At 74.4% G+C, this 113,376-nt stretch carries 99 protein-coding genes and 1 pseudogene (1 of these 100 only partly in view); 62 read left to right on the forward strand and 38 right to left on the reverse strand.

What is annotated here, in order from left to right:
* Positions 1–205: 205 nt before the first annotated feature.
* Positions 206–493 carry a hypothetical protein gene (locus ACZ4VL_RS06185; RefSeq protein WP_468196453.1) on the forward strand — a complete coding sequence of 96 codons (288 nt, stop codon included), beginning with the start codon at positions 206–208 and terminating at the stop codon, positions 491–493.
* Between the two features lie 81 nt (positions 494–574).
* Here the strand turns inward: ACZ4VL_RS06185 and ACZ4VL_RS06190 are convergent, their stop codons facing one another.
* Positions 575–1,846 carry a DUF1015 family protein gene (locus tag ACZ4VL_RS06190; RefSeq protein WP_468196456.1) on the reverse strand — a complete coding sequence of 424 codons (1,272 nt, stop codon included), beginning with the start codon at positions 1,844–1,846 and terminating at the stop codon, positions 575–577.
* A gap of 118 nt (positions 1,847–1,964) precedes the next feature.
* Here ACZ4VL_RS06190 and ACZ4VL_RS06195 point away from each other — a divergent pair, with 118 nt between their 5' ends.
* From ACZ4VL_RS06195 to ACZ4VL_RS06210, 4 genes are read left to right on the forward strand one after another with little or no spacing between them, the layout of a single operon-like run.
* A complete protein-coding gene (locus ACZ4VL_RS06195; RefSeq protein ID WP_468196458.1) occupies positions 1,965–2,996 on the forward strand; it encodes an HAD hydrolase-like protein in 1,032 nt (343 codons plus the stop codon).
* 60 nt (positions 2,997–3,056) lie between these two features.
* A complete protein-coding gene (locus ACZ4VL_RS06200; protein ID WP_468196460.1) occupies positions 3,057–4,103 on the forward strand; it encodes a FecCD family ABC transporter permease in 1,047 nt (348 codons plus the stop codon).
* A complete protein-coding gene (locus ACZ4VL_RS06205) occupies positions 4,100–5,173 on the forward strand; it encodes a FecCD family ABC transporter permease (protein ID WP_468196462.1) in 1,074 nt (357 codons plus the stop codon). Before ACZ4VL_RS06200 ends, ACZ4VL_RS06205 begins: the two co-directional genes overlap by 4 nt.
* Complete coding sequence (locus ACZ4VL_RS06210; RefSeq protein ID WP_468196465.1) at positions 5,170–6,018, forward strand: ABC transporter ATP-binding protein; 849 nt, start codon at positions 5,170–5,172, stop codon at positions 6,016–6,018. The genes ACZ4VL_RS06205 and ACZ4VL_RS06210 overlap by 4 nt, the downstream gene beginning before the upstream one ends.
* Before the next feature lie 52 nt (positions 6,019–6,070).
* On the opposite strand, the gene ACZ4VL_RS06215 is transcribed toward ACZ4VL_RS06210, so the two are convergent.
* Positions 6,071–6,418 (reverse strand): SCP2 sterol-binding domain-containing protein, encoded by a 348-nt coding sequence (locus ACZ4VL_RS06215; RefSeq protein WP_468196467.1) that lies wholly within the window; start codon positions 6,416–6,418, stop codon positions 6,071–6,073.
* Positions 6,419–6,483: 65 nt separating this feature from the next.
* Between ACZ4VL_RS06215 and ACZ4VL_RS06220 the strand changes: the two genes are divergently transcribed.
* The 6 genes from ACZ4VL_RS06220 (at position 6,484) to ACZ4VL_RS06245 (ending at position 12,571) form a co-directional block, all read left to right on the forward strand.
* Positions 6,484–6,750 (forward strand): hypothetical protein, encoded by a 267-nt coding sequence (locus ACZ4VL_RS06220; RefSeq protein WP_404242540.1) that lies wholly within the window; start codon positions 6,484–6,486, stop codon positions 6,748–6,750.
* Positions 6,751–6,757: 7 nt separating this feature from the next.
* Complete coding sequence (locus ACZ4VL_RS06225; RefSeq protein WP_468196471.1) at positions 6,758–7,573, forward strand: TlyA family RNA methyltransferase; 816 nt, start codon at positions 6,758–6,760, stop codon at positions 7,571–7,573.
* A gap of 80 nt (positions 7,574–7,653) precedes the next feature.
* The gene (locus ACZ4VL_RS06230) at positions 7,654–8,571 is read left to right on the forward strand and encodes an NAD kinase (RefSeq protein ID WP_468196473.1); all 918 of its coding nucleotides are present in this window, start codon (positions 7,654–7,656) and stop codon (positions 8,569–8,571) included.
* Positions 8,572–8,700: 129 nt separating this feature from the next.
* Positions 8,701–10,419, forward strand: a complete 1,719-nt coding sequence (gene recN / locus ACZ4VL_RS06235; protein WP_468196697.1) for a DNA repair protein RecN — start codon at positions 8,701–8,703, stop codon at positions 10,417–10,419.
* A 336-nt stretch (positions 10,420–10,755) separates the two neighbouring features.
* Positions 10,756–11,877 carry a glycosyltransferase family 4 protein gene (locus ACZ4VL_RS06240; RefSeq protein ID WP_468196476.1) on the forward strand — a complete coding sequence of 374 codons (1,122 nt, stop codon included), beginning with the start codon at positions 10,756–10,758 and terminating at the stop codon, positions 11,875–11,877.
* 25 nt (positions 11,878–11,902) lie between these two features.
* On the forward strand, positions 11,903–12,571 hold the full coding sequence (locus tag ACZ4VL_RS06245; protein WP_468196478.1) for a class I SAM-dependent methyltransferase: 669 nt from the start codon (positions 11,903–11,905) through the stop codon (positions 12,569–12,571).
* A 551-nt stretch (positions 12,572–13,122) separates the two neighbouring features.
* Here the strand turns inward: ACZ4VL_RS06245 and ACZ4VL_RS06250 are convergent.
* The 3 genes from ACZ4VL_RS06250 to ACZ4VL_RS06260 all read right to left on the reverse strand — a co-directional run bounded on the left by ACZ4VL_RS06250 (position 13,123) and on the right by ACZ4VL_RS06260 (position 18,056).
* Complete coding sequence (locus ACZ4VL_RS06250; RefSeq protein WP_468196480.1) at positions 13,123–14,745, reverse strand: PucR family transcriptional regulator; 1,623 nt, start codon at positions 14,743–14,745, stop codon at positions 13,123–13,125.
* Between the two features lie 34 nt (positions 14,746–14,779).
* Positions 14,780–16,162: an FAD-binding oxidoreductase gene (locus ACZ4VL_RS06255; RefSeq protein WP_468196482.1), complete on the reverse strand. Its 1,383-nt coding sequence runs from the start codon at positions 16,160–16,162 to the stop codon at positions 14,780–14,782.
* Positions 16,163–16,259: 97 nt separating this feature from the next.
* Positions 16,260–18,056: a glycoside hydrolase family 15 protein gene (locus tag ACZ4VL_RS06260; RefSeq protein ID WP_468196485.1), complete on the reverse strand. Its 1,797-nt coding sequence runs from the start codon at positions 18,054–18,056 to the stop codon at positions 16,260–16,262.
* A gap of 483 nt (positions 18,057–18,539) precedes the next feature.
* Here ACZ4VL_RS06260 and ACZ4VL_RS06265 point away from each other — a divergent pair, with 483 nt between their 5' ends.
* The 14 genes from ACZ4VL_RS06265 to ACZ4VL_RS06330 all read left to right on the forward strand — a co-directional run bounded on the left by ACZ4VL_RS06265 (position 18,540) and on the right by ACZ4VL_RS06330 (position 34,399).
* Positions 18,540–20,192: a CTP synthase gene (locus tag ACZ4VL_RS06265; RefSeq protein ID WP_361098013.1), complete on the forward strand. Its 1,653-nt coding sequence runs from the start codon at positions 18,540–18,542 to the stop codon at positions 20,190–20,192.
* A gap of 91 nt (positions 20,193–20,283) precedes the next feature.
* Positions 20,284–20,913, forward strand: coding sequence for an NUDIX domain-containing protein (locus ACZ4VL_RS06270; protein ID WP_468196699.1), 630 nt, complete (start codon positions 20,284–20,286; stop codon positions 20,911–20,913).
* Between the two features lie 98 nt (positions 20,914–21,011).
* Positions 21,012–23,057: an ATP-binding protein gene (locus tag ACZ4VL_RS06275; protein ID WP_468196488.1), complete on the forward strand. Its 2,046-nt coding sequence runs from the start codon at positions 21,012–21,014 to the stop codon at positions 23,055–23,057.
* A 151-nt stretch (positions 23,058–23,208) separates the two neighbouring features.
* Positions 23,209–24,324: an alanine dehydrogenase gene (gene ald / locus ACZ4VL_RS06280; RefSeq protein WP_468196490.1), complete on the forward strand. Its 1,116-nt coding sequence runs from the start codon at positions 23,209–23,211 to the stop codon at positions 24,322–24,324.
* A gap of 335 nt (positions 24,325–24,659) precedes the next feature.
* Positions 24,660–25,820 (forward strand): ParA family protein, encoded by a 1,161-nt coding sequence (locus tag ACZ4VL_RS06285; protein ID WP_385849167.1) that lies wholly within the window; start codon positions 24,660–24,662, stop codon positions 25,818–25,820.
* Entirely contained in the window at positions 25,805–26,320 is a 516-nt protein-coding gene (locus tag ACZ4VL_RS06290) for a hypothetical protein (protein ID WP_468196492.1), read from the forward strand. Before ACZ4VL_RS06285 ends, ACZ4VL_RS06290 begins: the two co-directional genes overlap by 16 nt.
* 442 nt (positions 26,321–26,762) lie before the next feature.
* Positions 26,763–28,049, forward strand: coding sequence for a segregation and condensation protein A (locus tag ACZ4VL_RS06295; RefSeq protein ID WP_468196495.1), 1,287 nt, complete (start codon positions 26,763–26,765; stop codon positions 28,047–28,049).
* A 106-nt stretch (positions 28,050–28,155) separates the two neighbouring features.
* Positions 28,156–28,758, forward strand: coding sequence for an SMC-Scp complex subunit ScpB (scpB, locus tag ACZ4VL_RS06300; protein WP_468196701.1), 603 nt, complete (start codon positions 28,156–28,158; stop codon positions 28,756–28,758).
* Entirely contained in the window at positions 28,758–29,987 is a 1,230-nt protein-coding gene (locus ACZ4VL_RS06305) for a pseudouridine synthase (RefSeq protein WP_468196497.1), read from the forward strand. The genes scpB and ACZ4VL_RS06305 overlap by 1 nt, the downstream gene beginning before the upstream one ends.
* A 100-nt stretch (positions 29,988–30,087) precedes the next feature.
* Positions 30,088–30,720, forward strand: coding sequence for a nicotinamide riboside transporter PnuC (gene pnuC, locus ACZ4VL_RS06310; RefSeq protein ID WP_468196500.1), 633 nt, complete (start codon positions 30,088–30,090; stop codon positions 30,718–30,720).
* Positions 30,717–31,841: an AAA family ATPase gene (locus tag ACZ4VL_RS06315; protein ID WP_468196502.1), complete on the forward strand. Its 1,125-nt coding sequence runs from the start codon at positions 30,717–30,719 to the stop codon at positions 31,839–31,841. Before pnuC ends, ACZ4VL_RS06315 begins: the two co-directional genes overlap by 4 nt.
* 6 nt (positions 31,842–31,847) lie before the next feature.
* Positions 31,848–32,612: an NUDIX hydrolase gene (locus tag ACZ4VL_RS06320; RefSeq protein WP_468196504.1), complete on the forward strand. Its 765-nt coding sequence runs from the start codon at positions 31,848–31,850 to the stop codon at positions 32,610–32,612.
* Positions 32,609–33,637, forward strand: a complete 1,029-nt coding sequence (locus ACZ4VL_RS06325; RefSeq protein WP_468196506.1) for an ADP-ribosylglycohydrolase family protein — start codon at positions 32,609–32,611, stop codon at positions 33,635–33,637. Before ACZ4VL_RS06320 ends, ACZ4VL_RS06325 begins: the two co-directional genes overlap by 4 nt.
* A gap of 3 nt (positions 33,638–33,640) precedes the next feature.
* Positions 33,641–34,399: a nucleotidyltransferase domain-containing protein gene (locus ACZ4VL_RS06330; RefSeq protein WP_468196508.1), complete on the forward strand. Its 759-nt coding sequence runs from the start codon at positions 33,641–33,643 to the stop codon at positions 34,397–34,399.
* Here the strand turns inward: ACZ4VL_RS06330 and ACZ4VL_RS06335 are convergent.
* From ACZ4VL_RS06335 to ACZ4VL_RS06345, 3 genes are all read right to left on the reverse strand, one after another.
* Positions 34,322–35,068, reverse strand: coding sequence for a nucleotidyltransferase domain-containing protein (locus ACZ4VL_RS06335; protein WP_468196511.1), 747 nt, complete (start codon positions 35,066–35,068; stop codon positions 34,322–34,324). The two genes, ACZ4VL_RS06330 and ACZ4VL_RS06335, sit on opposite strands and share 78 nt — an antisense overlap.
* A gap of 69 nt (positions 35,069–35,137) precedes the next feature.
* Positions 35,138–35,650 carry a Rieske (2Fe-2S) protein gene (locus tag ACZ4VL_RS06340; RefSeq protein ID WP_468196514.1) on the reverse strand — a complete coding sequence of 171 codons (513 nt, stop codon included), beginning with the start codon at positions 35,648–35,650 and terminating at the stop codon, positions 35,138–35,140.
* Positions 35,651–35,797: 147 nt separating this feature from the next.
* A complete protein-coding gene (locus ACZ4VL_RS06345) occupies positions 35,798–36,139 on the reverse strand; it encodes a DUF952 domain-containing protein (RefSeq protein WP_468196516.1) in 342 nt (113 codons plus the stop codon).
* 235 nt (positions 36,140–36,374) lie between these two features.
* On the opposite strand from ACZ4VL_RS06345, the gene ACZ4VL_RS06350 reads away from it, so the two are divergent.
* The 4 genes from ACZ4VL_RS06350 to der all read left to right on the forward strand — a co-directional run bounded on the left by ACZ4VL_RS06350 (position 36,375) and on the right by der (position 40,616).
* A complete protein-coding gene (locus tag ACZ4VL_RS06350) occupies positions 36,375–37,463 on the forward strand; it encodes a prephenate dehydrogenase (RefSeq protein WP_468196518.1) in 1,089 nt (362 codons plus the stop codon).
* A gap of 228 nt (positions 37,464–37,691) precedes the next feature.
* A complete protein-coding gene (gene cmk / locus ACZ4VL_RS06355; RefSeq protein WP_468196521.1) occupies positions 37,692–38,402 on the forward strand; it encodes a (d)CMP kinase in 711 nt (236 codons plus the stop codon).
* Positions 38,399–39,046, forward strand: coding sequence for a lysophospholipid acyltransferase family protein (locus ACZ4VL_RS06360; RefSeq protein ID WP_468196523.1), 648 nt, complete (start codon positions 38,399–38,401; stop codon positions 39,044–39,046). Before cmk ends, ACZ4VL_RS06360 begins: the two co-directional genes overlap by 4 nt.
* 109 nt (positions 39,047–39,155) lie before the next feature.
* Positions 39,156–40,616: a ribosome biogenesis GTPase Der gene (gene der / locus ACZ4VL_RS06365; protein ID WP_468196525.1), complete on the forward strand. Its 1,461-nt coding sequence runs from the start codon at positions 39,156–39,158 to the stop codon at positions 40,614–40,616.
* Between the two features lie 31 nt (positions 40,617–40,647).
* Here the strand turns inward: der and ACZ4VL_RS06370 are convergent, their stop codons facing one another.
* The gene (locus ACZ4VL_RS06370; RefSeq protein WP_468196527.1) at positions 40,648–41,046 is read right to left on the reverse strand and encodes a hypothetical protein; all 399 of its coding nucleotides are present in this window, start codon (positions 41,044–41,046) and stop codon (positions 40,648–40,650) included.
* 208 nt (positions 41,047–41,254) lie between these two features.
* On the reverse strand, positions 41,255–42,076 hold the full coding sequence (locus tag ACZ4VL_RS06375; RefSeq protein ID WP_468196529.1) for a hypothetical protein: 822 nt from the start codon (positions 42,074–42,076) through the stop codon (positions 41,255–41,257).
* Positions 42,077–42,537: 461 nt separating this feature from the next.
* Between ACZ4VL_RS06375 and ACZ4VL_RS06380 the strand changes: the two genes are divergently transcribed.
* Together ACZ4VL_RS06380 and ACZ4VL_RS06385 are read left to right on the forward strand one after the other, a co-directional pair.
* Positions 42,538–43,395, forward strand: coding sequence for a LysM peptidoglycan-binding domain-containing protein (locus tag ACZ4VL_RS06380; RefSeq protein WP_468196531.1), 858 nt, complete (start codon positions 42,538–42,540; stop codon positions 43,393–43,395).
* 419 nt (positions 43,396–43,814) lie between these two features.
* Positions 43,815–44,807 carry a helix-turn-helix transcriptional regulator gene (locus tag ACZ4VL_RS06385; RefSeq protein WP_468196533.1) on the forward strand — a complete coding sequence of 331 codons (993 nt, stop codon included), beginning with the start codon at positions 43,815–43,817 and terminating at the stop codon, positions 44,805–44,807.
* A gap of 450 nt (positions 44,808–45,257) precedes the next feature.
* Here the strand turns inward: ACZ4VL_RS06385 and ACZ4VL_RS06390 are convergent, their stop codons facing one another.
* Together ACZ4VL_RS06390 and ACZ4VL_RS06395 are read right to left on the reverse strand one after the other, a co-directional pair.
* Entirely contained in the window at positions 45,258–46,385 is a 1,128-nt protein-coding gene (locus ACZ4VL_RS06390) for a phosphatase PAP2 family protein (RefSeq protein ID WP_468196536.1), read from the reverse strand.
* Between the two features lie 347 nt (positions 46,386–46,732).
* Complete coding sequence (locus ACZ4VL_RS06395; RefSeq protein ID WP_468196539.1) at positions 46,733–47,872, reverse strand: hypothetical protein; 1,140 nt, start codon at positions 47,870–47,872, stop codon at positions 46,733–46,735.
* A 297-nt stretch (positions 47,873–48,169) separates the two neighbouring features.
* Here ACZ4VL_RS06395 and ACZ4VL_RS06400 point away from each other — a divergent pair, with 297 nt between their 5' ends.
* Both ACZ4VL_RS06400 and ACZ4VL_RS06405 read left to right on the forward strand, forming a co-directional pair.
* The gene (locus ACZ4VL_RS06400) at positions 48,170–49,975 is read left to right on the forward strand and encodes an MFS transporter (RefSeq protein WP_468196541.1); all 1,806 of its coding nucleotides are present in this window, start codon (positions 48,170–48,172) and stop codon (positions 49,973–49,975) included.
* Between the two features lie 29 nt (positions 49,976–50,004).
* Positions 50,005–51,174, forward strand: coding sequence for an acyl-CoA dehydrogenase family protein (locus ACZ4VL_RS06405; protein ID WP_468196544.1), 1,170 nt, complete (start codon positions 50,005–50,007; stop codon positions 51,172–51,174).
* Positions 51,175–51,183: 9 nt separating this feature from the next.
* On the opposite strand, the gene ACZ4VL_RS06410 is transcribed toward ACZ4VL_RS06405, so the two are convergent.
* Positions 51,184–51,633 (reverse strand): cell division protein SepF, encoded by a 450-nt coding sequence (locus ACZ4VL_RS06410; RefSeq protein WP_468196546.1) that lies wholly within the window; start codon positions 51,631–51,633, stop codon positions 51,184–51,186.
* 284 nt (positions 51,634–51,917) lie between these two features.
* Between ACZ4VL_RS06410 and ACZ4VL_RS06415 the strand changes: the two genes are divergently transcribed.
* The 3 genes from ACZ4VL_RS06415 (at position 51,918) to ACZ4VL_RS06425 (ending at position 56,707) form a co-directional block, all read left to right on the forward strand.
* Positions 51,918–53,288 (forward strand): DUF5685 family protein, encoded by a 1,371-nt coding sequence (locus ACZ4VL_RS06415; RefSeq protein ID WP_468196549.1) that lies wholly within the window; start codon positions 51,918–51,920, stop codon positions 53,286–53,288.
* A 435-nt stretch (positions 53,289–53,723) separates the two neighbouring features.
* Entirely contained in the window at positions 53,724–54,599 is an 876-nt protein-coding gene (locus ACZ4VL_RS06420) for a S1 family peptidase (protein ID WP_468196551.1), read from the forward strand.
* Positions 54,600–55,441: 842 nt separating this feature from the next.
* Positions 55,442–56,707, forward strand: a complete 1,266-nt coding sequence (locus ACZ4VL_RS06425) for a vanadium-dependent haloperoxidase (protein ID WP_468196553.1) — start codon at positions 55,442–55,444, stop codon at positions 56,705–56,707.
* A gap of 36 nt (positions 56,708–56,743) precedes the next feature.
* Here the strand turns inward: ACZ4VL_RS06425 and ACZ4VL_RS06430 are convergent, their stop codons facing one another.
* A complete protein-coding gene (locus ACZ4VL_RS06430) occupies positions 56,744–57,862 on the reverse strand; it encodes an ABC transporter permease (RefSeq protein ID WP_468196558.1) in 1,119 nt (372 codons plus the stop codon).
* Between the two features lie 165 nt (positions 57,863–58,027).
* Between ACZ4VL_RS06430 and ACZ4VL_RS06435 the strand changes: the two genes are divergently transcribed.
* From ACZ4VL_RS06435 to ACZ4VL_RS06445, 3 genes are all read left to right on the forward strand, one after another.
* Positions 58,028–61,636: a DNA polymerase III subunit alpha gene (locus ACZ4VL_RS06435; protein ID WP_468196560.1), complete on the forward strand. Its 3,609-nt coding sequence runs from the start codon at positions 58,028–58,030 to the stop codon at positions 61,634–61,636.
* Positions 61,633–62,625, forward strand: coding sequence for a DNA polymerase Y family protein (locus ACZ4VL_RS06440; protein ID WP_468196562.1), 993 nt, complete (start codon positions 61,633–61,635; stop codon positions 62,623–62,625). The genes ACZ4VL_RS06435 and ACZ4VL_RS06440 overlap by 4 nt, the downstream gene beginning before the upstream one ends.
* Positions 62,626–62,778: 153 nt before the next feature.
* Complete coding sequence (locus tag ACZ4VL_RS06445) at positions 62,779–63,648, forward strand: esterase/lipase family protein (RefSeq protein WP_468196564.1); 870 nt, start codon at positions 62,779–62,781, stop codon at positions 63,646–63,648.
* Positions 63,649–63,657: 9 nt separating this feature from the next.
* Here ACZ4VL_RS06445 and ACZ4VL_RS06450 read toward each other — a convergent pair whose 3' ends face one another.
* The 3 genes and pseudogenes from ACZ4VL_RS06450 to ACZ4VL_RS06460 form a co-directional block, all read right to left on the reverse strand.
* Positions 63,658–64,710 (reverse strand): lytic polysaccharide monooxygenase, encoded by a 1,053-nt coding sequence (locus ACZ4VL_RS06450; protein WP_468196567.1) that lies wholly within the window; start codon positions 64,708–64,710, stop codon positions 63,658–63,660.
* A gap of 249 nt (positions 64,711–64,959) precedes the next feature.
* Positions 64,960–65,430: a ribonuclease FAU-1 family protein gene (locus tag ACZ4VL_RS06455; RefSeq protein ID WP_452940099.1), complete on the reverse strand. Its 471-nt coding sequence runs from the start codon at positions 65,428–65,430 to the stop codon at positions 64,960–64,962.
* A gap of 15 nt (positions 65,431–65,445) precedes the next feature.
* A pseudogene (locus ACZ4VL_RS06460) lies at positions 65,446–66,375 on the reverse strand (GNAT family N-acetyltransferase); the annotation flags it as partial.
* Between the two features lie 71 nt (positions 66,376–66,446).
* On the opposite strand from ACZ4VL_RS06460, the gene ACZ4VL_RS06465 reads away from it, so the two are divergent.
* Positions 66,447–66,833 carry a GntR family transcriptional regulator gene (locus ACZ4VL_RS06465; RefSeq protein WP_468196569.1) on the forward strand — a complete coding sequence of 129 codons (387 nt, stop codon included), beginning with the start codon at positions 66,447–66,449 and terminating at the stop codon, positions 66,831–66,833.
* Positions 66,834–66,877: 44 nt separating this feature from the next.
* On the opposite strand, the gene ACZ4VL_RS06470 is transcribed toward ACZ4VL_RS06465, so the two are convergent.
* Together ACZ4VL_RS06470 and ACZ4VL_RS06475 are read right to left on the reverse strand one after the other, a co-directional pair.
* The gene (locus ACZ4VL_RS06470; protein ID WP_468196572.1) at positions 66,878–67,438 is read right to left on the reverse strand and encodes a heme-binding beta-barrel domain-containing protein; all 561 of its coding nucleotides are present in this window, start codon (positions 67,436–67,438) and stop codon (positions 66,878–66,880) included.
* A gap of 222 nt (positions 67,439–67,660) precedes the next feature.
* The gene (locus ACZ4VL_RS06475; RefSeq protein WP_468196574.1) at positions 67,661–68,758 is read right to left on the reverse strand and encodes a DUF5925 domain-containing protein; all 1,098 of its coding nucleotides are present in this window, start codon (positions 68,756–68,758) and stop codon (positions 67,661–67,663) included.
* A 224-nt stretch (positions 68,759–68,982) separates the two neighbouring features.
* On the opposite strand from ACZ4VL_RS06475, the gene ACZ4VL_RS06480 reads away from it, so the two are divergent.
* A complete protein-coding gene (locus tag ACZ4VL_RS06480; RefSeq protein ID WP_468196576.1) occupies positions 68,983–69,792 on the forward strand; it encodes an SGNH/GDSL hydrolase family protein in 810 nt (269 codons plus the stop codon).
* A gap of 25 nt (positions 69,793–69,817) precedes the next feature.
* On the opposite strand, the gene ACZ4VL_RS06485 is transcribed toward ACZ4VL_RS06480, so the two are convergent.
* Positions 69,818–71,518, reverse strand: coding sequence for a serine/threonine-protein kinase (locus tag ACZ4VL_RS06485; RefSeq protein WP_468196704.1), 1,701 nt, complete (start codon positions 71,516–71,518; stop codon positions 69,818–69,820).
* Between the two features lie 450 nt (positions 71,519–71,968).
* Here ACZ4VL_RS06485 and ACZ4VL_RS06490 point away from each other — a divergent pair, with 450 nt between their 5' ends.
* Positions 71,969–72,238, forward strand: coding sequence for a hypothetical protein (locus ACZ4VL_RS06490; RefSeq protein ID WP_385422249.1), 270 nt, complete (start codon positions 71,969–71,971; stop codon positions 72,236–72,238).
* 34 nt (positions 72,239–72,272) lie between these two features.
* Here ACZ4VL_RS06490 and ACZ4VL_RS06495 read toward each other — a convergent pair whose 3' ends face one another.
* Positions 72,273–73,475, reverse strand: coding sequence for a CaiB/BaiF CoA transferase family protein (locus ACZ4VL_RS06495; RefSeq protein ID WP_468196579.1), 1,203 nt, complete (start codon positions 73,473–73,475; stop codon positions 72,273–72,275).
* A 119-nt stretch (positions 73,476–73,594) separates the two neighbouring features.
* On the opposite strand from ACZ4VL_RS06495, the gene ACZ4VL_RS06500 reads away from it, so the two are divergent.
* A complete protein-coding gene (locus tag ACZ4VL_RS06500) occupies positions 73,595–74,323 on the forward strand; it encodes a TetR/AcrR family transcriptional regulator C-terminal domain-containing protein (RefSeq protein WP_468196581.1) in 729 nt (242 codons plus the stop codon).
* An 87-nt stretch (positions 74,324–74,410) separates the two neighbouring features.
* Here the strand turns inward: ACZ4VL_RS06500 and ACZ4VL_RS06505 are convergent, their stop codons facing one another.
* Entirely contained in the window at positions 74,411–75,592 is a 1,182-nt protein-coding gene (locus tag ACZ4VL_RS06505; protein WP_468196706.1) for a type ISP restriction/modification enzyme, read from the reverse strand.
* Between the two features lie 191 nt (positions 75,593–75,783).
* Between ACZ4VL_RS06505 and ACZ4VL_RS06510 the strand changes: the two genes are divergently transcribed.
* Positions 75,784–75,948: a hypothetical protein gene (locus tag ACZ4VL_RS06510; RefSeq protein WP_468196583.1), complete on the forward strand. Its 165-nt coding sequence runs from the start codon at positions 75,784–75,786 to the stop codon at positions 75,946–75,948.
* A gap of 145 nt (positions 75,949–76,093) precedes the next feature.
* Here ACZ4VL_RS06510 and ACZ4VL_RS06515 read toward each other — a convergent pair whose 3' ends face one another.
* Both ACZ4VL_RS06515 and hmgA read right to left on the reverse strand, forming a co-directional pair.
* Positions 76,094–76,843, reverse strand: a complete 750-nt coding sequence (locus ACZ4VL_RS06515; RefSeq protein WP_468196586.1) for a GntR family transcriptional regulator — start codon at positions 76,841–76,843, stop codon at positions 76,094–76,096.
* A gap of 88 nt (positions 76,844–76,931) precedes the next feature.
* Positions 76,932–78,245, reverse strand: coding sequence for a homogentisate 1,2-dioxygenase (gene hmgA, locus ACZ4VL_RS06520; RefSeq protein ID WP_468196588.1), 1,314 nt, complete (start codon positions 78,243–78,245; stop codon positions 76,932–76,934).
* Between the two features lie 147 nt (positions 78,246–78,392).
* On the opposite strand from hmgA, the gene ACZ4VL_RS06525 reads away from it, so the two are divergent.
* The 8 genes from ACZ4VL_RS06525 to ACZ4VL_RS06560 all read left to right on the forward strand — a co-directional run bounded on the left by ACZ4VL_RS06525 (position 78,393) and on the right by ACZ4VL_RS06560 (position 90,582).
* On the forward strand, positions 78,393–80,516 hold the full coding sequence (locus tag ACZ4VL_RS06525) for a right-handed parallel beta-helix repeat-containing protein (protein WP_468196590.1): 2,124 nt from the start codon (positions 78,393–78,395) through the stop codon (positions 80,514–80,516).
* Positions 80,517–80,951: 435 nt separating this feature from the next.
* The gene (locus ACZ4VL_RS06530) at positions 80,952–81,752 is read left to right on the forward strand and encodes a cupredoxin domain-containing protein (protein ID WP_468196709.1); all 801 of its coding nucleotides are present in this window, start codon (positions 80,952–80,954) and stop codon (positions 81,750–81,752) included.
* A complete protein-coding gene (locus tag ACZ4VL_RS06535) occupies positions 81,749–83,161 on the forward strand; it encodes a hypothetical protein (RefSeq protein ID WP_468196592.1) in 1,413 nt (470 codons plus the stop codon). Before ACZ4VL_RS06530 ends, ACZ4VL_RS06535 begins: the two co-directional genes overlap by 4 nt.
* A 59-nt stretch (positions 83,162–83,220) precedes the next feature.
* Complete coding sequence (locus ACZ4VL_RS06540; RefSeq protein WP_468196711.1) at positions 83,221–83,841, forward strand: TetR/AcrR family transcriptional regulator; 621 nt, start codon at positions 83,221–83,223, stop codon at positions 83,839–83,841.
* A 109-nt stretch (positions 83,842–83,950) separates the two neighbouring features.
* Entirely contained in the window at positions 83,951–86,260 is a 2,310-nt protein-coding gene (locus ACZ4VL_RS06545; protein ID WP_468196594.1) for a molybdopterin-dependent oxidoreductase, read from the forward strand.
* Between the two features lie 73 nt (positions 86,261–86,333).
* Positions 86,334–87,905, forward strand: coding sequence for a CitMHS family transporter (locus ACZ4VL_RS06550; protein ID WP_468196597.1), 1,572 nt, complete (start codon positions 86,334–86,336; stop codon positions 87,903–87,905).
* A gap of 100 nt (positions 87,906–88,005) precedes the next feature.
* Positions 88,006–89,418, forward strand: a complete 1,413-nt coding sequence (locus tag ACZ4VL_RS06555; protein ID WP_468196599.1) for an aldehyde dehydrogenase family protein — start codon at positions 88,006–88,008, stop codon at positions 89,416–89,418.
* Between the two features lie 84 nt (positions 89,419–89,502).
* On the forward strand, positions 89,503–90,582 hold the full coding sequence (locus tag ACZ4VL_RS06560; RefSeq protein ID WP_468196601.1) for a Zn-dependent alcohol dehydrogenase: 1,080 nt from the start codon (positions 89,503–89,505) through the stop codon (positions 90,580–90,582).
* Between the two features lie 53 nt (positions 90,583–90,635).
* On the opposite strand, the gene ACZ4VL_RS06565 is transcribed toward ACZ4VL_RS06560, so the two are convergent.
* Entirely contained in the window at positions 90,636–91,301 is a 666-nt protein-coding gene (locus ACZ4VL_RS06565; protein ID WP_468196603.1) for a TetR/AcrR family transcriptional regulator, read from the reverse strand.
* 105 nt (positions 91,302–91,406) lie between these two features.
* Here ACZ4VL_RS06565 and ACZ4VL_RS06570 point away from each other — a divergent pair, with 105 nt between their 5' ends.
* Together ACZ4VL_RS06570 and ACZ4VL_RS06575 are read left to right on the forward strand one after the other, a co-directional pair.
* Positions 91,407–92,558, forward strand: coding sequence for an acyl-CoA dehydrogenase family protein (locus ACZ4VL_RS06570; protein WP_468196605.1), 1,152 nt, complete (start codon positions 91,407–91,409; stop codon positions 92,556–92,558).
* Positions 92,559–92,676: 118 nt separating this feature from the next.
* Positions 92,677–93,309 (forward strand): TetR/AcrR family transcriptional regulator, encoded by a 633-nt coding sequence (locus tag ACZ4VL_RS06575; protein ID WP_468196607.1) that lies wholly within the window; start codon positions 92,677–92,679, stop codon positions 93,307–93,309.
* Between the two features lie 13 nt (positions 93,310–93,322).
* Here the strand turns inward: ACZ4VL_RS06575 and ACZ4VL_RS06580 are convergent, their stop codons facing one another.
* Positions 93,323–93,784, reverse strand: coding sequence for a MaoC family dehydratase (locus ACZ4VL_RS06580; RefSeq protein WP_468196609.1), 462 nt, complete (start codon positions 93,782–93,784; stop codon positions 93,323–93,325).
* Between the two features lie 103 nt (positions 93,785–93,887).
* Between ACZ4VL_RS06580 and soxR the strand changes: the two genes are divergently transcribed.
* Entirely contained in the window at positions 93,888–94,331 is a 444-nt protein-coding gene (gene soxR / locus ACZ4VL_RS06585) for a redox-sensitive transcriptional activator SoxR (protein ID WP_404241570.1), read from the forward strand.
* On the opposite strand, the gene ACZ4VL_RS06590 is transcribed toward soxR, so the two are convergent.
* The 4 genes from ACZ4VL_RS06590 to ACZ4VL_RS06605 all read right to left on the reverse strand — a co-directional run bounded on the left by ACZ4VL_RS06590 (position 94,312) and on the right by ACZ4VL_RS06605 (position 98,815).
* On the reverse strand, positions 94,312–95,160 hold the full coding sequence (locus ACZ4VL_RS06590; RefSeq protein ID WP_468196613.1) for a 3-keto-5-aminohexanoate cleavage protein: 849 nt from the start codon (positions 95,158–95,160) through the stop codon (positions 94,312–94,314). The two genes, soxR and ACZ4VL_RS06590, sit on opposite strands and share 20 nt — an antisense overlap.
* Positions 95,157–95,894, reverse strand: coding sequence for a hypothetical protein (locus ACZ4VL_RS06595; RefSeq protein WP_468196615.1), 738 nt, complete (start codon positions 95,892–95,894; stop codon positions 95,157–95,159). The genes ACZ4VL_RS06590 and ACZ4VL_RS06595 overlap by 4 nt, the downstream gene beginning before the upstream one ends.
* Positions 95,895–96,047: 153 nt before the next feature.
* A complete protein-coding gene (locus ACZ4VL_RS06600; RefSeq protein ID WP_468196617.1) occupies positions 96,048–97,403 on the reverse strand; it encodes a serine-threonine protein kinase in 1,356 nt (451 codons plus the stop codon).
* A 128-nt stretch (positions 97,404–97,531) separates the two neighbouring features.
* Complete coding sequence (locus ACZ4VL_RS06605; protein WP_468196713.1) at positions 97,532–98,815, reverse strand: exo-beta-N-acetylmuramidase NamZ family protein; 1,284 nt, start codon at positions 98,813–98,815, stop codon at positions 97,532–97,534.
* A gap of 125 nt (positions 98,816–98,940) precedes the next feature.
* On the opposite strand from ACZ4VL_RS06605, the gene ACZ4VL_RS06610 reads away from it, so the two are divergent.
* From ACZ4VL_RS06610 to ACZ4VL_RS06620, 3 genes are all read left to right on the forward strand, one after another.
* Positions 98,941–99,717 carry an SDR family oxidoreductase gene (locus ACZ4VL_RS06610; RefSeq protein WP_468196619.1) on the forward strand — a complete coding sequence of 259 codons (777 nt, stop codon included), beginning with the start codon at positions 98,941–98,943 and terminating at the stop codon, positions 99,715–99,717.
* A gap of 149 nt (positions 99,718–99,866) precedes the next feature.
* A complete protein-coding gene (locus tag ACZ4VL_RS06615; RefSeq protein WP_468196622.1) occupies positions 99,867–101,456 on the forward strand; it encodes an AMP-binding protein in 1,590 nt (529 codons plus the stop codon).
* A 100-nt stretch (positions 101,457–101,556) separates the two neighbouring features.
* Positions 101,557–102,162, forward strand: coding sequence for a TetR/AcrR family transcriptional regulator (locus ACZ4VL_RS06620; RefSeq protein ID WP_468196624.1), 606 nt, complete (start codon positions 101,557–101,559; stop codon positions 102,160–102,162).
* Positions 102,163–102,190: 28 nt separating this feature from the next.
* Here the strand turns inward: ACZ4VL_RS06620 and ACZ4VL_RS06625 are convergent, their stop codons facing one another.
* From ACZ4VL_RS06625 to ACZ4VL_RS06655, 7 genes are all read right to left on the reverse strand, one after another.
* Positions 102,191–103,411, reverse strand: a complete 1,221-nt coding sequence (locus ACZ4VL_RS06625) for an acyl-CoA dehydrogenase family protein (protein WP_404241564.1) — start codon at positions 103,409–103,411, stop codon at positions 102,191–102,193.
* An 11-nt stretch (positions 103,412–103,422) separates the two neighbouring features.
* Positions 103,423–104,463, reverse strand: a complete 1,041-nt coding sequence (locus ACZ4VL_RS06630) for a phosphotransferase family protein (protein WP_468196626.1) — start codon at positions 104,461–104,463, stop codon at positions 103,423–103,425.
* 140 nt (positions 104,464–104,603) lie between these two features.
* The gene (locus tag ACZ4VL_RS06635; RefSeq protein WP_468196629.1) at positions 104,604–105,515 is read right to left on the reverse strand and encodes an MBL fold metallo-hydrolase; all 912 of its coding nucleotides are present in this window, start codon (positions 105,513–105,515) and stop codon (positions 104,604–104,606) included.
* Between the two features lie 77 nt (positions 105,516–105,592).
* Positions 105,593–105,901, reverse strand: coding sequence for a hypothetical protein (locus ACZ4VL_RS06640; protein WP_468196631.1), 309 nt, complete (start codon positions 105,899–105,901; stop codon positions 105,593–105,595).
* 129 nt (positions 105,902–106,030) lie between these two features.
* Positions 106,031–106,357 carry a DUF202 domain-containing protein gene (locus tag ACZ4VL_RS06645; protein ID WP_468196633.1) on the reverse strand — a complete coding sequence of 109 codons (327 nt, stop codon included), beginning with the start codon at positions 106,355–106,357 and terminating at the stop codon, positions 106,031–106,033.
* Between the two features lie 4 nt (positions 106,358–106,361).
* Positions 106,362–106,760 (reverse strand): YidH family protein, encoded by a 399-nt coding sequence (locus ACZ4VL_RS06650; RefSeq protein ID WP_468196635.1) that lies wholly within the window; start codon positions 106,758–106,760, stop codon positions 106,362–106,364.
* 9 nt (positions 106,761–106,769) lie between these two features.
* On the reverse strand, positions 106,770–107,315 hold the full coding sequence (locus ACZ4VL_RS06655) for an NUDIX hydrolase (RefSeq protein ID WP_468196637.1): 546 nt from the start codon (positions 107,313–107,315) through the stop codon (positions 106,770–106,772).
* 83 nt (positions 107,316–107,398) lie between these two features.
* Here ACZ4VL_RS06655 and ACZ4VL_RS06660 point away from each other — a divergent pair, with 83 nt between their 5' ends.
* Positions 107,399–109,054: an FAD-binding dehydrogenase gene (locus tag ACZ4VL_RS06660; protein ID WP_468196640.1), complete on the forward strand. Its 1,656-nt coding sequence runs from the start codon at positions 107,399–107,401 to the stop codon at positions 109,052–109,054.
* An 86-nt stretch (positions 109,055–109,140) separates the two neighbouring features.
* On the opposite strand, the gene ACZ4VL_RS06665 is transcribed toward ACZ4VL_RS06660, so the two are convergent.
* Positions 109,141–109,566 carry an ASCH domain-containing protein gene (locus tag ACZ4VL_RS06665; protein ID WP_468196642.1) on the reverse strand — a complete coding sequence of 142 codons (426 nt, stop codon included), beginning with the start codon at positions 109,564–109,566 and terminating at the stop codon, positions 109,141–109,143.
* A gap of 239 nt (positions 109,567–109,805) precedes the next feature.
* On the opposite strand from ACZ4VL_RS06665, the gene ACZ4VL_RS06670 reads away from it, so the two are divergent.
* The 3 genes from ACZ4VL_RS06670 to ACZ4VL_RS06680 all read left to right on the forward strand — a co-directional run.
* Entirely contained in the window at positions 109,806–110,750 is a 945-nt protein-coding gene (locus ACZ4VL_RS06670) for a hypothetical protein (protein WP_361095916.1), read from the forward strand.
* 62 nt (positions 110,751–110,812) lie between these two features.
* A complete protein-coding gene (locus ACZ4VL_RS06675; protein WP_468196646.1) occupies positions 110,813–112,366 on the forward strand; it encodes an APC family permease in 1,554 nt (517 codons plus the stop codon).
* Positions 112,367–112,649: 283 nt separating this feature from the next.
* Positions 112,650–113,376, forward strand: partial view of an amino acid permease gene (locus ACZ4VL_RS06680; RefSeq protein WP_468196648.1) — the 5' portion only. The gene runs 710 nt beyond the window's last position; 727 of the gene's 1,437 nt are visible here — the first part of the coding sequence; it begins with the start codon at positions 112,650–112,652; its stop codon lies off the right edge, out of view.

The following is a 113,376-nucleotide window of genomic DNA, read 5'->3' on the forward strand; positions in this document are numbered from 1 at the left end:
CCGGAAAACCCCCGGGCTGCCCTAAAACACTGGGCATTCGTGCCCCGCCCCCCCCCCCCCCCCCCCCCCCCCCCCCCTCCCCCCCCCCCCCCCCCAGGACGAGGCCCGCGAGTGGTTCGCCAAGGCCATCGAGGCGGACCGGGACGGCACGACCGACGCCTCCGACCGGCTCGCCGAGCTGGACGGCGTCGAGTTCGTCGACGCGATGGAGGAAGACGAGGACGCTGACCGGGACGAGGACGACCTCGACGGCCAGGACCCCGCCGAGGTGGCCCGCGCCGAGCGCGCCTCCGACCAGACCGAGTACTACGACGAGGACGACGACGAGTACGAGCCGATCGAGCAGTCCGAAGCGGACGCGGACGCGGACGCCGACGCCGGCGCCGAGGCCGGCGCCGACGTTGACGTCGCCGCCGAGGCCGACGCCGAGGTCGACGCCGCCGACGAGGCCGTGGTCGTCGAGGACGAGGTCCGCGACGGCGACAAGGCCTGATCACCGGAACGAGTGAAAGAGGGCGGCACCCCCGAAGGGGTGCCGCCCTCCGCCGTATCCGGCGCCGGCCCGCGTCCCGCGTCAGTCCAGGCTGCGCAGGACCAGGCCCGTCGCCGGCTTCGGGCCGAACGAGGTCGATTTGCGGGGCATCGTCACGCCCTGGCGGGCCAGCTCCCGTACGACCTCCTCGCGCACCGGGTACAGCAGGACCGCGGTGCCGCCGTGCCGCTCGGCCATGGCGACCGTGGCCGAAGCGTCGTGGATGTAGGTGATCTGGTCGGGCGTGTCCGGGATCTGCCACAGGGTGTCGAGGAGCGTCGCGTGCAGCACGGTCGCGTCCAGCCGGCGCCAGGCCTCGGGTCGGTCCCGGCGCACGGTCCGCTCCAGCAGCTCCGGATCGGGGTCGGTGACCAGGTGGAAGGTGCCGTCACCGGTGAGGAGGAAGGCGTTGCCCCGTTCGGCGGCTTCCCCGAGGGCCTCCAGCGCCAGCGGCAGCGGGCCGTCGACCCGGCGGACCCGGAAGCTCCCCTCCACCGCGGCCAGGGCCTCGGCGACCGGAAGGCGGTGCAGCATCCGGTGGATGGCCCGCACCTGCAGCGGGTAGCGGACCGTGTCGACGAGCAGGACGAGGCCGAAATCCCACGGCGTCGGGGAATCGTGCTCCTGCTGGAGGCGCAGGTACGTCGCCCAGCGGTGGTGCCCGTCGGCGATCAGCGCCTGGCGGCGGCGCAGGTCGGCGGTGATGGTGTCCTGGTCGACGGGGTCGATGACCGCCCACAGCCGGTGCCGGACCCCGTCCTCGGTGGTCGTCGCCAGCAGGGGCGTGCTCCGGGCGGTCCGCTCGACGACCTCGGCCGCGCCGGCCGCGGCGTCGCCGCCCCGGTAGGTGAGCAGGAGCGGCTCCAGGTTCGCGGACGTGGCCCGCATCAGCCCCGCGCGGTCCGTGACCACGTGCGGCATGACGTCCTCGTGCGGGAGGACGATGCCGGCGTCCGCCGTCGACAGGGCCAGGGCGCCGATGATGCCGCGCTGCATCACCCGGTCCGTGCGCTGCTCGTAGACGTACAGGGCGGGCTCCGGGTCCGCACTCAGGACGCCCTTGGCCAGCCAGTCCTCCAGCGTCTGCGCGGCCTGCTCGTTGCGCGCGTCCGGCGTGTCGGCCTGCGGCAGGATCAGGCGGACGATGTTGTGCGGGTCGGCGGACTCCAGGTAGTCGACGCCGTCGGGGCGCACCACCACGTCGTACGGCGGTGAGGTGACGGCGGCCAGACTGCCGACGCGTTCCGGGACGTAGCGCAGGCCGTGGAAGGGGATCAGGCGCAGCCCGTCGTGCGTGGTGGCAGAAGTGGTCATTGGTGCATGGTAAGGCGCGTTTCGTGATGCGGGATGATCGAGCGAGGAAACGCTCGGCCGGCGTGTGGCCGAGATCGATCGAAGTTCGAGCGGTTCGAGCCGACAGGGAGTGGACAGGATGACCCGGCGGAGCAGGACCAGTCCGGCAGGCAGCGAACTCGCGCTGCACCAGGCGTACGACACCGCCTTGCTGGATCTCGACGGTGTCGTGTACGCGGGCGGCGAGGCGATCGGGTACGCGGTGGAGTCGCTGGCCGCGGCCCGCGCCGGGGGCATGCACCTGGCGTACGTCACGAACAACGCGCTGCGGACGCCCGACGCCGTGGCCGCGCACCTGGTCGAGCTGGGGATCCCCACCGAGGCCGGTGAGGTGATCACCTCGGCGCAGGCAGTGGCGCGGCTGATCTCGGAGCAGGTGGCGCCGGGCGCGAAGGTGCTGGTGATCGGCGGAGAAGGGCTGCGGGTCGCGCTGCGTGAACGCGGGCTGGTGCCGGTGGACTCCGCCGACGAGGAGGGCCTCGCCGCGGTCGTCCAGGGGTACGGGGGTCCCGAACTGCCGTGGGGGCGGCTCGCGGAGGCCTCGTTCGCCGTCAGCCGCGGCGTGCCCTGGTACGCGTCCAACACCGATCTGACGATCCCGACGGGCCGCGGCATCGGCCCGGGCAACGGGGCGGCGGTGGAGGTCGTGCGGATCGCCACGGGCGCCGAGCCGCAGGTGGCGGGCAAGCCGCTGCCCCCGATGCACCGGGAGACCGTGCTGCGGACCGGGGCGGAGCGGCCGCTGGTGGTCGGGGACCGGCTGGACACCGACATCGAAGGGGCGTTCAACGGCGAGGTGGACTCGCTGCTGGTGCTCACCGGCATCGCGGACGGGGCGCAGCTGCTGCGGGCCGAGCCCCGGCACCGGCCCACGTACGTGGACCGGGACCTGCGCGGGTTGCTCACCGGGCAGCCGGAGGTCACCGCGGCGGGGGACGGCTTCGGCTGCGGGGGATGGACGGCGGTCGCCGGGGACGGCGTCCTCGAACTGCACGGTGCGGGCGACCCGGTCGACGGGCTGCGGGCGCTGTGCGCGGCCGCGTGGACGTGGGCGGGGGACGGCTCCTGCACCCTGGATGCGGGGAAGGCCCTGGCCAGGACCGGGCTGTAGCGCCAGAATCGGCGGGAGCGAGGATCAAGAAGGCGCGGAGGGTAGGCTAACCTAACCTCCGTGTTGGTCGAGAGTCCCCCTGAACAGAGCGCGGCGCCGGCAGCCGCCCCGCGCGCACGGCACGCGGTGCGCGCCGCCGGTCTGGTCGGCGCCTTCGTGGTGCTGGCCCTCGTCGCGGTGGCGAGCATCGCGGTCGGCGCCAAGCAGATGCCGCTCGACGAGGTCTGGCACGGCCTGTTCCACTACGCGGGGACACCCTCCGACGTGGTGGTGCGCGATCTGCGGATCCCGCGCACCCTCCTCGGGCTGATGGTCGGCGTCGGGCTCGGGCTGTCCGGCGCGGTGATGCAGGCGCTGACCCGCAACCCGCTGGCCGAGCCCGGCATCCTCGGCGTCAACGCCGGGGCCGCGGCCGCCGTCGTGTCGGCCATCAGCTTCCTCGGGGCCTCCAGCCTGACCGCGTTCGTGTGGTGGGCCCTGCTGGGCGCCGCCGTCGTCTCGGTCGTCGTGTACGTCCTCGGCGGCAGCCGCAGTGCCACGCCGGTGCGCCTCGCGCTCGCGGGCATGGCGGCCAGCGCCGCCCTCACCGGCTACATCAACGCCGTGCAGCTGATGGACAGCAAGGCGCTCGACAAGCTCCGCTTCTGGACGGTGGGCTCGCTGGCCTCGGCCACCATGGACACCGTCCGGCAGGTGGCCCCGTTCCTCCTCGTCGGCGCGGTCCTCGCGCTCGCGCTGGGCCGGCCGCTCAACGCGATGGCCATGGGCGACGACACGGCGCGGGCGCTCGGCGCCCACCTGACCCGGACCCGGATCGCGGCCATGGTCGCCATCACCCTGCTGTGCGGGGCCGCGACCGCCGCCTGCGGGCCGATCGTCTTCATCGGGCTGATGATCCCGCACCTGGCCCGCATCATCACCGGCCCCGACATGCGGTGGGTGCTCGCCTACTCGGCGGTGCTGTCGCCGGTCCTGCTGCTGGGCGCGGACGTCATCGGCCGGGTCGTCACCCGGCCCGCCGAGCTCCAGGTCGGCATCGTCACCGCCCTCATCGGCGGACCCGTCTTCATCTACCTCGTCCGGCGCAAGAGGATGGCCCAGCTGTGACCGTCGAACTCCGACCGGGCCGAACCCGGTTCGGCTCCCCGACCCGGACCCTGCGCGGCCCCGGCCGGCTGTCGCTGCGCGTGGAGCCGCGGGCACTGGCCGCCGGGCTGCTGCTCACCGCCGCCGTGGCGGCGCTGGCCGTCCTGCTGATCGGCACCGGCGACTTCGAGATCCCGCCGGCGGACGTCGTACAGACCCTGCTCGGCAACGGCACGCCCGCGCAGGACTTCATCGTCAACGACCTGCGGCTGCCGCGGGTCCTCGTCGCCCTGCTCGTCGGTGCCGCGCTCGGCATGTCCGGGTCGATCTTCCAGTCGCTGTCCCGCAACCCGCTCGGCTCCCCGGACCTGCTCGGCTTCCACTACGGCTCGGCCGTCGGCGCCCTCGTCGTGATCGTCCTGTTCAAGGGCGACGCGAGCACGGTCGCGGCCGGCGCGCTGGCCGGCGGCGTGCTCACCGGCCTCTTCGTCTACCTCGTGTCGTACAAGGGCGGCATCAACGGCTACCGGCTGGTCCTCGTCGGCATCGGCACCTCCGCCATGCTCGTCGCCGCCATCCAGTACCTGCTGACCAAGGCCCAGCTCGTCGACGCCACCCGGGCGATGGTCTGGCTGACCGGCTCGCTCGCCGGCCGGGACTGGAGCCAGGTGTGGCCGCTGCTGGCGACCTGCGCGGTGCTGTTCCCGCTGGTCCTCGGGCAGGGCCGGGCCCTGCGGATGACCGAGATGGGCGACGACGCCGCGTACGCCCTCGGGGTGCGGGTCGAGCGCATGCGGATGCTGCTCATGCTGGCGGCCGTCCTGCTCACCACCGCGGCCGCCGCCGCGGCCGGGCCGATCAGCTTCGTCGCGCTCGCCGCGCCCCAGCTGGCCCGCCGCCTCACCCGCTCGCCCGGGTCGAACCTGCTCACCGGGGCGCTCATGGGCGCCGTCCTGCTGATGCTGTCCGACTGGGCCTCGCAGCGGGCGTTCGGCGCCGACCAGCTGCCCGTCGGCGTCCTGACCGGGCTCGTCGGCGGTGTCTATCTGCTCTGGCTGCTCGTCACCGAGCGCAAGGCGGGACGTATATGACCAACTCAAGGAGTACGCAGGTGCAGCAGCGGCTGACCGCGCAGAACGTGACCCTCGGCTACGAGCAGCGGGTCATCGCCGAGAACCTCTCCGTGGAGATCCCCGACCACTCCTTCACGGTGATCGTCGGACCCAACGCGTGCGGCAAGTCCACGCTCCTGCGGGCCCTCTCCCGGATGCTGAAGCCCGCCGCCGGGCAGGTGCTGCTCGACGGGCAGGCCATCGGCTCCCTGCCCGCGAAGAAGGTCGCGAAGACCCTGGGCCTGCTGCCGCAGTCCTCGGTCGCCCCTGACGGGATCACCGTCGCCGACCTCGTCGCCCGCGGCCGCTACCCCCACCAGGGGCTGCTGCGGCAGTGGTCGAAGGAGGACGAGCGGATCGTCCGGGAGTCGATGGCCTCGACCGGGGTCGCCGAACTCGCCGACCGCAGCGTGGACGAGCTGTCGGGCGGCCAGCGCCAGCGCGTGTGGATCGCCATGGCCCTCGCCCAGCAGACGCCGCTGCTGCTGCTGGACGAGCCGACCACCTACCTGGACATCCAGCACCAGCTCGACGTGCTGGACCTGTGCGCCGAGCTCCACGAGAACCAGGGGCGGACCCTCGTCGCCGTCCTGCACGACCTCAACCACGCCGCCCGCTACGCCACGCACCTGATCGCCATGCGGGGCGGGAAGGTCGTCGCGGAGGGGCCGCCGGCCGAGGTGGTCACCGCCGAGCTGGTGGAGAAGGTCTTCGGGCTGCGCTGCCGGATCATCGACGACCCCGAGACCGGGACGCCGCTGGTCATCCCGGCGGCGCGCACCTCCGCGCGCACCGCGCCGCGGGCCGGGGCAGCCACCGCCTGACGGCGCGGGGGCGGGTCCTGCGCCCGTGCCGGTGCGCCGCTGGGCGCGGTCGCTAGAGCAGGTTCCTGAGCCGGAACAGGTCGCGTACGCCCGCCTCCAGCCGGACCCGGCCCGAGGCCCAGGCCTTGGCGAAGGCCAGCTCGCCCCCGACCATCGCGACCAGGTCGTCGCCGGTCATCGCCAGCCGGATCTGCGCCTTGGCGGCCGGCGGCCCGGGGGAGACCGCTTCGACCCTGATCCGGCCGCCGTCGAGGCGGCCCGTGAAGGTCCGGTCCAGGTCGGTGATGTGGCAGCTCAGGGAGCGGTCGAGGGCGGCCGCGCCGCGCACGTCGCCGTCGGCCCGCAGCAGGTTCTCGGAAAGTCGGTCGAGTGCCGCTCGGCACTCCTGGATCGTAGCCATCGTGATCTCGACCGTACCGCAGAGCCGCGGGTGGTCGCTCGCGTGCTTCGCGGTAGCGTCGGGGCATGAGCGACGAAGCGCCCGACACCGCCGCGGCCCCCGAGGAGCCGGAGGCCGCCGTGGAGCCCGGCGGGCCCGCGCCGCTGGGCCTCGTACGGACCCCCACCGGGCACGCCGCGGTGGACGCGCACCTGGAGCGGCTGGCCGAAGCCGACCACCTCACGGCGGACGGACACGTCGCCGTGTACGAGGATGTGCACAGGGGTCTGCGTGACGCGCTGACCGCGCTGGACGCAGCCCCCGCCCCCGGACCGTACGAAAACAGGAGCTGAACCGAACGTGGCAGGAGTGGCACGCCGCCGCCTGGACGCCGAACTGGTACGCCGCAGCATGGCCCGCTCGCGGGAGCACGCCGCGCAGCTGATCGCCGCCGGCCGGGTCACCGTCGGCGGGACCACCGCGACCAAGCCGGCCACCCAGGTCGAGACCAGCGCGGCCCTCGTCGTCCTCAAGGACGACGGCGACCCCGACTACGTCTCCCGGGGCGGCCACAAACTGGCGGGCGCACTCGCCGCCTTCCTGCCGCAGGGGCTCGTCGTCGAGGGTTGCCGCGCCCTGGACGCCGGCGCCTCCACCGGCGGCTTCACGGACGTGCTGCTGCGCTCGGGCGTGGCCCACGTGATGGCCGTCGACGTGGGCTACGGGCAGCTCGCCTGGTCGCTGCAGAGCGACGACCGGGTCACCGTCAAGGACCGTACCAACGTCCGCGAGCTCACCCTGGAGCAGATCGACGGGATCCCCGTCGACCTCGTCGTCGGCGACCTGTCCTTCATCTCGATCGGCCTGGTGCTGCCGGCGCTCGTCGCCTGCTGCGCGCCGGGCGCGGACCTGGTGCTGATGGTCAAGCCCCAGTTCGAGGTCGGCAAGGAGCGGCTCGGCAGCGGCGGCGTGGTGCGCAGCCCCGAGCTGCGGGCCGAGGCCGTGCGCGGGGTCGCCGCGCAGGCGGCGGCGCTGGGGCTGGGGGTGCTCGGGGTGACCGCGAGTCCGCTGCCGGGACCTTCCGGCAACGTCGAGTACTTTCTGTGGCTGAGGGCGGGGGCACCGGCACTCGACCCGGAGGATGTCGACCGTGCAGTGGCGGAGGGGCCGCAGTGACAGATTCAGCGGGATCGAACGGTTCAACGGGTTCAACGGCTTCAACGGGTCACACGGCCCGTACGGGTGTGGAGGCCGCCGTGGCGCGGGGCGGGCCCCTGGCGTCGGGCCGGACCGTGTTCCTGGTCGCGCACACCGGCCGGCCGGCGGCCATCCGCAGCGCCGAGCTGGTCGTCCAGGGGCTGCTCAGGTGCGGCCTGGGCGTGCGCGTCCTGAAGAACGAGGCGCGGGACCTGCCGCTGCCGCCCGAGGTCGAACTGGTGCACGAGTGTACGCCGGAGGCGCTGGAGGGCTGTGAGCTGCTGATCGTGCTGGGCGGCGACGGGACCCTGCTGCGCGGCGCGGAGTTCGCGCGCGGCTCGGGGGTGCCGATGCTGGGCGTCAACCTGGGGCACGTGGGCTTCCTCGCCGAGGCCGAGCGCGACGACCTGGACAAGGTCGTCGACCGGGTGGTCACGCGGGCGTACGAGGTCGAGGACCGGATGACCCTCGACGTGCTCGTGCGGACCAACGGCGACGTGGTCCACCGCGACTGGGCGCTCAACGAGGCCGCGGTGCAGAAGGCGGCCCCCGAGCGGATGCTCGAGGTGGTCCTGGAGATCGACGGGCGCCCGGTGTCCGGCTTCGGCTGCGACGGGATCGTCTGCGCCACCCCGACGGGCTCGACGGCGTACGCCTTCTCGGCGGGCGGGCCGGTGGTCTGGCCGGAGGTGGAGGCGCTGCTGATGGTGCCCATCAGTGCCCACGCGCTGTTCGCCAAGCCGCTGGTGACCTCGCCGGACTCGGTGCTGGCCGTGGAGGTGCAGGCCGGCGTCCCGCACGGGGTGCTGTGGTGTGACGGTCGGCGCATGCTGGAGCTGCCCGCCGGGGCCCGGGTGGAGGTCCGCCGGGGCGCGGTGCCGGTGCGGCTCGCCCGGCTGCACCACGCGTCGTTCACGGACCGGCTCGTCGCCAAGTTCGCGCTGCCCGTGTCGGGTTGGCGCGGCGCGCCGCACTAGCGCCGCGGCGGCGCCTGCGCGCGGGCCCGCCGGGGTGTCGTTAATAGCACATCCGTTCGGAGAATTCTCGACGGGTGACGTCACATGACACCGGTCAAACCTCGGTATGGTCGTCCCGTGCTTGAGGAGATGCGGATACGGTCACTCGGGGTCATCGACGACGCGGTGGTCGAGCTGTCGCCCGGTTTCACCGCGGTGACCGGCGAGACCGGCGCGGGCAAGACGATGGTCGTCACCAGCCTCGGGCTGCTGCTCGGCGGGCGCGCGGACCCGGCCCTCGTACGGATCGGCGCCAAGGCGGCGGTCGTGGAGGGCCGGATCGTCATGCGCCCCGGCGCGCCCGCGGCCGTCCGGGCCGAGGAGGCCGGAGCCGAGCTCGACGACGGCACCCTGCTGATCAGCCGGACCGTGTCCGCCGAAGGGCGCTCCCGCGCCCACGTCGGCGGCCGGGCCGTGCCCGTCGGCCTGCTCGGCGAGCTCGCGGACGACCTGATCGCCGTCCACGGCCAGACCGACCAGCAGGGCCTGCTGCGGCCCGCCCGCCAGCGACAGGCCCTCGACCGGTACGCGGGCGACGCCGTCGCGGTCCCGCTGGAGAAGTACGCGGCCGCGTACCGGCGGCTGCGCGCCGTCGCCACCGAGCTCGACGAGATCACCACCCGCGCCCGGGAGCGGGCCCAGGAGGCCGACCTGCTCCGCTTCGGGCTGGAGGAGATCGCGGCCGTGGAACCGCTGCCCGGCGAAGACGCCGAGCTGGCGGCGGAGGCCGAGCGGCTCGGCCACGCCGAAGCGCTCGCCTCGGCGGCGCAGATCGCGCACGCGGCGCTCGCCGGCAACGTCGAGGACCCGGAGGGCGTCGACGCGAACACGCTCGTCGCGGGCGCACACCGGGCGCTGGAGGCCGTACGGTCCCACGACCCGGTGCTCGGCTCGCTCGCCGAACGGATCGGGGAGCTGCAGATCCTGCTCACCGACGTGGCCGGCGAGCTCGCCGGGTACGCCGACGACCTCGACGCCGATCCGCTGCGGCTCGCCGCGGTGGAGGAGCGGCGGGCGGCCCTGACCCAGCTCACCCGCAAGTACGGCGACTCGATCGACGCCGTCCTGGAGTGGGCCGAACAGGGCTCCGCGCGGCTCCTGGAACTCGACGGGGACGACGAGCGGATCACCGAACTCACCGCCGAGCGGGACGGGCTCGCCGCCGAACTCTCGCAGCTGGCCGGGGCCCTGACGGACGCCCGGACGGAGGCCGCCACCCGGTTCGCCTCCGCCGTCACGGAGGAGCTGGCCTCGCTGGCGATGCCGCACGCCCGGGTGACCATCGACGTCCGCCAGGCGGAGGACGAGGACGGCGTCGAGGTCGGCGGCCGGCGCGTCGCCTACGGACCCTCGGGCGCCGACGAGGTCGAGCTGCTGCTCGCCCCGCACCCGGGCGCGCAGCCGCGGCCGATCGCCAAGGGCGCCTCCGGCGGTGAGCTGTCGCGCGTCATGCTGGCCGTCGAGGTCGTCTTCGCGGGCTCCGACCCCGTCCCGACGTACCTCTTCGACGAGGTCGACGCGGGCGTCGGCGGCAAGGCGGCGGTCGAGATCGGCCGGCGCCTCGCGAAGCTCGCCAAGTCGGCGCAGGTCGTCGTCGTCACCCACCTGCCGCAGGTGGCGGCCTTCGCGGACCGGCAGCTGCTGGTCGAGAAGACCAACGACGGCTCGGTGACCCGCAGCGGCGTCACCGTCCTGGAGGGCGAGGACCGCGTCCGCGAGCTGTCGCGCATGCTGGCGGGCCACGAGGACTCGGTGTCCGCGCGGGCGCACGCCGAGGAACTGCTCGCAGCGGCACGCGCCGACGCGTAGCGGGTACGACCACGACCCACGAGGGCCCGGAGCGCACGGCGCTCCGGGCCCTCGGCGCACGCGCCGGGACCACGCGTCCGCACCACCCGCTCGTGCGCACGCCGCGTGGACGCGCGTCGGCGCCCGGCGGCGGGGGGTGGCGGGGGGTGGCGAGTGGGGAGGCGGGGGGTGGCGCGCAGGTGGCGCCGGGATGACGAGGCGCTACGCCGTGTGGGTGACGCTCGGGGGCGTGTGACGGTATCTCGTGCGGGATCAGCACCCGTATGGTCCCGGAACGCGCGTGCGGGCTGGCATCCTGGGCGGCGACTCTGCCCCCTCATCCAGGAGCCTCGAGCCGTGAGCAGCTCCCCGGTCCCGTTTCCGGCCCCCGCACAGCCGTACGGCCGGCCGCCCCTGCGCACCGTCCAGGTGCTCGGCGGTGCCGGCGCGGCCAGCAGCGCGCACGTACGGTCCCTCGCGACCGGTCTCGCCGCGCGCGGGGTACGCGTCACGGTGTGCGCCCCCGTCGAAGCGGAAGGGGAGTACGACTTCACCGGCGCCGGAGCACAGTTCGCGCCGGACGCGGTGAGCGCCCTGCGGTCCGCCTGCGCCGGAGCGGACGTGGTGCACGCGCACGGCGTCCGGGCGGCGGTACGGGCCCTGCTGGCGCTGCGCGGGCGCCGCGTGCCGCTCGTGGTCACCTGGCAGGGCGGCGAGCCGGCCCCCGAAGGGCCGCTGGGGCGGCTCGGACGGCTCGTCGAACGACAGGTCGCGCGGGCCGCGGCCGTGGTCCTCGGCGCCTCCACCGACCAGGTGGACATCGCGCGGGCCCGCGGCGCCCGGGACGCCCGGCTGGCCCGGCCCGCCGCCCCCACCGGAACCGGCGGCGGCCCCGCCCCGGGCACGGACCCGGGCAAGGTGCGGGCCGAGCTGGGCGCGGTCGGGCGGCCGCTGGTGATCGCGATCGGAAGCCTGGTCCCGCACCGCGGGTACACCGTCCTGCTGGACGCGGCGAGGGCCTGGCGGGCACTGGAACCCGTACCGCTGGTGGTGATCGCGGGGGAGGGCCCTCAGCGCGCGGAGCTGGCCCGGCGGATCGAAGCCGAGGGGCTCCCGGTGCGGCTGCTCGGGCGGCGCCGGGACGCGGTGCAGCTGCTCGCCGCGGCCGACGTGGCGGTGCTGCCCAGCCGGTGGGAGGCGCGGTCGCTGCTCGCGCAGGAGGCGCTGCGGCTGGGCGTGCCGCTGGTCGCGACGGCGGTGGGGGGCGTGCCGGAGCTGGTCGGGGACGCGGGGGTGCTGCTCCCGCACGGGGACGCCCCCGCCCTGGCCGCGGCGGTCTCCGGGCTCCTGTCGGACCCGGCCCGGCGGGCCGAGCTGGCTGCGGCGGGCCGCGCCCAGTCGGCGACCTGGCCGTCGGAGGACGACACGGTCGCCCAGGTCCTGTCCGTCTACGACGAACTGATGGACCGCCGGCGCTGAGCGGACGGCGTGATGGACTGACCGGATGAAGACGAAGATCCTCTCACCCGGTGTGCTGCGGGCCCTCGAACGCTTCAACGCCGCCCACCCGTGGGACCACAACGCCCACCACCACCGCTGGATCCTGCGGCAGCTGCCGGAACGCTTCGAGCGCGCCCTGGACGTCGGCTCCGGCAGCGGAGACCTCGCGAGGCTCCTCGCCGGGCGGGCGGCTCGCGTCACGGCGGTCGATTCCGATCAGGGGATCACGGACCGGGCCCGGGAACTGACCCCTGCCGCGCTTCCCGTGGAGTACACCGTCGCGGACGCGGTGGCCGACCCCGACCTCCCGGGCGGCCCGTACGACGTGATCACGTGCGTCGCCGCGATCCACCACATGCCGTTCGGCCGGGCGCTGGGCTGCTTCCGGCGGCGACTCGCGCCCGGAGGGACGCTGGTGGTCGTCGGGCTGGCACAGGCCCGGACACCGGGTGACCACCTGCTGGGGGCGGTGGCGATACCGGCCAACGCCGCCATGGGCTGGCTGAAGAACCGCGGGCGGTGCGGGCCGCGGCCGGTGGCGATGACGGCGCCGACCCGCGTGCCGGAGATGGCCTTCGCCGACATCGTGCGGGAGGCCGAAGCCGTGCTGCCCGGGGTGCGGCTGCGCCGCCGGCTGTTCTGGCGCTACACCCTGGTATGGCGCCACCCCTGACCCGGCTCCCGCCCCGCACCGGGCGCCACAAACGCCGGCGAGGCTGGAATCCTGGGCTCCGCCCCGCCCCCCCGCGCCTCAAACGCCGGCGGGCTGAAGCCCAGGGGGACCCCCGCGCCTCAAACGCCGGCGAGGCTGGAGTGCGCCGGCGGGGCTGGAGGTGCGTCGGCGGGGGTTGGGATATCCAGCCCGCGCGGCGTTTGAGCGCACCGGGCGCAGCGCACGGAAACGGGGTCCGGGGCGGAGCCCCGAACCCTCAGCCCGCCGGCGTCCGAGGCGCCGGGGTCCGGGGCGGGGCGCCGAGGCTTCAGCCCCGCCGGCGTTTGAGGCGCGGGGGTCGGGGCGGAGCTCCGGATTCCAGCCCCGCCGGCGTTTGAGGCGTCGGGGGGCCGGGGGCGGAGTCCACGGTTTCGGGAAGGGGTGGGGTGGGGCTCGGCCGCCCGCAGGGTCCTACCCGCACCCGGGTCACCCGGCGGCGGGCAAGGGGCGCAACCAGCGCTCGCCAGGGCGGGCGCGGGTTCGGCGCACCGCGCCGGCGACCGGCGGGCGCGTCAGGACGGGGACGCGTGGCGGCGCGCCCGCAGCGCCAGGCTCAGCGAGAGCACCGTCTCCGGATCGTCGAGGTCCGTACCCAGCAGCTCCGAGATCCGGGCCAGCCGGTTGTACAGCGTCTGCCGGTTCAGGTGCAGCTCGCGCGCCGTCTCAGCCTTCCGCCCCGCATGCGCCAGGTACGTCTCCAGCGTCGGCAGCAGCGGCGGCCGCGACGCCGCGTCATGGGCCCGCAGGGCCCCGATCGCCCGGTCGACGAAGGCCGCCAGGTCGGGATGTTCCCGCAGCCGCCACAGCAGCAGGTCGATGTCCAGGCGGCGGGCGTCGTACCAGGGCCGGGCGGGCAGCCCGTGGGCGGCGGTGGCGGTCTCGGCCGCGTGCCGCAGCCCGGCGGAGACGGCCGCCCAGCCGCCCGCGACCCCGACGACGACCGCCGGCGGGGCGGCGGCCCGGTCGAGCCCGGCCCGTTCGACCCCGGCCCGCAGTGCGGCCGCGACCCGGTCGGCGACCGCGGTCCGCTCCGATTCGGCCCGCAGGGACACCAGCAGGGGTACGCGGCCCTCGACCGGCCGGACGCCGAGCAGCACCGGCACGCCGACCGCGGACAGTTCCTCCAGGACGGCGCGGGCCAGCACGGCCCAGTTCCCCGCCGGCCCGAGGTCCGTGGACAGCCGCATCACGACGGGCAGCAGCGGTCCGGCTCCCGGCCGGAAGCCGAGGACCCGCGCCTGCGCCGGGGCGTCCTCGGCGGAGATCCGCCCCTCGGCCAGGTCGGTGAGGAAGTCGCCGCGGCCGCGGGCGGCGAGTTCCTCTTCCTGCCGGGCCTGCATCAGGACGACGGCCAGTACGCCGGCGGTCCGTTCGGCCGCCATCCGGTGCACGGGCATCAGCGGCGCCGACACCCCGAGCAGGACGAGCCGCGCCCGGACCGAGCCGGTGCCGGGGCCGCCTCCGGGCACGTCGACGACGACGGTGTGGCCCGACGGGCCGGCCTCGCGCTGGCCGCGCAGTCCTTCCCACACCTGGAGGGGATCGGCGGCGGCCTCGCCGGCCACCGGGCCGGCCCCGTAGAGGAGTTGGCCGTCGGGGGTTTCGAGGAACACCGGGTTCGCGGTGAAGTCGGCCAGGATGTGCAGCACCTGGGGGATGCCGCCGCCGCTCAGCAGGGCTTCCGTGCACCGGCGGTGGACTTCCTCGGCGCGCTGGAGCAGCGCGTAGTGGCCGTTGACGATCTCGGTGTGGACCTCCTCCGTCACCGTCACGAAGGGGACCTCGCGGTGCAGTTGGACGAGCGGCAGCCCGACCGCCTGCGCCGTGTCCACGAGGGTGGCCGGGAGCCGGGTGAAGCGCGGACCGAGCTCGACGACGAGGGCGGCGATGCCCCGTTCTGCGAGGCGGCGGACGAAGGCCCGCTGCTCGGCGGGCCGGGTGCCCAGGCCCAGGCCCGTGGTCAGCAGCAGTTCCCCGCCCTTGAGCAGGGACGCGATGTTCGGGACCTCGCCCGCGTGCACCCAGCGCACGGTCCGGCCGAGGCGGTCGGCGCAGGCCACCACCTCCGGCAAGCCGCTGCGCAGCCCGGGCAGCTCCAGTGCCCGCTGAACGGTGATCCCGCCCTGGTTGTCCATAGCGCGGGACGCTAACGCACGGCCCGTTCCGCCGCTACAACGGCTTGATGTTGTGGTTGAAGCGGAAGACGTTGTCCGGGTCGTACTGCCGTTTCACCTCGGCCAGCCGGCGCACGTTCTCCGCGCCGAGGCCCGCCACGACCCGCTCCGGGCCCTCGTCGCCGGTGAAGTTGAGGTACACGGCGCCGGTGCTCCACGGCTGCGCGTCGGCCCGTACGGCCTTGACCCACTGGACGGCGCGCACGTCGTCGGCCGGGTCCTCCCAGATGCCGAAGGGGTGCACCACCCACGGCGCGTCCCGGTACGGGACCGGCCACTGCGGCGGCCCGGCGGCGATCGCACCGCCCTGCGGGAACAGCACGTGCTGGCAGCCGGACGGCACGGGCATGTCGGACGCGCGGGCGCAGAACACGTCGAGCATCTCGTCCGGGATGCCGGTCAGGTACTCGGCCGACCAGTAGTTGCGCATGTCGGGAGGGTCGTCGAGCATGCACTGGAAGTCGGCGTACGGCGGTGCCGCGACGACCTCCACCTCGTGCGGGACGGCCAGCAGCGGCGCAGCGAGCTTGCGGACCCCCTCCTCGGGGCCCGTGTACGTCACGACCGCAGCGGCGAGCAGCGTGCCGACGAGGTGCTCGGGCATGAAGTCGTCCGGCGAGCCGGTCAGGTAGAGGATGCCCCCGCCCACGTCGTCGGGGCCGCTCTCGACGACCTCGCGGTAGGCGCGGGTCAGGGCCGGCCCGTGCTCGGGCAGGGCCAGCACCAGGGCGAAGGAGAACGCGGGCAGTTCGTGGAGCCGCAGGGTGAGGGAGGTGGCGATGCCGAAGTTCCCGCCGCCGCCGTGCAGCGCCCAGAACAGTTCCGGGTTCTCCTCGGCGGTGGCCTCCACCACCATGCCGTCGGCGGTCACCAGTTCCACGCCCAGCAGGTTGTCGACGGCCAGCCCGAACTTCCGGTCCAGCCAGCCGCTGCCGCCGCCCAGCACGTAGCCGCCCAGGCCCGTGGTGGAAGCCCGGCCGCCCGTCGTGGCCAGGCCGTACGGCTGGCAGGCCCGGTCCAGGTGGCTCATCGTGGCCCCGCCCTCCGCGCGGACGGCCCGGGCCGCCGGGTGCACGGTCACCTCGTGCATCCGCCGCAGGTCGACGACCACCCCGCCGTCGTTGAGGGCCATGCCGGCGACGCTGTGGCCGCCGCCGCGCACGCCGACGTGCAGGTCCAGGTCCCGGGCGAAGCGGACGGCCGTGACCACGTCCGCGACGCTCTCGCACTGGGCGATGACGGCCGGCCTGCGGTCGATCATCGCGTTGAAGACGCGCCGGGCGTCGTCGTAGCCCGCGTCGCCGGGCGCGAAGACGTCGCCGGCCAGATCCTCGCGGAGCGCGGCAAGCGCCGTGCCCGCCTTCGAGAGGGGAGCCATGGCTGCCCCTTTCCGCCGGGAGGGCAAAGGACCATTCCAGCGTAGGCGGACCCACCGGACCCCACCTCCCGGAGGCGGGTCCGGTGGGCGGGCCGGGTCAGCCGCCGTACGCGCCGCTCGCGGTCAGCCGCAGGGCCGTGTCGATCAGCGGGACGTGGCTGAAGGCCTGCGGGAAGTTGCCGACCTGCCGCTGCAGCCGCGGGTCCCACTCCTCCGCCAGCAACCCCAGGTCGTTGCGCAGGGCCAGCAGCCGCTCGAAGAGGTGGCGGGCCTCGTCGACCCGGCCGATCATCGCGAGGTCGTCGGCCATCCAGAAAGAGCAGGCCAGGAAGGCGCCCTCGTCGCCCTCCAGGCCGTCCACGCCGGCTTCCTCGCCGGCCGTGGGGTAGCGCAGGATGAACCCGTCGGGCGTGGACAGCTCGCGCTGGATCGCCTCGATGGTGCCGATGACCCGCTTGTCGTCCGGCGGGAGGAAGCCCATCTGCGGGATCAGCAGCAGGGAGGCGTCCAGCTCCTTCGAGCCGTACGACTGCGTGAAGGTGTTGCGTTCCTTGTCGTAGCCCTTCTCGCACACGTCCTGGTGGATCTCGTCGCGCAGCTCGCGCCACCGGTCCAGCGGGCCCTCCGCGTCACCGCTCTCGATCAGCTTGATCGTCCGGTCCACCGCCACCCAGGCCATCACCTTCGAGTGCACGAAGTGCCGGCGCGGTCCGCGGACCTCCCAGATGCCCTCGTCCGGCTGGTCCCAGTGCGTCTCCAGGTAGCGGATCAGCTTCAGCTGGAGTCCCTGGGCGTAGTCGTTGCGGGCCAGGCCCGTCATGTGGGCCAGGTGCAGGGCCTCGGTGACCTCGCCGTACACGTCCAGCTGGAGCTGGTGCGCGGCCCCGTTGCCGACCCGGACCGGGCGGGAGTCCTCGTAGCCCGGCAGCCAGTCCAGCTCGGTCTCGCCGAGCTCCCGCTCGCCCGCGATGCCGTACATGATCTGCAGGTTGTCGGGGTCGCCGGCGACCGCGCGCAGCAGCCACTCGCGCCAGGCCTGGGCCTCCTCGCGGTAGCCGGTGCGCAGCAGCGAGGAGAGGGTGATCGCCGCGTCCCGGAGCCAGGTGTAGCGGTAGTCCCAGTTCCGGACCCCGCCGATCTCCTCGGGCAGGGAGGTGGTGGGGGCGGCGACGATGCCGCCGGTGGGCCCGTACGTCAGCGCCTTCAGGGTGATCAGGGAGCGGATCACGGCCTCCCGGTAGGGGCCGTGGTACGTGCAGTGGTCGACCCACTCCCGCCAGAACGCGGTGGTGGCGGTCAGCGCCGCCGCGGCGTCGGGGACCTCCGGCGCGCCGCGGTGCGAGGCCTGCCAGCTGATGCAGAAGGCCACCCGGTCGCCCGGGCCGACGGTGAAGTCGGAGTACGTCGTCAGGTCCTCGCCGTACGTCGGCACGTCGGAGTCCAGCCAGACCGAGTCGGGGCCGGCGACGGCGACGGTCCGCGCGTCCACCTTGTGCACCCAGGGCACGACCCGCCCGTAGCTGAACCGCATGCGCAGCGCCGAGCGCATCTGCACGCTCCCGGTGACGCCCTCGACGATGCGGATCAGCTGCGGGGCGTGGTCCTCGCGCGGCGGCATGAAGTCGATGACGCGGACGGTGCCGTCCGCGGTGTCCCACTCGGATTCCAGGACCAGCGAGTCGCCCTGGTAGCGGCGACGGTCGGCGTACGGCGCCCCGGAGCCCGCCGGCCCGATCCGCCAGAACCCGTGGTCCTCCGTGCCGAGAAGGCTCGCGAAGACGGCGTGGGAGTCGAACCGTGGCAGGCACAGCCAGTCCACCGACCCGTCCCGGCAGACCAGTGCGGCGGTCTGCGTGTCTCCGATCAGTGCGTAATCCTCGATGCGCCCGGACACGTTGCTTCTCCAGTCGAAACGGCCACGTCCGCCCCGAAGGGCGCTTGCATTGCGCGGTTGCGCGGTCTTCCGTGTGTGGATCCCCGCACTGAGCTCATGATTCCGGATGCGGCCGGGTTACGCCGTCTGCCGGACTGCTCGGCGGCGATGTGCAGCGATATCCGAGCAGGATATGACGGCACCCTAGTGATCTCTCGAAGTACGGGGACAGTGCCGCTCGTCCGAACGGGTGACCAGGGCGGATGTCGCCCGATCGGCGGTACGCCATGCGGTAGCGGGCGGTGGGGTCCCACCCCGCGCCGCGTGGTCCGGAGGCGGAGCGCCCCGGGCGCTGATAGGCTGGTACCCCGTGGATCGGTGGTCCGCCTGTGGGCATCAGGCACCCCGAAACCGCAGCTTCGGCGCCCCCAGAGACCTTCCGGTTCGACGGTGGCCGGCGCCGGACGCACCTCACTTCGCGACCACGGGAGCCCCCTCTTGGCGATGCCGCCCAAATCCACGACGACCAAGCACATCTTCGTCACCGGGGGTGTCGCTTCGTCCCTCGGCAAGGGCCTGACGGCCTCCAGCCTGGGTGCGCTGCTGAAGGCGCGGGGCCTTCGGGTCACGATGCAGAAGCTCGACCCGTACCTGAACGTCGACCCGGGGACGATGAACCCGTTCCAGCACGGCGAGGTGTTCGTCACCAACGACGGCGCCGAGACCGACCTGGACATCGGCCACTACGAGCGCTTCCTGGACGTCGACCTCGACGGCTCGGCCAACGTCACCACCGGCCAGGTGTACTCCACCGTCATCGCCAAGGAGCGGCGCGGCGAGTACCTCGGTGACACCGTGCAGGTCATCCCGCACATCACCAACGAGATCAAGCACCGCATCCGGCGCATGGCGACCGACGACGTCGACGTCGTCATCACCGAGGTCGGCGGCACCGTCGGCGACATCGAGTCGCTGCCGTTCCTGGAGACCGTCCGCCAGGTCCGCCACGAGGTCGGCCGCGACAACGTCTTCGTCGTGCACATCTCGCTGCTGCCCTACATCGGCCCCTCCGGCGAGCTGAAGACCAAGCCGACCCAGCACTCGGTCGCCGCCCTGCGCAACATCGGCATCCAGCCCGACGCGATCGTGCTGCGCGCCGACCGGGACGTCCCGACCTCCATCAAGCGCAAGATCTCGCTGATGTGCGACGTGGACGAGGCGGCCGTGGTCGCCGCCATCGACGCGAAGTCCATCTACGACATCCCGAAGGTCCTGCACACCGAGGGCCTCGACGCGTACGTCGTGCGCAAGCTCGACCTGCCGTTCCGCGACGTGGACTGGACCGTCTGGGAGGACCTCCTCGACCGCGTCCACAACCCCGACCACGAGGTCGCCGTCGCGCTCGTCGGCAAGTACATCGACCTGCCCGACGCCTACCTGTCGGTCACCGAGGCGCTGCGCGCCGGCGGTTTCGCCAACCGCGCCCGCGTCAAGATCAAGTGGGTCACGTCGGACGACTGCAAGACCCCGGCCGGCGCCGCCGCCCAGCTGTCCGACGTCGACGCGATCTGCGTCCCCGGCGGCTTCGGCGACCGCGGTGTCGACGGCAAGGTCGGCGCGATCACGTACGCCCGCGAGAACAAGATCCCGCTGCTCGGCCTGTGCCTGGGCCTGCAGTGCGTGGTCATCGAGGCCGCCCGCAACCTGGCCGGCATCCCCGAGGCCAACTCCACCGAGTTCGACTCCTCCACCCCGCACCCGGTCATCTCGACCATGGAGGAGCAGCTCGCCTTCGTCGAGGGCGCCGGCGACCTCGGCGGCACCATGCGCCTGGGCATGTACCCGGCCAAGCTGGCCGAGGGCTCGATCGTCCGCGAGGTCTACGGCGACCAGGCGTACGTGGACGAGCGCCACCGCCACCGCTACGAGGTGAACAACGCCTACCGCGGCGAGCTGGAGAAGAAGGCGGGCGTCGTCTTCTCCGGTACCTCCCCGGACAACAAGCTCGTCGAGTACGTCGAGTACCCGCGCGAGGTGCACCCCTACCTGGTGGCCACCCAGGCCCACCCGGAGCTGCGCTCGCGCCCGACGCGCCCGCACCCGCTCTTCGCCGGCCTGGTGAAGGCAGCGGTGGAGCGGCAGCAGTCCGCCGGGTGAGGCGCTGACCGCATACGGTAGACGGCCGGGGCAGGGAACGGATCCCGCCCCGGCCGTCATCGCGTTCTGGGGAGAGGTAGCGGGCATGACCATGGGCATCGCAGACACCGCCGAGTCGTGGGAGACCGTCGACTCCCGGGTCCCGTTCCGAGGGGCCAAGACGTCGGTCAGCTCGGACGAGGTGCGGATGCCGGACGGCACCCTGGCCCGCCGCGACTACCAGGTGCACCCCGGTTCGGTGTGCGTGCTGGCCCTGGACGCGGACGGCGCCGTGCTGGTGCTGCGGCAGTACCGGCACCCCGTGCGGCACAAGCTGTGGGAGCTGCCGGCCGGCCTGCTGGACGTGCCGGGGGAGAACCCGCTGCACGCGGCCCGGCGCGAGCTGTACGAGGAGGCGCACGTCAGCGCCGGGGACTGGCGGGTGCTGGCCGACTTCTTCGCCTCTCCGGGAGGCTCGGACGAGGCGATCCGGATCTTCCTTGCCCGGGACCTCTCCGAGGCGGAGGGGGAGCGGTACGCCGTCTCCGAGGAGGAGGCGGACATGGAGGTGGCCCGCGTGCCCCTCACCGACCTGGTCCGCGGCGTGCTGGAGGGCCGGCTCGGCAACCCGGGACTGGTCACCGGCGTGCTCGCGCTGTCCGCGGCGCTGTCCGCTCCGGGCGGCCTCGACGCCCTGCGCGGCCCCGAGGCCCCCTGGCCTGCGCGTCCGTACGAGGCGTGACCGGCGGGGCCGCCGGCGGGCCGGCCCGGCAGGGCGGCGGCCGGGGCCGCGTGGGCCGTCCGGGGCGCGGTGTGACCATCGGCTGATCCGATCGGGCGATGTGCCCGCCGCGCTCCCCACGGGTCGTCGCTCAGCGTGAACTACGCTCGCACCCCGAAGGCAGGGAGAGGAGCGGATCCGTGGCGGATTTCGTCGGGCGGCGGCGTGAGCTGAAGGAGCTGCGCGAGGACATCGCGCGCACGGGGCTCGACACCCTCTCGGGCCGCAAGGCCAAGGCCCCCCGGGCGCGCCTGCTCCTGATCGCCGGGCGCCCCGGCTCGGGCCGCACCGCCCTCGCCGAGGCCTTCGTCCGCGAGATCGCCGCCGACTACCCGGACGGCCTGCTCCGGGTCCGGCTGACCTCGCCCGGCGGGCGGCCCATCGCCACCGAACGCGCCCTGCGCACCCTCCTGGAGGGGCTCGGCGAGCCCACCCCGCCCGGCGCGGCCGAGGACGAGCTCAGCTCCGCGCTGCGCACGGCCCTCTCCGCGCGGCGGGCCGTCCTCCTCGTCGACGACGCCTCCGACCCCTACCAGGTCGACGCCCTGCTGCCCGACAACCCGGACTGCCTGGTCGTCCTCACCGCCGAGGGGCCGCTGACCGGCATCCCGGACGTGCGCCCCTGCACCCTGGGCGGCCTGGACACCGCCTCCGCCGTGGAGGTGCTCGCCCAGCGCATCGGAACCACCCGGATCGCCGTCGACCCGCGCGCCGCCGAGAAGCTCGCCGAGGTGTGCGACAGACAGCCGGCCGTGCTCGCCCTCGTCGGCGGTTGGCTCGCCGCCCGCCCCAAGGCTTCCGTTTCCGACACCGCCAAGCAGCTGCACGACATGCCGTCCGACGGGGAGGGCCCGCTCGGCCGCGGTTTCCGGCTCGTCTACGAGTCCCTGCCGCAGCCCGCCCAGCGGACCCTGCGGCTGCTGCCGCTCGCGCCCGCCGGCATCGTCGACTCGCACACCGCCTCCGCCCTCGCCGGCTGCTCCGTCGCCGCCGCCCAGTCGGTCCTCGAGGAGTTCGCCGGGCTGGGCCTCGTCCGGCACGGCGCCGACGGCCTGTTCCTGCTGCCCGGCTGCCTCGTCCCGCTGATCCGCCCGCTGCTGGAAACCCGGGAACGGCCCGCCGAGGTCCAGCTGGCCCGGGCCCGGATGCTGGAGCGCACCGTACGCCTTCTGCACTCCTGCCAGGTCATGGCCGCTGCGGAGGGGGAGGACGTACGGGAGCTGCTGGAGGGGGTGCCGCGCGCACTCCGTTTCCCCGACCGGCGGTCCGCCGCCACCTGGCTCGACACCCGGCTGCCCGCCCTGTCCGCGGCCGCCCAGCTGGCCGTGGCCGACGGGGGGCTGGACACCCTGGCCCGCCGGATCGTCGCCGGACTCGTCCGGGCCCTCGCCGAGCACCGCGGCACCGCGGCCGCCGCCCCCGAGCTGTACGGGCTGCACCGGCTGGTCCTGGACGTGGCCGAGCGCCGCAGCCTGCACCGCGAGCAGGCCGCGGCCCTGCTGAACCTGGCCGACCTGGACGCCGAGACCGGCCGGACCCGCGAGGCGCTCGAACGCTACCGGGCCGCGCTGGACGCCGGGCGGGCGGCGAACGACCCGTACGCCACCGGCCGGGCGATGGAATCCGTAGGCGGCGCCCACCAGGAGCTCAGCGACTGGCACCGGGCCGCCGACTGGTTCGGCCGGGCCCTGGCCCAGGCCCTGGCGCGCGGCGAGCGCGAGGACGAGGCCCGGCTGTACGGGCGGCTCGGCAACGCCTACACCCACGCGGGCCGGTACGGGGACGCGCTGCGCAGCTGGCGTGCGGCGGCCGCGGGCTACCGGCGGCTGGCCGACGTACCGGGGCAGGCGAAGGCGTTGAGCGAGATGGCGCGAATCCAGGAGTACGCCGGACGGCCCGAGGAATCGCTGCACACCTGCCGCGAGGCGGTCGATCTTGCACGCCGGGCCGGGGACCTGCGCCTTCAGGCGGCGCTGCAGGTGCGCCTCGCCGACACCCTCGACCGGCTGGGCGATCCGGCGGCTGCGCGGCTCCACCGGTCAGCGGCCGACAAGTTGCTGGGAGACGACCCCGCGGCCTGCGAAATCCGCAGTGGTAACGACTGAGATTATTGGTTTGCAAGGCTAGACAGCGCCTCATCCTTCATTAGACTGGCTCCACCACGTCATCTCGTGGTGCATCCCGTTGCGCGCCTTGTGGACGGGTATGTATGGAAGTGCCCCGTAATTTCCCCTGAGCCAAGGACCGTGATCGACGATGAAGGTCGGCATCCCCCGCGAGGTCAAGAACAACGAGTTCCGGGTCGCCATCACGCCCGCCGGCGTGCATGAGCTGGTCCGCAACGGCCACCAGGTCTTCATCGAGCAGAACGCCGGTGTCGGCTCATCGATCACGGACGCCGAGTACGTCGCCGCCGGTGCCGAGATCCTCGCCACCGCCGACGAGGTCTGGGCGACCGCCGACCTGCTCCTGAAGGTCAAGGAGCCCATCGCCGAGGAGTACCACCGCCTCCGCAAGGACCAGACCCTCTTCACCTACCTGCACCTGGCGGCCTCCCGCGAGTGCACGGACGCGCTGCTGGAGTCCGGCACCACCGCCATCGCGTACGAGACGGTCGAGCTCGCCAACCGCGCGCTCCCGCTGCTCGCCCCGATGTCCGAGGTCGCGGGCCGCCTGGCCCCGCAGGTCGGCGCCTACCACCTGATGCGCTCGGCGGGCGGTCGCGGCGTGCTCCCCGGCGGCGTCCCCGGCACCCACGCCGGCGAGTGCGTCGTCATCGGCGGCGGCGTCTCGGGCTGGAACGCGGTGCAGATCGCCATCGGCATGGGCTTCCACGTGACCCTGCTCGACCGGGACATCAACAAGCTCCGCGAGGCCGACAAGATCTTCGGCACCAAGGTGAAGACGATCGTCTCGAACGCGTACGAGCTGGAGAAGGCCGTCATCGAGGCCGACCTCGTCATCGGTGCTGTGCTGATCCCGGGTGCGAAGGCCCCGAAGCTGGTCACCAACGAGCTCGTCGCCAAGATGAAGCCCGGAAGTGTCCTTGTCGACATTGCCATCGACCAGGGCGGCTGCTTCGAGGACTCCCGTCCGACCACCCACGCGGAGCCGACCTTCCAGGTCCACGGCTCGGTCTTCTACTGCGTCGCCAACATGCCGGGCGCCGTTCCGAACACCTCCACCTACGCGCTGACGAACGCCACGCTGCCCTACATCGTGCAGCTCGCGAACCTCGGCTGGGTCGAGGCGCTGCGCCGTGACCCCGCGCTGGCGCTGGGCCTCAACACCCATGACGGCAAGGTCGTTTACGGCCCGGTCGCCGAGGCCCACGGCTTGGAGTCCCTCGAGCTCGGCGCGCTGCTCGGCTGACCCGACCGCCCCGTCAACGACTGACGTCAATCTCACGTATCCGGCCGGACCTTGCCCGCAAGGTCCGGCCGGACGCGTTTGCGGAAGGACTGCGTCCGCCGTTCAACTCGCCTCGAACGTAACCCTTTAACCCTTTCGCACACCTGCGAAACTTCACAGAGGCGGGCCGGACACCCTTGACAGAGTGGTGTTCGGATGCCGACACATCGTTGCCGGTCCAGTGGATTGTGTTGCCGCTGAGCGGTGACACGCCATAGAGTCGCCAACCGTCGGCATGGTGCCACGCTGACCTATCGATAAGTGTCCTGGTCACGTCCGAGGAGGTAAGACGACTTGTGAATGAGTCGACATTTACTCCTGGGGGTGGTCGAGCAGGAACGTCTGAGCGGGGCCAGGGCCCGGCCGGGCTCGAAGCTGTCGGCTCCGTCGCAGTCCGCACCTTCGCAAACCACCAGCACATGACGACGCCCCAAAAGAGCATGGACGGCCTAGACGTGAACTCCACGGCCGGCGACCACAGCGGCGATACGCCCATTGGTTTCGCCGACTACGACCAGGTGCCCGAGGGGCACTTCTACGACCCCGACGCGGAGTACGAGCCCGACCCCGAGTACGCGGCCACCCTCGCCCCCGACGCTGCCCGCCAGCGCCGCGAGCGGATCGGCCCCACCGGGCGACCCCTGCCGTACTTCCCGATCCCGGGTCCGCTGACCGACCACGGTCCCGCGAAGATCATCGCGATGTGCAACCAGAAGGGCGGCGTGGGCAAGACCACGTCCACCATCAACCTGGGTGCCGCGCTCGCCGAGTACGGGCGCCGCGTGCTGCTCGTCGACTTCGACCCACAGGGCGCCCTGTCCGTGGGTCTCGGCGTGAACCCGATGGAACTCGACCTGACGGTCTACAACCTGCTCATGGAGCGGGGCATGTCGGCCGACGAGGTGCTGCTGAAGACGGCGGTCCCCAACATGGACCTGCTGCCGAGCAACATCGACCTGTCCGCTGCCGAGGTGCAGTTGGTCAGCGAGGTCGCGCGCGAGTCGACGCTGCAGCGGGCGCTCAAGCCCCTGATGAACGACTACGACTACATCGTCATCGACTGCCAGCCCTCGCTCGGCCTGCTGACCGTGAACGCCCTGACGGCGGCTCACAAGGTCATCGTGCCGCTGGAATGCGAGTTCTTCGCCCTGCGCGGCGTCGCCCTCCTCACGGAGACCATCGAGAAGGTGCAGGAGCGGCTCAACCCGGAGCTGGAGCTCGACGGCATCCTCGCCACGATGTACGACTCCCGCACGGTGCACAGCCGCGAGGTGCTGGCGCGCGTCGTCGAGGCCTTCGACGACCACGTCTACCACACGGTCATCGGCCGTACGGTGCGCTTCCCGGAGACCACGGTCGCCGGCGAGCCGATCACCACGTACGCCTCGAACTCCGTCGGCGCCGCCGCCTACCGCCAGTTGGCCAGGGAGGTGCTCGCCCGGTGTCACGCCGAGTGAGTCTGCCCGGAGCCGACGAACTCTTCCGTACGACCGGTGGGATGGCGCTGCAGTCGTCCTCGCCGAAGCGGGGCGGCGAGGAGGCCCCGGAGGCCCCGGCGGAGCACTCGGCGGCCTCGGGGCCGGCCCCGGCCCCGTCGGGGGAGGGCCGCGGCGACCGGGAGGCGGCGGCCGGCACGGAGCGCACGGACCCGGTGGTGGGAGCCCCGCGGCGGCCGCAGGAAGGTTCTGTCACCCCGCCCGCCCGGCGCGGCAAGGCTTCGGGCCGGACGGCGAGCCGCCGGCCCAGCGGGCGTGAGCGGCACGACGAGAAGATCACGGTCTACGTCTCCGCCGAAGAGCTGATGGACCTGGAGCACGCCCGCCTGGTGCTGCGCGGCGAACACGGCCTCGCGGTGGACCGCGGCCGCATCGTCCGCGAAGCGGTGGCGGTCGTCCTGGCGGACCTGGAATCCCGCGGCGACGCCAGCATCCTGGTCCGCCGCCTCCGCGGCCGCTGACGCCTCCCGGCCCGGCCCCCGTGGCCGCTGCCGCTGCCGCTGCCGCTGCCGCTCTGTCCCGGTAGCCGGCCCGGCAGTCGGCTCCGCGGCTGCGCCGTCTCGGCAGCCCTTGGCCAGCCGCTGGCCCCGCCTCGCAGCCGCGGCCGCTCGGCCGTTGCCCCGGGCGCCCGCCTCCGCCGCGGGCCACGCCGTCTGCCTGCCGGCTCATCGGGTCCCGGCCGGTCGGCCCCGCCGGCGGCCCGGCCCGCGCCCGGCTCCTCTTCGCTCCGTCGCGTCGGTGCCGGGGCGCCGTGCGCCCGCGGGGCCCGGCGGTCCCGGGCGGCGCGGCTCCGGGCGGCGCGGCTCCGGGCCGCGGGTGGGTCCGGGGGCCGTGGGGCCGTGGTTCGTGGGAGCCTTGGGGGTGGCCCAATCGGCCCGACCTTCCGTACCACCCTGGACTGCGATGCCCTCTCCCGCCGACCCCGGCCGCCCGCCCCGCCGGACCTTGGGGCGCGGTCCGGGCGTGCCCCCCGCGCCGGCGCGGCCGCAGACGGCCGCCGAGCAGCCTGCGCCCGACGCCGCGCACCCGGACTCCGGCGGCGCCCCCGAACCCGCTCAGGCGGCCGCTGAAGCCCCTGCTGCGGTACCGCAGGGCACCCCTGAGGCCCAGGAGGCGCCGGAGGCGTCCCTCCCTGCCTCCACCCGGCCCACCGAGCCCGTCGAGCCGGTCGATCGCGTCGAGCTCGCGGAGGCGGCGGAGGCGGCGGAGGTGGTCGAGGCGGCGGAGGTGGTCGGGGCGGCGGAGGCGGCGGAGGCGGTCGAGGCGGCCGAGGTCGAGGCGGCGGAGGCGGCGGAGGCGGCGGAGGTGGTCGAAGGCGCCAAGGCGGTCGAGGCGGCCGAGGTCGAGGCGGCGGAGGCGGCGGGCGGACGTGGCCGGGAAGGGGCGCCGGTCGGCGACGGGCGGTTCACGTTGCGGCTCGACAACTTCGAGGGGCCGTTCGACCTGCTGCTCCAGCTGATCTCCCGGCACAAGCTCGACGTCACCGAGGTCGCCCTCTCCAAGGTCACCGACGAGTTCATGGCGCACATCCGCGCCATGGGTCCGGAGTGGGACCTCGACCAGACCACCGAGTTCCTGGTCGTCGCGGCGACCCTGCTCGACCTCAAGGCCGCCCGGCTGCTGCCCACCGCCGAGGTGGAGGACGAGGCCGACCTCGCCCTCCTCGAAGCCCGCGACCTGCTCTTCGCGCGCCTGCTCCAGTACCGCGCGTACAAGCAGATCGCCTCCCTCCTGGAGGAGCGCAACGAGGCCGAGGGCAAGCGCTACCCCCGCACCGTCGGCCTCGAACCGCACCACGCCGAGCTCCTGCCCGACGTCGTCATCAGCATCGGCGCGGAGGGGTTCGCCCGCCTCGCGGTCAAGGCCATGCAGCCCAGGGCCGAGCCGCAGGTCTACGTGGACCACATCCACGCGCCGCTGGTCAGCGTGCGCGAGCAGGCGGCCCTGGTGGTCGCGCTCCTCAAGGCGCGTGGCACCGCCACCTTCCAGGACCTCACCGAGGACACCGACGACACCCTCACCGTCGTCGCCCGCTTCCTCGCCCTCCTGGAGCTGTACCGCGAGAAGGCGGTGGTCCTCGACCAAGAAGAGGCCCTGCGGACCCTCACCGTCCGGTGGACGGGCGGGGACGGCGACGGCATGCCCGTCGTGACGGACGAGTTCGACCGGCCCGTGGAGGTCACGGAATGAGAATGGGTACGTGGAACGAGCGTACGAGCGCATGAGCGACCCCGGCAGAGCCGAAGAACCCGCTGACACCGCTGACACCGCTGACAACGGAGGCGGCGTCGCCGGGATGGCGCTGAAGCCCGCCCTGGAGGCCGTCCTCATGGTGGTGGACGAGCCGGCGACCGAGGCGCAGCTCGCGAAGGTCCTCGACCGCACCCCCCGCGAGGTGGCGACCGCCCTGCGCGAGCTGGCCGACGAGTACACCGTCCAGCAACGCGGCTTCGAGCTGCGGCTCGTCGCCGGCGGCTGGCGCTTCTACACCCGCCCCCGGTACGCGGCCGCCGTCGAGCGCTTCGTCCTGGACGGGCAGCAGGCCCGCCTCACCCAGGCCGCCCTGGAGACCCTGGCCGTGGTCGCGTACCGGCAGCCGGTCAGCCGCTCCCGGGTCTCGGCGGTGCGCGGAGTGAACTGCGACGGGGTCATGCGCACCCTGCTCCAGCGGGGTCTGGTGGCCGAGGCGGGCACGGAACCCGAAACAGGTGCGATCCTGTACAGGACGACGAACTACTTTCTGGAGCGGATGGGCCTGCGCGGCCTGGACGAGCTCCCGGAGCTCGCGCCCTTCCTCCCCGAGGCGGACGCGATCGAAGCCGAGACGCAGGAAGGTGTTCCGTCGTTCGATCCGGACGCACCGGACACCGAAGAAGACGACAAGACGACGGAACTTTGATGCGAAGCAGCGGCAACGGCAACGGCGGCAACCGGAACACGGGCGGCGGCGGCAGCCGCAAGGGCGGAGACGGACGCGGGCGCGGCAACAACCGCGGCGCCGGCAGCGCGCGCGACGACCGGGCGGGCGGCGCCCCGCAGCGCCCGCGTCGCCCGCGTCCGGAGGAGCGTCTCTACGACGTCGGCCCCGAGGGCGAGCGGACCCGCGGCTCCCGCGGTGCGGCCGCGCGCGGCGGAGCCAAGGGCGGCCCGAAGAAGCCCGGCAGCTCCCAGGGCGGTCAGGGCGGCTACCGCGGCGGCCAGGGCGGCCAGCGCGGCCAGGGCGGTCAGGGTGGCCAGCGCGGTCAGGGCGGCTACGGCGGTCAGGGCGGCGGTGCCCGGCGCGGCGAGGCCGGCTACGGCGGCCCCTCCCGGTCGCGCGAGTTCGAGGCCCGGATCGAGGAGCGCGTCCGCGACCGGTACGCGGACAAGCCGGTGATCAGGACTCCGAAGACCTTCCCGGGCGCCGAGCAGGAGGGCGAGCGGTTGCAGAAGGTGCTCGCCCGGGCCGGCATGGGCTCGCGGCGCGCCTGCGAGGAGCTGATCGAGCAGGCCCGCGTCGAGGTCAACGGCGAGATCGTCACCGAGCAGGGCAAGCGCGTCCTGCCCAAGGACGAGATCAAGGTCGACGGTCTGACCGTCGCCACCCAGTCGCACCTGTTCTTCGTGCTGAACAAGCCGGTCGGCGTCGTCTCCACGATGGAGGACCCGGACGGCCGGCAGTGCCTGGGCGACTACGTCACCAACCGCGAGACCCGCCTCTTCCACGTGGGCCGTCTCGACACGGAGACCGAGGGCGTCATCATCCTCACCAACCACGGTGAGCTGGCCCACCGCCTCACGCACCCGAAGTACGGCGTCAAGAAGACGTACGTCGCCCACATCACCGGCCCGCTGCCCCGCGACATCGGCAAGAAGCTCAAGGACGGCATCGAGCTGGAGGACGGCTGGGCGCGCGCCGACCACTTCCGCGTCATCGACCAGGTCGGCAAGAACTACATGGTCGAGGTGACCCTCCACGAGGGCCGCAAGCACATCGTCCGCCGCATGCTCGCGGAGGCCGGTTTCCCCGTCGAGAAGCTCGTCCGGACCGCCTTCGGCCCGATCGAGCTGGGCGACCAGAAGTCGGGCTGGCTGCGCCGCCTGAGCAACACCGAGGTCGGCATGCTGATGCGCGAGGTCGGCCTGTAGGACGGAGCCGCCCAGGCCCGTCCGCGACGGAGCCCGCAGTGCCCTGTGGCACTGCGGGCTTTTTGCTTGCCCGACACCCCCCGCCCTGTTTATAGTCAGGATGACTATTAAAAGAGTGAGGGGGGTCGATGCTCTCGTGAGCTGGACCGAAGTTCTCGGGTTCGCCACCGGGGCGCTGTGCGTCTGGCTCGTGGCCCGACAGCACGTCGCCAACTGGCCGGTCGGTATCGCCAACAACGTCTTCTTCATCGTGCTGTTCGCGCAGTCCGGCCTGTACGCCGACGCCGGACTGCAGATCGTCTTCATCGCCCTCGCCGCGTACGGCTGGTGGTCCTGGACCCACGGGGGTGGACCAGGAACCGCCAGGGCCCTGCCGGTGCGCCGCACCACGCGCACCGAATGGGCCGTACTGGCCGCGGCGGGGGCGGTGGGGGTGCTCGCCCTCACGCTGCTGCTGGACCGGGCCACCGACTCCACCGTCCCGTTCTGGGACGCGCTGACCACCGGGCTGTCGCTCACGGCCACGTACGGCCAGTGCCGCAAGCTCGTCGAATCGTGGTGGCTGTGGATCGCCGCGGACCTGGTCTACATCCCGCTGTACGCGTACAAGGGCCTGTACCTGACCGCCGGCCTCTACGTCGGCTTCCTCGCGCTGTGCGTGGCCGGGCTCATCGGCTGGCGGCGCACGCTGCCGGGCGCCGCCGGGCGCACGGCCGCGGAGGCGGCGGCATGAGCGGCGGTACGAGCGGCGGCATGGGCGGCAGCACGGACCGGCGGTACGCCCACGGGCTGGTGCTGGGCAAGTTCTACCCGCCGCACGCCGGCCACCACCACCTGGTGGACAGCGCGGCCGCGCAGTGCGAGCGGCTGACCGTGCTGGTGTGCGCGGCCTCGGTGGAGTCGGTGCCGCTCGCCGACCGGGTCGCCTGGATGCGCGAGACGCACCGGCAGGCGGGCGTACGGGTCGTCGGCGCGGTCGACGACATCCCGGTCGACCTGCAGGACCCGGCGGTCTGGGACGCGCACATGGCGGTCTTCCGGGGCGCCGTGCCCGAGCCGGTGGACGCCGTCTTCACCTCCGAGGAGTACGGGACGGAACTCGCCTGGCGGTTCGGGGCCGAGGAGGTCCTCGTCGACCCCGACCGGACCCGCTTCCCCGTCTCCGGGACCGCGGTCCGCGCCGACCCCGTCCGCTGCTGGCAGCACCTGGGCCCGGCGGTGCGGGGCGCGCTGGCCCGGCGGGTCGTCGTCCTCGGCGCCGAGTCCACCGGGACGACGACGCTGTCCCGCGCACTCGCCGAGCACTACCGGGGGCGCGGCGGGGTGTGGGCGCAGACGGGCTGGGTCGCCGAGTACGGGCGCCGGTACAGCGAGGAGAAACTCGCCGCCGCCCGCGCCGCCGACCCGGCGGCGACCTGGGAGGACGTGGAGTTCACCACCGCGGAGTTCCCGGTCATCGCCCGCCGCCAGGACGAGGACGAGGAGCGGGCGGCCCGCGCGGGATCCCCCGTCCTCTTCTGCGACACCGACTCCTTCGCGACCGGCATCTGGCACGAGCGGTACATGGGCGGACGCAACGAGGAGGTCGAGCGGATCGGGGCGCTGCGCCGACGCGACCTGTACCTGCTGACGGACCACGCGGACGTCCCCTTCGAGGACGACGGCCTGCGCGACGGCCCGCACCTGCGGCCGTGGATGACCGACCGCTTCCGCGCGGAACTGGACCGCACCGGCCGGCGCCACCTGCTCGTCCGCGGCGACCGGGAGGCGCGCCTGCGCACCGCGATCGAGGCGGTCGACGAACTCCTCGCCGAAGGCTGGCACTTCACCGCCCCCCTCCCGGAAAGGCGCTGAAACCCGATGCCGACGCCGACCCCTGGCCCTGCTGTCCCTGCCTACGACCCGTACGCCTTCGCCCCCTTCGCGGTGACGGCCGACCTGGCCGTCTTCACCGTCCGCGACGGCGCCCTCCACGTCCTGCTGATCCGGCGCGGGCAGGACCCGTACGCGGGCGCCTGGGCGCTCCCCGGCGGCTTCGTCCTGCCCCGCGAATCCGCGGAGACGGCGGCCCGCCGCGAACTGTCCGAGGAGACCGGCCTGCCGGAGCGGGTGGTCGCGGCCCTCCACCTGGAGCAGCTGCGCACGTACAGCGACCCGGACCGGGACCCCCGGATGCGGGTGGTGTCGGTGGCCTTCACCGCCCTCGTCCCGGACATGCCCGAACCGGCGGAAGGGGGCGGCGGCGACGCGGACCGCGCCCGCTGGGTGCCGGTGGGGAAGACCGGTCGACTGGCCTTCGACCACGCGGTGATCCTCGCCGACGCCCGCTCCCGGGTCGGCGCGAAGCTGGAGTACACCTGCCTGGCCACCGCGTTCTGCCCGCCCGAATTCACCCTCGGGGAACTCCGGTCCGTCTACGAGACGGTCTGGGACACCGCCCTGGACCGGCCCAACTTCCGCCGCAAGGTCCTCGCCACACCCGGCTTCGTCGAGGCCGTGCCCGGAGCCGCCCGGCTGACGGGCGGCCGCGGAAAACCGGCCGCCCTCTACCGGGCCGGCCCGGCCACCGCCCTGCACCCCCCGCTGCTCCGCCCGACGCCCACGGAAGGATCCCTGACGACATGACGACGACGGTGAGGACGACGAAACGCGCAGCGACGGGCTCCCTCCTGGGCCTCGCCCTCGGGGACGCGCTGGGCTTCCCCACGGAGTTCAACGACGTCCCGACGATCCTGGCGAAGACCGGCCCGTGGCGGCAGATGCGCCTGCCCCGCCCGGCGATCGTCACGGACGACACCCAGATGACCCTCGCCCTGGCCCGCGCCATCCGCACGGCCACGGACCGCGGCCCGCTGACCCCGGAGAGCCTCACCGCCCCGGTCCGCGAGGAGTACGTGGACTGGTACCGGTCCCCGGAGAACAACCGCGCCCCCGGCAACACCTGCCTGCGGGCCTGCGACCTCCTCCAGGACCCGGCGCGGGACTGGCGGGACGCCAGCCAGATCGGCTCCAAGGGCTGCGGCGCGAACATGCGCGTGGCCCCGATCGGCCTCGTCCCCGGCTGGACGGAGGAGGAACGCGCCGGCGCCGCCCAGCTCCAGTCGGCCCTGACCCACGGCCACCCCACCGCCCTCGCGGCCTCGGACCTGACGGCGAGGGCGGTGTACCTCCTGGCCCGGGGCGCGGAGGTCACGGGCCTGGTCGGCCTGCTCCGCTCGTACGCCCTGGACAACCGCACCCGCTACCACGAGCGCTGGCTGGGCGACCTGTGGATGCGCTCCGCCTCGGACGCCACCCCGGAGTCATTCATGGCCCGCGGCTGGGACGAATGCCTGACCGCCCTGGACCGCCTGACGGCGGCCCTGCGCAACCCGTCCCCGGAAACGGACCCCTGCCTCACCACCGGCGAGGGCTGGATAGCGGAAGAAGCCCTGGCGACGGCCCTCCAGTGCTTCCTCCTCTTCCCGGACGAGCCCCTCACGGCCCTCCGCCGCGCCGCCTGCACCGCAGGCGACTCGGACTCCATAGCCTGCCTCGCGGGCGCCTTCGCAGGAGCCCACCTCGGCGCGGCCGCCTGGCCCGAAGCTTGGACCTCCGACATCGAATACCGCGAGGACCTCCTCACCCACGCCACCCTCTGGGACGCGTGACACATGCTCGACGCCACGACCGCCGACCTGGCCCCCGTCATAGCGGGCCAGCCCGATCCACTGCTGTTCGCCACGGTGTCCGGCGCCCACCTGTACGGGTTCCCCTCCCGCGACTCCGACATCGACCTGCGCGGTGTCCACGTGCTGCCGGCGGCGGCACTGCTCGGGCTCGGAGATCCGGAGGAGACCCGGACCCGCATGTGGGACCGGGACGGCGTGGAGATGGACCTCGTCACGCACGACCTGCGCAAGTTCGTGCGCCTGATGCTCGGCCGCAACGGGTACGTCCTGGAGCAGCTGCTCTCGCCCCTGGTCGTCCACACGACACCGGCGCACGCCGAGCTCGTCGCCCTCGCCCCGGGCGTGCTCACCGCGCACCACGCACACCACTACCGTGGCTTCTCGAACACCCAGTGGCGGCTCTTCGGCAAGACGGGCGAGCTCAAGCCGCTGCTCTACGCCTTTCGCGCGCTGCTGACCGGCATCCATCTGATGCGCTCCGGCGAGGTCCAGGCGCATCTGCCGACCCTGCTGAGCGAGGTGGCCGACGCCCCGCCGTACCTGGCGGAGCTCATCGAGGCCAAGGCCGCCGCCGAACACGAACCGGCCGCCGGCGCCGACGAAGCCCGCACGGGGGAGGACTTCCGCACCCTGCACGTCCTGCTGGACGCCGCCCAGGCCGGGTCAGCCCTGCCCGACGGGGCGAGCGCGCATGCCGCGCTGGACGACTTCGTCGTCCGCCACCGCCCACCGCACCGCTGACGCCCGGCGGGTGCGGGCGAGGAAGGTCTCGACTCGGGCGTGGTCGGGGGATTCCGGGAGGGGGCTGCCCCGGAGGGCTTCCTCGGCCTCGGTGGTCAGGCGGGTCATCCAGGACTCCACCTCCGGCCACGTCAGTTCGCCGTGCTTCAGGGCGAGGAGGCGGTCGCGGTGCGGGGTGGCGTCGATCGTCAGGCGGCCCGTGCGGAGCAGGTCGCGGCAGGACAGCAGCAGCCGGACCAGGTGCATGGCGTGCTTCCAGCGCGGGGCGCCGTGGATGCGGACGTCCGCCCGGAGCTTCGCGTGCTGCGAGGCCGCGTACCGGGTGAAGGTGGCGTGGGCCCGGCGGGAGAGGAACGCCTCGCGCAGCGAGAGGAGTTCCTCCCCGACCGGGGTGAGGGTCTCCACCAGGGGGGAGTGCAGGACCTCCAGGATGTTCGGGTTGGCGCGCAGGGCGAGCTCGCACAGCCGCTCCAGCTCCCAGCTGAACTGCTCCTCCTGCGGCCCCTCCACATGGGTCGGCGGCTTCTCGAAGCGCCAGAACAGCGGCGTCGGGGCGAGGTACACGCCGCGCCGGTCGGTGTCGCTCGACTCCGTCGCCAGGCCGAACGCCCGGGAGCCCATGACGCACGCGTAGACCGTGTGGTCGCGTACGAGGGTGTGGTGGTCCATTCCGGGAGGGTATGCGGCCGGGCGCCCGTCCCGCGAAAGGATTAGGGAGTGGCGGGATGGTGGGCGGGGTCAGGTCAGGGTGATGTCGCCCGACGGGGAGACCGTGATCTTCTCCTGGGCCAGCGGGCGGGTCGCCGGGCCGTGCACCACCGCGCCGTCCGACATGTTGAACTTGCTGCCGTGGCAGGGGCAGTCGATCGTGCCGTCGGCCACCTTGTTCACGATGCAGCCCTGGTGTGTGCACACGGCCGTGAAACAGCGGAAGGTCCCGGCCGACGGCTGGGTGACCACCAGCTTCTTGGCCGCGATGACCGTACCGCCGCCCACCGGCACCGCCGACGCCTGGACGAGCGTCTTCGACGCGTCACCGCCCGTCGTGGGCGATGCCGCGGGCGTGCCCTCGGGGGCGGGGGTGGCGGCCGCGGGGGATTCGCCCTTCGGCGGGGTCTGCGCGGACTCCTTGCCGCCGCTGCCGCAGCCGGTGAGGGCGGCGCCGGACAGGGCGGCGACGGTTCCTGCCGCCAGTACGGTGCGTCGGGAGGCGGACCGGGGTGTGGACCGGGGGGTGGGCGGGTTGCTCATGCGGTGCTCCTCGTTCAAGGCCGCGGCGGGTCCCCGGTCGCCGGACGGCCGGGGCCGCCGGGGGCGGGGCTGCCGGGTGCGGGGTGGGGTTCGCGAGGAGCATCCTGGCGCGCGACGGGCCCGGGTGCAGCCCGCCGCGCCGCCGGATCAGGCACCCGGTTCCCACGGTGCCAGCTCCGCCGGGGCACCGGCCGGGCGGACCACCTCCCAGAGGCGGATCACGGCCGCCCGGTCCAGCGGGCCGTGGACGTGCGGGTAGCGGCCGCCCGATTCACCCTCCCGGCTGACCTCCGAGGTCAGGGCCCGTTCGTCCAGTTCGACCGCCAGGAGCGGCCCGGGGACGTCCCGGTAGTGCGCGTCCGCGATCGCGAGCGCCGTCGGGCGGTCCGCGGAGCAGTGCACGAACCCCTCGGAGTCGAGGGAGGGCGGGGCGTACGGGAGGTCGGGTGCCGCGGTCCAGTCGGCGAGCGGGACGATGTGGAAGATCATGCGGATCGTTCTACCGCAGCCCGCGCTCCCGTCCCGCCCGTGACGCGGCACCGCCGTCCGTCCCGCCTCTGTCCCGCCCCCGCCCCGTCCCGCCTCTGTCCCGCCCCTTCCCGCTCCCGCCCCGTCCTGCCGAGCCCCACCCGCCTCGTTCCGTTCCGCTTTCCGGTACGGCCCGGGCGCTGGCTAGGCTGGCCCTGACGTGCCGTAACGCAACACCGCCAACCCTGGAGCGCCCGTGAGAACCGCCGCCGTCATCGGAACCGGCCTGATCGGCACCTCCGTGGCGCTCGCCCTGTCCGCCCGCGGCATCGCCGTCCACCTGGCCGACCACGACCCGGCCCAGGCCCGTACCGCCGCGTCCCTCGGCGCCGGTACCGACAAGGCGCCCGACGGCCCGGTCGACCTCGCGGTCATCGCCGTACCGCCGGCCCACGTGGCCGCCACCCTGGCCGAGGCGATCGGCCGGGGCCTGGCCCGGGCGTACGTGGACGTGGCCAGCGTCAAGGGCGGTCCGCGGCGGGAGCTGGCGGCCCTCGGCGTGGACACCGCCGCCTACATCGGCACCCACCCCATGGCCGGCAAGGAGCGGTCCGGGCCGCTCGCCGCGACCGCGGACCTCTTCGAGGGCCGGCCGTGGGTGCTGACCCCGACCCGGGACACCGACCACGAGGTGCTGAACCTGGCGCTGGAGCTGGTCGCCCTCTGCAAGGCCGTGCCCGTCGTCATGGAAGCCGACGCGCACGACCGCGCGGTCGCCCTCGTCTCCCACACCCCGCAGCTGGTGTCGAGCATGGTTGCCGCCCGCCTGGAGGAGGCCGACGAGACCGCCGTACGCCTCTGCGGCCAGGGCATCCGGGACGTCACCCGGATCGCCGCCTCCGACCCGCGGATGTGGGTGGAGATCCTCTCCGCGAACCCGGGGCCGGTCGCCGACGTCCTCGCCGGCATCGCCGCCGATCTGGACGCCACGGTCGAGGCGCTGCGGGCCCTGGAGTCCGCCGACGTGGAGCAGCGGCGCGGCGGCGCGTCCGGCATCGAGGACGTGCTGCGCCGCGGCAACACGGGCCGGGAGCGGGTGCCCGGCAAGCACGGCTCGGCTCCGATGGCGTACGAGACGGTGGCCGTCCTGATCAGCGACCAGCCGGGCGAGCTCGCCCGGATCTTCGCGGACGCGGGCCGGGCCGGGGTCAACATCGAGGACGTCCGGATAGAGCACGCCACCGGGCAGCAGGCGGGCCTGGTGCAGCTGATGGTGGAGCCGCGGGCCGCGGCCGCCCTCACGGCCGAGCTCCGCGACCGCGGCTGGGCCCTGCGCCAGCAGTAGTCACCCCCGGCACCGAGACGGTCGCCGACAGGAGTCACCGGCGGCTCCGGGCCCGCCCCGGCAGGGCTTGCCGCCCGGCCCCGGCCGGGTGGTGAGCCCCGCCCCGCCCGCCCCGCGGCCCTGGTCCGGGACCGGGCGGGCGGTGATCGTGGCGCGGGCCGGTAACCTTGGACAGGGGTGCTTTGTCGCGCCCTGACACGCCCGCGCAACCAGGAAGGTGCCCGCACCGTGGAAACCGCAGCTCCGTCCGCCGTGATCGTCGCCATCGACGGTCCCTCCGGCACGGGCAAGTCCAGCACCTCCAAGGCCGTGGCCGCCAAGCTCGGGCTGCGCTACCTGGACACCGGTGCCCAGTACCGTGCCATCACCTGGTGGATGATCAGCAACGGCGTCGACACCGACGACCCGCAGGCCATCGCCGTGGCCGCCGGCAAGCCGACCATCGTCTCCGGGACGGACCCGGCCGCGCCGACGATCACCGTCGACGGACTCGACGCCTCCGGCCCGATCCGCACCCAGGAGGTCACCTCCAAGGTCAGCGCCGTCAGCGCCGTCCCGGAGGTCCGCACCCTGATCACCGAGCTGCAGCGCACCATCGCCGCGGCCGCCACCGACGAGGGCGGGATCGTCGTCGAGGGCCGGGACATCGGCACCACCGTCCTCCCCGACGCCGACCTCAAGATCTTCCTCACCGCCTCCGCCGAGGCCCGCGCCGCCCGCCGCAACGGCGAGCTGCGCGGCAAGGAGGCCGGTGACCTGGCCGCCACCAAGGAAGCCCTGATCAAGCGGGACGCGGCCGACTCCGGCCGCAAGACCTCCCCGCTGGCCAAGGCCGGCGACGCCGTCGAGGTGGACACCACCGAGCTGACCCTGGACCAGGTCATCGAGTGCGTCGTGACCCTGGTCGAGGAGCAGCGGGCGGGGGCGGGCCGCAAGTGAGCGACACGCCCTCCCTCAAGGGTGCGGCGGTCGGCCGGCGGATCGGCGTCGGGCTCATGTACGGGCTGTGGAAGCCCCGCGTACTGGGAGCCTGGCGCGTGCCCGCCTCAGGCCCCGTCATCCTCGCCGTCAACCACGCCCACAACATCGACGGGCCCATGGTCATGGGCACGGCGCCCCGGCCGCTGCACTTCCTGATCAAGAAGGAGGCGTACGTCGGCCCGCTCGGGACCTTCCTCGAGGGCATCGGCCAGGTCAAGGTCGACCGCTCGGGCACCGACCGCACCGCGATCTCGAAGGCCCTGGCGGTCCTCGAGAACGGCGGCGCCCTGGGGATCTTCCCCGAGGGCACCCGGGGCGAGGGCGACTTCGCCTCGCTGCGCGCGGGCCTCGCCTACTTCGCGGTCCGCTCGGGCGCGCCCGTCGTGCCCGTCGCCGTCCTCGGCAGCACCGACCGCCAGGGACGGCTGATACGGGGGCTGCCGCCGTTCAAGAGCCGGGTCGACATCGTCTTCGGCTCCCCCTTCGACGCGGGCGACGGCACCGGCCGCCGCACCCGCACCGCCCTGGACGAGGCCACCGTCCGCATCCAGAGCAGACTCACGGCACACCTGGCCGACGCCAAGCGCCTCACCGGGCGCTGAGCGAGACTTGACCCAGTAGTGGCGGCCGCCGCGGGCAGCGCCCCGCGGACGCCGCGGGGATCCCCGCCCGGCCGCCACCGATCACCACGAACGACGAGGAACGGACTTCATGAACGACCAGCACGACCACGGAGCGCTCGGCGACGCCGAGTACGCGGAGTTCATGGAGCTCGCCGCGGAGGAAGGCTTCGACCTGGAGGACGTCGAGGACGCGATCGAGTCGGCGGGCCACGGCCCGCTGCCCGTCCTCGCCGTCGTCGGCCGCCCCAACGTCGGCAAGTCGACCCTGGTGAACCGCATCATCGGCCGCCGCGAGGCGGTCGTCGAGGACAAGCCGGGCGTCACCCGCGACCGCGTCACCTACGAGGCCGAATGGGCCGGCCGCCGCTTCAAGGTCGTCGACACCGGCGGCTGGGAGCAGGACGTCCTCGGCATCGACGCCTCCGTCGCCGCCCAGGCCGAGTACGCCATCGAGACCGCCGACGCCGTCGTCTTCGTCGTCGACTCCAAGGTCGGCGCCACCGACAGCGACGAGGCCGTCGTCAAGCTGCTGCGCCGCGCCGGCAAGCCCGTCGTCCTGTGCGCGAACAAGGTCGACGGCCAGGCCGGCGAGGCCGACGCGACGACGCTGTGGTCCCTCGGTCTCGGCATGCCCTACCCGGTGTCCTCGCTGCACGGCCGCGGTACGGGCGACCTGCTCGACGCCGTCCTGGAGGCGCTGCCGGAGGCCCCGGCGCAGTCCTTCGGCGGCGGCCAGCTCGGCGGGCCGCGCCGCATCGCGCTCATCGGCCGCCCGAACGTCGGCAAGTCCTCCCTCCTGAACAAGGTCGCCAAGGAGGAGCGGGTCGTCGTCAACGAGCTGGCCGGCACCACCCGCGACCCGGTCGACGAGCTGATCGAACTCGGTGGCGTCACCTGGAAGTTCGTCGACACCGCCGGTATCCGCAAGCGCGTCCACCTCCAGCAGGGCGCCGACTACTACGCCTCGCTGCGCACGGCCGCCGCCGTCGAGAAGGCGGAGGTCGCGGTCATCCTGATCGACGCCAGCGAGAACATCAGCGTCCAGGACCAGCGCATCATCACCATGGCCGTCGAGGCCGGGCGCGCCGTCGTGATCGCGTACAACAAGTGGGACCAGCTCGACGAGGAGCGCCGCTACTACCTCGAGCGCGAGATCGAGACCGAGATGCAGCAGGTCTCCTGGGCGCCCCGGGTCAACGTCTCCGCGATGACCGGCCGCCACATGGAGAAGCTGGTCCCGGCGATCGAGGCCGCCCTCGCGGGCTGGGAGACGCGCGTCCCGACCGGCCGGCTGAACGCCTTCCTCGGCGAGATCGTCGCGGCGCACCCGCACCCGATCCGCGGCGGCAAGCAGCCCCGCATCCTGTTCGGCACCCAGGCGGGCAGCAAGCCGCCGCGGTTCGTCCTCTTCGCCTCCGGCTTCCTGGAGCACGGCTACCGGCGCTTCATCGAGCGCCGTCTGCGCGAGGAGTTCGGTTTCGAGGGCACCCCGATCCACATCTCCGTGCGGGTGCGCGAGAAGCGCGGCGCCCAGCACAAGAAGAAGTAGCGGGTCTCCGGGTCTCCCCGGGCCTGCGGGGTCAGTAGCCCCGGCGAGGAGCGGGCGGCAGGGCCGCCGGGATGTGGTGCATCCCGGACTGGTGCTGCCGCCCGTTGCCGTACGCGTACGCGTACGTGCCGGTCGCGGTGCCGGTGGCGGCGTACGCGTACGAGGGCTGCGGCACCGACGGGTACGCGGACTGCCACTCGGGGTGCCAGCCGGAGGAGCCGCTCCAGCCGCTGCCGTACGTGCCGGAGGGGGTCACGGAGCCGGTGTAGGTGCCGGCGTACGTGAACGAGGTGAAGGCGAGGTCCTCCTCGCCGGTCCGGTCGCCGGGCAGGGCCCGGAAGGCGCGCAGGTACTCCGAGTACAGCGTGTCGTAGATGGGGGTGTGCGAGGCGGCGGCGGGTGCGCCGTCCCGGTCCCGTACGGGGCGCATCGGGGAGACGGTGCTCGGATGGGCAGGGGCTCGGGAGGGGTCGTATGAATGCACGTATCAGCAAACGACCCCGGGCCCCTGCGGATGCGGCCCGGAGGGCAGAAAACGCAGATCGCCGGGGGTGCGCGGGGCGGACCGCACACCCCCGGCGCACGCCGACCCGCCCCCCTCGTGAGGGACGGGCCGTCCGCTTCCGGGTCCCTCGGCGTCAGGCGCCCGGGGTGCCTGCCAGGGGCATCGAGGCGGCGACGAGCTGGCCGGCCGCCGCGGCCCGGTCGAGGGCGTCGCGCAGCAGGTCCTCGCGGGGCTGCTGGCCGATGGAGCCGACGGGGGCGGCGTAGACGAGGACGCGCTGGGTCTTGTTGACGGCGGCCCGCCAGCCGTCGGTGACCGACAGGGCCTGGTGCGCCTGCCACCAGGCGACCGACTTGCCGCCCTTGGGGTCCGGCTGGAGCACGGCGTGCAGCTGGCCTGCGGCGAGCAGCACCGACCACCCGGCGAGCGGGGAGGGGACCCCGGCGGTGTCGGTGACGGGGATGAAGCCCTGCTCGATGAGGAGCGGCAGGAAGTCGTCGCCGGGCCCGTCGCTGCCCGGGCGGGCGATCGGCGCGGTCGGCTCGACGACGAGCGCGGGGTGCAGCTCGCCGCCGATCAGGACCAGGCCGCTGGTGATGCCGAGGACGGCCTGGCCGCCGGGCACGCTCCGCGGCACGGAGCCGGGCGCGCCGGGGGCGGCGGACTCCGGGGCGGGGCTGTCGCCGGTGATGCTGCGGACGGCGCCCTGCAACTGCTCCTCGGAGACGTTCACGACCTGGGAGGGGATGCAGCCGGCGTGGGCGAAGGCGAGGACGGCGGTCTCCTCGCCGACGAACAGCACGGTGCTGGTGCGGTCGGTCTCCGGGTCCCCGGGGGTGCGGCAGGAGGTGCAGTCGTAACTGCGCGGTGCGTCGTCGCCGGTGAGCAGCCTCTCGGCTTCTTCGTCACCGATCTCGGCACGTACCTCATCACTGACGTCGAGCATGCGGGGCACGGGGTGGCTCCTCGGACTAGGCAAGCAGGGGCGGGCCGAGCGGTTCCCGGCCTGCCGGATCAACGGGGGAGCGGCGGCCGGGGTCACGCCGTCGGAGGGAACGGAATCGAACCCGACCCCCGGAGGGGTGAACGGTCGGACCGTGGCGTTGTTTTCGGGCCAACTGTTGCCGGTTTGTGCGCAGTTGCTGCCCGGAGCTGCGCGTTTGGACGGGGCTGCGCGGGGGCTGCGGCGGGCGCTGCCGGAGGTCTGCCGGAGGTCTGCCGGGGACTGCCGTGGCGGGCCTGTCGTGGGCCTGCCGGGGGGCCGTCGCCGTGCTGCTGGTGTGTTGCCGGCCTGCCGGTGGTCCCCGCCGCGGGGGCGGCCGCGGGATCCGCCGACCGGGTGGGGTTCGGGCGGGGCGCGGGCCGTCCCGCGTGGCGCGGCGGGGTGCGGGGCCGCGGGCTGCGTAGCGTGACCCGATGCCCGACCCCCGGATCCGGCGGGCCGCTCCGGCGGCTGCCGCCGTCGCCGCGCTGGCTCTCGTTCTCGTACTCCCGTCGGGAGCCGGCGCGGCCCCTCCGCCGCCGGCGCCCGGACCCGTGGGGGCGGCGCACCCCGGCTCGCCCGGGACCATCGGCAGCGGACCCGGGGACTGCGGGCCGGGTGCGGAGTGGCCCTGGGACTGCGTGGCCGACTGCGAGAGCAGCGGGCGCTGGGCGGTCAACACCGGCAACGGCTTCTACGGCGGGCTGCAGTTCGGGCAGCGGACCTGGGAGGAGTTCGGGGGGCTGGCGTTCGCGGCGCGGGCCGACCTGGCCGGCCGGGAGCAGCAGATCCTGGTGGCGGAGGAGGTCCTGGCCTGGCAGGGGTGGGAGGCCTGGCCGGTGTGCGCGAAGCGGTACGGGCTGGCGGGGCGGGTGCACGTGGTGCGGGCCGGGGACACGCTCGAAGGCATCGCCCGCCGGCGCCGGGTACAGGGCGGCTGGCAGGCGCTGTACGAGGCCAACCGCGCCCTGATCGGCCCGCAGCCCCGGGCGATCATCCCCGGCACCCTGCTGACCCTCCCGCCGCTCGGACCCCCGCCGAAGTCGCCGCCGGTACCCCTGCCCGCCCGACCGCCGGGGCCCGACAAGCCGCCTGCACCGGCCCCCACGACCGCACCCGCGCCGCCCGCGCCACGAGCGCCGGGCCTGCCGAGGCCGGCCCAGACGGTCCCGCCCGCGCCCGTACCGCCGTCGAGGTCGGCCCCGGCGGGCGCGGGGTCCGTGTCCTCGGCCGAGCCCGAGCCGCGGTACCGGGCCCGGCCGGGGTGGGCCGTTCCGCGCCCCGGCCGTTGAACACCCCTGTCCCCGGCTGTACTTCGCGCGGGGAGGGGCGAGTGCCTCTCCGCGGCCCGTCCCGACCGCTCGACCGCTCGACCGCTCGACCGCTCGACCGCTCGACCGCTCGACCGGGGCGGTCCGGCGAGGCCGGACGGGGTCGGAGGGTCGGATCCCGTCCGTCCGCACCGTCGGGCCGCGGCGAAGGCTCGGGTGCGGGGGCCCGGGCTCACTCGTCCGTGTGGCGGACGGGGTACGCCGCGCGGGGCGCCGTACGTCGCGCGGGGGCGCCCCCCGCGCGCCCTCCCCGGGCCGGGCGGTCGAGGGCCGCTCCTGCGGCCGGCGGTGGCCCGTCGGCCGGCTGCGGGGTGCGGCGGCACGGGGCGGGGAGCGGGCCGTCGCCGGGCGGGACCGCCGGCGCTGGCACACTGCTCGGCATGCTGGAGACCTCCGCACGACTGCTGCGCCTGCTGTCCCTGTTGCAGGCCCACCGCGAATGGACCGGCGCCGACCTCGCGGAGCGACTCGGCGTGACCCCGAGGACGGTGCGCCGCGACGTGGAGCGGCTGCGGGAGCTCGGCTATCCCGTGAACGCCACCCCCGGCACCGGCGGCGGCTACCAGTTGGGCGCCGGGGCCGAGCTGCCGCCGCTGCTGCTCGACGACGACGAGGCGGTGGCCGTCGCGGTGGGCCTGCGCACCGCCGCCGGGAACGGGGTCGAGGGGATCGGCGAGGCCTCCGTACGGGCGCTGGCCAAGCTGGAGCAGGTCCTGCCGGGGCGGCTGCGGCGGCGGGTGTCGGCGATCGACGAGTTCACCGTGCCGATGCTGCGCGCGCCGGAGCGGAGCGCCGTCGATCCCTCCGTGCTGGCCGAGCTCGCCGCGGCATGCCGGGACCACGAGCGGCTGCGCTTCGCCTACCGGGACCACGGGGGCAGCGCCTCGCGGCGGGTGGTGGAGCCGCACCGGCTGGTGTGCACCGAGCGGCGCTGGTACCTGGTCGCCTGGGACGTGGAGCGGCAGGACTGGCGGACCTTCCGCGCCGACCGGATCGAGCCCAGACCTCCGCACGGGCCGCGGTTCGTCCCGCGCCCGGCCCCCGAGCCGGACCTCGCCGCGTACGTGTCCCGGGGCGTGGCCCAGGGCGCGTACGCAGCCCGTGCGGTGCTGCGGCTGGGCCTGCCGGCCGAGGAGGCGGCGCGGCTGATCGGGCCGAGCGACGGGGCCCTGGAACCGGTCGACGACAAGAGCTGCCTGCTGCGCACCGGGGCCGCCAGCCTCGACGTGCTCGTCATCCACGTGATGCTGCTCGGCTGCGAGTTCGAGGTGGTCGAGCCGCCGGAGCTGACCGACCGGATCCGGGCGGCGCGGGACCTCCTCGGGCGGGCCCTGGACCGGGCGGGCGGGACCGCGGCCGTCGAGGGGGAGTAGGGATTCCGGGGAGCCCGGGCGGTGTGTCCGCCGGTCGCTCCGGGGCATTCGGGCCGCGGAATTCAGGCGTTCTCGAACGGAATGCGAATGGGGTCGGGCAGCTGTCCGGGCCCGGTCCGACATAGGTCCCGCGGCGCTTCCCGGGCCGTGCGGCGCCGGTTCCGCCAAGGGCCGGATAAAGAATGCGGCGTGGGGAGTTGTACGCGGCTCGGGCGCCACTTCCGGAGAACTCCGCGGGCCCGGGGAACTGTCGACATTCCGTGACAGAAGCGTGACCCGGTACGGACGAACCTCCGGGCGCGTTGCTGACGTTCGGGAGGTTCGGACGGAGGGGGCGGGTCGGGCGGGAGGCCCGGCCCGCCCCCTCCGGCGCGTGCGGTGCGGGGGTGGAGGGGGCGGGGGAGGGTGGTGTGCGTACCGCCCCGGTGCCTCCGTCCCCCGGGGCCGGCCTCAGCCGTTGGTGGCCGGCCGGGCGGCGCGTCCGGCGGGGGTCCGTTCGGCGTGCCCCGGGCGCCGGGCGCCGCCCGGGGTGCCCGGTACCCGCTCGGAGCGGACCAGGTGCGCCCGGCCGGCGTGGTGCGCGGGCCGGGGCACCGCTGCGTGCGCGGCCGCGGCTCCGGCCTGCGCGGACGCCTGGCCGGCGGCCTGACCCGGCACCGCCGCGCCGGCTGCCGCGCCTACGGCCCGGGCTGCGGCCGGGGCTCCCGCCGCTGCCCCGGAGCCGCCCGTTCCGGCGATGTGCGGAGGCTGCCACTTGCCGCCCGCGGAGAGCAGCGGGACGAGTGCGCCGGCGACCGGGGCGGGCACCGTTCCGGCCTCGACGCGGCGCCGCATCCGCTCCCGCCGCTCGAACACCCAGGCCTCGACACCGGCGATCAGCGGCTCGAACCAGGGCAGCGCGAGCATGATCAGCAGGCCGGCGGACCAGCCGAGCAGGACGTCGCTGACCCAGTGGGTGCCGAGGTAGACGGTGGTGGCGCCGACGCTCAGCGAGACGACCGCGGAGACCACGGACAGCACCCGCCGGGTGACCGTGGTCGAGGCCAGGTAGGCCAGGATGCCCCAGGTCACGACGGCGTTCGCGGTGTGGCCGGAAGGAAATATGTCGCCGCCGGCGAACAGCTCGGCGGAGCCGATCGTGGTGGCGTAGTGCGGGCCGAGGCGGCCGAGGCCGAGCTTGACGGCGCCCACGGTGATGTTGAGCAGGAGCAGCGCCACGCCGAGGGTGATCAGCGGGCGGAGGGTGTGCTGCCGCCAGGAGCGCCAGCCGAGCCATGCGGCGACCATGACCGCGGTGGGCCCGCGCTGCCCCAGCACGACGAGGTAGTCGAGGAAGGCGTGCAACTGCGGCCACTGGTCGTACGGCCGGAAGAACATGACCTGCCAGTCCAGGCGGACGAGCCAGGACGTGGTCAGTACGGCCACCACGATCGCGAGGTAGAAGGCGAGGGTCGCTCCGAAGAGCACGACGCGGTGCCGGCTCATCTGCGGTGTTTGCAGATGAGCCGGTCGCTCGGGTTCCCGGTCCAGTCGGGCGAACACCCGCTCCAGCCGGGACAGGATTTGGTCGGTACGCACGTCAATCGACGTTACCGCGCGCCGCTGGTCAGCCCGGGCGAATCACCGGGTTTGTGATGACCATGTGATGTGGAGTTGGTCTCACGCGGCACTTAATTCCTGGGATTAAGGCATTAGTTGGAGTGTCCGATCCATTGGCCCCGGTCATTGTTTCGCACCCTTGCCCGGGCTTTATCGGCGGCGCCCAATTCCTTTGCCGAAAGATGGATCGGAATGATCCATTCCGTTGCGTGGGCGGGGCGGGGCGGGGTGGTGCGGGGCGGGTTGGGTTGGGGCGCGGGGGCGGCGTGGAGGCGTGCGCTCCGGGTCCGGCCCGCCGTGTCGCCCCTCCCGCCCCGCGCCTTCGCCTACGGCGGCCCCGACCCGTTCAGCCAGAACGCCCCGTACGCCGCCGACGCCAGCGCCACGCACCCCAGCAGCGCGGCCGCCCGCCCCGTCCGCGCGCGGGCCAGTGCCACCGCCGCCGGCAGCAGCAGCGGGAAGGCCGGCAGCAGCAGCCGCGGCTTGGACCCGAAGTACGCCGACGCGCCCAGCGCCAGCGCGACGACGATCCCGCAGTACACCAGCAGCACGGCCGGCTGCCCCTGCCGCACGCACAGCGCGTACAGCCACAGCACCAGCACCACGCCGGCGATCAGCCCGATCCCCGCCGGGGCCGCGCCCGAGGTCAGCTTGGCCCCGACGAACCGGGCGAAGGCGAGCCCGCCGTCGAAGCCGTTGCCCCAGCCGGCCTGCACGTCGAGGTAGCCGAGCAGGCCGCCCCCGGTGTACGCGCCCACCCACAGCGCGTACGCCGCCGCCCCCGCCGGGGCCAGGACCGCCCCCGCCGCCATCCGCCAGGAGCGTTCGCCGCGCCGCCAGGCCAGGGCGAGCGCCACCCACACCGCCGCGACCACCGCGGCGCCGACCGGCCGGGTCAGCCCGGCCCCGGCCGCGAGCAGTCCCGCCGCGACCCACCGGCCGCGCAGGGCCGCGTACAGCGCCCAGGCGGCCAGTGCCGTGAACAGCGACTCGCTGTACGCCATGGACTGCACGACGCCGACGGGCAGTGCGGCCCAGACGCCGACCGCGAACACCCCCGCCCGGCGGCCGTCGACACCGAGGTCCCGCCGGCCGCACACCAGGTCGGTGACCGCGAAGATCCCCCAGGCCGCAGCGAGTCCCGCCACCGCCGAGACCACCAGGCCCGCCGAGCCGTACCCCAGCCCCGTCGGCGCGGCGACCAGCCGCTCCAGCCAGGGCAGCAGCGGGAAGAAGGCCAGGTCGGAGTGGACGACCCCGCCCGGCAGGACCACCTCGTGGCCGTACCCCTCGGCGGCGATCCGCGCGTACCAGAGGGAGTCCCAGCGCGCCGACAGCAACTGGTGCGGGCTGCTGCCGGCCGCCGCGCCCCACGCCGCGAGTGCGCCCAGCCCGAGCAGCCGGATCGCTGCGAAAACGGCCAGGGCGGGCGCAACCCGGCGAAAACCATGATCTTTCACAGGCATGATTATCCGTGGCGGCCGCAGCCGCCGACCGGGCCGAACCACGCGCCGTGACCCGGCGTGTACGCGGAGGAAGGGCGGGGGAGGGGAGCGGGTGGGGGCGAGTGGCGTACGCCACAGTGCGGCCGCCGTCGCGATGAGAGCTTGGCCACGTGCCGGACAGGCGGACTCGCGTACGCTGACCGTTCACTCGCATGTCGATGCCGGACCCCGTAGGACGCCGCCCCCGTGCCCCACCCTGGCGGCTCCGCCGAGACGCTGGTCCGCCGAGTGCGAGCGATTCATCTGGGAGGTACATGCATGTCGGGGACCAACGCGGCCGACCGCAGGACCGCCGACAGCAGACCCACCCCCACGGCGCCCGCCGGCCGCCCGTCCCTCGGGACGCTGCTGCGCGCGGCCTCCGGCGGGGCCAACCGCTGGGTCGTCCTCGCGGTGCTGTGCGTCAGCCTGGTCCTCGTCGCGCTCGACGCGACGATCCTGCACGTCGCCGTCCCCTCCGTCACCGAGGACCTGCGCCCCAGCTCCGTCGAGCTGCTGTGGATCGTCGACGCCTACCCGCTGGTGTGCGCCGCCCTGCTGATCCTCTTCGGAACCCTCGGCGACCGGATCGGACGCCGCCGGATACTGCTGCTCGGCTACACCCTCTTCGGTGCGGCCTCCGCCCTTGCGGCCCTCGCCGACCACGCCCAGATCCTCATCGTCGCCCGCGCCCTGCTCGGCGTCGGCGGCGCGATGATCATGCCGGCGACCCTGTCGATCCTGCGCCAGGTCTTCCCCGACCGGCGCGAGCGGGCCCTGGCCATCGGCATCTGGACCGCCGTCGCCGCCATCGGCGCGGCCAGCGGCCCGGTCCTCGGCGGCTTCCTCATCGAGCACTTCTGGTGGGGCTCGGTCTTCCTGATCAACATTCCGCTGATGGCGCTGATCCTGCCGCTCGGACGCTGGCTGCTGCCCGAGTCCAGGGGCGCCGCCGACGGGCCGTGGGACGTGCTCGGCGCGCTGATGGCCGCCGGCGGTGTGCTCGGCGTGGTCCTCGGGGTCAAGCGGCTCGGCGCCGAGCGCCGGCTCCTCGACGCCGAGTCGCTGCTGCCGCTGCTGCTCGGCGTGGTCCTGCTGGTGCTGTTCACGCGCCGGCAGAAGCGCCGCGAGCACCCGCTCATCGACATGCGGATGTTCGCCCGGGCAGCCTTCTCCACCTCCGTCGGGTGCATCGTGCTCGCCATGCTGGCCCTGGTCGGCCTCGAACTCCTCGCCGTCCAGTACCTCCAGCTCGTGCTGGAGCTCAGCCCCCTCGAAACCGGTCTGCGGCTGCTGCCGCTGACCTTCGCGGCCATGGCCGCCGGGGCCACCGGCTCGTACACGCTGGCCCGGGTCGGGCCGCGCACCATGGTGTCGCTGGGCTTCGTGCTGACCGCCTTCGCCGTGCTGCTGCTGACGCTCATGGGCGAGCACGACCGGCCCGTCCTGCTCACCGTCGGGTTCGTCCTGCTCGGCTTCGGGCTCCAGACCACCCTCTTCGCCGCGTACGAGTCGATGCTGAGCGAGGCTCCCGCGGAGACGGCCGGCGGGGCGGCCTCCATAGGCGAGACCTCGTACCAGCTGGGCGCCGGCATGGGCATCGCCCTGCTCGGCAGCGTGATGAACGCCGCCTACGCGCCGGGGCTGCTGGACGTCCCCGGCGTATCGCCCGAGGACGCCAAGGGCGCCGCGAACTCGCTGGGCGAGGCCTACCAGATCGCCGGGAAGCTGGGCGGCGCCGCGGGTGAGTCGCTGTTCGGCGCGGCCCGTCACTCGTTCGTGCAGGGCCTGCACATCACGCTGGTGGTCAGCGCCGTCCTGCTGCTCGCCGGGGCCGTGATGGCGCTGAAGCTGCCGCGGGTCATGGAGTGCACCGACGCCAGCGAGGAGACCGGCTCCGACGCCACCGCCGGAACCGGAGCCACCGCTGACGTCGTCCCCGCCGGGGCCGACGGCGCCCCGGACGCGGACCCCGACGCCGGGCGCCCGCGGATCCCCGGCCCGGCGCGGTCCGGCCGTGACGCCCTCGCCGGCCCGGCCGGGGGTGGACCGGGGGCGGCGGCAAGGTCAAACTTGCACCGCTAGGTTCACCCTTCGGCCCGCCGGGAGGCCCCGTGTCCTTCGTCCCCACCGATCCGCTCGGGCTCGACGAGCTCCTCACCCCCGAGGACCTCGCCGTCCGCGACACCGTCCGCGGCTGGGCCGCCGACCGGGTCCTCCCGTACGTCGCCGAGTGGTACGAGACCGGCGAGCTGCCGGTGATCCGCGAGCTGGCCCGCGAGCTCGGCGCCATCGGTGCCCTCGGCATGTCGCTCCAGGGGTACGGCTGCGCGGGCGCCACCGCCGTGCAGTACGGGCTGGCCTGCCTGGAGCTGGAGGCCGCCGACTCCGGGATCCGCTCGCTGGTCTCCGTCCAGGGCTCCCTCGCCATGTACGCGATCTGGAAGTACGGCTCGGAGGAGCAGAAGCAGCGCTGGCTCCCCGGCATGGCGGCCGGCGAACTCATCGGCTGCTTCGGCCTGACCGAGCCCGACATCGGCTCCGACCCCGCGGCCATGCGCACGTACGCCAAGCGCGACGGCTCCGACTGGATCCTGAACGGCCGCAAGATGTGGATCACCAACGGGTCCGTGGCGGCGGTGGCCGTGGTCTGGGCGCAGACCGACGAGGGGATCCGCGGCTTCGCCGTACCCACCGACTCCGCCGGCTTCTCGGCGCCCGAGATCAAGCACAAGTGGTCGCTGCGCGCCTCGGTCACCAGCGAGCTGGTCATGGACGACGTACGACTGCCCGCCGACGCGGTGCTGCCGGGGGTCACGGGGCTCAAGGGACCGCTGGGCTGTCTCAGCCACGCGCGGTACGGGATCGTCTGGGGATCCATGGGCGCGGCGCGGGCCAGTTTCGAGGCCGCGCTCGACTACGCGCGGACGCGGGAGCAGTTCGGCCGGCCGATCGGCGGCTTCCAGCTCACCCAGGCGAAGCTCGCCGACATGGCGCTGGAGCTCCACAAGGGCATCCTGCTCGCCCACCACCTCGGCCGCCGCATGGACGCGGGCACCCTGCGGCCGGAGCAGATCAGCTTCGGCAAGCTCAACAACGTCCGCGAGGCCATCGACATCTGCCGTACCGCGCGGACGATCCTCGGTGCCAACGGGATCTCGCTCGAGTACCCCGTCATGCGGCACGCCACCAACCTGGAGTCGGTGCTCACCTACGAGGGCACCGTGGAGATGCACCAGCTGGTGCTGGGCAAGGCGCTCACCGGGCTCGACGCCTTCCGGTGAGGCCCTGCCTCAGCTCTGGTTGAAGAAGTCGCGCGAGCGGCCGCCGGACTCGCCGCTCACGATCTGGGTGTCGGCCGGGGTCAGCAGGAAGACCCTGGTCGCCACCCGCTCGATCGAGCCGCGCAGGCCGAAGGTCAGGCCGGCCGCGAAGTCGACCACGCGCTTGGCGTCGGACGGGTCCATCTGCGAGAGGTTCACGATCACCGGGACGCCCTCGCGGAAGAGCTCGCCGATGGCGCGCGCGTCACGGAACCCGTCCGGCGTGACGGTGGCGATCCGGCGGCCGTGCTCGACGGCCGACTCCGACGCGACCCTGACCCGGGGGTCGGTGACCCACTGGTCGCCCGGCCCCGCGACGGAACCGTGCGGGGCCTCCGCGTAGTCGTCGTCGTAGTAACGCTCGTCGTCGCTGTCCTCCACGAGACCCAGCCAAGCGCTCGCCTTGCGTACCGAACCCATGGACGCCTCCTCTCTCACCGCGGTCGGTCTGTTTCTCTCCGCTGTCCCTATGGTCGTCCATGATGCTGACAACGCGCCAAGTGGATAGCCGCCGCGCACGGTTTTCGTGACGGTACTGGTGCAGAACATCCGTTGCACCGTCAGGATCCTGATGAGCTCCACTGCTGACTGAGTGAAAATACGATGACTGCCGCCGTCCGGGTGGGCGGCAGGGACGTACGGGTGACCGAACCGGCTCGGTACGATGCCCGTCTCGCAAGCGATTGACACTCGGGGGACCTGGTTTGTTCGGCATCGTCAGACCCTGCACGCACCGGCTCGGGGAGCGTTTCAAGACGGAGTGGATGGCCCATCTCTGCGGGCTCTGCCTGGCACTTCGCGGAGATCACGGACAGTTCGCCCGGATCGTGACCAACTATGACGGGCTTCTCATATCCGTTTTGACGGAGGCTCAGTCGGGGCCCGCGCCCGGTGCCCGGCGTACCGCCGGCCCCTGCCCGTTGCGCGGCATGCGCACGGCCGCGGTGGCCAACGGCGAGGGGGCGCGGCTCGCCGCCGCCGTCTCGCTCGTGCTCGCCTCGGCGAAGGTGCGGGACCACGTGGCCGACCGGGACGGGCTGTTGGCCCGCGCCCCGATCGCCGCCGCCGCGCGCCGGGTGGCCCGCGGCTGGGACCGCGCGGGCGCCCGCACCGGAGCCGCACTCGGCTTCGACACCGCCGTGCTCCTCGACGCCGTCGACCGGCAGACGGACATCGAGGCGCTGGCCGGCCCGGGCACGCCGGTGCTCGTGGTGACCGAGCCGACGGAGACCGCGACCGCCGCCGCCTTCGCGCACACCGCGCAGCTGGCCGGACGGCCGGGCAACGCCGCCCCGCTCGCGGAGGCCGGCCGGTACTTCGGCCGGCTCGCGCACCTGCTGGACGCCGTCGAGGACCGGTCCGCGGACGCGGAGAACGGCGCCTGGAACCCGCTGACCGCCACCGGGACCCCGCTCGCCGAGGCCCGGCGGCTGTGCGACGACGCCCTCCACGGCATCCGGCTCGCCCTGAAGGAGGTCGAGTTCGTGGACGGGGGCCTGGCGCACCGGCTGCTGGTGCACGAGCTGCGGACCTCCGTGGACCGCGCCTTCGGCAGCCGTTCCTGCGGTCACACGGCCATGAACGCGGTCGGGCAGGGCGGTGGTTTCGGAGCGCCGCCGCAGGGCTACGGCCAGGGCGGCGGGAACCCGTACGGGGGAGGCCCGTACGGCGGCAACCCCTACGGCGGGAACCCGCCCGGGGGTGGCCAGTACGGCGGCGGCCAGTACGGCGGTCCCCACGGCGGCGGTCCCTACGGAGGCGGTCCGCACGGTGGCGGTCCGCACGGTGGCGGTCCGTACGGTGGCGGCCCGGGCGGCCCGGGCGGCCCGGGCGGCCCGGGTGGTCCCGGGATGCCCCCGCAGAAGCCGCGGCGCGGGCTGCTCGCCGGTTGTGCGGTGGCCGTGGGGCTGTTCTGCACCTGCCAGTTGTGCTGCACGGAGCACGAGGGCCCGTGGTCCCGGAAGAAGCGGGACGCCTGGTGCGACGACTGCGACTGCGGCAACTGCAACTGTGACTGCTGCAACTGCTGCGACGGGGGCTGCTGCGACTGCGACTGCGACTGCGGCTGCAGCTGAACCGGGAAGGCCGGGAAGGCCGGGAGGGCCGGGAAGGGCCGCGGGCCGGAAGGCGCCGGCAGGACGGGGGAGGCGGGAGCGGGCCGCGTGACGGCGCGGCGACGGCCCGCCGATCCCCCGTCAGGCCGCCTCTGCGGGCCGGGCGCAGACCCGGACGGCGTACGGCGCGGTTCCCTCGCGGGCCGGTGTGGAAGGGCTGAGCGGCATGAACGATGTCGCAGACGCTCCCGCGACGGCCCGGCGGCGGGGGGACGGAGGCCGAAAGATGCCCTTGCCGCCCGTGACCGGCGCCACGACACTCCCGACAGCGACTGTCCGGGAGGTTGTCAGGGGCACGACGAAAAACAGTGCGCCCGCCGTACCCCCGGCTGCGCCTCACGGGCTCCGGCCGCCCCACGCCCGCCGGGCCCCCGACCCCTCCCGGGAGGACGACAAGTGAGGATCAAGAGCATCACCCGTACCCGGCTGCTCGCGGTGGCCGCCGGCCTGGCCGCCGTCGCCGGGCTCGCCGCCCCCACCGCCGCGAACGCCGACAGCGGTTTCAGCGCGGCCCGGCTCGCCTCGGCGGGCGCCGCCGTCGAACGCGCCGACGTCGCAGGCACCGCCTGGTACACCGACCCCGCCAACGGGACCCTGGTGGTCGCCGCCGACTCCACCGTCACCGCTACCGACCTCGCCAGGATCCGCGCGGAGGCCGGAGCCGACGCCGCCGCCCTGCGCGTCGAGCGCATCCCGGGCACCCTGCGCAAGCTGGTCTCCGGCGGTGACGCGGTGTACGCGTCGAGCTGGCGCTGCTCGCTCGGCTTCAACGTGCGCAGCGGCAGCACCTACTACATGCTGACCGCCGGCCACTGCACCGACGGTGCGGGCACCTGGTGGACGAACTCCGCGCGCACCACGGCGATCGGCCCGACCGTGGGCTCCAGCTTCCCGAGCAACGACTACGGCCTGGTCCGCCACGACAACGCCTCCCTCGCCCACCCAGGCACGGTCGGCAGCCAGGACATCACCAGCGCCGCCAACGCCACCACGGGCATGTCCGTGACCCGGCGCGGCTCCACCACCGGTACCCACAGCGGGTCCGTGACCGGCCTCAACGCCACCGTGAACTACGGCGGCGGCGACATCGTCTACGGTCTGATCCGGACCAACGTCTGTGCCGAACCGGGCGACAGCGGCGGCCCGCTCTACTCCGGCACCCGCGCGATCGGCCTCACCTCCGGTGGCAGCGGCAACTGCACCACGGGCGGAACGACCTTCTTCCAGCCGGTCGTCGAGGCCCTGAACGCCTACGGGGTCAGCGTCTACTGACGCCTGCCGCGGCCCTGACGGCGCCCCGCCCTCACCGGGCGCGATCACGAGCTCCCGCCCGAACCGTCGGGCGGGGACTCGGCGTCGTGGAGAGCGGGGCGTGGCCGGCGCCGGTGCCACTTCCGGCCCGCGGAGCCGGGCCAGCGCCTCCGACAGCGCGTACTGCGCGGCGAAGTGACCCGCTTCGGGGGCGAGTACCGGGGTGCTGCCGGGAACGTGTCCGCTCCCGTGAGGTCCGGGCGCAGATCCTCCAGCAGGCGGTCGGGGTCGCGGCGGATCGCCCCGGCCCGCAGGTCGAGCTCACGCTCCAGGGCCTGCGGGGCATGGACGGTCAGCGACTACTGCGCCACGTTGTACGGGGTCATGCCGGCGAACCGGTCCAACCCGGCGGCGTCCCTGGCAGCGAGCCCCACCAGGACGGCGGCCGCCGCCACCCGGTCGGGCAGCCGTGCGGCGCAGGCGAGGGCGTGCGGTCCCCGCCGGACCGTCCGACGACGGCGAAGGGGCCCAGGGCCAGGGCGTCCGCGACGGCGGTCGCGTCGGCGGCGGCGTCCGCCACGCGGCGCCCCGGCCGGCGGTCGGAGTTCCCGCAACCGGGCCGGTTGTAGGCGACGAACCGCGGGGGGCGGGAGACTTGCGCCCTTCCCCCGATGGAAGCACGTGTGCGGCGGCAGGGGGGGCGGACGGCAGCGGAACCGGGCGCGGTGGTCGACGCCCGCCCCGCCAGGGAGGTGTTTCGGAACGGTCGTGGCGCATTTGGGGCCGTTGTGCGGGTCTGTGGCGGCTGGTTAGCGTCGGGGCGCATTGCCGGTGCACCGCGTCGCCCTCGACCAGGAGTGTCCGTGAAGCCGTCCCGCTCTGCCCTGCTGTCCCTCGGAGCCGCGCTGGCGCTGGCCGCCACCGCCGCCGTCCCGGCCGCCCAGGCCGCCCCGGTCCCGGCCGCGGACGGCGGGGCCGTCGTACGCGAGTGGTACGACACCACCGCGCAGACCGTCGCCGCCGCGGGAGCGTCGACCCAGATCACCAACAGCCGTACCTGGGCGATCAGTTGGCTGGCCGCCGCGCGCGCGGCCCGGGAGGCCCCGGCCGGCCGCGGCCGGGCCGCCTTCGAGGACGCGGCGGTCGCCTCCGCCGTCCACGACGCCCTGCTCTCCCTCGCCCCCGCCCGCGCGGCCCAGCTGGACGCCGCCCTCGCCGCCACCCTCGACCGGATCCCCGACGGCCCCGCCGAGGCCCGGGGCGTCGCCGCCGGGGCCCGGCAGGCCCGGGCCGCCCTCGCCGAGCGCGAGGGCGACGGGCTGGACCCGGAGTCCGTGAACGCGCCCTTCACCGTGCCGCCCGCCGCCCCCGGCGTGTGGCAGCCGACGCCCGACGGCTACGCCCCCGCCATTCAGTACGGAAACCGCATCGCCAGGCCCTTCCTGCTGGACTCCCCGTCCCAGTACCGGCTCGGCCCGCCGCCCGCGCTCGACTCCCGCCGCTACCGGGCCGACCTCGCCGAGGTGCGGGCGTACGGGAAGGCCGACAGCACCGTGCGCACCCCGCGCCAGACCGAGACCGCCGAGTTCTGGTACGGCCCCTCGCTGACCCTCTACACCGAGCCGCTGCGGGTGGCCGTGACCCGCTCGCACCGCTCGGCCGCCGGGCGCGCGGAGCTGGTCGCCCTCTACCACGCGGCCCTGGTCGACACGCAGATCGCCACCTCCGACAGCAAGTACGCGTACACCCGCTGGCGCCCCGTCACCGCCGTCCGGACCGGCTCGATCGCCCCCGACCCGGCCTGGACCCCGCTGCACCCGACGCCGGCCCACCCCGACTACCCCAGCGGCCACACCACCTACGCGGGGGCCTCCGAGACCGTCCTGGGCGCCCTCGTCGGGGCCCGCACCGCCCCCTTCTCCCTGACCAGCCCGACCGCGCCCGGCGTGCGCCGGACCTACACCGGCTGGGCGGAGCTGACCCGCGACAACGTCGACGCCCGCGTCTTCTCGGGGATCCACAGCCGCTCGGCCGACGAGGCGGGCGTCGTCCTCGGCAAGACGGTCGCACTGCACGCCCTGCGCCACGCCGACCGGCTCTTCGAGCCGCGGGGCACCGACCGCCCGTAGCGGCTCGGCGGCCCAGCGGCCCAGCAGCCCGACGGTTCAGCGGCCGGCCGCCGGTGCGTGGTCGTCGTCCGCCCCGGCCTCGGGCCGTCCGGCGCCGTCGGGGGGCCCGCTGCCCACGGCGGCCCCCGGGCGGCCCTTGCGGACGGCCGCGCAGACCAGGGTGACGGCCGCGCCGACCACCGCCCAGGCGGCCAGCACCAGCACCGGCCCGGCCGCCCCGTTGCCGTGGAAGTACGCGATCGAGCGCGCGGCGTACGTACCGGCCCCCGGCGGCAGGGCCGGGCCGATGGTGCTCCAGAACGGCGGCAGCAGCGGGTAGGGGTAGGCGCCGCCCGAGCTCGGGTTGCCGAGCACCACCACCAGCAGGATCGCCAGGCCGATGCCGACCACCCCGGCCAGGCCCTGGCAGGCCAGGGTGAGCGCGCCGACCGCGAGGACGACGAGGGTGCCCAGCCCCCACAGGGCCGCGGTGCCGCCGGGCAGGGCGTCCAGGACCGGGCCCGCGATCAGCGCGCCGAGCAGTCCGGCGACGACCGCGTACAGCAGCAGCACGCCGAGCCGGATGGCCGCGCGGGTGGTGTTGGCGGGCCGGGCGCCGGCGCTGACCGCCAGGATCGCGGCGCACAGGTAGCCGCCGACGCACCAGCCGACGACCAGGTAGAAGGAGGTCAGGCCGCGCGCGTCGCCCGCAGCGGCCGGGACCGCGTCCACCACCTGGAGGCTGCGCCCCTGGGACTCCTCGGCGAGCCGGACCACCTGCTCCAGGGCCTGGGAGAGCGAGGCTCCGGCGCCGCTCGCGACCAGCAGCCGGTCCGTCGTACCGCCCGGGTCGATGACGAGGGCGCCGTCCGCGTCCCGGTGCTCGATCTGCCGGAGTGCGGCCGCCTCGTCCGGCACCGCGCGCGGGTCGAGCGGGGTGCCGGGCAGCGTGCGGAGCTGCCGCACCGACTGTTCGGCGACGCCCGGGACGGGCGCGGTGACGGCGAGGGGGATCTCCCGGGGCCGGGGCTGGTGGAAGGCCCCGACGTACGAGGCGATGAAGGCGAGCTGGAGGGCCAGGACGCCCAGGACCAGCAGGGCCGCCCGGATGGTGACGGCGTCCTTGAACTCGGCGGCGAACCCGCCGGAGGAGCCCGCGTCGGTGCTCTGGGTCATGTTGCCCACGCTGGTCGGGCCGGGGGCGGGGCGCAGCAGGGGCGGGCCGAACGGGCTAGCGGCTGATGACCCGTGGATGATCGAACAAACGTTTCGCACGAATATTCGAATTGCTTTATGGTGGACACGGGGGAGGTGTTCGACGAACGAAGCAGGAGGCCGCGGGTGCCCGGGTTTACGCATCTGCACACCGTCTCGGGGTTCTCCATGCGCTACGGAGGCTCGCACCCGGAACGGCTGGCGGAGCGTGCCGCCGAGCGGGGCATGGACGCCCTCGCCCTGACCGACCGGGACACCCTTGCGGGCGCGGTGCGGTTCGCGAAGGCGTGCGCGAAGGCCGGGATCCGGCCGCTGTTCGGGACCGACCTCGCCGTGTCGGCCGCACCCGCATCCGCACCCGCGTCCGCGTCCGCGACGGGCGGCCCCGGCGCGGAGGCGTCGTACCGGCGGCGGACCCCCGTCAGGGGCGGGGCCTTCGTGGACGAGTCCGCGCCCCGCGCCGTCTTCCTCGCCCGCGACGGCGCCGTCGGCTGGGCCGAGCTGTGCCGCATGGTCACCGCCGCCCACGCCGCCCACGCCGGGCGGGCAGGGCAGGCCGACGGCGCCGCGGGAGCCCCCGGGGGCCCCGGAGCCCCCGGCATCCCGGGCGGGCCGCCCGTACTGCCCTGGGACGCCCTGCACGGCACGGGCGTGTACGTCCTGCTCGGCCCCGGCTCCGAGGTGGGGCGCGCCCTGGCCGCGGGCCGGCCCGACCGGGCCGCGCGGCTGCTCGCGCCCTGGCGGGAGGTCTTCGGGGACTCCCTGCGCCTGGAGGCCGTCCACCACGGCCGCACCGGGACCGGCCCCGGCTCGCTGCGGCTGGCCGCCCGCACCGTCGGCTTCGCCGCCGAGCAGGGCGTCCCGGCCGTACTGACCAACGCCGTCCGCTACGCCGACCCCGGCCAGGGCCCGGTCGCCGACGTCCTCGACGCGGCCCGCCGCCTGGTCCCCGTCGACCCCCGCGGTCCCCTCGACAGCGGGGAGCGCTGGCTCAAGGGCCCGGCCGCCATGGCCGAGACCGCCGACCGGATCGCCCGGGCCGCCGGCCTCGGCCCGGCCGACGCCCGCCGGCTGCTCGCGGAGACCCGGCGCACCGCCGAGGCCTGCGCGGTGGACCCCGAGGACGACCTCGGCATCGGGTCCGTGCACTTCCCCGAGGCCCACCTCGTCGGCGCCGCCCACCGCACCGCCCAGCGGGTCCTCGCCTCCCGGGCCTCCGCCGGCATGGTGCTGCGCGGCTACGCCGGCGACCCCGCCTACTGGGAGCGGATGCACCACGAGCTCGACATCATCGCCTACCACGGCTACGCCTCGTACTTCCTGACGGTCGCCCGGGTCGTGGACGACGTACGGGAGATGGGCATCCGCGTGGCCGCCCGCGGCTCCGGCGCCGGCTCCCTCGTCAACCACCTGCTCGGCATCGCCCACGCCGACCCCGTCGCCCAGGGCCTGCTGATGGAGCGCTTCCTGTCCAAGCGCCGCCACGTCCTGCCCGACATCGACATCGACGTGGAGTCCGCCCGCCGGCTGGAGGTCTACCGCAGGATCATCGACCGGTTCGGCACCGAGCGCGTCGCCACCGTCTCCATGCCCGAGACCTACCGCGTCCGGCACGCCGTCCGCGACGTCGGCGCCGCCCTGTCCATGGACCCGGCCGTCGTCGACCGGCTCGCCAAGGCCTTCCCGCACGTCCGGGCCCGCGACGCCCGCGCCGCACTCGCCGAACTGCCCGAGCTGCGCGGCGTACGCGAGGAGGAGCACGGGCGGCTGTGGGAGCTCGTCGAGGCGCTGGACGCGCTGCCGCGCGGGACCGCCATGCACCCGTGCGGGGTGCTGCTCTCCGACGCCTCCCTGCTCGCCCGCACCCCCGTGGTGCCCACCAGCGGCGAGGGCTTCCCCATGTCCCAGTTCGACAAGGACGACGTGGAGGACCTCGGCCTGCTCAAACTCGACGTGCTGGGCGTGCGGATGCAGTCCGCGATGGCGCACGCCGTCGCGGAGATCCGGCGCACCACCGGCGAGGAGCTCGACCTGGACGACCCCGCGCAGGTGCCGCCGGGCGACCGGGCGACGTACGAGCTCATCCGCTCGGCGGAGACGCTGGGCTGCTTCCAGATAGAGTCGCCGGGCCAACGCGACCTGGTGGGGCGGCTCCAGCCGTCGACCTTCCACGACCTGGTCGTCGACATCTCGCTGTTCCGGCCCGGCCCGGTGGCCGCCGACATGGTGCGGCCGTTCATCGAGGCCCGGCACGGGCGGGCCCCCGTCCGCTTCCCGCACCCCGACCTGGCGCCGGCGCTGGAGGAGACGTACGGGGTGGTGGTCTTCCACGAGCAGATCATCGAGATCGTGCACGTCCTGACCGGCTGCGGGCGGGACGAGGCGGACCGGGTCCGCCGCGGGCTGTCCGACCCCGAGTCACAGCAGCGGATCAAGGCGTGGTTCGCGGCGCGGGCGGCCGAACGGGGCTACTCGGCCGAGGTGATCGGCCGGACCTGGCAGATCGTGGAGGCGTTCGGCAGCTACGGCTTCTGCAAGGCGCACGCGGTGGCCTTCGCCGTGCCCACGTACCAGTCGGCCTGGCTGAAGGCGCACCACCCGGCGGCGTTCTACGCCGGACTGCTCACCCACGACCCCGGGATGTACCCGAAGCGGCTGCTGCTCGCGGACGCGCGGCGGCGCGGCGTGCCGGTGCTGCCGCTGGACGTGAACCGGTCGGCGGTGGCCCACCGCATCGAACCGGTGCCCGGCGACCCCGCGGTGTGGGGGCTCCGGCTGGCCCTGTCCGACGTCCACGGCATCAGCGGGGCCGAGGCGCTGCGCATCGAGGACGGGCAGCCGTACGGATCGCTGCGCGACTTCTGGGACCGGGCCCACCCCGGCCACCCGGTCGCCCAACGACTCGCCCAGGTCGGGGCGTTGGACGCCTTCGGCGTCAACCGGCGCGACCTGCTGCTGCACCTGGCCGAGCTGCACGGTGCCCAGCGGCCGGCAGCGGCCCGCGGCAGCGCCCAGCTCCCGCTGGGCGGCGGGCGGTCGACGGCCCCGGCCGGCCTGCCCGACCTGACCGACGAGGAGCGGCTCAGCGCGGAGCTGGGCGTCCTCGGGATGGACGCCTCGCGGCACCTGATGGGCGACCACCAAGCCTTCCTGGCCGAGCTGGGCGTGGTCCCGGCGCGCCGGCTGCGCGAGGTCGAGCACGGCCGGACCGTGCTGGTCGCGGGGGCCAAGGCGGCCACCCAGACCCCGCCGATCCGGTCCGGGAAGCGGGTCGTCTTCACGACCCTGGACGACGGGACGGGCCTGGTCGACCTGGCCTTCTTCGACGACAGCCACGAAGCCTGCGCGCACACCGTCTTCCACTCGTTCCTGCTGCTGGTCAGGGGCGTCGTGCAGCGGCGCGGACCGCAGAGCCTCAGCGTGGTCGGCGCGGCCGCCTGGAACCTGGCCGAGCTGGTGGAACTGCGCCGCTCCGGCGGCCCGGGAGCGGTCGCGGCCCGGCTGGCGGAGCCCCCGCCGGGCACGGACGGATCCGGGGCCGGAGCCGGGCGGAGGGGCGAGCCCGGATCCGGTGCGGGCTCCGCCGGATCCGGCGCGCCGTCCGCCGACTCCGGGCGCCGCATCCACCTGCCCACCGGGTACGAGATGAACCCGTGGGCCGACCTCCAGCCCGCCGGCGACCGCGCCGCGACCGGCCGCAAGCTGTGGCACTCCAGCCCGGGGAGCGCGGGATGACGGCCCCGGAGAACGGCGTCCTGCACGTCCGGTGCGCCCCGGCGGTGTCCGAGGAGGGGTACCGCGAAGTCCTGGAGCTGCTGCGGGAGTTCTCCCCGACGGTCCAGGCCCTGCCGCCCAGGGCGGCGCTGGTCCACGTACGCGGCGCCCGGCGCTACTTCGACGCGGACGCCCGCCGGATCGCCGAGCTGGTGCGGCTGCGCGCCGTGGCCCGGCTGGGCACGGACGTACGGATCGGGGTCGCCGCGACCTGGGCGGTGGCGGCCACGGCCTCCGCCCGGGTGCCCGCGCCCGGCGGCGTCCTGGCCGTGCCCGAGGGCGACGTGGCCGGCTTCCTGGGACCGCTGCCGGTGGAGGAACTGCACGGCATCGGCTCCCGGCAGGCGGAGGCGCTGCGCGGGTACGGGCTGCACACCGTCGGCGCGGTGGCGTCCGTCTCCCCGGGCACCGTCGAGCGGATCCTGGGCCGGCGGGCCGGCCGGCTGGCCGCGGAGCGCGCCCGCGGGATCGACCCGCGCCCCGTCACCCCGAAGGACCTGCCCGCATCGGCCGCCGTCCGGAGCGGGTTCACCCGGCACGAGCTCGACGGCCCGCACGCCCGGGCCGTGCTCCTCGGCCTGGTCGTCCGGCTGGGGGCGGTGCTGCGCGGCCGCCGCCAGGCGGCCCGGTCCGTGTCGCTGACCCTCCGGTTCGCCGGCGGCGGCCACTGGGAGAAGGCCCGCCGGCTCCCGGAGCCGTCCGCGCACGACGAGGACCTGAGGGCGGCGGCGTACCGCCTGCTGGACGCGGCCGGACTGCAACGGGCCCGGCTGACCGGCATGGTGCTGCGCGCCGAGGACCTGACGGATTCCGAGCGGGTGTCCCGGCAGCTGTCGTTGGACCCGGTCCGCGAGGCGCGGCTGACGGTGGAGGCGGCCGTCGACCGCGCGAACGCGCGTTTCGGCCCGGGAACGGTCCGCCCGGCCACCACCTTCCACAGGGCGGCATAGCCGAGGCGGGGGCGCGGCGCGCATTTTTTACTGACGCGTAACTTCCCAGTTTTGCTACTCGACCGTAATTTGGCGTCAGCAGCACGCCTTGTGATCCGGATCACGGGATGAGCCCCCACGTCCATTCCCCTTGAGCCGCAAGGAGATCACCCGATGCTGCCCTGGCTGCGACGCCTGCTCCGCCCGCTGGCCGTCCTCGTCCTCACCGCCACCGCCCTCGCCGCCCCCACGGGCGCGGCACAGGCCGCCTCCGCACCGAGCAGCGGCTGGAACAACTGGTCCTGCAAGCCGTCCGCCGCCCATCCCCGCCCGGTGGTCCTCGTGCACGGCACCCTCGGCAACTCCGTGGACAACTGGCTCGGGTTCGCCCCGTACCTCGTCCACCGCGGGTACTGCGTCTACTCGCTCGACTACGGCCAGCTGCCCGGCGTCCCCTTCTTCCACGGGCTGGGCCCCGCCGACAAGTCCGCCGGCCAGCTCGCCGTCTTCGTCGACCAGGTGCTCGCCGCCAGCGGCACCGCCGAGGTCGACATCGTCGGCCACTCCCAGGGCGGCATGATGCCGAACTACTACCTCAAGTTCCTCGGCGGCGCCGCCAAGGTCAACGCGCTGATCGGACTGGCGCCCGACAACCACGGCACGACCCTGTCCGGCCTCACCGCACTGCTCCCGTACTTCCCCGGCGCCGAGGACGTGATCAACTCCAAGACGCCGGGCCTGGCCGACCAGATCGCCGGATCCCCCTTCCTCACGAAGCTGAACGCGGGCGGGGACACCGTGCCCGGCGTCCAGTACACGGTGATCGCCACGAAGTACGACGAGGTGGTCACGCCGTACCGCAGCGGCTTCCTGCAGGGCACCGGGAGCAACGTGCGCAACGTCGTCCTGCAGGACCTGTGCCCGCTGGACCTGTCCGAGCACGTCGCCATCGGGCTCACCGACCGGATCGCCTGGCACGAGGCGCTCAACGCCCTCGACCCCGCGCATGCCGAACGGACCACCTGCGCCTCGATCTTCGACTGAGGCGCCCGCCTAGACGCGGCCGTGGCGGCCGGCCGTCGCCCGGCGGCGGGCCACCGCGAACAACACGGCCGAGCCGACGGCCAGCACACCCACCCCGGCGATCGCGATCGCCGGGGTGGCGCTGCTGCCGCCGGTCTGCGCCAGGTCGGTGCCGCCACCCGTGGGCGCGTCCGTCGCGCCCGCGCCGAGCGCGGTGACGCCGTTCGTCCTCGGGTCGTCGTCGCCGTGGCCGTCGTGCTCCACCGAGGACCTGCCCTGCCCGTCGGCGATCTGGCGGTCCGTCGGGGCCTCGGGGGCGGGGGCGGGGGGCTCGGAGGTCCCGGTGTCCGGTTCGGTGCTCGGCTTGCCGCTGGGCTTCGCGGTCGGGACGCCGCTGGTGCTGCCGCCGCTGCCCTTGCCGTTGTTGCCGCCGCCGTCGTCCTTGCCGAAGACCACGTCCGAGCAGGTGTAGAAGGCCTCCGGGCTGTCCGAGCGCTGCCAGATGCTGTAGATCAGGTGCCGGCCGGACTTGTTCGGGACCGTGCCGGAGAAGACGTAGTCGCCGCCCTGCATGCCCGGGTCGGTGGCCTTCGCGAACGGGGCCGGCTCCAGGTCCGACCAGGTCAGCGGCTTCGACGGGTCGTAGCCGTCCTTCGTGACGTACAGCTCGAAGGTGCCCCGGTGCGGGGCGGTCCCCTTGTAGCGGAAGGTGTGCGGGCCGGCCGCCACCGGGCTCGCCGGCCAGTCGGCGCGCGGCAGGTCCAGGCCGCGGTACTTGTCGTTGCCCGCGGAACACAGCCGGCCGCTCGGGATCAGCGACCGGTGGCGGCCGGCCGCGTCGGCGATGTTGACCGCGTTCCAGTCGTAGAAGGCCTGGGTCCCGCTGGCGGCCACGGCCGCCTTGCAGGCCGCCGACTTCGGGGACTCCGGCCCCTCCGCGTAGCAGGCCGCGACCCGGCTGACCGGGTCCGTCATGGATCCGTGGGCGGCCGCGGGCACGGCCGCGGACACGGCCACCGCGAGCGGGGCGACGCCGGCCGCGGCGATACGGGTGAGGGTCCGGAGACGGTGGCGTGCGGGCATGGGAGGCTCTCCTCGGAGGGCGGCGGAGTCCCCGGGGCCGGGCCCCGGGGCGGTGGAGGCGCCGGGAACCGGGCGGTGCGGCGCCGCCCCCCGTGGGCTCCGGCACCGCACGCCGGCCCTCCCCGGCTCGGCCAAGCTAGCCGCCCCACCGGCCCGTTCCACCTGCCCGAGGCCCCTCCCGGAGATCCTTAGGCTCCCCTTAAGCCACCGGTAAGCGGCCCCTGAGGAAACCCCTCCGCCGCCGCCCCGTCAGGCGAGGAGGGCGCCCAGACCCGACGGTGCGTGGGCCTGGTGCTCCAGGGCGTCGAGGGCCCTCGACGCCTCCGCGGCCGCCTGCGGGTCGCTGTCCGCGAGGCCGCTCGCCGCGAACTCGTCCTCGTCCAGCCGCAGCACCGACGAGCCGTCCGCCGACACCCACAGGTCGAGGTCGAGGTCCACCACCCGGATCTCCCCGCCGTCCACCACGGCCGGGCGGGTGACGTCGCAGTACCAGCCCTTGAGCACCCCCGCGCCGGTCCGCACCTCCTTCACCGCGTACCAGCGCGTCCGCCAGAAGTGCTCGGTGAACACGTCGCCCGGCTCGAAGCGCACGAACCCGAAGTCCCGTACGCCGTCCGCCGCCCACGGCGCCCGTACGGTGATCCGGTCGCCGGTGTCGGCCACCACCTCCGCCGGATAGCGGATCTTGGTCCGGCCGGCCTTGGACAGGGCCACCGTCACCTGCCGCTCCCCGTCGAGCCGCCGTACGAAGCGGACCTCGCTCGCGCACACCTCGTACCCGAACCACCGGTTGACGGCGAGCATCGCCCCGTTCCCGGTGTCGTTGCCGGTGAAGGCCTCCCGGTAGCCGGCCGCCCGCGCCCGGTGCAGGGAGTCCGTCTTGGCGAGCTTGGCCAGGCCGCGGCCGCGGAAGCCGGCGACGGTGCCGGTCATCGCCGAGCCGTAGCGGGTCCCGCCGTCGGTGCGGGCCGCGGCGAACGCGGCCACGACCCCGTCGACGAGGACGACCGAGGTCAGCTCGTGGTCCAGCTGCGGGTCCTGCCAGACGGTGCGCACCCAGTCCGCGTAGTCGTCCAGGACGACGGGCACGTCACCCGGCTCGTCCGCGGTCACCGCCGCGTCCGCCTCGAACAGCGGGCGCGGGTCGCCGGCGAACGCGGAGCCGGGCCGCAGCTCCACGCCGGGCGGCAGCTCCTGCGGGTACGGCGGCAGTTCGGCGGAGGTCAGGTCCAGGCGCAGGAAGTGCGCGGAACGGCTCGGGCGGTAGCCGCGGCGCTCGGCGTAGGCGCGCGAGGGGGCCTCGTCGGGCACCCACGAGAACACCTCCACCCCGCCGTGGGCCGAGACGTGCTCCTCGGCCGCACGCAGCAGGCCGGTGCCCGCGCCGCGGCCGCGGTGGTCGGGGTGCACGTGGACGTTGGCGAAGGCCCGGCCCGGCTCGGTGCTCTCGTGGGCGACGCCGACCTGGGCGGTTCCGACGACGAGGCCGTCGCCGTCCTCGGCGACCAGGATGCGGCGGTGTTCGTCGGGGTGGGCGCCGTCCAGTTCGAAGGCCACGCCCTCGGCAGTGGAGATCATGAACGGCAGCGCCGCACGGCGCACGCGGACCACGGCCGCCGCGTCCGAGGGGTCGCCGCGGCGGAGGTCGCGGATCGATACGGTCATGCGGCGACGGTACGTGCGGGACGCCGGCGAACGCCTCCGGATTTTCCGCCGGATGGGGAAGAATCAGCCGGGTGACCTCGACGAACCTGAACATCCGGATCGACGGATCGGCCGGCGCGGCCGCCCCGTACGAGCAGCTGCGCGCGCAGATCGCCGAGGCGGCGAGGACGGGCCGGCTGCCGGTGGGATTCAAGCTGCCGACCGTACGGGGCTTCGCGGAGGAGCTCGGGCTCGCGGCGAACACGGTGGCGAAGGCGTACCGGGTGCTGGAGGCGGACGGCGTGATCGAGACGCGGGGCCGGCACGGCACGTTCGTCGCGGCCGCCGGCGACACCGCCGTCCGGGAGGCGGCCGCAGCGGCACAGGCCTTCGCCGAACGGGCGCAGCGGCTGGGCCTGACCTTCGACGAGGCGACGGCGACCGCCCTGGACGCCCTGCGCGCCCGGTACGGCGGGTAGCCGGGGCCGGGCGCCGACGGGCCGGCGGGTGGCTGCGGTGCGGGCTACGGAAGCCGGGGGCGGAGCCGGGCGCTCAGGTGGTGCTCCAACGGGAGGCCCAGGGCCGCCATGTCCTGCTCGATCGACAACTCGCCGTCGCGCAGCACGTACCGGCGCCGCATGCCGGTGACCTCCTTGGCCCGGGGGGTGCACGCGACCGCGTCCGTGGCGAGCTCGACGACCAGCTCGCCGCCCGCGTCCGTGCCGGTGACCGAGCCGAGGTAGGTCTCCACGATGCCGCTGGGGTGGGCCAGGACCACCTCCAGGGACGTGTCGGGCAGCACCCGCCACCAGCCGCTCTCCCGTCCCGCCGGGCGCAGGGCCGTGCCCGCCCCGTCCACGAGCCAGGCGCGCGACTCGTAGCGCAGGAAGGGCCGGCCGTCGTGGCTGAAAGCGATCTCCTGCCGGTACCGGAAGTCCTGCTCCAGCGTCGGGTACTCGCCGCTGCCGCCGCCGTGCCAGCGGCCCAGCAGGGCGAGGACCGGCTTCAGCTGCGGATGCGGTTCGGGGCCCTCGCCGAGGACGTGGGTGTCGGGGTACGGGTTCTCGTGCGGCGCGTCGGGCACGGTCGGCTCTCTCCGGGTCGGGGGCGTTCGGGCTGCCCCGGGGCACCGACGGACTCCGGCCCGCCCCCGGGACACGGGTCCGCGCCCATTCTCGCGGCCCCGGGGCCCGGCGTACGGGAGACACCGCCGCGCGCGGCGCCCGGAGAGCCGGCACCGAAGGCCGGCACCGGAGAGCAGGTGCCGGGAGCGGCCGGGGCAGCGGCGCCCCCCCCGGAGCCGGGATCAGAGGTACAGGCCGGCGTCCGCGCCGTGGCCCTGCGGCGGCAGGACGGCCGCCGGGCCCGTGCCCCGGCGCAGGGCGAACAGCTCGGCCAGGGTGGCGCCCTCGCGGGATACGCCCTCGTCGGTGCCCAGCCACTCCACGGCCTCGCGGTGCGTCAGCTTGCCGACCTCGATGCGGGCCAGGCAGCGTCCGGGCCGGACCACCGCCGGGTGCAGCCGCTCCAGGTCCTCGTTCGTGGTCACCCCGACCAGCACGTTGCGGCCCTGGCCGAGCAGGCCGTCCGTCAGGTTCAGCAGCCGCGACAGGGCCTGGCCGGCGGTGTGCCGCGCCTCGCCGCGGATCAGCTCGTCGCAGTCCTCCAGCAGGAGCAGCCGCCAGCGGCCCTTCGCCGTGCCCTCGTCCTCGCCGATCGCGATGTCCATCAGGTAGCCGACGTCGTTGAACAGCCGCTCCGGGTCCAGGACGCAGTCCACCTGGCACCAGTCCCGCCACGACCGGGCCAGGGTCCGCAGCGCCGAGGTCTTCCCCGTGCCGGGCGGCCCGTGCAGCAGCAGGAGCCGTCCGGCGATGTCGTCCGGGGTCACCTTCATCAGCCGGTCCATCGCCGAGGCCACCGGTGCGGTGTAGTTCGGCCGCACCTCCGCCCAGGTGCCCGCGCTGATCTGACGGGTCGTGCGGTACGGGCCCCGGCGCGGGGAGACGTACCAGAACCCCATCGTGACGTTCTCCGGCTGCGGTTCGGGTTCGTCCTGCGCCCCCTCGGTGGCCTCGCCGAGCACCCCCGCGGCGAGTTCGTCGCTGACCGCCGTCACCGTCACGTCCGCGCCCCTGCTCCAGCGGGACACGAGCACCGTCCAGCCGTCGCCCTCCGCCAGGACGGCGCTTCGGTCGGAGTCGCGCGACGAGCGCAGCACGGTGGCCCCGGCCGGTAGCAGGGTCGCCTCGGCCTTGACCCGCTCGATGGTGACGCTGCGCGAGTACGGCTGCTCACCGGACGCGAACCGGCCGAGGAACAGCGCGTCCACGACGTCCGAGGGCGAATCGCTGTCGTCGACGTTGAGCCGGATCGGCAGCGCATCATGCGGGTTGGCTGACATGGCGCCCATGATCCGGCACGAACTGCCCCTGTGCACCCGTGTTTCGCCGGAACGGGTGTGTGCCGGCCTGCTCCAAACGCCGTGGCCGTGAAGATTCGGGGCGCAAGTCTGCGCCAAAAATTCTTGGCATGGACACTTCCAGCCATCCCGGGCTCCTTGTACCACGGACTCAGGAGTAACCCCGACTCCTGAGTACCCCCCCACACCCCTTGAGGAGCCGCACCATGCCCTTGGGACGCCTGCCACGCCTCGCCGCCTGGACCTCCTCCCTGTTACTCGCCGCGGGCGCCGTCCTGTTCGGCGCCGGCCAAGCCGGCGCCACCGCCGACTTCGGCTACGTCGCCCTCGGCGACTCGTACTCCTCCGGCGTCGGCGCCGGCAACTACGACAGCTCCAGCGGCGCATGCAAGCGGACCAACCGCGCCTACCCGGCCCTGTGGGCCGCCGCCAACTCCCCGCAGTCCTTCGCCTTCACCGCCTGCTCCGGCGCCCGCACGGGCGACGTCCTCTCCGGTCAGCTCGGCCCACTGAACTCCGGCACCGACCTGGTCAGCATCACCATCGGCGGCAATGACGCCGGCTTCGCCGACGTCATGACGACCTGTGTGCTCCAGTCCGAGTCCACCTGTGTCAACCGCATCAACCAGGCCAAGGCGTACGTCGACGCCACCCTGCCCGGCCAGCTCGACCAGGTCTACGGCGCCATCCGCGGCCGGGCGCCCTCCGCCCGCGTCGTCGTCCTCGGCTACCCCCGCTTCTACAAGCTGAACGGCACCTGCGTCGCCGGCCTCACCGAAGGCGAGCGCTCGGCCATCAACGGCGCGGCGGACCACCTGAACGCCGCGATCAGCAAGCGCGCCACCGCCCACGGCTTCACCTTCGCCTCGGTCGCCGGTGCCTTCACCGGCCACGAGATCTGCTCCGGCGACCCGTGGCTGCACAGCGTCAACTGGCTCAACATCGTCGAGTCGTACCACCCGACCGCGGCCGGCCAGTCCGGCGGCTACCTGCCCGTCTTCCGCAGCAAGGCCTGACCCGCCTGCCCCCGGGGGGCAGGCCTCAGGGCGCGGGTGCCGGGTCCGGTGACGCAGCCGGACCCGGCGACCCGCTCGCACCGGGGGAGGGGGCCCCGCCCGTCGGGGCCGCCTCCTCGCACGTCACCGAGAACCCCACCCACTCCGAGAGCACCGGCACCGGCCCCCGCACCTCCAGGCGGACCGCGTCGTCGAGGGTCCCGTCCGCGCGGTACCCGAGCGCGGTGTGCTCCAGCTGCCGGCTCGCCGGCCCGTCCGCGGCGTACGTGACGGACTGCCAGCCGGGGCCGGCGGGGGTTCCGCTCCGCGTCACCCACCGGTACTCCAGCACGGCCGGACGCGGCTCGACCTCGACGGTGGCGGTGAAGGCCGGTGCCCGCGAGGCGGCCGGCGGGCAGGTCCCGCGGTACTCCCCGCGCACGGCACGGACGGAGACCACGACCCGCGGCGAAGGTGCGGCCGACGGCGACACCGAAGCCGAGCCGGAGCCGGAGTCGGAGCCGGAAGCGGACACGGATGCGGAGGCGGACGTGGACGCCGATGCGGAGGCCGGGTCCGGGGCCGGACCCGGGGCCGCGGAGCCCGCCGTACCGGAGGGGCCCGACGACCCCGACGAGGCGCCACCGCCCGTGGCGGCCGGACCGCCGCCCGAACCGGAGCCGTCCCCGGCCGGACGGTCCCGCAGCAGCAGCCAGCCCAGGGCCACCACCGCCAGCAGCAGCACCGCGATCCCGACGGTCAGTACCGCCCCGGCCCGCCCCGGGCGCCCGGAGCCGTGCTCGGGGCCGTATCCGGAGGCGTACTCCGGGCCGTACCCGGAGCCGGGGTCCGGCGCGGGGACGGCCGGTACGGTGGCGGCCGGCGCGGGCATCGGCAGCGGCGGCGTCGCCCCCGCCCCGGTCTCCGCCCCCGTACCGGACCGCGGCCCGCCCGGGTCCCGTACGGTCCCGCCCGCGCCGACGACCCGCAGCATCCGGGCCGCCTCCGCCGCCGGCAGCCGCTCGTCCGGGTCCTTGCGCAGCAGTCCCTCCAGTACGGGCGCCAGCGGCCCGGCCCGGCGCGCCGGCGGCAACTCCCCGTCGACCGCGGCCTGCAGCGTGGACAGCGGGGTGTCCCGGCGGAACGGCGAGACGCCCTCGACGGACGCGTACAGCAGCACGCCCAGCGACCACAGGTCCGAGGCGGGGCCCGGCTCGCGCCCCAACGCCCGCTCGGGGGCGAGGAACTCGGGCGAGCCCACCACCTCGCCCGTCCTCGTGATCGCCGCGGTGCCCTCCAGGCGGGCGATCCCGAAGTCGCTCAGCACCACCCGGCCGTCATTGGCCAGCAGCACGTTGGCGGGCTTGACGTCCCGGTGCAGCACCCCCACCCCGTGCGCGGCCCGCAGCGCGGCCAGGACCTGCTCCCCGAGGTGTGCGGTGCGCTGCGGGGTCAGCGGCCCGTCCGCCTCCAGCACCTCGGCCAGCGAGAGCCCGCGGACCAGCTCCATGACGATCCACGGGCGGCCCTCCTCGGTGACCACGTCGTAGATGGTGACGACCCCGCGGTGCGAGACCCGGGCCGCCGCCCAGGCCTCCCGTTCGAGCCGCCGGTACAGCCGTCCGACCTCGGCCCCGTCCAGCCCCGCCGGCGCCCGTACCTCCTTGACGGCCACCTCGCGCGCCAGGACCTCGTCCCGGGCCCGCCACACGACGCCCATGCCGCCCCGGCCCAGCAGGCCGAGCAGCCGGTACCGGCCCGCGACGACCCGGCCCGGGCGCGAGCCCGCGGCCGCGCCCGGCTCGTCCTCCGTGCTCTCCGTCCTCTCCGTGCCCTCTGCGGCCTCTGTGTGCTCCGGGCCCTCCGTGCCACCCCGGTCGTCCGTCACGCGCGCCCCCTGTGCGTCCAATGCATCCGCGCACCCCCTGCGTCGGTATGGCGGCGATGCGTCATCGGGTGGTCACTCCACGTTACCGCAGTGTCGGTCGCCTGGCCCCTACCGCGCAGGCGGGAATCGCCCTCCGTGACATCCGGACCGCCCCGACCTTGCGGAGAGTAACCGTCGACTCCGCTGAGTAATCGTCAACTCCCCGACGCATAGGGGTAATTCACACCACCGGGATACCCGCGGGCATCACGGGGGCGATAGGGTTAACCTGCCCGGGCCGGGTGCCTTCGTACGGGTGGGGAGAGAAAGATGGAACAGATAGCAATGCGCAGCAGGCCGCCCCGCGTGCCTGCCATCACGTGCGGCAGCAGCGCGACCAGTTCGCGCCTCGACCGCCACCTCGCCGTGCTGGGCGGACCTGCCGTCCCCCACCGCGAAGTCGCCGAGGCGACCCTGCTGATGCGCGAGCTCACCGCTCGCGACCACACGCACCGGCTGCGCAGCCGGAGCGCGCGCGTCTCGCTCTTCGCGCCGCTGCGCCGCCTGCGCCGCTCGCTCTTCGGCAGCCGCCGCTCGTAGAACTGTCCCCGACCCCGAGAAGTTCCGCCCCGCCCTACGCAATCACTCCATCCCGGCGCAGTGTCGTGATCTGCGCGCCCGACATCCCCAGGGCGCGCAGCAGGGCCTCGGTGTGTTCGCCGAGCGCGGGCACCGCACCCATGTGCGGTGCCGCGCCTCCCGGCAGTCCGATGGGCGGCAGCAGGGCCCGTAGCGGGCCGGCCGGCGAGTCCACCTTCCGCCAGCGGTCCCGTGCCGTCAGCTGCGGGTGCTCCGCGAGCTGCGCCACCGAGTTCAGTCGGGCGCAGGCGATGCCCGCCGCCTCCAGCCGCCCGATCGCCTCGTCGGCGTCCAGCCGGGACAGCGCCCGAGCCACCACGGCATCCGTCTCCTTGCGCCCGCGGGTGCGCGCCGCGTTCGTCGCGAACGCCGGATCCTCCGCCAGTTCGGGCCGCCGGAGCACCTGTTCGGCGAGCCGGCGCCACTCCCGGTCGTTCTGCACCGACAGCAGCACCCGGTCGCCGTCCGCCGTCGCGTACGCGTCGTACGGGGCGATCACCGCATGCGCAAGCCCCGTCCGGGCCGGCTGCCGACCACCGTGCATCGTGTGGTGCAGGGGATGTCCCATCCACTCGGCGAGCGCGTCGAGCATGGACACCTCCACCCGGCCCCCGCGCCCGGTGACCCCGCGCCGCACCAGCGCCGCGAGGACCCCCGAGAAGGCGTACATGGCCGCCGCGATGTCCGCGGCCGGGATGCCCGCCTTGACGGGCTGCTCCGGGGGGCCCGTCACCGAGACCAGCCCCGCCTCGCACTGCACGAGCATGTCGTAGGCGCGCTTGTGGGCGTACGGGCCGTCGGCGCCGTACCCGGAGACGTCCACCGCGACCAACCGCGGGTACCGCGTGCACAGCGCGGCCGAGTCCAGCCCGAGCCGGGCCGCCGCACCCTGCGCCAGGTTCTGGACGAACACGTCGGCCCCGTCGAGCAGTCCGTGCAGGACCTCCAGGCCGCGCGGGTCCTTCAGGTCCAGCGCGATCGACTCCTTGCCGCGGTTGGCCCAGACGAAGTGCGAGGCCAGGCCGTGTGCGGCCGTGTCGTAGGCGCGGGCGAAGTCGCCGCCGTCGGGGCGCTCCACCTTGATCACCCGGGCGCCGAGATCGGCGAGCTGGCGGGTGGCGAAGGGCGCGGAGACGGCCTGCTCGACGGCGACGACCGTGATCCCGTCCAGCGGCAGGGGTTCGGGCGAGTGTTCCATGACGTCGATGTCTACGGGGTGGGGGCGGCTCCTGTCACCCCCCACCGGGGAACGTCCTGCTGCGGGCCCCGTCACTGCGTACGACGTACGAACCTAGGATGGTGGCGAGGTGATGAGCGATGACACCCAGCGGGCGCCCCGCTGAGCCCGAAGTGATCTGGACCCGCCCGCAGCGCGCCGGCCGCGGACCCCGCCCCGCGCACACCCGCGAGTCGATCGCGGCCGAGGCGGTGCGGATCGCCGACGCGGAGGGGATCGACGCCGTCTCCATGCGGCGCGTGGCCGCGGGCGTCGGCGCCGGGACGATGTCCCTCTACAACTACGTGCCGCGCAAGGAGGACCTGTACGAGCTGATGGTCGACGCGGTCAGCGGGCAGTACGAGGTCACCGCGCCCACCGGCGACTGGCGGGCCGACCTGTTGGCCCTGGCCCGTCAGACCCGGCAGCTGATGCACCGCCACCCCTGGCTGCCGCGGCTGCTGACCCCGGTCTACGGGTTCAGCCCGAACGCCCTGCGCTACCTGGAGCACAGCCTGGCCTGCCTGGCCCCGCTGGAGCTGTCGGGCGCCGAGAAGCTGGAGCTCGTCGCGTCGGTCAACGGCTCGGTGGCGACGTTCGTGGCGGGGGAGCTCGCCATGGCCGAGCGGGCCCGCGCGCTGCCCTGGAGCGAGGCCGAGGAGACGGCGGTGCGCACGGCCTGGTTGGCCTCGGCGCTCGGGACCGGGCGGTACCCGCTGCTGGGGGCCGCGCTGGCGGACGCCTACCCGGTGGCGGAGGCGACCGCGGACATGGGCGCGGTGTTCGACCGCTCGATGGACCGGCTGCTGGGCGGCTGGGACACCGCGTAGGGCGGGCGGCGCGGGGGATCGGGGGTCCGGCTCCGGGTTCCCGCTCCGGGCCCCGGGCCCCGGGCCCGGCTCCGGGTGCGGCTCCGGTCAGAGCAGTGCGAACTGCCCGCCCGGGCCCTCCTCCTGGTGGTCCAGTACGGAGGCCGGCCGCCGGGCCCACCGCGGCGGCGGCAGCACCCCCGCCGCCACCAGGTCGGCGCGGGACAGCGGCGGCCCCGGTGTGAACGCCTCCCGCTCCGGCCGCAGATCGGCCAGCAGTGCCAGCGTGGTCACCAGTGCCAGCAGCTCCGAGGTCCAGGCCTGCGGCCACTCTGCCGGGCCTAGCGCGTCCAGCCCCTCGGCTGCGGGGTCCCGGTGGGCGCAGCGGGCGGCGAACCAGGCCGGCAGCACCCGCGTGCCCGCTGCCGCTCCGCCGGCCCCGGCGGCCCCGGCGGGCGCGCCCGGCAGCTCGTACTCCCAGGCGGCCCGCGGCACCGGGGACACGGTCCCGGAGCCGAGGGTCAGCGTCCCGGTCCCCGGGTCCCAGTCGAGCCCGTCGGGCCAGCCCCGGATCGCCGAGCGCACGTACGGCCGGCGTCCGCCCGGCAGCCGGGGCGGCTCGCCGCCGCCCACCCCGCGCACCTGTACCGCGAGCAGCCGCCGGCCGAGGTCCAGCCCGGCGCGCCAGCGCTCCGGGTCGGCGGTGAGGGGCACCTCGTGGCCGCGCGGGCCCGGCCGGCCCGCCGCGAGGACCCAGCACAGCACGTCCTGCGGGGTGACCGGGCCGCCGTAGCGCTCGCCCAGCAGTTCCGGCAGGCCGGGCGCCAGGTTCGGCTCGGCGCCGCCGGGGCGGCGGTGCAGCGGGCGGACGCCGGCCGGCCGGACCGTCGGGAGGTGCCGGGTGACCAGCGGGCCTTCCGGGCCGGTGGCGGGTGCCTCGACGAGGAAGAGCTGGTGCTCGTCCAGGACCCGCCACAGCTGCGGCCGGGAGGCGTCGATGAGCCGTTGGTCGGGCAGGAGCCACTGCTCGTCGAAGGGGGCGTGCAGCACCCGCACCGGATCCGGGCAGGGGCCGGGCGCATCGGCGAAGCCGGCCGTGGAGGCGGAGCGCTGGCCGGGCAGGGCGGCCGCACCGACGGCGGGCGACCGCAGCCGGGTCGGGCGGAACAGCCGCTCCCGCTCGGCTCCTTCGGCCCCGGCCAGGACCGCCCAGCGGGTCCGCAGGGCATCCGGATCGGGGGCCGCGACCCAGGTGCGGCCGAGGCGCGGGCCGCTCACGGCCCAGGGCATCAGATCGTCCAGCAGTGGTACGTCTTCGCTCACCCGGCAGATGGTAGCGAGGCGCCGCAGGGGCCGGCGGCCCGCAGAGCTGTGCGCAGACCGAAGCGTTACGCTCCTTATGTACGGGATGTGCATGTACGGAATCTGCGGAAACTCCGAGACATGCGGAGCGTGCGGAACTGCGGATGCGGGGAGTGGCCATGAGTCAGTACGACGAATACTCGACTCCGTCGCAGGCCGAGGGCGAGCGCCTCGACGAGGACATGGACGAGAAGGAGCGCGTGGCCCACCACCACCCGGACACGATGCGCACCACCCCGTCCCAGGCGGAGGGCGAGCGCAGCGCGGAGGACGACAGGAAGTAGCGCCCCGGCTCCGGGGCGTGTCAGGACCGGTCGGCCAGGCCGGGTCGAGCCCGGTCGGGTCCGGTCCGGTCGGGTCCGGTCGGGTCGGGCCCGACCGTGGGCCCCGGCCGCCCGCTCGCTGGGCCTCGACTCGGCGGGCGTCGCCTCAGTGGGCCTCGACGGTCACCGTGAACGAGAAGCGGTCCCCCCGGTACCGGATCCGCGCCACGTCCACGACGCGGCCGTCCTCGTCGTAGGTCACGCCCGTGTAGTGCAGGATCGGGCTCAGCAGCGGCACGTCGAGCAGCTCGGCCGTCTCCGGGTCGGCGAGCCGCGCCTCCACCGTGTCCGTGATCCGGCTGATCCGCACCCCGACGACATCGCGCAGCACCTTCGTCATCGGCCAGCGCGCCAGGTCCGCCAGGTCCACCAGGTCCGCGATCTCGGCGCGGACGGCGTTCTCCGCCCAGTTCGTCGGCTCGCCGCTCTCGCCGTCGTGCCGCAGCCGCCGGTACGTGACCACCTCCGCCGTGTCCGGGAAGTGCTCCAGCAGCTCCCCGGACACCGGGGTCCGCTCGCGGCCGAGGACCGTCGTGCGGTCGCCCGACTGCTGCGCCACGATCGTGTCGACCGAGCCCAGCAGCCGCACCGGGGCCCCGCGCCGCGCGCCCGGTTCGATGAAGGTGCCGCGCCGCCGGTGCCGGCTGATCAGCCCCTCGCCCTCCAGCTCCTTCAGCGCCTGGCGCATCGTCAGCACGCTCACCCCGTAGTGCTCGGCGAGCTGCTCCTCCGTGGGCAGGCGCAGCGAGGCGTCCGGGGCGCGGCCCAGTATCGAGGCGCGCAGCGACTGTGACACCTGGTACCAGAGCGGCAGCTTCCGGTTGAGCACCAGAGAATCGGGAGCGAAGGCGGTCACGGTCGTTCTCCGTACGGACGGGGTGTCGGGTGTCGGCCCCTCCCGTTCCGAGGCGGCGGGCCGGGGGAGGGAGGGGCCGGGGGGCATCTTAGGCGCGGAAGTGGCGCTCCAGCCCCTGCCATACGTCGTCGTACGCGGGCTGCAGGTGCCCGGCGCCGGCCGCCTGGGCGGTGACGGCGATCGGCCAACGGGTCTCGAACATGAAGGCCAGACCGTCGTCGATCTTCTGCGGCTTCAGCTCGGCGGCGCTGGCCTTGTCGAAGGTGTCCCGGTCCGGGCCGTGCGCCGACATCATGTTGTGCAGGGAGCCGCCACCGGGGACGAAGCCCTCCGCCTTGGCGTCGTAGGCGCCCTCGATCAGGCCCATGTACTCGCTCATCACGTTGCGGTGGAAGTACGGCGGGCGGAAGGTGTCCTCGCCGACCAGCCAGCGCGGCGCGAAGACCACGAAGTCCACGCCCGCCAGCCCGGGCGTGTCGGAGGGCGAGGTCAGCACCGTGAAGATCGACGGGTCCGGGTGGTCGTAGCTGATGGAGCCCAGGACGTTGAAGCGGCGCATGTCGTAGACGTACGGGGTGTGCGTGCCGTACCAGGCGACCACGTCCAGCGGCGAGTGGTCGTACGTCGCGGACCACAGGTTGCCGCAGAACTTGTTCACCACCTCGGTCGGGCGGTCCTCGTCCTCGTACGCCGCCACCGGCGCCCGGAAGTCCCGGGCGGCCGCGAGGCCGTTGGCGCCGATCGGGCCCAGGTCCGGCAGCTCGAAGGGGCGGCCGTAGTTCTCGCAGACGTACCCGCGGGCGGTGTCGTCGAGCAGCTCGACGCGGAAGCGGACGCCGCGCGGGATCAGGGCCACCTCGCCCGGCTTCGCGGCGAGCAGGCCGAGCTCGGTGCGCAGCAGCAGGCCGCCGCGCTCCGGGACGATCAGCAGCTCGCCGTCTGAGTCGCTGAACACCCGGTCCGTCATGTCGGCGTTGGCGGAGTAGAGGTGGATCGCCATGCCGGAGCGCTGCGTGGCGTCGCCGTTGCCGCCCAGCGTCCACAGGCCGGAGAGGAAGTCGGTGCCCGGGGCCGGGTCGGGCGTCGGGTTCCAGCGCAGGCGGTTGGGGTCGGCCGGGGACTCGGTGAAGGGGGCGGAGCGCAGGGCGCCGTTGTCGATCCGGGTGAACGGCGGGTGCGCGGCCGAGGGGCGGATCCGGTACAGCCACGAGCGGCGGTTGTGCTTGCGCGGCTCGGTGAAGGCGCTGCCGCTGAGCTGCTCCGCGTACAGGCCGAGGGGGGCGCGCTGGGGCGAGTTGCGGCCTGCGGGGAGGGCGCCCGGGACGGCCTCCGAGCTGTGCTCGTTGCCGAAACCGGTGAGGTACTCCAGGGCCTCGGCCGTCTTCCTGGCCTGCTCGCTCATGGCTCTTCCACTCTGTCGAAGGAATCCTATGCCTGACAGTAGGATTCCGTGCCCGTGTGCGTCAATGGCGCTCTGCGGCGGGCCGCGTACGGATTGGGCGTGCCGCGGGGGCTCACAAAACATGAACATTGCTCTACTCTCGCGCGCATGTCGTGGACCCCGTGGACCCGCAGGTCCCCTGCCGTGCCGGCGGCGCCCCTCACCGCCCCCCTCTCCGTCCCGCTCTCCGTCCCGCTCTCCGCCACCCTCAAGGCTCGTTCCAGCGCCCTGCTCACCGCCGCCCTCGCCCTGCTCCTCGCCTTCCTGGCGCTCCTCGCGGCCGCACCCGCCGCCCGCGCGCACGAAGAGCGCCCCGTGACCCTCCCCGACGGCTCCGGAACCGTGCCGCAGTACCGCGCGACCGAGCCCGACCTGCTCGTCTGCAAGACCGACCGGCCCGCCTTCGAACGCCGGATCGCCGCGTTCCCCGAAACCCTGCGCCAGCGCAACCTGGCCCTGTACGAGCGGTGCGAGAAGAGCGGCTACCGGCACCTCCAGGAAGCCGTCGACGCCGTGGACCGCCCCGGCATGAACATCGCGATCCTCCCCGGCCTGTACGAGGAGGAGCCGTCACTGCCGCAGCCGACGGGGGAGTGCGCCGCCCTGGAGGCCCCCTCCTCCGCGCTCGGCTACCAGATCCTGTCCTACGAGCAGCAGGCGCGCTGTCCGCACAACCAGAACCTCGTCGCCGTCCTCGGCAAGAAGGGCCTGCAGATCGAGGGCACCGGCGCGACCCGTCTCGACGTGGTCGTCGACGCGAAGTACCAGAAGCTGAACGCCATCCGCGCCGACAAGTCCGACGGCGTCTACTTCCGCAACTTCACCGCCCAGCGCACCACCTTCAACTCCCTGTACGTCCTCGCCGCCGACGGGTTCGTCATCGACGACGTACTGACCCGCTGGAACGACGAGTACGGCTTCCTGACCTTCGCCAGCGACCACGGCCTGTACAAGAACTGCGAGTCGTACGGGAACGGCGACTCCGGCATCTACCCGGGCAGCGCCTCCGACATCAACGACGGCCGCGGCTACGACGTCCCCCGCTACTCGATCGAGATCACCGGCTGCCGCAGCCACCACAACATGGTCGGCTACTCCGGCACCGCCGGGGACTCGGTGTGGGTGCACGACAACGAGTTCGACCAGAACATGGGCGGCGCCTCGATGGACAGCGCCTTCCCCGGGCACCCCGGACTCCCGCAGAACCACGCCAAGTTCGAGCGGAACCTGATCCACGACAACAACCAGGACTACTACCGGTACGTCGCCGACGGCACCTGCGCCAAGCCGCCCGTCGAACGCGGCTACGAGCAGGGCGTGGTCTGCCCGCAGATCTCCATGCCGCCGGGCACCGGCATCATCACCGCGGGCGGCAACTGGAACGTCTACGAGCAGAACTGGGTGTACGGGCACCGCCGCGCGGGCTTCTTCCTGTCGGCCGTGCCCGCGTTCATCCGGGGCGAGGAGGAGTGGTCCAAGCAGACCGACACCTCGCACCACAACCGGTACGCCGGGAACGTCCTCGGCAGGGACAGGTCCGGCGCCGTCCGTCCCAACGGCATGGACGTGTGGTGGGACGGCCAGGGCCGCGGCAACTGCTGGCAGCCCGGCCCGGAGGGCTCCAGCCCGGGCACGCTCCCGCGGTGCGGGGAGCGCCGGGGTGCGGTGTCCGGCGGATCGGCCCGTCTGGTCGGCGAGCCGGTGAAACTCGCCCAACTGCTCGTCTGCGCCGACTACAACGTGCAGGCCCGCAGGCTCCCGGCCGGCTGCGACTGGTACGGGGCGCGCGGCCCGGCCCGGGTGGAGACCCAGATCGCGCTGGCCACGGCGGCCGTGCTCCTGCTGGTCGGCGGAGTGCTGTGGTGGCGCCGCCTAAGGCACTCCCGCCTGGGCACGGCCGCGTCCCTGCTCGGCCTGGCCGGGCTGGCCCTGGACGTGGCCGGCTCCACGCTGCCGCTCACCCCCACCGCCGTCCCGGCCCTGGCCCTGCTCCTGCTGGGCCTGTGGTGGGCGGGCGCCGGCCTCGCCCTGCACGCCGACCGCCCCTGGCTGGCCCGGCTCACCCTGCTCCTGGCGGCGCTCACCCTGCTCGACGCCTTCGACAAGGCCGTCCTGATGATCCCCTGGATCCCGATCGGCCCGGCCTGGGCCCGCGCCCTGGTGGCCGTCGTCTGGACCCTCTGGGCCGCTGCCGCCTCCGCCCCCCGCCGCCCCGTACCCGTTTCCGCCTGACTCCACCGGCGCCCCCCCCGCGATGCGCCGACCACGAGGACGAGCACCCGCAGCCCCCAAGGACCCGCAGCTCACGGGTACCCGCAGGTCACGGGGACCCAAGGACCCGCAGCCCCAAGGGCCCGCAGCTCACGAGGACCCAGCCCGCGGGGAAGTGCCGTCCCGCGGGGCAGCACGGCCCCGCGGCCCCACGGGGGAGCCGCGACCCGCCGGCCCGCCCGAAGGCCCCGACCCCTGGAGACCGCAGTGACCGCCCACCCCACAGCCCCCGCCGGGCACCCCGACAACACCCTTCCCCCCACGGCCAACGGCCCGCTCCCCGGCACCGAGCGTCCCCCCTACCGGCCCGGCGGCGGGGCCGGCCCGCGTCGGGGGTCGGCGTTGCGCGCCGGCGGGACGGCGTGGCGGCGGGCGGTGGCGGTGCTTGCCGTCGGGATGGTGCTCGGCGGCGCCGTGGTGGGGTGCGGCGGCCGAGCCACGACCCACCACAGGCCCGGCACCAGCCACGAGCAGGCCACCGGCAGCACCGGAACGCTCCTCGACGCCGTCGACGGCACCGGCCACCGCCTGCGCGAGGTCCCCACCGCAGGCGCGCCCGAGGTGCGGGTCACCGTCCACCCCGACTCCGAGGACGGCTGGAACCTCCAACTGGCGGTGGAGAACTTCCGCTTCACCCCCGAGAGCGCCGGCGGCGCCGCCCTCCCGGGCGCCGGCCACGCCCACCTGGAGCTCGACGGCCGCAAGCTGGCCCGCCTCTACGGTCCCTGGTACCACCTGCCCGCGGCACAGGTGCCCGAGGGCCCGCACACCCTGACCGTCCGCCTCTACGCGGACGACCACACCGCCTGGGCGGTCGCCGGGAAACCGGTCGAGGGCACCGCGCAGCTCTCCGCCGCCGCCCCGGGTGCGTCCGGCGGCCACAGCCATGCGGCACCCCCGCCGGGGTCCCCGCCCGCATCCGCCCCCGCGCAGGCGGACCGTACGGTCACCATCACCGTCCGGGACGGCAGGGTCGTCCCCGCCCCCGGCCGCACCGAGCTCAAGCGCGGCGAGAGCGTCGCCCTGCGCGTCACCAGTGACCGCGCGGACACCCTGCACGTCCACGGCTACGACAAGGAACTCGCCCTGCCGGCAGGCCAGGAGGCCACCCTGGTGCTGACGGCCGACCGCACGGGCCTGTTCGAGGTCGAGACCCACGAGTCCCGCCTCGTGCTGACCCAGCTCCTCGTCCGATGACCCCGTTCCCGCCCCCGTACGCGCAGTCCGTCGGCGGACCCGGGGGCGGGCCCGGAGGTGGGCCCGGAGGCGGGCCCGGCGGCCGGGGCGTGGTCCTGGACCCGGCCGCCGGGGACCCGCTCACCGCGCTCGCGCACGGCATCGGCTCCCAGCACGATCTCCCGATCTCTCCCTTCTACGCGTTCGCCGGTGCCTTCACCGCACTCTTCGTCTCCTTCCTCGCCCTCGGTCTCCTGTGGTCGTCCTCCCGCTTCCGTGGTGACCGGTCCGGCCTCGCCCTGCCGGCCGGCCTCCAACGGATCGCCGACGCGCCCGCGACCCGCGGCGCCCTCCGCGGGCTCGGCCTCGCCGCCTTCCTGGCCCTGCTCGCCTCCCTCCTCCTCGCTCCCGACGACCCCGACCGCAATCCCGGCCCCGGTGCCGTCTACGTCCTCTTCTGGGTCGGCCTCGTACCCACCTCCCTCGTCCTCGGCCCCGTCTGGCGCCTCCTCAACCCGCTGCGCACCCTGCACCGCCTCCTGCACCGCCCGCTGCGCCGCCTGCGACCGGCCCCGCACCGGCCCGCCCCCCTTCCCGCCCGGTTCGGCCAATGGCCCGCCGCCGCCGGACTGTTCGGCTTCACCTGGCTCGAACTCGCCGCACCCGATCCCGCATCCACCGCCACCCTCCTGATCGCCCTCGCCGTCTACACCGGCGCCCACCTGGCGCTCGCCGCCCGCTTCGGCGAGCGCTGGTTCGACAACGGGGACGCCTTCGAGGCGTACTCCGCCCTCCTGGCCCGGCTCTCCCCCCTCGGCCGCCGCAGCGACGGCCGTCTCGTGCTCCGCAACCCCTTCCACGGACTCGACGCGACGCCCGAGCGGCCCGGACTCGTCGCCACCGTCTGCGTCCTGCTCGGCTCCACCGCCTACGACGGCTTCAGCGACCATCCCGCATGGATCGACACCCTCCAGACCTCCCCCCTGGGCCGCACCCCCACGGCCACCCTCGGACTGCTCGCGTCCATCGCCCTCGTCGCCACCCTCTACTGCCTGTGCGCGGCGGCCACCCGCCTGGTCAGCGGCCCGCACCCCGGACCCCTCACAGCCTTCGCACACTCACTCGTGCCGATCGCGCTCGGCTATCTCACCGCCCATTACTTCTCCCTCCTCGTAACCGAAGGACCACGCACGGTAAGCATGGCACTCGGCACTGACAACGGCCCGGATCCCTTGCCCCCCTTGGGATCCGGCGCCCTCGCCGCCCTCCAAGTGATCGCCGTCGTCACCGGCCACGTCCTCGGTGTCGTCGCCGCGCACGACCGGGCCGCACGCCTCTTCCCGCCGCACCGGGCCGTGACCGGACAGCTCCCCATGCTCGCGCTGATGGTCACCTACACCCTGGGCGGCATCGGCCTCCTGCTGAACTGATGCCGCACCCGACACCGCGCCCGGAACGACGGCTGAAACCGCGCGCCCGGAGCGGCATGATGGACCCCGTGCCGCCCACCCACCCCTTGCGCCGTACGCCGGTCCAGCAGCGCAGCGCCGAACGGCTCGCCCGGATCCTCGACGCCTGCGCCGACCTCCTGGACGAGACCGGCTACGAGAACCTCAGCACCCGGACCGTGGCCCTGCGCGCCGGCGTGCCGATCGGCTCGGTCTACCGCTTCTTCGGCAACAAGCGGGCCATGGCCATCGCCCTCGCCCACCGCAACCTGGACCGCTACACCGAGGCCATCGCGGAGCGCCTCGCCGACCTCCCCGCCGATGACTGGCGGCCGGTCGTCGACGCCGTACTGGACGAGTACCTGGCCATGAAGCGCAGCGTCCCCGGTTTCGCGCTCGTCGACTTCGGGGTGCCCGTCCCGCCCGAGGAGGGCCCCGCCGCCGACCCCAACCGGCTCGTCGCCGTACGCCTCACCGAACTCCTCGGTGCCCACCTGGGCCTCAGCCCGGACCCGGACCTGGAGCGGGCCGTCCTCGTCGCCGTCGAGGCCACCGACGCGCTGACCAAGCTGGCCTTCCGCACGGACCCGGCGGGCGATCCGGCGATCGTGACGGAAATCCGCACCATGATGCACGCCTACCTGGCCCGCGCCCTCGACTGACCGTCCGGCGTGACTTCCGGTCCGCGCGCACCTCCCCACCGTGCCAACCGGTCGGTATGCTCGTCCCGCCCGCGTGCCCGTGCCACAGCCTGACGCCCCTGGAGGGCCCATGCCCCGCACCGCCCTGCGCATCTGCCCCCTCTGCGAGGCCACCTGCGGCCTGTCCCTCACCATCGACGGCACCACCGTCACCGGCGCCCGCGGGGACCGCGACGACGTCTTCAGCCGCGGCTTCATCTGCCCCAAGGGAGCGGCCTTCGGCGCGCTCGACTCCGATCCCGACCGACTGCGCACCCCCCTCGTCCGCCGCGGCGGACGGCTCCGCGAGGCCGGCTGGGACGAGGCCTTCGAGGCCGTCGCCACCACCCTCCCGGCCCTCGTGCAGGAGCACGGGGCAGGGTCCGTGGGCGTCGTCCTCGGCAACCCGAACGTCCACACCATGGCCGGCGCCCTCTACCCGCCGCTCCTCCTCAAGTCCCTCGGCACGCGCAACCTCTTCACCGCCAGCACCCTCGACCAGATGCCCAAGCACGTCTCCAGCGGACTCCTCTTCGGCGACCCGTTCGCGATCCCGGTCCCCGACCTCGACCGCACCGACTTCCTGCTCCTGATCGGAGCCAACCCCGTCGAGTCCAACGGCTCCCTGTGCACCGCCCCCGACTTCCCGGGCCGGCTCAAGGCGCTGCGCGCCCGCGGCGGCAGCCTCGTCGTCGTCGACCCGCGCCGCACCCGCACCGCCCGCCTCGCCGACCGCCACCTCGCCCCCCGCCCCGGCAGCGACGCCCTGCTGTTGGCAGCCCTGGCGCACACGCTGCTCGCCGAGCGGCTGGCCGCCCCCGGCGCCCTCGGGGAACACCTCCTCGGCCTCGGGGAACTCGCCGACGCCCTCGGGAGTTTCACTCCTGAGGCCGTCGCCCCCGCCTGCGACCTCACGGCCACCGAGATCCGCACCCTCGCCCGCGATCTGGCGGCCGCACCCACCGCCGCCGTGTACGGGCGGATGGGCAGCTGCACCGTCGCGTACGGCACCCTCGCCAGCTGGCTCGTCGACGTACTCAACATCCTGACCGGCAACCTGGACCGGCCGGGCGGGGCCCTCTTCCCGCTCCCGGCCGCCGGCCCGCGGCCGCGCCCCGCGGGACCCGGCAAGGGCTTCGCCGTGGGCCGCTGGCACAGCCGGGTCAGCGGCCACCCCGAGGCCAAGTCCGAACTGCCCGTCGCCGCCCTGGCCGAGGAGATCGAGACGCCGGGGGAGGGCAGGATCCGGGCCCTGATCGCCATCGCCGCGAACCCGGTGCTGTCCGCCCCCGACGGGCGGCGCCTCGACGCGGCCCTGGCCGGGCTCGACTTCATGGTCAGCGTCGACCCGTACCTGAACGAGACCTCCCGCCACGCCCACGTCGTGCTGCCGCCACCGCCGCCCTCCCAGAGCGCGCACCACGACTTCGCCTTCAACGGCTTCGCCATCCGCAACCAGGCCCGCTACACCCGCCCCGCCGTCCCGCTGGAGGCAGGACTGCTCGACGAGTGCGAGATCCACGCCCGCCTCGTCCTCGCCGTCGCAGGACTGCACGGCGCCGCCGTCCCCGACGCCGCAGCCGCGGTCGACGAGCCGGTCGTCCTGGCCACGCTCGCCAAGGAGACCGCCGACCCGCACTCGCCGCTCCACGGCCAGGACCCGGCGCGCCTCGCCGGACTGCTCGTCGGGGAGAGCGGCCCCGAGCGCCGGCTCGACCTGATGCTCCGACTCGGACCGTACGGCGACCTCTTCGGCGCCCGGGGAGAGGGCGCGACCCCGGCCGTCCGGGGCGAGGTGCCGGGCGACGGGCAACCGGACGGCGAGGGGACCGGCCCGGACGGGCTGGGCCTGGAGCGACTGCTCGCGCACCCGCACGGCATCGACCTGGGCCCGCTGCGGCCCCGGCTCCCGGGCGTACTGAGGACGCGCAGCGGCAGGATCGAGCTGCTCCCCGACCCGATCGCGGCCGAGCTGCCCCGGCTGCGCGCGGCGCTCGTCGAACGCCCCGCCGCCCTGGTGCTCGTGGGCCGCCGCCACCTGCGGTCGAACAACAGCTGGTTGCACAACGTCCCGGCCCTCACCGGAGGTTCCAACCGCTGCACCCTCCAGGTGAACCCCCTGGACGCCGCCCGGATCGGGCTCACCGAGGGCGGCCGCGCCCGGATCACCGGCGGCGGCGGCAGCCTGGAGGTCCCCGTCGAGGTGACCGACACCGTCCGCACCGGCGTGGTGAGCCTCCCGCACGGCTGGGGCCACGACCGCGACGGCGCCCGCCTGTCGGTGGCCGCCGCAGCGCCCGGCGCCAACGTCAACCAGCTCCTCGACGGCACCCTGCTCGACCCGCTGTCCGGCACGGCCGTCCTCAACGGGTTCCCCGTCGAACTCACACCCCTGCCCTGAGCTGGGGTTTTGCTCGTATTGCTCACACGCGGACGTCTTGTTGGGCTCCGGAGGCGACCCCTACGTTCCCTGCATGCTGACCTTCCTCGGCTTCGCCATGATCGCCACCTTCCTGGTCCTGATCATGATGAAGAAAATGTCGCCCATCGCGGCGCTCGTCCTCATCCCCGCGCTCTTCTGCGTGTTCGCAGGCAAGGGCGCCCACCTCGGCGACTACGTCATCGACGGCGTCGGCAAACTCGCGCCGACCGCCGCCATGCTGATGTTCGCCATCGTCTACTTCGGACTGATGATCGACGTCGGCCTGTTCGACCCGATCGTGCGCGGCATCCTGCGCTTCTGCAAGGCCGACCCCATGCGCGTCGTGGTCGGGACGGCGGTCCTCGCCGCGATCGTCTCCCTCGACGGCGACGGCTCGACCACCTTCATGATCACCGTCTCCGCCATGTACCCGCTCTACAAGCGGCTCGGTCTCAGCCTCGTGGTCATGACGGGCGTCGCCGCCACCGCCAACGGCGTCATGAACACGCTGCCCTGGGGCGGCCCCACGGCACGCGCCGCCACGGCCCTCAAGCTCGACGCCGCCGACATCTTCGTACCGATGATTCCCGCCCTGGCGGTCGGCCTGCTGTGCGTGTTCGCCCTCGCATACGTCCTCGGCCTGAAGGAACGCCGCCGGGTCGGCACCCTGGCGCTCCCCGCCGACGCCGACGGGGCCGACGGCGGCGCAGCCGAGCCCGTGCAGCAGCTGGTCACCGCCGGCAAGGGATCCGTCGACGCCGGTGCCGGCGCCGGTGCCGACACCCGTGCCCACGGCGGTGCCGGTGCCGACGCCGGTTCGGGCTCCGGGTCCGCCCCCGTACCCGCGCCCGCCCCCGCGCCCGCGCCCGCGCCCGCCCCCGTACCCGCGCCCGCCCCCGCGCCCGCCCCCGCGCCCGCGCCTGGGTCTGCTTCCGGGTCCGATTCCGGCGTCACGGCCGCCGACGGGCCGCAGGACGGCGGCTTCCAGGGGCTCGACCCCCTCCGCCCGACCCTCCGCCCCCGCCTCTACTGGTTCAACGCCGGCCTCACCATCGCCCTCCTCGCCGCGATGATCACGGAGCTGCTGCCCATCCCGGTGCTGTTCCTCCTCGGTGCCGCCCTCGCCCTCACCGTCAACTTCCCGCACATGCCCGACCAGAAGGCCCGGCTCGCCGCCCACGCGGACAACGTCCTGAACGTCGCCGGCATGGTCTTCGCGGCCGCCGTCTTCACCGGCGTCCTCAGCGGTACCGGCATGGTCAAGCACATGGCCGACTGGCTCGTCGACGCCGTCCCCGAAGGCATGGGCCCGCACATGGCCCTGGTCACCGGCCTGCTCAGCCTGCCGCTCACCTACTTCATGTCCAACGACGGCTTCTACTTCGGCGTCCTGCCCGTGCTCGCCGAGGCCGGCGCCGCCCACGGCGTCTCCCCGCTGGAGATCGCCCGCGCATCCCTCGTCGGCCAGGCCCTGCACATGTCCAGCCCGCTGGTTCCGGCCGTCTACGTCCTCGTCGGCATGGCCGGGGTCGAGTTCGGCGACCACACCCGCTTCACCGTGAAGTGGGCGGCGCTCACCTCCCTCGTCGTCCTCGCGGCGGGGATGCTTTTCGGCATCATCTGACCGGGCCCGAGGCGGGCGCCCCGAAAACTACCGCCGCTCGTTTGTAGGCTGTCCGCACGGGGTCAGGTCTACGCGCTCGTGCGTGCTCGGGAGGAATGCCATGAAGGCCCACGACGGGATGTACATCGCCGGCGAATGGCGGCCCGCCGCCGGTCGCGACCGGATCGAGGTCGTCAACCCCGCCGACGAGCAGAGCATCGGCGGGGTCCCGGCCGGCACCGCCGTCGACGTGGACGCGGCCGTACGCGCGGCCCGCGCGGCCCTGCCAGGCTGGGCGGCCACGCCCCCGGCCGAGCGCGCGGCCCTGGTCGGGGCCGTGCGCGACGTCATGGTCGCCCGCAAGGCCGAGTTCACCGAGATCATCACCGCGGAGCTCGGCGCGCCGGTCGGCTTCTCCGAGACGGTCCACGTCGGGGCGCCGATCGCCGTCGCCTCCTCCTTCGCCGAACTGGGGGCCTCGTACGCCTTCGAGGAGCGGATCGGGAACTCGACCGTGCTGCTGGAGCCGGTCGGAGTGGTCGGGGCCATCACGCCCTGGAACTACCCCCTGCACCAGATCGTTGCCAAGGTGGCGCCTGCTCTTGCCGCCGGCTGCACCCTCGTCCTCAAGCCGGCCGAGGACACCCCGCTGACCGCACAGCTCTTCGCCGAAGCCGTGCACCAGGCGGGCATCCCGGCCGGGGTGTTCAACCTGGTGACCGGGACCGGTCCGGTCGCCGGGCAGGCGCTGGCCGCACACGAAGGGGTCGACATGGTCTCCTTCACCGGCTCCACCGCGGTCGGTAAGCAGATCGGCGCCGTGGCCGGTGCCGCCGTCAAGCGCGTCGCCCTCGAACTCGGCGGCAAGTCGGCCAACGTCATCCTGCCCGGGGCCGACCTGGCCAAGGCCGTCGCGGCGGGCGTGGGCCACGTCATGAACAACTCCGGCCAGAGCTGCAACGCGCTCACGCGCATGCTCGTCCACCGCGACCAGTACGAGGACGCGGTCTCGCTCGCGGCCGCAGCCGTCGCCACGTACCCCTGCGGCGACCCCCAGCAGCCGGGCACCCGCCTCGGCCCGGTGGTCAACGCCACGCAGCGCGACCGCGTGCGCGGATACATCACCAAGGGCGTCGAGGAGGGCGCCCGCCTCGTCGCCGGCGGCCCGGACGCCCCGCACGAGCGCGGCTACTACATCGCCCCGACCGTCTTCGCCGACGTCACGCCCGAGATGACCATCGCCCAGGAGGAGATCTTCGGCCCCGTGCTGTCGATCCTCCCGTACGAGGACCAGGACGACGCCCTGCGCATCGCCAACGGCACGGTGTACGGTCTCGGCGGCGCCGTCTGGGCGGCCGACGAGGAGACCGCGGTGGCCTTCGCGCGGCGCATGGACACCGGACAGGTGGACATCAACGGCGGCCGCTTCAACCGGCTCGCGCCCTTCGGCGGCTACAAGCAGTCGGGCGTCGGGCGGGAGCTCGGCCCGCACGGTCTGGCGGAGTACCTCCAGACCAAGTCGCTGCAGTTCTGACCCGCCCGCGCGGCCCGCCGCCGGCCCCGCCCCGCCCCCCGTCCTGCACCGCCCCGCCCCCGAGTCCGAGAGACGGAATCGACCATGGTCCGCGCCGCCATCCTGCCCGCCGTCGGAGCCCCGCTGGAGATACGGGAGATCGTGCTGCCCGATCCCGGCCCGGGGCAGGTCCGGGTGAGGCTCGCCGCAGCAGGGGTCTGCCACTCGGACCTCTCCCTCACCAACGGCACCATGAAGGTCCCCGTCCCCGCCGTCCTCGGCCACGAGGGGGCGGGCACGGTCCTCGCCGTGGGGGAGGGGGTCACCCATGTCGCTCCCGGCGACGGCGTGGTGCTCAACTGGTCCCCGTCCTGCGGGAAGTGCCACCACTGCTCCATCGGCGAGGTCTGGCTCTGCGCGAAGGCCCTCACCGGGGTCGGCGCCGTCCACGCCCACGACGCCGACGGCACGCCGCTGCACCCGGGGCTCAACGTGGCCGCGTTCGCCGAGGAGACCGTCGTCGCGGCCAACTGCGTGCTGCCCGCGCCCGCCGGCATCCCGCTCGCCGAGGCCGCCCTGCTCGGCTGTGCGGTGCTCACCGGATACGGCGCCGTCCACCACAGCGCCCGGGTGCGCTCCGGCGAGTCCGTCGCCGTCTTCGGGGTGGGCGGGGTCGGCCTCGCCGCCCTGCAGGCCGCGCGGATCGCCGGGGCGGGCCCGATCGTGGCCGTGGACGTCTCCCCGGCCAAGGAAGAGCTGGCCCGCGCGGCCGGAGCCACCGCCTTCGTCCTCGCCTCCGACACCACCGCCAAGGAGATCCGCGGGCTCACCGGCGGGCAGGGCGCGGACGTCGCAGTGGAGTGCGTCGGCCGGGCCGAGTCCATCCGCGGGGCCTGGGAGTGCACCCGCCGCGGCGGCCGCACCACCGTCGTCGGTATCGGCGGCAAGGAGCAGCAGGTCGCCTTCCACGCCCTGGAGATGTTCCACTTCGCCCGCACGCTCACCGGCTGCGTCTACGGGAACAGCGACCCGGCCCGCGACCTGCCCGTGCTGGCCGAGCACGTCCGCGCCGGCCGCCTGGACCTGGGTTCGATGGTCACCGACCGGATCGCCCTCGACGGCATCCCCGGTGCCTTCGACGCGATGCTGGCCGGCAAGGGCGGCCGCTCCCTCGTCGTGTTCTAGACCCACCGGCCCACCGGCCCACCGGCCCGCCAGCGTTCTGGCCCGGTCGCGCGTCAGTCGTCCTGCCGCGCGGCCACGGCCAGGGCCTCGAACTGCAGCGCCAGGCCGTCCAGCAGGGCGGTCAGGCCCGTTTCGAACGCGCCCTCGTCCACCTCGCGCTGCCGCTCGGCCAGCAGATGGGCCCGGCCCAGGTGCGGATAGTCCGCCGGGTCGTAGGCGGCCTCGTCGTCCACGAAGCCCCGGGCGAAGGACCCCACCGCCGAGCCCAGGATGAAGTACCGCATCAGCGCGCCGATCCGGGTCGCCTGCGCCGGCGGCCATCCGGCTGCCGTCATCGCCCCGAACACCGCGTCCGCCAGCCGCAGTCCCGCCGGGCGCCGCCCCGGGCCGCGCGCCAGCACCGGCACGATGTTGGGGTGGTCGGCCAGCGCGTCCCGGTAGGAGTGCGCCCAGGCGCGCAGTGCCTCCCGCCAGTCCCGGCCGCCCCCCGCCACGTCATCGAACACCGACAGGTCGACCCGTGCGCTCACCGCGTCCGCCACCGCGTCCAGGATCTCGTCCTTGGTGCGGAAGTGGTTGTAGAGGGAGGGGCCGCTGACCCCCAGCGCGGCCGCCAGCCGCCGCGTCGAGACCGCCTCCAGCCCTTCCGCGTCCACCAGCGCGCCCGCCGCCTCGACGATGAGGTCTCGGCTGAGCAGGGGCTTGCGCGGTCTGGCCATGCGCCACATAGTAGGGCCTGCCCACCCGAAACTACCGCTGCTAGTTAAAGCCGTCGGGACCTGCCGCCCCCGTGCAGCCGCCCGCCCACTCCCCGGAGGTGCCCGGTGAACCTTGAACTCAGCGAGGAGCAGACCGCGGTGCGCCGCCTCGCCCGCGAGTTCACCGAGCGCGAGGTGGCCCCGTACGCCGCCGACTGGGACCGCGCCGAGAGCGTGGACCGGGCCGTCGTGAAGAAGCTCGGCGACCTCGGCTTCCTCGGCCTCACCGTCCCCGAGGAGTACGGCGGCTCCGGCGGCGACCACCTCGCCTACGCGCTCGTCACCGAGGAGCTCGGCCGCGGCGACTCCGCCGTGCGCGGCATCGTCTCCGTCTCCCTCGGCCTGGTCGCCAAGACCCTCGCCGCCTGGGGGACCGAGGAGCAGAAGCGCGCCTGGCTGCCCCGCCTCTGCTCCGGCGAGGCGCTCGGCTGCTTCGGTCTCACCGAGCCCGGCACCGGCTCCGACGCCGCCGCCCTGACCACCCGCGCCGAGCGCGAGGGGGACGTGTACGTCCTGACCGGCACCAAGATATTCATCACCAACGGCACCTGGGCCGACCTCGCCCTCGTCTTCGCCCGCACCGGCGAGCAGCCCGGGCACCGCGGGATCTCCACCTTCCTCGTCCCCACCGACGCCCCCGGCTTCACCCGCCACGAGATCCACGGCAAGCTCGGCCTGCGCGGCCAGGCCACCGCCGAACTCGTCCTCGACCGGGTCCGCGTACCGGCCTCCGCGATGCTCGGCCCGGAGGGCAAGGGCTTCTCGGTGGCCATGTCCGCCCTCGCCAAGGGGCGGATGTCGGTCGCCGCCGGGTGCGTGGGCATCGCGCAGGCGGCGCTGGACGCGGCCGTCTCGTACGCGGCCGGGCGCGAGCAGTTCGGCCGGCCCATCGCCCACCACCAGCTCGTCCAGGAGCTGATCGCCGACATCTCGGTGGACGTGGACGCGGCCCGCCTGCTGACCTGGCGGGTGGCCGACCTGATCGACCGCGGGAAGCCCTTCGCCACGGAGGCGTCCACCGCCAAGCTGTTCGCCTCCGAGGCCGCCGTCCGCGCCGCGAGCAACGCCCTCCAGGTGCACGGCGGTTACGGCTACATCGACGAGTACCCGGCGGGCAAGCTGCTGCGCGACGCCCGCGTGATGACCCTGTACGAGGGCACCAGCCAGATACAGAAGCTGCTGATCGGCCGCGCCCGCACCGGCGTCTCCGCCTTCTGAGGCCGGCCCGGCCCGCCCCGCCCCGCCATGCCATGCCCGCGTTCCCGCAAGGCGCTAAGCGCTTGCTCACCCTCCGGTAAGGTATTCCTTCCGACGGTGACGAGAAGGTGGGCGAGCGATGGACAGCGCGGCGGAGACGACGGGCGGCTACCGGCCCTGGTCGGAGGTCACCCCCGACGCCGCGCGGCGGCTGCTGATCGCCGCCGTCGAGGCGTTCGCCGAGCGCGGGTACCACGCCACGACCACCCGTGACATCGCCGGACGGGCGGGCATGAGCCCGGCCGCGCTCTACATCCACTACAAGACCAAGGAAGAGCTGCTCCACCGGATCAGCCGGATCGGCCACGACAAGGCCCTCGACATCCTGGAGACCGCCGCCTCCGGCCCGGGCTCCGCGGCCGACCGGCTCGGGGCGGCCGTACGGTCCTTCGTGCTGTGGCACGCGGCGCACCACACCACCGCCCGCGTGGTCCAGTACGAGCTGGAGGCCCTGGCACCGGAGCACCGCTCCGAGATCGTGGCGCTGCGCAGGCAGAGCGACGCCGTCGTGCGCCGCATCCTCACCGACGGTGTCGCGGCGGGGGAGTTCCAGGTCCCGGACGTCCCCGGCACCACGCTCGCCGTGCTGTCCCTGTGCATCGACGTGGCCCGCTGGTTCAACACCGCCGGCCGGCGCACGCCGGAGGAGGTCGGCGAGCTCTATGCCGGCCTCGTCCTGCGCATGGTGGGCGCGACGCCCGGTCAGGAGTAGTCGCGGCGCCCGGTCAGAAGTAGTACCGCGACACCGACTGGGCCACGCACACCGGCTTGTCGCCGCCCTCGCGCTCGATCGTGACCGTCGCCGCGACCTGTACGCCGCCACCCGCCTCCGTGACGTCGGTGATCACGGCGGTGGCCCGCAGTCGCGAGCCGACCGGGACCGGCGCCGGGAAGCGGACCTTGTCCGTCCCGTAGTTGATGCCCATCCGCATGCCCTCGACCCGCATGACCTGCGGGACGAGGCTCGGCAGCAGCGACAGCGTCAGATAGCCGTGCGCGATCGTGGAGCCGAAGGGTCCGGAGGCGGCCCGCTCGGGGTCCACGTGGATCCACTGGTGGTCGCCCGTGGCGTCGGCGAACAGGTCGATCCGCTTCTGGTCCACCTCCAGCCATCCGCTGGGGCCCAGCGTCCGGCCGATGCCGGCGCGCAGTTCCTCGGCGGACGTGAAGACCTTCGGCTCGGCCATGCCCTGCCCTCTTCCTCTACCAGGCGAATAAGCGCTTGCTCAGCATGCGGGGGCCGCATGTATATGTCAACGGATCCCGGGTGGGCCGACTACCCTCGGCCTCGTGCCGCAGATTCCCGAGAAAGTCCACGAACTCACCGTCGGCCAGCTGTCCGCGCGCAGCGGCGCGGCCGTCTCCGCGCTCCACTTCTACGAGACCAAGGGCCTGATCAGCAGCCGCCGCACCGCCGGCAACCAGCGCCGCTACAGCCGCGACGCGCTGCGCCGGGTGGCCTTCGTACGCGCAGCGCAGCGCGTCGGGATCCCCCTCGCCGCGATCCGCGACGCCCTCGCCGAACTGCCCGAGGAGCGCACCCCCACCAAGGAGGACTGGGCCCGGCTCTCCGACATGTGGCGCAGCGAGCTCGAACAGCGCATCACGCAGCTGGAGCGGCTGCGCGACCACCTCACCGACTGCATCGGCTGCGGCTGCCTGTCCCTGAAGACCTGCGCCCTGTCCAACCCGGACGACGTCTTCGGCGAACGGCTCACCGGCTCCCGGCTGTAGCACCCTCACCACCGGAAAGCGCCGTCACCACCGGTCGTCCCCGCACCGCCCCGGCCACCTCGTGCGCCGCCGCCACCAGCGCGGCGTTCGAGCCGGCCGGCCGCCCGTCGGGCAACCGCAGTACGTCGCCCAGGCCGATCCGCGCATCCGCGCCGCAGCGCACGGCCAGCCGCAGGGCCGGCCAGGCCGCGGTCTCCCGCCCGTACACCAGCAGCGGCCCCACCACCGGCCGGCGCAGCGCGGCCACCAGGCCCGCCACCACGGCCGGATCGGCCGCCGCGGGCACCACCGCCAGCTCCACCGCGGGCCGGACCCGTGCGCGGCCCGCCGGTTCCGGAGCCCGCGAGGCGAGGAACCGCGCCAGCGACCCGAACCCCGCCGCCCCGATCGCGCAGCCCGTCGCGCCCTCCTCCGGCGCGCCGGACAGCGCGACCACCGCGTCCACCGCCACACCCCGGGCCAGCAGCAGCCGGGCCAGCTCCGCCGCCCCCGGCTCCGCGAAGTGCACGGCGGCCCGGTCCGGGAGCACCGTCCAGGACCGGACCCGCTCCAGCCGCCCGGCCGGATCGGGCTCGGCGGCGATGCTCGCGCACACCGACAGCGGTACGGAGACCCCCGCGCCCCGCAACGCCTCCAGCAGCGGCCCCACCACCCGCGGCGACAGGCTCTCCCGCCCGCACGGCGTCCGCGGGTGCACCAGCACCTCCACGGCCCCGGCGGCGACCGCCCCGAGCGTCGACTCCGCCAGGTCCCCGGGCGACAGTGGCACGGCGGCGCCCTCGGCGGCGCCGCGCGCGCCGTTCAGCGACACCTGCAAGCGCAGGCTCACGCAGCCCCGGCCGAAGCCGACACCGACGGCCGCATCCCGTCCTCCGGGGACTCCCAGGCCGAGTCCGCGAGCGCCGGCCTGGGCACCACGATCCCGCAGCCCGCGCAGAGCGGGCCGTCCCAGGCCCACGCTCCCTCCCACGGTCCGTGCCCCGCCCGGCTCCCGGCCCGCTGCTGTCGCTGCCCGGCCCCGGATCCCGCGGCACGCCCCGAACCGGTTCCGTGTCCCGCCGCGCGTCCCGGCCCGGGCCCCCGTCTGGGTCCCGGCACCGGTGCGGGCCAGTGCAGCTCCTGCTCACCGCAGACCGGGCAGCCCGTCCCCGGCTCCGATTCCAGGGCCGTGACCAGCCGGCGCAGCACGTCGGCCAGGGTGCCGTCCGGCCGCACCCCCGGGTCGGCGCAGCGGACCACGGCGTCGCCGCTGCCGTTCCACGCCCACTCCGGCCGGCGCAGCCCGTGGTGCTTCTCGCGCCGTCGCCGCTCCGCGAACTGCCGCTCGTAGTCGAGCCAGACCGCCCGCGCCTCCTCCAGCTCCTCCAGCGCGGCCACCAGCCGCTGCGGGTCCGCCCCCCGGTCCTCGGGGGCGATCCCGTGCCGGTCGCACAGGTGCCACCACGTCGCCCGGTGCCCGTACGGTGCGAACCGCTCCAGGCAGCGGCGCAGCGAATGGCGCCGCAGGGCACGGTCGTTGCGCGCATCCCGCACCTGGTAGGCCAGACTCCGGAAACCTGCCATCACACCTTCACCTCCGCCTCGCGCGCCCAAGTCCACACCGCGGCGCCGCGCTCGGTCGCACGACGACGCACCGTGAGATGTGCCCAACATGCCCGGTCGGGTGCGGGCGCATGCGGGGGCGGTCGAGGCGTACGGGTGGCACATGGCCGGAACTCAGCGCCCCATGCGCCCCGCGGACACCACGACCCGGGCCAGCTCCGGGTGGCAGATGTCACTGTGCGCCCCCGCGGGCGGACCGCCTCGGCGCACCACGGACGCGGTGTCCACGCTGACGCAACCGGCCGCCGGGACGCCGTCGCGCAGCGCCTGGTCCAGGGTCAGCCGCGGTACGTCCGGCACCGCCTGCACCCCGTCGTACCCGACCGCGCCCCAACGCTCGTCGAAGCCGAGCAGACCGGCCGAATCCCCTGCCATCCGGGAGGCCAGCGGGTAGAAGACCCCGAGCGCCGAGTCGTGTGCGGAATGGCACGCCACGACCGGCCCGTCGACCCGGTGCTGCAGGCCGCGCAGGGCGCCGCCGCGGTCGCGGTCGTGCGGGAGCCGGTCGGTGAACGCGTAGTGCGAGAAGGCTCCTTGGAGCAGCGTCACGGACTTCACGTACCCGGCGCCGGCCGGCACCGCGCGCAGCGCGAAGGACACCAGCCGGGCCCCGAAGCTGTGGCCGATCAGATGGACGCGCAGGCCCGGCCGCCGCCCGGCCAGCTCCGCGAGGAAGGGACCGAGGCCGCGCTCGCCGACGACCCCGGCGCGCTTCTTCATCTGGTAGTACGTGGCCTGCCGCAGCAGTTCCTTGGCGCCGCGCCACAGCCCGCGCGGGACGTCGCCGAGGGCGAACCCGGGCCCGGCGGGGTCCTCGGCCGCATGGTCCTCCCCCGCGGGGCCGCCCGCCTCGGCGAACCCGGCGGCGAGCGCACGACACGCCGAGCGCACGTCCTCGGCGAATATGGCGGGAACCTCCCGTGAGCCGGAACCGGCACCGGAACCGGCACCCGCACCCGCACCGGCCAGCTCCCGTACCAGCGTGCCGAACTCGGTGAGGGCCTCCGCCTCGCCGGGACGCTCCCGCAGCAGTTCGGCGATGCGGTCCAGCTCCGCACCCCGCCCCGGCCAGAACGCCCCGAGCGCTTCCCGGGTGGCGGGGTCCAGGGCCGTCCCGTCGCCGGGCTCGGCGAGCGCCGCGGGGGAGTCGAAGTCCGGAACGGGCTCGTCGGAGAACCGGATCGAGGGCCAGACGACACCCACGTACCCCAGCCGCACCCCCGGCCCCACCAGCCCCGGGAAGGGGGCGAAGAACCGGTCGTACAGGCGGGTCGAAGTGGACCGTTCGCTGTTCCAGCCGTGCGCGAAGACCAGGAGGTCCGTGGCCTCCAGGGCCGCCACCGCCCGCAGGGCGGCCCCGTCCGCGTCGCCCTCGGCGTCGAAGTTCAGCTCTGCATAAGGGCCGACCCCGATCCCGACCGCACCCGCCGTTCCGACCGCACCCGCTGTTCCGACCGTTCTCGCCGCCATGGGTTCCCCCTCCGCGCCGCGCCCACCGGTGCCGTGCCCGCCGTGCCGTGGCGTACAGCATCCTGCTGCGGCCCCCACCCGGCCAGACCCTTGCGCCCACCGGATGCGGCGCCCCCCCGTGGCAGCGCCTAGGGGTACAGCAGGTACCGCTCCCGCACCTCCGTGAACCGCTCCAGCCCCGCCGCCCAGTCGGCCGCGATCTCCTCGACGCCCGCCTCCGCGTCCACCAGCCGCCGGACCCGGTCCGAGCCGGTCAGCCGGTCGATCCAGTGGTCCGACCGCCAGGCGAAGCCGCTCCACGTCCGGCGCGCCGTCACCAGCAGCCCGATCCCCGCCCGGACCGGATCGAAGGCCTCCCGGTCGTGCACGATCAGCCGGACCCCGCCGCACACCTTCCCGACGTGTTTGGAGAAGGTCGGCGTGAAGTACGCCTCCCGGAACCACACGCCCGGCAGCCCCAGCGCGTCGGCCGCCTCCGCCCACCGCCGGTCGATGCCCTCCGCGCCCAGCACCTCGAAGGGCGTCGCCGTCCCGCGCCCCTCCGACAGGTTGGTGCCCTCGAACAGGCAGGTGCCGGCGTACGCGAGCGCCGTGTCCGGGGTCGGCATGTTCGGGCTGGGCGGCACCCACGGCAGTCGGGTCCCGTCGAAGAAGCAGTCCCGCCGCCAACCGGTCATCGGTACGGTCTGCAGGCGGACCGGAGCCGCCGTCAGGAACTCCCCGTTGAACAGCAGAGCCAGCTCGGCCGCCGTCATCCCGTGCGCCAGCGCGATCGGCTCCCGGCCGACGAAGCTCGCGTACGCCCGCTCCAGCACGGGTCCGGCGGCCCGACGCCCGCCCATCGGGTTGGGCCGGTCCAGCACGACGACGGCCTTGCCGGCCAGCGCGGCCGCCCGCATGCAGTCGTAGAGGGTCCAGATGTAGGTGTAGAAGCGCGCCCCCACGTCCTGGATGTCGAAGACCACGGTGTCGACGCCGGCCGCCGTGAACACGTCCGCCAGCTGCTGCCCGCTCTTGCCGTACGTGTCGTACACCGCCAGCCCCGTCGCCGGATCCCGGCCGGCCCCCTCCGAGCCGCCGGCCTGCGCCGTTCCGCGGAAGCCGTGCTCGGGCCCGAACACCGCGACCAGGCGGACCCGCGCGTCGGCGTGCAGGACGTCGACCAGGTGGCGGGCGTCGGCGGTGATCCCGGTGGGGTTGGTGACCACCCCGACCCGCTGTCCGTCGAGTACGGCGTACCCGTCCGCGGCCATCACCTCGAAGCCCGTGCGCACCCGGTCCGCCGCGTGCGCCGTGCGTGGTGCGCCCGCCGCGGTCGCCCGTCCGGCCCCGAGTGCCCCCGCAGCCCCCAGGGCGCCGGCCGCGCTCGCCTTCCCCGCCAGTCCCATCAGCCCCCGTCGCGACAGCGACAGCCTCAGCGTCATCCCGCCACGCTAGGCCCCGGCCCTCTTCCTACCCGACATACCGACCGGTTAGTCTGCCGGGCGTCCGGCGCCGGCGGCACCGAACACACCGACATCCTCAGGAAGGTGATCCCGTGAGCGCGAGCGCACGCCCGTACCAGGACCAGCGAGTCGTCGTCACCGGCGCGGGCGGCGGCATCGGTGCCGCCCTCGCCCGCCGCTTCGCCGCCGAGGGCGCGACCGTCGTCGTCAACGACCTCGACGCGGCCAAGGCCGCCGCGGTGGCCGGCACGATCGGCGCCCGTGCGATCGCGCTCCCCGGCGACGCCTCCACCGTCGCCGCCGAGGCCCGCGAGGCCCTCGGCGGCGAGGTGGACGTCTACTGCGCGAACGCGGGACTCGCCTCCGGTGGCGACGCGTTCGTCGATGAGGCCGTGTGGGAGGCGGCCTGGGACACCAACGTCATGGCGCACGTCCGGGCCGTCCGCCTGCTGCTCCCGCACTGGCTGGAGCGCGGAAGCGGACGCTTCGTGTCCACCGTCTCGGCCGCCGGGCTGCTCACCATGATCGGAGCGGCCCCGTACAGTGTCACCAAGCACGGTGCGCTCGCCTTCGCGGAGTGGCTCTCGCTGACCTACCGCCACCGCGGCATCCGGGTCCACGCCATCTGCCCGCAAGGGGTCCGCACCGACATGCTGACGGCCGCGGGCTCCGCGGGCGAACTCGTCCTCGCACCGACCGCGGTCGAGCCGGAGGCGGTGGCGGACGCACTGTTCGACGGTATGGAGAAGGGCCGGTTCTTGATCCTCCCGCACCCCGAGGTGGCGGACTTCCACATCGCGCGCGCCACCGACCCCGATCGCTGGCTGAACGGCATGAACCACCTCCAGCAGAAGTGGGAGAGCAGGTGACCCCGCCGTCGAGCCCGGCGCCACCCCCGCCCCCACCCTCGCCCTCACCCGCGTCCCCCTCCCCGTCCCCGTCCCCGCCTCCGGTCCCGGACTCCCCGTACGCGGCCAAGCCGTGGCTGAACCTCCTCAGCCCGGCCCAACGCGCCCCCGTGGACGCCCCGCCGAGCGTGCTGCACGCCTTCCGGGCGGCCGTCGCCCGCGCCCCCGGGCGGACCGCGCTCGCCTACTTCGACGGCCGCACCAGCTACGCGCGGGCGGACGCGCTCTCCGACTCGGTCGCCGGACACCTCGCCGCGCACGGCATCGGCCACGGCGACCGGGTGGCCGTCCTGCTGCAGAACACCCCGCACTTCGCGCTGGCCGTCCTCGCCGCCTGGAAGGCCGGGGCCGTCGTCGTCCCCCTCAACCCCATGTACAAGGAGGCCGAGGCCCGGCACGTCCTGCGCGACTCCGGTGCCGCCGCGCTGATCTGCGACGACCGCGCCTGGTCGGCGCACCTGCGCGGCGCCGCCGCCGGGACCGCCGTGCGGACCACGCTGACCGCCTCCGAGCTGGACTTCCAGACCCGCGACGACGTACGCGTCCTGCGGCCCGGGCGGCAGCCACAGGCCCCCGACGCCGCCGACTTCGCCGCTGTCGCCCACGGGGGCCACCCGGCCCCGCCCGACCCCGGGCTCACCGCCACCGACACCGCGCTCATCAGCTACACCTCCGGCACCAGCGGCACCCCCAAGGGGGCTATGAACCCGCACGGCGCGCTCACCCACAACGCCCGGCGGCAGGTCAGCGGCCACCCGATCGCCGAGGGCTCGGGCTACTTCGCCCTCGCGCCGCTCTTCCACATCACCGGCATGGTCTGCGAACTCGCCGCCTGCTTCCTCAACGCCGGCACCCTCGTCCTCGCCCACCGCTTCGACGCGGGCACCGTCCTCGACGCCTTCCTCGAACACCGGCCCGCCTACACCATCGGCCCCGCCACCGCCTTCATGGCCCTGGCCGCCCATCCCGCCGCCACCCCGGACCACTTCGCCTCGTTCCGGGTGACCTCGTCCGGCGGCGCCCCCCTCCCGCCGGCGCTGGTCGCACGACTGCGCACCGCCTACGGCCTCCACCTGCGCAACGGATACGGCCTCACCGAGTCCACCGCCGCCGTCGCCTCCGTCCCCGCGCACCTCGAAGCGCCCGTCGACCAGGCCTCCGGCACCCTGGCGGTCGGCCTGCCCGGCGCCGACACCGCCGTCCGGATCCTCGACGACCGGGGCGCCGAGGTGCCCCTCGGCGAGACCGGGGAGATCGCCGTCCGCGGCCCGCAGGTCGCGTCCGGCTACTGGGGCCTGCCGGAGCAGACGGACCGCGCTTTCCCGGAGGGCGAACTGCGCACCGGGGACGTCGGGTTCATGGACCGGGACGGCTGGCTCTACGTCGTCGACCGCAAGAAGGACATGATCAACGCCGCCGGCTTCAAGGTCTGGCCGCGCGAGGTCGAGGACGTCCTCTACACCCATCCCGCCGTCCGCGAGGCCGCCGTCGTCGGCGTCCCCGACCCGTACCGCGGGGAGACCGTGAAGGCGTACGTGAGCCTGCGTCCCGGCTTCTCGGTCGGGCCCGCGGAGCTCGCCGCGCACTGCGCCGCCCGCATGGCCGCGTACAAGTACCCGCGCCAGGTGGAGGTCCTGCCCGTCCTGCCGAAGACGACGAGTGGCAAGATCCTGCGACGAGAACTGCGCGACCGTGGCTGAAAACAGTCGGACGGTCGTACAGTCGGCCGCACCGGCCACACGGGCCGCACCGGCCACGGAGGCCGCACCGGCCGCGGAACAGAAAGGGAGGGCCAGCGCCATGGCTGCCAGGACGACGGAGCCCGAGGGCACCCACGAGACCCCGGTGCCGCAGCGGCTGCTGGCCGTGGCCACGCGCCTCTTCGCCGAGCGCGGCTACGACCGCACCTCCGTCCAGGAGATCGTCGAGGCGGCCGGGGTCACCAAGGGCGCCCTCTACCACTACTTCGGTTCCAAGGACGACCTGCTGCACGAGGTGTACGCGCGGATGCTGCGCCTCCAGCAGCAGCGCCTCGACGCGGTGGCCGATTCCGACGCCCCCGTCGAGGAGCGGCTGCGCGCCGCCGCGGCCGATGTCGTGGTCACCACCATCGAGAACCTCGACGACGCGATGATCTTCTTCCGGTCGATGCACCAGCTCAGCCCGGAGAAGTACAAGCTGGTGCGGGCGGAGCGGCGGCGCTACCACGAACGCTTCCGCGCCCTGATCGAAGAGGGCCAGCGCAGCGGCGTGTTCTCCACCGCCACCCCCGCCGACCTGGTGGTGGACTACCACTTCGGCTCCGTCCACCACCTGTCCACCTGGTACAGGGCGGACGGCCCGCTCACCCCGCAGCAGGTCGCCGACCACCTCGCCGACCTCCTGCTGCGCGCCCTCCGCCCGTAGGACGGCCCTACGAGCCGGCCCCGCCGGGTCAGCGGTACCGCTTCAGCTCCCGGTGCGCCAGCGAGCGCTGGTGCACCTCGTCCGGCCCGTCCGCGAGCCGCAGCGTCCGCGCCGCCGCCCACAGCTCGGCGAGCGGGAAGTCCTGGCTCACCCCGCCCGCACCGTGCAGCTGCACCGCGTCGTCCAGGATGCGCACCACGGCCCGCGGGGTGGCGATCTTGATGGCCTGGATCTCGGTGTGCGCCCCGCGGTTGCCGACCGTGTCCATCAGCCAGGCCGTCTTCAGCACCAGCAGCCGCAGCTGCTCCACCGTGACCCGGGCGTCCGCGATCCAGTTCTGCACGACGCCCTGCGCGGCCAGCTCCTTGCCGAAGGCCGTACGTCCCACCGCACGCCGGCACATCAGCTCGATCGCCCGCTCCGCCATGCCGATCAGCCGCATGCAGTGGTGGATCCGGCCGGGGCCCAGCCGGGCCTGGGCGATCGCGAAGCCCCCGCCCTCCTCGCCGATCAGGTTCGCGGCCGGCACCCGCGCCCCGTCGAAGACCACCTCGGCGTGTCCGCCGTGGTCGTGGTCCTCGTACCCGTACACGGTCATCGCCCGGCGGACCTCGACACCCGGGGTGTCGCGAGGCACCAGGACCATCGACTGCTGGCGGCGCGGATCCGCCCCGTCCGGGTCGGTCTTGCCCATCACGATGAACACCCGGCAGTCCGGGTTCATCGCGCCCGAGATGAACCACTTGCGCCCGGTCACCACGTACGCGTCCCCGCTCGCGGAGCGCTCGATCCGGGTCTCGATGTTGGTGGCGTCCGAGGAGGCCACCTCGGGCTCCGTCATCGCGAACGCGGAACGGACCTCCCCCTCCAGCAGCGGCTCCAGCCACTGCTTGCGCTGCTGCTCGCTGCCGAACTGGGCGAGCAGCTCCATGTTCCCGGTGTCCGGGGCGGCGCAGTTCGTCGCCGTCGGGGCCAGGTGCGGGCTGCGGCCGGTGATCTCGGCGAGCGGGGCGTACTGCAGGTTGGTCAGGCCGGCGCCGTAGCGCGCGTCGGGCAGGAAGAGGTTCCACAGGCCGCGGCGGCGCGCCTCGGCCTTCAGCTCCGCGAACACGGCCGGGGTGTCCCAGGGCGAGGCCAGCCGCGCGCGCTGCTCGGCGGCGACGGGCTCCGCCGGGTACACGTACTCCTCCATGAACGCGAGGAGCCGCTCGCGGAGTTCCTCGGTCCGGGCGTCGAATGCGAAATCCATGGCGGGGTGCCTCAGCCTTCCTGGAGGGTGTGCAGACCGTGCTCGATGAAGACCGGGACCAGTTCGCCGATCCGGTCGAAGCCCTCGCCCACCGTCTGCCCGAGGGTCCAGCGGTAGTGGATGCCCTCCAGGATCACGGCGAGCTTGAACCAGGCGAAGGCCGTGTACCAGGCGATCGCCCCGGTGTCCCGGCCGGAGCGGGCGGCGTACCGCTCGATCAGCTCGGCCGGCGCCGGGTGGCCCGGCGCGGCGCTCGTCGTGCTGACGGGCGAGTCGGTGAGCCCCAGGTCGGAGCTGTACATCACCAGCAGCCCGAGGTCGGTCAGCGGGTCGCCGAGGGTGGACATCTCCCAGTCCAGCACCGCCCGGACGGTGTCCTCCGGCCCGCCGACCAGTACGTTGTCGAGCCGGTAGTCCCCGTGCACGACCGTGGCGGCGGGGGAGGGGGGCAGGGACCGGCCGAGCGCCCCGTGCAGCTCGTCGATGCCGGCGAGGTCCCGGCCGCGGGAGGCCGCGAGCTGCTTGGCCCAGCGGCGCAGCTGCCGGTCCAGGAAGCCCTCGGGTCGGCCGAAGTCGCCGAGGCCGACCTCCTGCGGGTCCACCGCGTGCAGCTCGACCAGGGTGTCCACCAGGCCCAGCACCACCCGCCGGGTGCGCTCGGGCCCCAGCGCGGCCAGCTTCCCGGCGGTGCGGTACGGCACCCCGTCCACGAACTCCATGACGTAGAACGGCGCCCCGAGCACCGACTCGTCCTCGCACAGCAGGAGGGGCTCGGGCACCGGGACGGCCGTGCCGTGCAGTGCCTCGATGACCCGGTGCTCGCGGCGCATGTCGTGCGCCGTGGCCAGGACGTGCCCGAGCGGCGGGCGGCGCACCACCCAGCGGGCGGCCCCCTCGGTGATCTCGTACGTGAGGTTCGACCGGCCGCCTTCGATCAGCCGGCCGCGCAGCGGCCCGGCCAGGAGCCCCGGGCGCACGCGGTCCAGATGGCCGCGCAGCCGCTCCAGGTCGAGGCCCCGGGGGTCGCCGGCCGGGGCGGGGGCTGAGGTCATGGTGCACACCTCCGTACGGAAGTTGACGGTGACGGAGGCCATCATGCCGACCAGTCGGTATGTCGTCCAGTGCGCGCGCCCCCGGACACGGGCCGGGAGCCCGCGCCCAGGGTCCCGCGCCCGGGTCCCGGGCCCCTGGCTCAGGCGTGGCAGAGGATGGGCTGCCCGCCGTTCATCACCGTCATGTCCCGCAGCACCGCCGCGATGTCCAGCGGCGCGCCCTCCGGTCGGCCCGCCAGCTCCGCGTACGCCCGGTGCAGGTTCGCCACCAGCCGCTCGCTCTCCCGCCAGGCCGCGAACTCCCCGAGGTCCGCCGCCCGCGCCACCTCAAGCGGCTCCAGCCCCTTGGCCTCGCCCTCCCGGGCGAGCTCGGCCACGTACCGCAGGTAGCGCTCGGTGGAGTCGTACGCCGAGGGGTCGGTCAGCGGCCCGTGGCCCGGGACGACGGTCTCCGCGTCCAGGGAGCGCAGCAGCTCCAGCGCCCGCAGCGAACCGGCCAGCGAGCCCATCGCCAGGAACGGGGTGCCCCCGGAGAAGATCAGGTCGCCGGTGAAGACGACCCGCTGCCGGGGCAACCAGACGATCGAGTCCCCGGTCGTGTGCGCCACGCCCGGGTGGACGACCTGCACTTCGGTGGCGCCGAGGTGCAGGGTCATCCGGTCGTTGTACGTGAGGTCGGGCGGGGTGATGTCGATCGCGCCGAAGTCGGTCGCCGGCCAGATCATCTCCAACTGGTGCCCGGCGGCGAGCTGCTCGGCGCGGGCGCTGTCGTGCCCGACGATCAGGGCCTCCGGGGCGAACACGCCGTTGCCGTACGTGTGGTCGCCGTGGTGGTGGGTGTTGACGACGGTCCGCGGCAGTGGCACCCCGGCCGCGGCGACCGCCTCGCGCAGGGCCAGCGCCCTGCGCTCGGTGGCGGCGGTGTCGACGAGCAGCGTCCGTCCGCCGTCGCTGACGAAGCCGGCGTTGTTGAGGCACCAGCCGCCGTCCGGCTGGACGTAGGCGTACACCCCGTCCGCGGGCTGGACGACGTAGGGCTGCTCGGCGGTCATCTGCGCTCTCCCCGGGTTGCTGCGACAGTGATCGGCATCCTGCCAGCCCGGGCCGCTACCGCGGGAGAGGGGGCGGGTCAGTGGTCGTCGTAGTGGCCGTCGTGAGCGGCGTGCCGGTGACCGTCGTGCAGGTAGTCCAGGTGGTCGCCGTGCCGGACGGAGTCGTGGCCGCAGCCCTCGCCGTGCGCGTGCGCGTGGCCCTCGTGCCGGGTGTGGGCGGTCGTCTCGCACTCGTCCCAGTGGCCGTCGTGTTCGCGGTGCAGGTGGCCGTCGTGGGCGTAGTCCACGTGGTCGCCGTGCGCGACCTGCATGTGCCCGCAGTCGGGGCCGTGCGCGTGGTCGTGCTCGTGCTCGTGCGTGGTGTGTTCCTGGTGCAGGATCGTCATGGCGCAGAGGCTAGTGCGCTATCTCCCGGTTTGCCCGTTGCGTACCGGGTGGCGGGGACAGGTCACACGATCCGACGATCGGTTCGGCCGATGAACGCCCGGCTGCTCGGCGGGTGACCGGCCCACAGCTCAGAGGACGACCGCCACCGCGAACACCGCCAGCGCCACCGCGCACCCCACCGCCGCCAACGCGGCCCGCGGCCCGAGCGCCGCCGGCCGGACCACCGCCAGCTCCCGGATCCGCCGGTGCGCGACCCACAGGAACAGCAACCACACGAGCGCGATCACCGCGGCCCCGGCCAGCTCCGTCGAGCCGCCCGAGCCGCGCAGCGCCTGCCGCAGCGCCAGCACCGCCACCACCGAGCAGGCCAGCGTCGTACGCCGCCAGGCCAGCCGGGTCCGCTCCGGCTGGAGCCCCGCGTCGCGGCCGTCGGCGGTCGCGGACGGACCCGTCACCGCGTCACCCCCTGTCCGTCCAGCCGAGCAGCACGACCACCACCATCGCCGCGGCGACCAGCCCCACCCCCAGGCCCAGCAGCACCGGGAACCGGGACAACGGCAGGTCCTCGCCGCGCCGCATGGCCCGCTCGCAGCGCGCCCAGTGGTTCACCGCCCGCAGCGCGCAGGCCGCGCCCACCCCCAGCAGGGCCAGGGCCATCCCGACGCGCACGCCCCAGCGCAGGTCCGGCAGGAACTGGTCCACCGCGAAACCACCGGCCACCAGGGCGAGGGAGGTGCGGATCCAGGCCAGGAAGGTCCGCTCGTTGGCCAGGGAGAAGCGGTAGTCGGGCGTCTCGCCCTCGTCCTGCAGCCGCCGCGGAGCGAACCAGAGCCGGAGGTCCTTGCCGAAGTCGATCACCCGGCCAATCTACGTCCCGGCCTGCGTCCCGGTCTGCTTCCGGGCCGCACGGAAGGCCCGCAGCCGCCGGTACGCCTCCAGCCCGTCCGGTACGAAGGACCACTCGCCGCCGTCGACCCGGGCCGCCAGCTCCTCCTCGGACAGCCAGGCGTGCCAGGCCACCTCGGACTCCTGCGGCCGCACCGGCAGCGCGCAGCGCACCTCGTGCACGTACGACCACCACGCCCCGCCCGGACCCTCGTACAGGAACTTGAACAGCGGTTCCGGCCGTGCCAGCCCGGACACCCCCAGCTCCTCCTCGGCCTCCCGCTGCGCGGCGGAGGCGTAGTCCTCGCCGGCGCCCAGCACCCCGCCCACGAACATGTCGTAGTGCGACGGGAACACCAGCTTCGACGCGGTCCGCCGGTGCACGAACACCCGCCCCGCCGCATCCGTGGCCAGCACGAACACGCACCGGTGGATCAGCCCGCGCGCGTACACCTCGCCCCGCGGCGCCCGCCCGGTCACCCGGTCCTCGCGGTCCACCACGTCCAGCACTTCATCAGCAGCACTCACGGGTTCATCCAACCACCGCCATTGACGGGTTACCGCTCCGTAGCCAAGGATCTGCCCCACCAGCGACCGGAGGACGACTTCGCATGACGTACGACGCAGACGTGATCGTGATCGGGGCCGGGCTCGCGGGCCTGGTGGCCACAGCCGAACTCGTCGACGCGGGACGCACGGTGATCCTGCTCGACCAGGAGCCCGAGCAGTCCCTCGGCGGCCAGGCGCACTGGTCCTTCGGCGGCCTGTTCTTCGTCGACTCGCCCGAGCAGCGCCGGATGCGGATCAAGGACAGCCGCGCCCTCGCCCTCCAGGACTGGCTCGGCAGCGCCGGATTCGACCGGCCGGAGGACACCTGGCCCCGCCGCTGGGCCGAGGCGTACGTCGACTTCGCCGCCGGCGAGAAGCGGCCCTGGCTGCACGCGCGGGGCGTCCGCTTCTTCCCCGTGGTCGGCTGGGCCGAACGGGGCGGCTACGGCGCCCTCGGCCACGGCAACTCCGTACCCCGCTTCCACATCACCTGGGGCACCGGCCCCGGCCTGGTCGAACCCTTCGCCCGGCGGGTCCGCGCCGGGGCCGACCGCGGCCTGGTCCGGCTGGGCCTCCGCCACCGCGTCACCGGGCTGTCCCGGACCGCGGGCGCCCTGGACACCGTGACCGGCGAGCTCCTGGAGCCGTCCGCCGCCGAACGCGGCACCGCCAGCAGCCGCACGGTCGTCGGCACCTTCTCGCTGCGCGCCCAGGCCGTGATCGTGGCCAGCGGCGGCATCGGCGGCAACCACGACCTCGTGCGCAAGCAGTGGCCCGCCCGGCTCGGCACGCCGCCGCAGCGGATGCTCTCGGGGGTACCCGCGCACGTGGACGGGCTGATGCTGGGCATCGCCGAGGACGCCGGCGCCCACCACGTCAACGGCGACCGGATGTGGCACTACACCGAGGGCATCGGGAACTGGAACCCGATCTGGGCCCGCCACGGCATCCGCATCCTGCCCGGCCCCTCCTCGCTCTGGCTGGACGCCACCGGCAGCCGGCTGCCCGTACCGCTCTTCCCCGGCTTCGACACCCTCGGCACCCTCGACCACATCATGCGGACCGGCCACGACCACACCTGGTTCGTGCTCAACCGGCGCATCATCGGCAAGGAGTTCGGCCTCTCCGGCTCCGAGCAGAACCCCGACCTGACCGGCAGGTCCGTGCGGGACGTCATCGACCGCGCCCGGCAGGCGGTGCCGGCGCCGGTGCAGGCCTTCATGGACCGCGGCGCGGACTTCGTCGTCGAACGCGACCTGCCCGCCCTGGTCCGCGGCATGAACGCGGTCACCGGGCAGGACCTGCTCGACGAGGCGACCGTCCGCCGGGAGATCGAGGCCCGCGACCGGGAGATCGCCAACCCCTTCACCAAGGACCTCCAGGTCACCGCCATCCGCGGCGCCCGCAAGTACCTCGGCGACCGGCTGATCCGCACCGCCGCCCCGCACCGGATCCTGGACCCGGCGGCCGGCCCGCTGATCGCCGTACGGCTGTCCGTCCTGACCCGCAAGTCCCTCGGCGGGCTGGAGACCGACCTGTCCTCCCGGGTGCTCACCGAGTCCGGCGACCCGCTGCCCGGTCTGTACGCCGCCGGCGAGGCGGCCGGCTTCGGGGGCGGCGGCGTGCACGGCTACCGGGCGCTGGAGGGCACGTTCCTCGGCGGCTGCATCTTCTCGGGCCGCGCGGCCGGCCGGGCCGCGGCGGCGGCCGTGGGCTGAGCGGCGGCCGTGCACCGGGCAGGCGCGGTGCGCCGGGCGGCCGTGCGCCGGGCGGCCGTGGGCCGTGCGGCGGTGGCCGCGCCGTCTCAGCCGATCCGCTCGACGATCCGGAACCGCTCCGCGATCACCAGGGTGTCGTCGTCGACCGTGTAGTCCGGATCGCCGAGCGCCTCCCGGATCGGGTCGCTGTGCCAGAAGCGCTCGTGCGAGGCGCGCCATTCGGCCACCGACGCGTACCCCTCGCCCTCGTCCAGCGCGTGCTGGAGGTCCACGTCGGCGAGCCGCACCACCCGCACCTCCGTGACCTCCACCACCGCCACCGCCCGCTCGTCCGAGTCCACCAGCACGCTCCGGTCGCCCGGCTCTGGCAGCGGCTCGCCCTCGGCCTCGTACTCCGGCAGCAGGCCCGTCGTGGCGGTCTTCGCGCCGCTCAGCACGGCCGCCACCAGCGCGTCCCGCAGCGGCCCCGGGAAGCCCAGCAGATAGGGGGGAAGGTCTTCGTAGGTCGTCATGCGGCCACCCTACGGCCCGCTCCGACACCCGCCCCGAACCGGAACAGAAACCTCAACTCTGCGCCATTCAGCACCAGTTGAAACGCGCCACGCAGTGGACTGGACCTTGACTCGGAGCTGTACCTACCGGTTTGCTGTGCGTGATCATCCCGTGTCGCGCCCGCAGCCCCCGTCGTTCCCGTTCCGTCGTACGTGCCGAACCGTCCGCCCGCGCCCGTGTCCTGGAGGGAAAACCGCGGATGTCCCCGCCTCCGCCGCCCCTCGGCCGCGCCCGCAAGCGGGAGGCCCAGCTCTTCGACCCGGCCCTGTGCGACACCGAGCTCGTCGACGTCCGCACCCAGTTCACCCAGGGCCGATGGGCCAGGGCCCGCGCCCTGCTGGCCGGCACGGCGGACGACTGGGACCGCCGCGGCCACCGCATCGTCGTCCTCGCCGAGACCCCGGCCGCGAGCGCCTGGGCCGACGAATGGCTGCTCGCCGAACCCGACAGCGCCGACGCCGCCACCCTCCTCGCCTGCGCCGCCGTCTTCACCGCACTGCGCCGCAAGGGCACCCCGGAGGCCGCCGAGGAGGCCTGCCACCGGGCCGCCGCCCTGCTGCCCGCCGACCCCACCCCCTGGCTCGGCCTGCTCATGCTGTCCCGCGCCTTCGGCTCCCAGGAGGAGTTCAGCCGCCACTTCGACCAGGTCCGGGCCCGGCACCGGGAGCACCACCACGCCCACCACCTGATGGTCGCCCGCCTCGCCGAGCACGCCCCCGCCTCCGGCCAGGACCCGCTCCACGAGGTGTACGACTTCGCCGCCTGGGCCGCCGAGGAGTCCCCGGCCGACTCCCCGCTCGCCGTCCTCCCGGTCATCGCCCACGCCGAGCGCTACCGCGTCCTCGCCGCCGCCCACGGCCGCACCCCCGACGGCGCCGCCGCCCACTGGTCCAGCCGCCGCGCCCGACAGGTGCTGCGCGCCGCCTTCGACTGGTGGCTGGAGTGGGAGCGCGAGGACCACCCCCGCAACCGGGTCGACCTCAACTTCCTCGCCCACGCCAAGCTGTGCGAGGGCCGCCCCGCCGAGGCCGCCGCCCTCTTCCACCGCATCGGCAGCCACGCCACCCGGGCCCCCTGGTCCTACCCCGACCTCGACCCCCGCAAGGCGTTCCTGGCCGCCCGCAACGCCGCGCTCGGCACCTGACGACGGGCCGCCGACGCACCACCCCCGTACCGCTCGACCTCCTTCCCCCGAAAGGACACCCCATGGCGACGGGCAGACCCACCACGCTCGGCACCCCGCCCGGCACCGCCGAGATCCGCACGTACAAGGGCCAGGAGCGGGCCCTGCGCGCCAACCGCCTCGGCACCGCCGGCCTGCTGCTCTCCGTACTGGCCGCCAGCGCCCCCCTGATGGTGGTCGCCGGGGTGATGCCCACCACCTTCGGCGTGATGGGCATCGTCGGACAGCCCCTGCTGTTCGTCATCCTCGGCATCGTGCTCGCCCTCTTCGGCGTCGGCTACGCCGAGATGAGCCGCCACGTCCACAACGCCGGCGCCTTCTACGCGTACATCGCCCGCGGCCTCGGCCCCACCGCCGGCGCGGGCGCCTCACTGGTCGCCCTCGTCGCGTACAGCGCCATGCAGGTCGGCGTCTACGGCATCCTCGGCTTCGAGATGTCCGGCCTGTTCGCCACCTACCTCAAGACCGAGATCGCCTGGTGGATCCCCGCCCTGGGCGCCGTCGCCGTCACCGGCGCGCTCGGCTGGCTCAAGATCGACCTGAACGCGCGGGTCCTCGGCGTCCTGCTCCTCATCGAGTGCGCCCTCGTCGTCGTCTTCGACGTCGCCGCCCTCGCCGACCCCGGCCCGCAGGGCCTGTCCCTGCACGCCTTCAACCCGGCCACGCTCGGTGGCGCCGGCCTCGGCACCGCCCTGTGCTTCTGCATCGCCGCGTTCGTCGGCTTCGAGCAGTCCCCGGTCTACGCCGAGGAGACCAGCAAGCCGCACATCGTGGTCTCCCGCGTGATGTTCCTCGCCGTCGGCTTCGTCGCCCTCTTCTTCGCGCTCAGCGCCTGGGCCCTCACCGTCGCCACCGGACCCGCCGAGGTCGTGAAGACCGCCGCGGAGGCCGGCCCCGGCCTGCTGTTCCAGCTCACCGCGGAACGCCTCGGCACCGGCTTCACCGACGTCCTGCACGTCCTGTTCGTGACCGGCATGTTCGCGGCGATGCTCAGCTTCCACAACGTCGTCGCCCGCTACGCCTTCGCCATGGGCCGCGAGGGCCTCCTCCCCGCCGCCTTCGGCCGCACCAACCCGGGCACCGGCGCCCCCGCCACCGGCTCCCTGCTCCAGACCGCCGTCGCCGCCGTCGTCGTCCTCGCGTTCGCCGTCACCGACGACAAGCCGAACGGCGACCCCACCGCGCCCGTCCTGCACCTGTTCACCTGGATGGGCAGCGTCGGCGCCCTCGGCGTGACACTTCTCATGGCCACGGCCTCCGTCGCCGTCATCGCCTTCTTCGTCCGCCGCGGCACCGCCGCCGCCCAGCTCCGGCGGCTCCTCGCCGCCGGCGCCGCCGGCCTCGCCCTCCTCGGCATCGCCGTGTACACCGTCAAGGACTTCGGGGTCCTGGTCGGCGCCGGCGAGGGTTCGGTGCTCAGCTGGGTGCTGCCCGGCATCATCGGCACCGCCGCCGTGGGCGGCCTGTTGTACGGGCTCGTGCTGCGCAGCCGCAAGCCCGAGGTGCACGCCCGGATCGGCCTGGGGAACGAGGCCTTCCGGCTCGACCAGGCCGCGGAGGCCGCCCCGCACGACTGACCGCCCCGCACGACGGACCGCGCGACGGACCGGACGGTCGCGCACGACGGACCGGTCCGACAGACGGCCACCGCCCTCGCTTTCACCCCCGTACGAGGCCCCCGACACCTGTTTCCAAGGTCGTCGGGGGCCTTTGTGCTCGGGGGCGGGTTTTGGCCACGGCCGGGGCTCATGGTCTCCTATGGCGACAAAAACCACCGGAACCCCGCACAGGTGACACCACCCAGCTCCCCTGCACGGCGGCCCGGGCCTGCCTGTCCCACCCACGAAGGCGAAGTCCCACATGAGTGACCGCACATTGACCGAGGCCCCCGCCTCGGCCACCGCCTCCCACGTCGACGCAGGTGACGAGGGTTACAGCAAGGACCTCAAGTCCCGCCACATCAACATGATCGCCATCGGCGGGGCGATAGGCACCGGCCTCTTCCTCGGCGCCGGCGGCCGGCTCGCCGGCGCGGGCCCCTCCCTCGCGATCGCGTACGCGGTGTGCGGCATCTTCGCCTTCTTCGTCGTACGGGCCCTCGGCGAGCTCGTCCTGTACCGCCCCTCCTCCGGCGCGTTCGTCTCGTACGCGCGCGAGTTCATGGGTGAGAAGGGCGCCTACACGGCCGGCTGGCTGTACTTCCTGAACTGGTCCACGACCACTGTGGCCGACATCACGGCCGCCGCCACCTACGCGCACTTCTGGTCGATGTTCACCAGCATCCCGCAGTGGGTCCTGGCCCTGATCGCCCTCGCCGTGGTCCTCACCGCGAACCTGATCTCGGTGAAGTACTTCGGCGAGATGGAGTTCTGGTTCTCCCTCATCAAGGTCGCCGCCCTGGCGATCTTCCTGGTGGTCGCCATCTACCTGGTCGCCACCAGCCACGACATCGGCGGCCACACCCCGGGCCTGTCCACCATCACCGACAACGGCGGCATCTTCCCCTCCGGCGTCCTCCCGATGCTCCTCGTGGTCCAGGGCGTGGTCTTCGCCTACGCCTCCGTCGAGCTGTGCGGCGTCGCCGCCG

This window comes from Streptomyces sp. NPDC029014, assembly GCF_055564695.1.

What these genes read in the sequence shown, in the direction of transcription:
- ACZ4VL_RS06475 (WP_468196574.1), bottom strand. Translation starts at nt 68,758, where the DNA reads ATGTCAGCCAACCCGCATGATGCGCTGCCGATCCGGCTCAACGTCGAC.
- ACZ4VL_RS06490 (WP_385422249.1), top strand. Translation starts at nt 71,969, where the DNA reads ATGGAACAGATAGCAATGCGCAGCAGGCCGCCCCGCGTGCCTGCCATC.
- ACZ4VL_RS06575 (WP_468196607.1), top strand. Translation starts at nt 92,677, where the DNA reads ATGGACAGCGCGGCGGAGACGACGGGCGGCTACCGGCCCTGGTCGGAG.
- ACZ4VL_RS06315 (WP_468196502.1), top strand. Translation starts at nt 30,717, where the DNA reads ATGAGCGGCGGTACGAGCGGCGGCATGGGCGGCAGCACGGACCGGCGG.
- ACZ4VL_RS06525 (WP_468196590.1), top strand. Translation starts at nt 78,393, where the DNA reads ATGTCGTGGACCCCGTGGACCCGCAGGTCCCCTGCCGTGCCGGCGGCG.
- ACZ4VL_RS06395 (WP_468196539.1), bottom strand. Translation starts at nt 47,872, where the DNA reads ATGCCTGTGAAAGATCATGGTTTTCGCCGGGTTGCGCCCGCCCTGGCC.
- ACZ4VL_RS06550 (WP_468196597.1), top strand. Translation starts at nt 86,334, where the DNA reads ATGCTGACCTTCCTCGGCTTCGCCATGATCGCCACCTTCCTGGTCCTG.
- ACZ4VL_RS06625 (WP_404241564.1), bottom strand. Translation starts at nt 103,411, where the DNA reads ATGGATTTCGCATTCGACGCCCGGACCGAGGAACTCCGCGAGCGGCTC.
- ACZ4VL_RS06480 (WP_468196576.1), top strand. Translation starts at nt 68,983, where the DNA reads ATGCCCTTGGGACGCCTGCCACGCCTCGCCGCCTGGACCTCCTCCCTG.
- ACZ4VL_RS06530 (WP_468196709.1), top strand. Translation starts at nt 80,952, where the DNA reads ATGGTGCTCGGCGGCGCCGTGGTGGGGTGCGGCGGCCGAGCCACGACC.
- ACZ4VL_RS06335 (WP_468196511.1), bottom strand. Translation starts at nt 35,068, where the DNA reads ATGGACCACCACACCCTCGTACGCGACCACACGGTCTACGCGTGCGTC.
- ACZ4VL_RS06320 (WP_468196504.1), top strand. Translation starts at nt 31,848, where the DNA reads ATGCCGACGCCGACCCCTGGCCCTGCTGTCCCTGCCTACGACCCGTAC.
- ACZ4VL_RS06640 (WP_468196631.1), bottom strand. Translation starts at nt 105,901, where the DNA reads ATGACGATCCTGCACCAGGAACACACCACGCACGAGCACGAGCACGAC.
- der (WP_468196525.1), top strand. Translation starts at nt 39,156, where the DNA reads ATGAACGACCAGCACGACCACGGAGCGCTCGGCGACGCCGAGTACGCG.
- ACZ4VL_RS06440 (WP_468196562.1), top strand. Translation starts at nt 61,633, where the DNA reads ATGACGGCCCCGGAGAACGGCGTCCTGCACGTCCGGTGCGCCCCGGCG.
- ACZ4VL_RS06275 (WP_468196488.1), top strand. Translation starts at nt 21,012, where the DNA reads ATGTGCCCGCCGCGCTCCCCACGGGTCGTCGCTCAGCGTGAACTACGC.
- pnuC (WP_468196500.1), top strand. Translation starts at nt 30,088, where the DNA reads ATGACTATTAAAAGAGTGAGGGGGGTCGATGCTCTCGTGAGCTGGACC.
- ACZ4VL_RS06510 (WP_468196583.1), top strand. Translation starts at nt 75,784, where the DNA reads ATGAGTCAGTACGACGAATACTCGACTCCGTCGCAGGCCGAGGGCGAG.
- ACZ4VL_RS06505 (WP_468196706.1), bottom strand. Translation starts at nt 75,592, where the DNA reads ATGCCCTGGGCCGTGAGCGGCCCGCGCCTCGGCCGCACCTGGGTCGCG.
- ACZ4VL_RS06410 (WP_468196546.1), bottom strand. Translation starts at nt 51,633, where the DNA reads ATGGGTTCGGTACGCAAGGCGAGCGCTTGGCTGGGTCTCGTGGAGGAC.
- ACZ4VL_RS06500 (WP_468196581.1), top strand. Translation starts at nt 73,595, where the DNA reads ATGACACCCAGCGGGCGCCCCGCTGAGCCCGAAGTGATCTGGACCCGC.
- scpB (WP_468196701.1), top strand. Translation starts at nt 28,156, where the DNA reads ATGGCGCTGAAGCCCGCCCTGGAGGCCGTCCTCATGGTGGTGGACGAG.
- hmgA (WP_468196588.1), bottom strand. Translation starts at nt 78,245, where the DNA reads ATGAGCGAGCAGGCCAGGAAGACGGCCGAGGCCCTGGAGTACCTCACC.
- ACZ4VL_RS06540 (WP_468196711.1), top strand. Translation starts at nt 83,221, where the DNA reads ATGGACCCCGTGCCGCCCACCCACCCCTTGCGCCGTACGCCGGTCCAG.
- ACZ4VL_RS06340 (WP_468196514.1), bottom strand. Translation starts at nt 35,650, where the DNA reads ATGAGCAACCCGCCCACCCCCCGGTCCACACCCCGGTCCGCCTCCCGA.
- ACZ4VL_RS06445 (WP_468196564.1), top strand. Translation starts at nt 62,779, where the DNA reads ATGCTGCCCTGGCTGCGACGCCTGCTCCGCCCGCTGGCCGTCCTCGTC.
- ACZ4VL_RS06495 (WP_468196579.1), bottom strand. Translation starts at nt 73,475, where the DNA reads ATGGAACACTCGCCCGAACCCCTGCCGCTGGACGGGATCACGGTCGTC.
- ACZ4VL_RS06545 (WP_468196594.1), top strand. Translation starts at nt 83,951, where the DNA reads ATGCCCCGCACCGCCCTGCGCATCTGCCCCCTCTGCGAGGCCACCTGC.
- ACZ4VL_RS06385 (WP_468196533.1), top strand. Translation starts at nt 43,815, where the DNA reads ATGCTGGAGACCTCCGCACGACTGCTGCGCCTGCTGTCCCTGTTGCAG.
- ACZ4VL_RS06620 (WP_468196624.1), top strand. Translation starts at nt 101,557, where the DNA reads ATGGCTGCCAGGACGACGGAGCCCGAGGGCACCCACGAGACCCCGGTG.
- ACZ4VL_RS06210 (WP_468196465.1), top strand. Translation starts at nt 5,170, where the DNA reads ATGACCAACTCAAGGAGTACGCAGGTGCAGCAGCGGCTGACCGCGCAG.
- ACZ4VL_RS06185 (WP_468196453.1), top strand. Translation starts at nt 206, where the DNA reads ATGGAGGAAGACGAGGACGCTGACCGGGACGAGGACGACCTCGACGGC.
- ACZ4VL_RS06670 (WP_361095916.1), top strand. Translation starts at nt 109,806, where the DNA reads ATGTCCCCGCCTCCGCCGCCCCTCGGCCGCGCCCGCAAGCGGGAGGCC.
- ACZ4VL_RS06220 (WP_404242540.1), top strand. Translation starts at nt 6,484, where the DNA reads ATGAGCGACGAAGCGCCCGACACCGCCGCGGCCCCCGAGGAGCCGGAG.
- ACZ4VL_RS06675 (WP_468196646.1), top strand. Translation starts at nt 110,813, where the DNA reads ATGGCGACGGGCAGACCCACCACGCTCGGCACCCCGCCCGGCACCGCC.
- ACZ4VL_RS06555 (WP_468196599.1), top strand. Translation starts at nt 88,006, where the DNA reads ATGAAGGCCCACGACGGGATGTACATCGCCGGCGAATGGCGGCCCGCC.
- ACZ4VL_RS06600 (WP_468196617.1), bottom strand. Translation starts at nt 97,403, where the DNA reads ATGGCGGCGAGAACGGTCGGAACAGCGGGTGCGGTCGGAACGGCGGGT.
- ACZ4VL_RS06595 (WP_468196615.1), bottom strand. Translation starts at nt 95,894, where the DNA reads ATGGCAGGTTTCCGGAGTCTGGCCTACCAGGTGCGGGATGCGCGCAAC.
- ACZ4VL_RS06330 (WP_468196508.1), top strand. Translation starts at nt 33,641, where the DNA reads ATGCTCGACGCCACGACCGCCGACCTGGCCCCCGTCATAGCGGGCCAG.
- ACZ4VL_RS06560 (WP_468196601.1), top strand. Translation starts at nt 89,503, where the DNA reads ATGGTCCGCGCCGCCATCCTGCCCGCCGTCGGAGCCCCGCTGGAGATA.
- ACZ4VL_RS06580 (WP_468196609.1), bottom strand. Translation starts at nt 93,784, where the DNA reads ATGGCCGAGCCGAAGGTCTTCACGTCCGCCGAGGAACTGCGCGCCGGC.
- ACZ4VL_RS06295 (WP_468196495.1), top strand. Translation starts at nt 26,763, where the DNA reads ATGCCCTCTCCCGCCGACCCCGGCCGCCCGCCCCGCCGGACCTTGGGG.
- ACZ4VL_RS06565 (WP_468196603.1), bottom strand. Translation starts at nt 91,301, where the DNA reads ATGGCCAGACCGCGCAAGCCCCTGCTCAGCCGAGACCTCATCGTCGAG.
- ACZ4VL_RS06450 (WP_468196567.1), bottom strand. Translation starts at nt 64,710, where the DNA reads ATGCCCGCACGCCACCGTCTCCGGACCCTCACCCGTATCGCCGCGGCC.
- ACZ4VL_RS06270 (WP_468196699.1), top strand. Translation starts at nt 20,284, where the DNA reads ATGGGCATCGCAGACACCGCCGAGTCGTGGGAGACCGTCGACTCCCGG.
- ACZ4VL_RS06325 (WP_468196506.1), top strand. Translation starts at nt 32,609, where the DNA reads ATGACGACGACGGTGAGGACGACGAAACGCGCAGCGACGGGCTCCCTC.
- ACZ4VL_RS06265 (WP_361098013.1), top strand. Translation starts at nt 18,540, where the DNA reads ATGCCGCCCAAATCCACGACGACCAAGCACATCTTCGTCACCGGGGGT.
- ACZ4VL_RS06215 (WP_468196467.1), bottom strand. Translation starts at nt 6,418, where the DNA reads ATGGCTACGATCCAGGAGTGCCGAGCGGCACTCGACCGACTTTCCGAG.
- ACZ4VL_RS06630 (WP_468196626.1), bottom strand. Translation starts at nt 104,463, where the DNA reads ATGACCTCAGCCCCCGCCCCGGCCGGCGACCCCCGGGGCCTCGACCTG.
- ACZ4VL_RS06400 (WP_468196541.1), top strand. Translation starts at nt 48,170, where the DNA reads ATGTCGGGGACCAACGCGGCCGACCGCAGGACCGCCGACAGCAGACCC.
- ACZ4VL_RS06430 (WP_468196558.1), bottom strand. Translation starts at nt 57,862, where the DNA reads ATGACCCAGAGCACCGACGCGGGCTCCTCCGGCGGGTTCGCCGCCGAG.
- ACZ4VL_RS06250 (WP_468196480.1), bottom strand. Translation starts at nt 14,745, where the DNA reads ATGGACAACCAGGGCGGGATCACCGTTCAGCGGGCACTGGAGCTGCCC.
- recN (WP_468196697.1), top strand. Translation starts at nt 8,701, where the DNA reads ATGCGGATACGGTCACTCGGGGTCATCGACGACGCGGTGGTCGAGCTG.
- ald (WP_468196490.1), top strand. Translation starts at nt 23,209, where the DNA reads ATGAAGGTCGGCATCCCCCGCGAGGTCAAGAACAACGAGTTCCGGGTC.
- ACZ4VL_RS06370 (WP_468196527.1), bottom strand. Translation starts at nt 41,046, where the DNA reads ATGCGCCCCGTACGGGACCGGGACGGCGCACCCGCCGCCGCCTCGCAC.
- ACZ4VL_RS06660 (WP_468196640.1), top strand. Translation starts at nt 107,399, where the DNA reads ATGACGTACGACGCAGACGTGATCGTGATCGGGGCCGGGCTCGCGGGC.
- ACZ4VL_RS06380 (WP_468196531.1), top strand. Translation starts at nt 42,538, where the DNA reads ATGCCCGACCCCCGGATCCGGCGGGCCGCTCCGGCGGCTGCCGCCGTC.
- ACZ4VL_RS06345 (WP_468196516.1), bottom strand. Translation starts at nt 36,139, where the DNA reads ATGATCTTCCACATCGTCCCGCTCGCCGACTGGACCGCGGCACCCGAC.
- ACZ4VL_RS06635 (WP_468196629.1), bottom strand. Translation starts at nt 105,515, where the DNA reads ATGACCGCCGAGCAGCCCTACGTCGTCCAGCCCGCGGACGGGGTGTAC.
- ACZ4VL_RS06195 (WP_468196458.1), top strand. Translation starts at nt 1,965, where the DNA reads ATGACCCGGCGGAGCAGGACCAGTCCGGCAGGCAGCGAACTCGCGCTG.
- ACZ4VL_RS06665 (WP_468196642.1), bottom strand. Translation starts at nt 109,566, where the DNA reads ATGACGACCTACGAAGACCTTCCCCCCTATCTGCTGGGCTTCCCGGGG.
- ACZ4VL_RS06535 (WP_468196592.1), top strand. Translation starts at nt 81,749, where the DNA reads ATGACCCCGTTCCCGCCCCCGTACGCGCAGTCCGTCGGCGGACCCGGG.
- ACZ4VL_RS06305 (WP_468196497.1), top strand. Translation starts at nt 28,758, where the DNA reads ATGCGAAGCAGCGGCAACGGCAACGGCGGCAACCGGAACACGGGCGGC.
- ACZ4VL_RS06255 (WP_468196482.1), bottom strand. Translation starts at nt 16,162, where the DNA reads ATGGCTCCCCTCTCGAAGGCGGGCACGGCGCTTGCCGCGCTCCGCGAG.
- ACZ4VL_RS06245 (WP_468196478.1), top strand. Translation starts at nt 11,903, where the DNA reads ATGAAGACGAAGATCCTCTCACCCGGTGTGCTGCGGGCCCTCGAACGC.
- ACZ4VL_RS06190 (WP_468196456.1), bottom strand. Translation starts at nt 1,846, where the DNA reads ATGACCACTTCTGCCACCACGCACGACGGGCTGCGCCTGATCCCCTTC.